Annotated in this window: 98 protein-coding genes and 2 pseudogenes (2 of these 100 cut by a window edge); 58 read left to right on the forward strand and 42 right to left on the reverse strand. The window is 67.9% G+C overall.

Going from position 1 to position 113,820, the window contains the following annotated elements; genetic code table 11:
- The 16 genes from mnmG to PKO50_RS31055 form a co-directional block, all read left to right on the forward strand.
- Positions 1-712 carry the end of a tRNA uridine-5-carboxymethylaminomethyl(34) synthesis enzyme MnmG gene (gene mnmG / locus PKO50_RS30980; RefSeq protein ID WP_275628153.1) on the forward strand. It extends 1,181 nt beyond the left edge of the window, so only the last 712 of its 1,893 coding nucleotides appear in the window; the start codon falls outside the window, past its left edge; the stop codon is at positions 710-712.
- Complete coding sequence (gene rsmG, locus PKO50_RS30985) at positions 712-1,386, forward strand: 16S rRNA (guanine(527)-N(7))-methyltransferase RsmG (protein ID WP_275628154.1); 675 nt, start codon at positions 712-714, stop codon at positions 1,384-1,386. The genes mnmG and rsmG overlap by 1 nt, the downstream gene beginning before the upstream one ends.
- A complete protein-coding gene (locus PKO50_RS30990; RefSeq protein WP_109935333.1) occupies positions 1,379-2,167 on the forward strand; it encodes a ParA family protein in 789 nt (262 codons plus the stop codon). The genes rsmG and PKO50_RS30990 overlap by 8 nt, the downstream gene beginning before the upstream one ends.
- A gap of 17 nt (positions 2,168-2,184) precedes the next feature.
- Positions 2,185-3,057, forward strand: coding sequence for a ParB/RepB/Spo0J family partition protein (locus PKO50_RS30995; protein WP_109935332.1), 873 nt, complete (start codon positions 2,185-2,187; stop codon positions 3,055-3,057).
- Positions 3,058-3,206: 149 nt separating this feature from the next.
- Positions 3,207-3,614, forward strand: coding sequence for a F0F1 ATP synthase subunit I (locus PKO50_RS31000; RefSeq protein ID WP_109935331.1), 408 nt, complete (start codon positions 3,207-3,209; stop codon positions 3,612-3,614).
- A 16-nt stretch (positions 3,615-3,630) separates the two neighbouring features.
- The gene (gene atpB / locus PKO50_RS31005; RefSeq protein ID WP_109935330.1) at positions 3,631-4,500 is read left to right on the forward strand and encodes a F0F1 ATP synthase subunit A; all 870 of its coding nucleotides are present in this window, start codon (positions 3,631-3,633) and stop codon (positions 4,498-4,500) included.
- 108 nt (positions 4,501-4,608) lie between these two features.
- Positions 4,609-4,866, forward strand: coding sequence for a F0F1 ATP synthase subunit C (atpE, locus tag PKO50_RS31010; protein ID WP_043256731.1), 258 nt, complete (start codon positions 4,609-4,611; stop codon positions 4,864-4,866).
- Positions 4,867-4,918: 52 nt separating this feature from the next.
- Positions 4,919-5,389 (forward strand): F0F1 ATP synthase subunit B, encoded by a 471-nt coding sequence (locus PKO50_RS31015; protein ID WP_109935329.1) that lies wholly within the window; start codon positions 4,919-4,921, stop codon positions 5,387-5,389.
- 11 nt (positions 5,390-5,400) lie between these two features.
- A complete protein-coding gene (locus PKO50_RS31020) occupies positions 5,401-5,937 on the forward strand; it encodes a F0F1 ATP synthase subunit delta (protein ID WP_109935328.1) in 537 nt (178 codons plus the stop codon).
- 18 nt (positions 5,938-5,955) lie between these two features.
- Positions 5,956-7,500 (forward strand): F0F1 ATP synthase subunit alpha, encoded by a 1,545-nt coding sequence (atpA, locus tag PKO50_RS31025; RefSeq protein WP_109935327.1) that lies wholly within the window; start codon positions 5,956-5,958, stop codon positions 7,498-7,500.
- Between the two features lie 52 nt (positions 7,501-7,552).
- A complete protein-coding gene (gene atpG / locus PKO50_RS31030; RefSeq protein WP_109935326.1) occupies positions 7,553-8,413 on the forward strand; it encodes a F0F1 ATP synthase subunit gamma in 861 nt (286 codons plus the stop codon).
- A 30-nt stretch (positions 8,414-8,443) separates the two neighbouring features.
- Positions 8,444-9,820, forward strand: a complete 1,377-nt coding sequence (gene atpD, locus PKO50_RS31035) for a F0F1 ATP synthase subunit beta (protein WP_109935325.1) — start codon at positions 8,444-8,446, stop codon at positions 9,818-9,820.
- 40 nt (positions 9,821-9,860) lie between these two features.
- On the forward strand, positions 9,861-10,286 hold the full coding sequence (locus PKO50_RS31040; RefSeq protein WP_089392554.1) for a F0F1 ATP synthase subunit epsilon: 426 nt from the start codon (positions 9,861-9,863) through the stop codon (positions 10,284-10,286).
- A gap of 137 nt (positions 10,287-10,423) precedes the next feature.
- On the forward strand, positions 10,424-11,791 hold the full coding sequence (glmU, locus tag PKO50_RS31045) for a bifunctional UDP-N-acetylglucosamine diphosphorylase/glucosamine-1-phosphate N-acetyltransferase GlmU (RefSeq protein ID WP_275628155.1): 1,368 nt from the start codon (positions 10,424-10,426) through the stop codon (positions 11,789-11,791).
- 149 nt (positions 11,792-11,940) lie between these two features.
- Positions 11,941-12,534 (forward strand): MarC family protein, encoded by a 594-nt coding sequence (locus tag PKO50_RS31050; RefSeq protein WP_275630554.1) that lies wholly within the window; start codon positions 11,941-11,943, stop codon positions 12,532-12,534.
- A 13-nt stretch (positions 12,535-12,547) separates the two neighbouring features.
- Positions 12,548-13,363, forward strand: coding sequence for an N-acetylmuramoyl-L-alanine amidase (locus PKO50_RS31055; RefSeq protein ID WP_275628156.1), 816 nt, complete (start codon positions 12,548-12,550; stop codon positions 13,361-13,363).
- Here PKO50_RS31055 and PKO50_RS31060 read toward each other — a convergent pair.
- On the reverse strand, positions 13,342-15,099 hold the full coding sequence (locus tag PKO50_RS31060; protein WP_275630555.1) for an ATP-binding protein: 1,758 nt from the start codon (positions 15,097-15,099) through the stop codon (positions 13,342-13,344). The two genes, PKO50_RS31055 and PKO50_RS31060, sit on opposite strands and share 22 nt — an antisense overlap.
- A gap of 26 nt (positions 15,100-15,125) precedes the next feature.
- The gene (algB, locus tag PKO50_RS31065) at positions 15,126-16,472 is read right to left on the reverse strand and encodes a sigma-54-dependent response regulator transcription factor AlgB (protein WP_109935322.1); all 1,347 of its coding nucleotides are present in this window, start codon (positions 16,470-16,472) and stop codon (positions 15,126-15,128) included.
- Between the two features lie 349 nt (positions 16,473-16,821).
- Here algB and PKO50_RS31070 point away from each other — a divergent pair, with 349 nt between their 5' ends.
- The 7 genes from PKO50_RS31070 to PKO50_RS31100 all read left to right on the forward strand — a co-directional run bounded on the left by PKO50_RS31070 (position 16,822) and on the right by PKO50_RS31100 (position 23,894).
- Positions 16,822-17,070: a hypothetical protein gene (locus PKO50_RS31070; RefSeq protein ID WP_089392548.1), complete on the forward strand. Its 249-nt coding sequence runs from the start codon at positions 16,822-16,824 to the stop codon at positions 17,068-17,070.
- Between the two features lie 40 nt (positions 17,071-17,110).
- Positions 17,111-17,272: a DUF1328 domain-containing protein gene (locus tag PKO50_RS31075; RefSeq protein ID WP_009614390.1), complete on the forward strand. Its 162-nt coding sequence runs from the start codon at positions 17,111-17,113 to the stop codon at positions 17,270-17,272.
- Positions 17,273-18,091: 819 nt separating this feature from the next.
- Complete coding sequence (gltP, locus tag PKO50_RS31080) at positions 18,092-19,426, forward strand: glutamate/aspartate:proton symporter GltP (protein WP_275628157.1); 1,335 nt, start codon at positions 18,092-18,094, stop codon at positions 19,424-19,426.
- Positions 19,427-19,614: 188 nt separating this feature from the next.
- Positions 19,615-20,844 carry a spore maturation protein gene (locus PKO50_RS31085; protein ID WP_109932460.1) on the forward strand — a complete coding sequence of 410 codons (1,230 nt, stop codon included), beginning with the start codon at positions 19,615-19,617 and terminating at the stop codon, positions 20,842-20,844.
- 188 nt (positions 20,845-21,032) lie between these two features.
- On the forward strand, positions 21,033-21,704 hold the full coding sequence (locus tag PKO50_RS31090) for a serine protease (protein ID WP_109932458.1): 672 nt from the start codon (positions 21,033-21,035) through the stop codon (positions 21,702-21,704).
- A gap of 222 nt (positions 21,705-21,926) precedes the next feature.
- Positions 21,927-23,219, forward strand: coding sequence for an MFS transporter (locus tag PKO50_RS31095; protein WP_275628158.1), 1,293 nt, complete (start codon positions 21,927-21,929; stop codon positions 23,217-23,219).
- 123 nt (positions 23,220-23,342) lie between these two features.
- Positions 23,343-23,894 (forward strand): GNAT family N-acetyltransferase, encoded by a 552-nt coding sequence (locus tag PKO50_RS31100; protein ID WP_109932454.1) that lies wholly within the window; start codon positions 23,343-23,345, stop codon positions 23,892-23,894.
- 3 nt (positions 23,895-23,897) lie between these two features.
- Here PKO50_RS31100 and PKO50_RS31105 read toward each other — a convergent pair whose 3' ends face one another.
- Positions 23,898-25,280 carry a pitrilysin family protein gene (locus PKO50_RS31105; protein WP_275628159.1) on the reverse strand — a complete coding sequence of 461 codons (1,383 nt, stop codon included), beginning with the start codon at positions 25,278-25,280 and terminating at the stop codon, positions 23,898-23,900.
- A 188-nt stretch (positions 25,281-25,468) separates the two neighbouring features.
- On the opposite strand from PKO50_RS31105, the gene PKO50_RS31110 reads away from it, so the two are divergent.
- Positions 25,469-26,428 (forward strand): NAD-dependent epimerase/dehydratase family protein, encoded by a 960-nt coding sequence (locus tag PKO50_RS31110; RefSeq protein ID WP_275628160.1) that lies wholly within the window; start codon positions 25,469-25,471, stop codon positions 26,426-26,428.
- 336 nt (positions 26,429-26,764) lie between these two features.
- On the opposite strand, the gene PKO50_RS31115 is transcribed toward PKO50_RS31110, so the two are convergent.
- From PKO50_RS31115 to PKO50_RS31130, 4 genes are all read right to left on the reverse strand, one after another.
- The gene (locus PKO50_RS31115; protein WP_275628161.1) at positions 26,765-28,327 is read right to left on the reverse strand and encodes a PAS domain-containing methyl-accepting chemotaxis protein; all 1,563 of its coding nucleotides are present in this window, start codon (positions 28,325-28,327) and stop codon (positions 26,765-26,767) included.
- A complete protein-coding gene (locus PKO50_RS31120; RefSeq protein WP_275628162.1) occupies positions 28,324-30,504 on the reverse strand; it encodes an EAL domain-containing protein in 2,181 nt (726 codons plus the stop codon). Before PKO50_RS31120 ends, PKO50_RS31115 begins: the two co-directional genes overlap by 4 nt.
- Before the next feature lie 156 nt (positions 30,505-30,660).
- Positions 30,661-30,984 carry a hypothetical protein gene (locus tag PKO50_RS31125; protein WP_089392538.1) on the reverse strand — a complete coding sequence of 108 codons (324 nt, stop codon included), beginning with the start codon at positions 30,982-30,984 and terminating at the stop codon, positions 30,661-30,663.
- 95 nt (positions 30,985-31,079) lie between these two features.
- Positions 31,080-32,795, reverse strand: a complete 1,716-nt coding sequence (locus tag PKO50_RS31130; RefSeq protein ID WP_109934093.1) for a Na/Pi cotransporter family protein — start codon at positions 32,793-32,795, stop codon at positions 31,080-31,082.
- 351 nt (positions 32,796-33,146) lie between these two features.
- Between PKO50_RS31130 and PKO50_RS31135 the strand changes: the two genes are divergently transcribed.
- Positions 33,147-33,638, forward strand: a complete 492-nt coding sequence (locus PKO50_RS31135) for an LEA type 2 family protein (RefSeq protein ID WP_109934094.1) — start codon at positions 33,147-33,149, stop codon at positions 33,636-33,638.
- A 4-nt stretch (positions 33,639-33,642) separates the two neighbouring features.
- Here the strand turns inward: PKO50_RS31135 and PKO50_RS31140 are convergent, their stop codons facing one another.
- The 3 genes from PKO50_RS31140 to PKO50_RS31150 form a co-directional block, all read right to left on the reverse strand.
- Entirely contained in the window at positions 33,643-34,245 is a 603-nt protein-coding gene (locus PKO50_RS31140; RefSeq protein WP_275628163.1) for a hypothetical protein, read from the reverse strand.
- 73 nt (positions 34,246-34,318) lie between these two features.
- Entirely contained in the window at positions 34,319-35,086 is a 768-nt protein-coding gene (locus tag PKO50_RS31145) for a TerC family protein (RefSeq protein WP_109934095.1), read from the reverse strand.
- An 8-nt stretch (positions 35,087-35,094) separates the two neighbouring features.
- Positions 35,095-36,408, reverse strand: a complete 1,314-nt coding sequence (locus PKO50_RS31150; RefSeq protein WP_275628164.1) for a CitMHS family transporter — start codon at positions 36,406-36,408, stop codon at positions 35,095-35,097.
- Between the two features lie 446 nt (positions 36,409-36,854).
- Between PKO50_RS31150 and PKO50_RS31155 the strand changes: the two genes are divergently transcribed.
- Positions 36,855-37,523, forward strand: coding sequence for a TetR/AcrR family transcriptional regulator (locus tag PKO50_RS31155; RefSeq protein ID WP_109937184.1), 669 nt, complete (start codon positions 36,855-36,857; stop codon positions 37,521-37,523).
- Positions 37,520-38,110 carry a YigZ family protein gene (locus PKO50_RS31160; protein WP_275628165.1) on the forward strand — a complete coding sequence of 197 codons (591 nt, stop codon included), beginning with the start codon at positions 37,520-37,522 and terminating at the stop codon, positions 38,108-38,110. The genes PKO50_RS31155 and PKO50_RS31160 overlap by 4 nt, the downstream gene beginning before the upstream one ends.
- Positions 38,111-39,176: 1,066 nt before the next feature.
- Here PKO50_RS31160 and PKO50_RS31165 read toward each other — a convergent pair.
- From PKO50_RS31165 to xdhA, 4 genes are all read right to left on the reverse strand, one after another.
- Positions 39,177-41,105: a methyl-accepting chemotaxis protein gene (locus PKO50_RS31165; RefSeq protein WP_275628166.1), complete on the reverse strand. Its 1,929-nt coding sequence runs from the start codon at positions 41,103-41,105 to the stop codon at positions 39,177-39,179.
- A 237-nt stretch (positions 41,106-41,342) separates the two neighbouring features.
- Entirely contained in the window at positions 41,343-42,164 is an 822-nt protein-coding gene (xdhC, locus tag PKO50_RS31170; RefSeq protein ID WP_275628167.1) for a xanthine dehydrogenase accessory protein XdhC, read from the reverse strand.
- A 10-nt stretch (positions 42,165-42,174) separates the two neighbouring features.
- Entirely contained in the window at positions 42,175-44,763 is a 2,589-nt protein-coding gene (gene xdhB, locus PKO50_RS31175; protein ID WP_275628168.1) for a xanthine dehydrogenase molybdopterin binding subunit, read from the reverse strand.
- Complete coding sequence (gene xdhA / locus PKO50_RS31180) at positions 44,756-46,180, reverse strand: xanthine dehydrogenase small subunit (protein WP_275628169.1); 1,425 nt, start codon at positions 46,178-46,180, stop codon at positions 44,756-44,758. The genes xdhB and xdhA overlap by 8 nt, the downstream gene beginning before the upstream one ends.
- 434 nt (positions 46,181-46,614) lie before the next feature.
- Here xdhA and ahpC point away from each other — a divergent pair, with 434 nt between their 5' ends.
- Entirely contained in the window at positions 46,615-47,178 is a 564-nt protein-coding gene (gene ahpC / locus PKO50_RS31185) for an alkyl hydroperoxide reductase subunit C (RefSeq protein ID WP_037016170.1), read from the forward strand.
- A 135-nt stretch (positions 47,179-47,313) separates the two neighbouring features.
- The gene (gene ahpF / locus PKO50_RS31190) at positions 47,314-48,879 is read left to right on the forward strand and encodes an alkyl hydroperoxide reductase subunit F (RefSeq protein ID WP_109935175.1); all 1,566 of its coding nucleotides are present in this window, start codon (positions 47,314-47,316) and stop codon (positions 48,877-48,879) included.
- Between the two features lie 357 nt (positions 48,880-49,236).
- Here the strand turns inward: ahpF and cls are convergent, their stop codons facing one another.
- The 12 genes from cls to PKO50_RS31250 form a co-directional block, all read right to left on the reverse strand.
- Positions 49,237-50,661, reverse strand: coding sequence for a cardiolipin synthase (gene cls, locus PKO50_RS31195; RefSeq protein WP_275628170.1), 1,425 nt, complete (start codon positions 50,659-50,661; stop codon positions 49,237-49,239).
- 40 nt (positions 50,662-50,701) lie between these two features.
- On the reverse strand, positions 50,702-52,099 hold the full coding sequence (locus PKO50_RS31200) for an amidase (RefSeq protein WP_275628171.1): 1,398 nt from the start codon (positions 52,097-52,099) through the stop codon (positions 50,702-50,704).
- 410 nt (positions 52,100-52,509) lie between these two features.
- Entirely contained in the window at positions 52,510-52,758 is a 249-nt protein-coding gene (locus PKO50_RS31205) for a hypothetical protein (RefSeq protein ID WP_009614343.1), read from the reverse strand.
- Positions 52,759-52,893: 135 nt separating this feature from the next.
- Positions 52,894-53,721 carry an iron uptake system protein EfeO gene (efeO, locus tag PKO50_RS31210; RefSeq protein ID WP_275628172.1) on the reverse strand — a complete coding sequence of 276 codons (828 nt, stop codon included), beginning with the start codon at positions 53,719-53,721 and terminating at the stop codon, positions 52,894-52,896.
- 29 nt (positions 53,722-53,750) lie between these two features.
- Positions 53,751-55,028 carry an iron uptake transporter deferrochelatase/peroxidase subunit gene (efeB, locus tag PKO50_RS31215; protein ID WP_109935179.1) on the reverse strand — a complete coding sequence of 426 codons (1,278 nt, stop codon included), beginning with the start codon at positions 55,026-55,028 and terminating at the stop codon, positions 53,751-53,753.
- Positions 55,029-55,044: 16 nt separating this feature from the next.
- Positions 55,045-56,232, reverse strand: coding sequence for an iron uptake system protein EfeO (gene efeO / locus PKO50_RS31220; protein ID WP_275628173.1), 1,188 nt, complete (start codon positions 56,230-56,232; stop codon positions 55,045-55,047).
- Positions 56,229-57,059: an iron uptake transporter permease EfeU gene (efeU, locus tag PKO50_RS31225; RefSeq protein ID WP_109935181.1), complete on the reverse strand. Its 831-nt coding sequence runs from the start codon at positions 57,057-57,059 to the stop codon at positions 56,229-56,231. Before efeU ends, efeO (PKO50_RS31220) begins: the two co-directional genes overlap by 4 nt.
- A 620-nt stretch (positions 57,060-57,679) precedes the next feature.
- A complete protein-coding gene (locus PKO50_RS31230; RefSeq protein WP_275628174.1) occupies positions 57,680-58,609 on the reverse strand; it encodes an alpha/beta hydrolase in 930 nt (309 codons plus the stop codon).
- A 2-nt stretch (positions 58,610-58,611) separates the two neighbouring features.
- Positions 58,612-59,082 carry a thioesterase family protein gene (locus PKO50_RS31235; RefSeq protein WP_109933909.1) on the reverse strand — a complete coding sequence of 157 codons (471 nt, stop codon included), beginning with the start codon at positions 59,080-59,082 and terminating at the stop codon, positions 58,612-58,614.
- 82 nt (positions 59,083-59,164) lie between these two features.
- A complete protein-coding gene (locus PKO50_RS31240) occupies positions 59,165-60,130 on the reverse strand; it encodes an L-carnitine dehydrogenase (RefSeq protein ID WP_109933910.1) in 966 nt (321 codons plus the stop codon).
- 221 nt (positions 60,131-60,351) lie between these two features.
- Positions 60,352-61,236 carry a 3-keto-5-aminohexanoate cleavage protein gene (locus tag PKO50_RS31245; RefSeq protein ID WP_109933911.1) on the reverse strand — a complete coding sequence of 295 codons (885 nt, stop codon included), beginning with the start codon at positions 61,234-61,236 and terminating at the stop codon, positions 60,352-60,354.
- A gap of 75 nt (positions 61,237-61,311) precedes the next feature.
- Positions 61,312-62,250, reverse strand: coding sequence for a choline ABC transporter substrate-binding protein (locus tag PKO50_RS31250; protein ID WP_275628175.1), 939 nt, complete (start codon positions 62,248-62,250; stop codon positions 61,312-61,314).
- Between the two features lie 209 nt (positions 62,251-62,459).
- Between PKO50_RS31250 and PKO50_RS31255 the strand changes: the two genes are divergently transcribed.
- The 3 genes from PKO50_RS31255 to PKO50_RS31265 all read left to right on the forward strand — a co-directional run bounded on the left by PKO50_RS31255 (position 62,460) and on the right by PKO50_RS31265 (position 65,475).
- Entirely contained in the window at positions 62,460-63,449 is a 990-nt protein-coding gene (locus PKO50_RS31255) for a GlxA family transcriptional regulator (protein WP_275628176.1), read from the forward strand.
- Positions 63,450-63,656: 207 nt separating this feature from the next.
- A protein-coding gene (locus PKO50_RS31260) for an IS3 family transposase (RefSeq protein ID WP_275627392.1) occupies positions 63,657-64,831 on the forward strand; the annotation gives its coding sequence in 2 pieces (ribosomal slippage) (positions 63,657-63,921 and positions 63,921-64,831; 1,176 coding nt in all).
- A gap of 173 nt (positions 64,832-65,004) precedes the next feature.
- Complete coding sequence (locus PKO50_RS31265) at positions 65,005-65,475, forward strand: nuclear transport factor 2 family protein (RefSeq protein WP_089392521.1); 471 nt, start codon at positions 65,005-65,007, stop codon at positions 65,473-65,475.
- A 44-nt stretch (positions 65,476-65,519) separates the two neighbouring features.
- On the opposite strand, the gene PKO50_RS31270 is transcribed toward PKO50_RS31265, so the two are convergent.
- From PKO50_RS31270 to PKO50_RS31280, 3 genes are all read right to left on the reverse strand, one after another.
- A complete protein-coding gene (locus tag PKO50_RS31270) occupies positions 65,520-66,353 on the reverse strand; it encodes an ABC transporter ATP-binding protein (protein ID WP_109933708.1) in 834 nt (277 codons plus the stop codon).
- A complete protein-coding gene (locus PKO50_RS31275; protein WP_089392519.1) occupies positions 66,341-67,147 on the reverse strand; it encodes an ABC transporter permease in 807 nt (268 codons plus the stop codon). Before PKO50_RS31275 ends, PKO50_RS31270 begins: the two co-directional genes overlap by 13 nt.
- An 89-nt stretch (positions 67,148-67,236) precedes the next feature.
- Positions 67,237-68,220, reverse strand: a complete 984-nt coding sequence (locus PKO50_RS31280) for an ABC transporter substrate-binding protein (protein ID WP_275628177.1) — start codon at positions 68,218-68,220, stop codon at positions 67,237-67,239.
- Between the two features lie 511 nt (positions 68,221-68,731).
- Here PKO50_RS31280 and PKO50_RS31285 point away from each other — a divergent pair.
- From PKO50_RS31285 to PKO50_RS31295, 3 genes are all read left to right on the forward strand, one after another.
- Positions 68,732-69,436, forward strand: a complete 705-nt coding sequence (locus PKO50_RS31285) for a sulfotransferase family 2 domain-containing protein (protein WP_109933710.1) — start codon at positions 68,732-68,734, stop codon at positions 69,434-69,436.
- Complete coding sequence (gene cysC, locus PKO50_RS31290; protein WP_275628178.1) at positions 69,429-70,040, forward strand: adenylyl-sulfate kinase; 612 nt, start codon at positions 69,429-69,431, stop codon at positions 70,038-70,040. Before PKO50_RS31285 ends, cysC begins: the two co-directional genes overlap by 8 nt.
- A 91-nt stretch (positions 70,041-70,131) precedes the next feature.
- Positions 70,132-71,073, forward strand: coding sequence for an AEC family transporter (locus PKO50_RS31295; RefSeq protein ID WP_275628179.1), 942 nt, complete (start codon positions 70,132-70,134; stop codon positions 71,071-71,073).
- 26 nt (positions 71,074-71,099) lie between these two features.
- Here the strand turns inward: PKO50_RS31295 and PKO50_RS31300 are convergent, their stop codons facing one another.
- The 3 genes and pseudogenes from PKO50_RS31300 to PKO50_RS31310 form a co-directional block, all read right to left on the reverse strand.
- Complete coding sequence (locus PKO50_RS31300; RefSeq protein WP_275628180.1) at positions 71,100-71,423, reverse strand: hypothetical protein; 324 nt, start codon at positions 71,421-71,423, stop codon at positions 71,100-71,102.
- Positions 71,424-71,604: 181 nt separating this feature from the next.
- A complete protein-coding gene (locus PKO50_RS31305) occupies positions 71,605-72,441 on the reverse strand; it encodes an outer membrane protein OmpK (protein WP_043270226.1) in 837 nt (278 codons plus the stop codon).
- Positions 72,442-72,899: 458 nt separating this feature from the next.
- Positions 72,900-74,515: pseudogene (locus PKO50_RS31310) on the reverse strand (gamma-glutamyltransferase family protein).
- A 76-nt stretch (positions 74,516-74,591) separates the two neighbouring features.
- On the opposite strand from PKO50_RS31310, the gene PKO50_RS31315 reads away from it, so the two are divergent.
- The 4 genes from PKO50_RS31315 (at position 74,592) to PKO50_RS31330 (ending at position 79,597) form a co-directional block, all read left to right on the forward strand.
- Positions 74,592-75,389, forward strand: a complete 798-nt coding sequence (locus PKO50_RS31315; protein ID WP_109934716.1) for a helix-turn-helix transcriptional regulator — start codon at positions 74,592-74,594, stop codon at positions 75,387-75,389.
- Between the two features lie 571 nt (positions 75,390-75,960).
- A complete protein-coding gene (locus PKO50_RS31320; protein WP_275628181.1) occupies positions 75,961-77,268 on the forward strand; it encodes an MFS transporter in 1,308 nt (435 codons plus the stop codon).
- A gap of 138 nt (positions 77,269-77,406) precedes the next feature.
- The gene (locus PKO50_RS31325) at positions 77,407-78,090 is read left to right on the forward strand and encodes an SDR family oxidoreductase (protein WP_275628182.1); all 684 of its coding nucleotides are present in this window, start codon (positions 77,407-77,409) and stop codon (positions 78,088-78,090) included.
- Between the two features lie 154 nt (positions 78,091-78,244).
- On the forward strand, positions 78,245-79,597 hold the full coding sequence (locus tag PKO50_RS31330; protein WP_275628183.1) for an 8-oxoguanine deaminase: 1,353 nt from the start codon (positions 78,245-78,247) through the stop codon (positions 79,595-79,597).
- Positions 79,598-79,868: 271 nt separating this feature from the next.
- Here PKO50_RS31330 and argE read toward each other — a convergent pair whose 3' ends face one another.
- From argE to PKO50_RS31355, 5 genes are all read right to left on the reverse strand, one after another.
- Positions 79,869-81,020: an acetylornithine deacetylase gene (gene argE, locus PKO50_RS31335; RefSeq protein ID WP_275628184.1), complete on the reverse strand. Its 1,152-nt coding sequence runs from the start codon at positions 81,018-81,020 to the stop codon at positions 79,869-79,871.
- A 33-nt stretch (positions 81,021-81,053) separates the two neighbouring features.
- A complete protein-coding gene (locus PKO50_RS31340) occupies positions 81,054-81,728 on the reverse strand; it encodes a DUF1028 domain-containing protein (protein WP_109937188.1) in 675 nt (224 codons plus the stop codon).
- A 10-nt stretch (positions 81,729-81,738) separates the two neighbouring features.
- Entirely contained in the window at positions 81,739-82,161 is a 423-nt protein-coding gene (locus PKO50_RS31345) for a RidA family protein (RefSeq protein WP_089392506.1), read from the reverse strand.
- Positions 82,162-82,164: 3 nt separating this feature from the next.
- Complete coding sequence (locus PKO50_RS31350) at positions 82,165-83,514, reverse strand: NAD(P)/FAD-dependent oxidoreductase (protein ID WP_275628185.1); 1,350 nt, start codon at positions 83,512-83,514, stop codon at positions 82,165-82,167.
- Between the two features lie 491 nt (positions 83,515-84,005).
- A complete protein-coding gene (locus PKO50_RS31355) occupies positions 84,006-84,926 on the reverse strand; it encodes a LysR family transcriptional regulator (RefSeq protein ID WP_089392504.1) in 921 nt (306 codons plus the stop codon).
- 137 nt (positions 84,927-85,063) lie between these two features.
- Between PKO50_RS31355 and PKO50_RS31360 the strand changes: the two genes are divergently transcribed.
- From PKO50_RS31360 to PKO50_RS31380, 5 genes are all read left to right on the forward strand, one after another.
- Positions 85,064-86,410 (forward strand): aspartate aminotransferase family protein, encoded by a 1,347-nt coding sequence (locus tag PKO50_RS31360; protein WP_275628186.1) that lies wholly within the window; start codon positions 85,064-85,066, stop codon positions 86,408-86,410.
- Complete coding sequence (locus PKO50_RS31365) at positions 86,411-86,704, forward strand: cupin domain-containing protein (RefSeq protein ID WP_009614286.1); 294 nt, start codon at positions 86,411-86,413, stop codon at positions 86,702-86,704.
- A 177-nt stretch (positions 86,705-86,881) separates the two neighbouring features.
- Positions 86,882-88,378 (forward strand): CoA-acylating methylmalonate-semialdehyde dehydrogenase, encoded by a 1,497-nt coding sequence (locus PKO50_RS31370; protein WP_275628187.1) that lies wholly within the window; start codon positions 86,882-86,884, stop codon positions 88,376-88,378.
- Between the two features lie 302 nt (positions 88,379-88,680).
- On the forward strand, positions 88,681-88,968 hold the full coding sequence (locus PKO50_RS31375) for a helix-turn-helix domain-containing protein (RefSeq protein ID WP_109934363.1): 288 nt from the start codon (positions 88,681-88,683) through the stop codon (positions 88,966-88,968).
- A complete protein-coding gene (locus PKO50_RS31380; protein WP_275628188.1) occupies positions 88,968-90,272 on the forward strand; it encodes a HipA domain-containing protein in 1,305 nt (434 codons plus the stop codon). Before PKO50_RS31375 ends, PKO50_RS31380 begins: the two co-directional genes overlap by 1 nt.
- 51 nt (positions 90,273-90,323) lie before the next feature.
- Here the strand turns inward: PKO50_RS31380 and PKO50_RS31385 are convergent, their stop codons facing one another.
- The 4 genes from PKO50_RS31385 to gbcB all read right to left on the reverse strand — a co-directional run bounded on the left by PKO50_RS31385 (position 90,324) and on the right by gbcB (position 94,250).
- Positions 90,324-90,644: a DUF2845 domain-containing protein gene (locus PKO50_RS31385; RefSeq protein WP_275628189.1), complete on the reverse strand. Its 321-nt coding sequence runs from the start codon at positions 90,642-90,644 to the stop codon at positions 90,324-90,326.
- A gap of 64 nt (positions 90,645-90,708) precedes the next feature.
- Positions 90,709-91,488, reverse strand: a complete 780-nt coding sequence (locus PKO50_RS31390; RefSeq protein WP_275628190.1) for an NYN domain-containing protein — start codon at positions 91,486-91,488, stop codon at positions 90,709-90,711.
- 60 nt (positions 91,489-91,548) lie between these two features.
- Positions 91,549-92,835: an FAD-binding oxidoreductase gene (locus tag PKO50_RS31395; protein WP_275628191.1), complete on the reverse strand. Its 1,287-nt coding sequence runs from the start codon at positions 92,833-92,835 to the stop codon at positions 91,549-91,551.
- A 311-nt stretch (positions 92,836-93,146) separates the two neighbouring features.
- Positions 93,147-94,250, reverse strand: coding sequence for a glycine-betaine demethylase subunit GbcB (gbcB, locus tag PKO50_RS31400; protein WP_275628192.1), 1,104 nt, complete (start codon positions 94,248-94,250; stop codon positions 93,147-93,149).
- 448 nt (positions 94,251-94,698) lie between these two features.
- On the opposite strand from gbcB, the gene gbcA reads away from it, so the two are divergent.
- The 10 genes and pseudogenes from gbcA (at position 94,699) to PKO50_RS31450 (ending at position 107,160) form a co-directional block, all read left to right on the forward strand.
- A complete protein-coding gene (gene gbcA, locus PKO50_RS31405) occupies positions 94,699-95,988 on the forward strand; it encodes a glycine-betaine demethylase subunit GbcA (protein ID WP_109934357.1) in 1,290 nt (429 codons plus the stop codon).
- 683 nt (positions 95,989-96,671) lie between these two features.
- Entirely contained in the window at positions 96,672-97,649 is a 978-nt protein-coding gene (locus PKO50_RS31410; protein ID WP_109934356.1) for a dipeptidase, read from the forward strand.
- A gap of 130 nt (positions 97,650-97,779) precedes the next feature.
- Positions 97,780-98,310, forward strand: coding sequence for a DUF5943 domain-containing protein (locus tag PKO50_RS31415; RefSeq protein WP_043256596.1), 531 nt, complete (start codon positions 97,780-97,782; stop codon positions 98,308-98,310).
- A gap of 49 nt (positions 98,311-98,359) precedes the next feature.
- Positions 98,360-100,420, forward strand: a complete 2,061-nt coding sequence (gene dgcA / locus PKO50_RS31420) for a dimethylglycine demethylation protein DgcA (protein ID WP_109934355.1) — start codon at positions 98,360-98,362, stop codon at positions 100,418-100,420.
- A 111-nt stretch (positions 100,421-100,531) separates the two neighbouring features.
- Positions 100,532-102,493: a dimethylglycine demethylation protein DgcB gene (dgcB, locus tag PKO50_RS31425; RefSeq protein ID WP_275628193.1), complete on the forward strand. Its 1,962-nt coding sequence runs from the start codon at positions 100,532-100,534 to the stop codon at positions 102,491-102,493.
- Positions 102,494-102,800: 307 nt separating this feature from the next.
- On the forward strand, positions 102,801-104,033 hold the full coding sequence (locus tag PKO50_RS31430; RefSeq protein WP_275628194.1) for an electron transfer flavoprotein subunit alpha/FixB family protein: 1,233 nt from the start codon (positions 102,801-102,803) through the stop codon (positions 104,031-104,033).
- A gap of 78 nt (positions 104,034-104,111) precedes the next feature.
- Entirely contained in the window at positions 104,112-104,885 is a 774-nt protein-coding gene (locus PKO50_RS31435) for an electron transfer flavoprotein subunit beta (RefSeq protein WP_275628195.1), read from the forward strand.
- A gap of 211 nt (positions 104,886-105,096) precedes the next feature.
- Positions 105,097-105,327, forward strand: coding sequence for a hypothetical protein (locus PKO50_RS31440; protein WP_009614252.1), 231 nt, complete (start codon positions 105,097-105,099; stop codon positions 105,325-105,327).
- The gene (gene zapA / locus PKO50_RS31445) at positions 105,324-105,626 is read left to right on the forward strand and encodes a cell division protein ZapA (RefSeq protein ID WP_109934350.1); all 303 of its coding nucleotides are present in this window, start codon (positions 105,324-105,326) and stop codon (positions 105,624-105,626) included. Before PKO50_RS31440 ends, zapA begins: the two co-directional genes overlap by 4 nt.
- Positions 105,627-105,958: 332 nt before the next feature.
- Positions 105,959-107,160: pseudogene (locus tag PKO50_RS31450) on the forward strand (ISL3 family transposase).
- A gap of 209 nt (positions 107,161-107,369) precedes the next feature.
- Here the strand turns inward: PKO50_RS31450 and PKO50_RS31455 are convergent.
- Positions 107,370-108,794 (reverse strand): aspartate ammonia-lyase, encoded by a 1,425-nt coding sequence (locus PKO50_RS31455; protein WP_109934349.1) that lies wholly within the window; start codon positions 108,792-108,794, stop codon positions 107,370-107,372.
- A 222-nt stretch (positions 108,795-109,016) separates the two neighbouring features.
- Here PKO50_RS31455 and PKO50_RS31460 point away from each other — a divergent pair, with 222 nt between their 5' ends.
- The 4 genes from PKO50_RS31460 to PKO50_RS31475 all read left to right on the forward strand — a co-directional run.
- On the forward strand, positions 109,017-109,931 hold the full coding sequence (locus PKO50_RS31460; RefSeq protein WP_064584908.1) for a LysR substrate-binding domain-containing protein: 915 nt from the start codon (positions 109,017-109,019) through the stop codon (positions 109,929-109,931).
- 115 nt (positions 109,932-110,046) lie between these two features.
- Positions 110,047-110,640, forward strand: a complete 594-nt coding sequence (locus tag PKO50_RS31465; RefSeq protein WP_109934348.1) for an RNA polymerase sigma factor — start codon at positions 110,047-110,049, stop codon at positions 110,638-110,640.
- Complete coding sequence (locus PKO50_RS31470; protein WP_275628196.1) at positions 110,630-111,625, forward strand: FecR family protein; 996 nt, start codon at positions 110,630-110,632, stop codon at positions 111,623-111,625. Before PKO50_RS31465 ends, PKO50_RS31470 begins: the two co-directional genes overlap by 11 nt.
- Positions 111,626-111,737: 112 nt before the next feature.
- On the forward strand, positions 111,738-113,820 hold the 5' portion of the coding sequence (locus PKO50_RS31475; RefSeq protein ID WP_275628197.1) for a TonB-dependent receptor. Its footprint extends 335 nt past the window's final position; the window shows 2,083 of its 2,418 coding nt (coding positions 1-2,083); it begins with the start codon at positions 111,738-111,740; its stop codon lies off the right edge, out of view.

Consider the following 113,820-nt stretch of genomic DNA (forward strand, 5'->3'; position numbering starts at 1 on the left):
CGCCCAGGGCCGCGAGGCCTGGTGCCCGCGCCGCGACGAGGCGTACATCGGCGTGCTGGTCGACGACCTGATCACCCTGGGTACCCAGGAGCCCTACCGCATGTTCACCTCGCGCGCCGAGTACCGGCTGATCCTGCGCGAGGACAACGCCGACCTGCGCCTGACCGAGAAGGGCCGCGAGCTGGGCCTGGTGGACGACCGCCGCTGGGCGGCCTTCGAGGCCAAGCGCGAAGGCATCGAGCGTGAAGAGCAGCGCCTGAAGAGCACCTGGGTGCGGCCGAACACCCCGCAGGGCGACGCCATCGCCGAGCGCTTCGGCACCCCGCTGGCCCACGAGTACAACCTGCTCAACCTGCTGGCCCGCCCGGAAATCGACTACGCCAGCCTGGCCGAGGTGACCGGCGCCGGCGCCGAGGACGCGCAGGTCGCCGAGCAGGTGGAGATCCGCACCAAGTACGCCGGCTACATCGACCGCCAGCAGGAAGAGATCGCCCGCCTGCGCGCCAGCGAGGACACCTGCCTGCCTGTGGATATCGACTACACGAGCATTTCCGGGCTCTCCAAGGAGATCCAGAACAAGCTCGGCCAGGCTCGCCCGGAGACCCTCGGCCAGGCCGGCCGCATCCCCGGCGTCACCCCCGCGGCCATCTCGCTGCTGCTGATCCACCTGAAGAAACGCGCCACCGGCCGCCAACTGGAGCAGAGCGCCTGATGTCCCAGGTCACCCAAGCCCACGCCGACGAGCTCGTGCGTGGCGCCGCGGCGCTCGGCGTCGAACTCGACGAAGCCGGCCGCCAGGGCCTGCTCGCCTACCTCGCCCTGCTGGCGAAGTGGAACAAGGCGTACAACCTCACCGCGGTGCGCGACGTCGACGAGATGGTCTCGCGCCACCTGCTCGACAGCCTGAGCGTCGTCCCGCACTTCCTCGCCGCCGGCGGCGAGCGCTGGCTGGACGTCGGCAGCGGCGGCGGCATGCCCGGCATCCCGCTGGCCATCCTGTTCCCAAACAAGCGCCTGACGCTGCTCGACAGCAACGGCAAGAAGACCCGCTTCCTCACCCAGGTGAAGCTGGAGCTGAAACTGCAAAACCTGGAAGTTATCCACAGCCGGGTCGAGGCCTACCAGCCGGACCGGGCATTCAACGGCATCGTCTCCCGGGCCTTCAGCAGCCTGGAAGACTTCTGCAACTGGACCCGCCACCTCGGCGACGGCGAGACCCGCTGGCTGGCGATGAAAGGTTTGCACCCGGAGCAGGAGCTGACGGCACTCCCGGAAGATTTCCGGGTCGAAGCCGAGCACGCCCTCAGCGTGCCGGGTTGCCAAGGCCAGCGGCATCTGCTGATACTGCGCCGGAGCATGACGGGGACGGGGGAAAACCATGGCTAAGGTATTCGCGATCGCCAACCAGAAGGGCGGTGTCGGCAAGACCACCACCTGTATCAACCTCGCCGCCTCGCTGGTCGCCACCAAGCGCCGCGTGCTGCTGATCGACCTCGATCCACAAGGCAACGCCACCACCGGCAGCGGTGTGGATAAGTTGTCCCTGGAATATTCCATCTACGACGTGCTCACCGGCGAGGCCGACCTGGCCCAGGCCATGCAGTTCTCCGAGCACGGCGGCTACCAGATCCTCCCGGCCAACCGCGACCTCACCGCCGCGGAAGTGGTGCTGCTGGAGATGGACATGAAGGAGCACCGCCTGCGCCAGGCCCTGGCCCCGGTGCGCGAGAACTACGACTACATCCTCATCGACTGCCCGCCGTCGCTGTCGATGCTCACGGTCAACGCCCTTTCCGCCGCCGACGGGGTGATCATCCCCATGCAGTGCGAGTACTACGCCCTGGAAGGCCTGACCGACCTGATGAACAGCATCCAGCGCATCGCCGAGCGTCTGAATCCGACGCTGAGCATCGAAGGCCTGCTGCGGACCATGTACGATCCGCGCATCAGCCTGACCAACGACGTCAGCGCGCAGCTGCAGGAACACTTCGGCGACAAGCTCTACACCACCGTGATCCCGCGCAACGTGCGACTGGCCGAGGCACCCAGCTTCGGCATGCCGGCGCTGGTCTACGACAAGCAATCGCGCGGGGCCATGGCCTACCTGGCGCTGGCCGGCGAACTCGCGCGCCGACAGCGCGCCGCCCGCAAAGCCGCCACCGCATGACGAACTAAGGAACCCGCATGGCCGTTAAGAAACGAGGTCTCGGACGCGGGCTGGACGCCCTGCTCAGTGGCTCCAGCGCCGCCACCCTGCAGGAAGAGGCCGTCCAGGCGGACAGCAAGGAACTGCAGCACCTGCCGCTGGACCTGATCCAGCGCGGCAAGTACCAGCCGCGCCGCGACATGGACCCCCAGGCTCTGGAAGAGCTGGCGCTGTCCATCAAGGCCCAGGGGGTGATGCAGCCCATCGTGGTGCGCCCCCTCGACAAGGGCCGCTACGAGATCATCGCCGGCGAGCGCCGCTGGCGCGCCAGCCAGCAGGCCGGCCTGGACACCATCCCGGCGCTGGTGCGCGAGGTACCGGACGAAGCCGCCATCGCCATGGCGCTGATCGAGAACATCCAGCGCGAGGACCTCAACCCCCTCGAGGAAGCCGTCGCGCTGCAACGCCTGCAGCAGGAGTTCCAGTTGACCCAGCAGCAGGTCGCCGACGCCGTCGGCAAGTCCCGCGTCAGCGTGGCCAACCTGCTGCGCCTGATCGCCCTGCCCGAGGAGATCAAGACGCTGCTCTCCCACGGCGACCTGGAGATGGGCCATGCCCGCGCACTGCTCGGCTTGCCCGAGGCGCGGCAGGTGGAAGGTGCGCGACATGTTGTCGCACGCGGCCTCACCGTGCGCCAGACCGAGGCACTGGTACGCCACTGGCTCAACGCCCCCAGCGAACCTGCCAAGGTGGTCAAGTCCGACCCCGACATCAGCCGCCTGGAACAGCGCCTGGCCGAGCGCCTGGGCGCTCCGGTGCAGATTCGCCATGGCCAGAAGGGCAAGGGGCAACTGGTGATCCGCTACAACTCGCTGGACGAGTTGCAAGGGGTTCTCGCCCACATTCGCTAAGACCATCGTCTGTGTAGCGATAGTCGGAAATCACTACCCGGCTGTTGAATGGGTATGCCCGGCCCCCTATACTCTGCGCGCAATTTTGTCGGCACAAAGTATGCCAAGTTGTTGATTTGCGAAGCCGACGCCAGAGGACTTTGAGACAGATGGAACCCCGCAAGCCGAACCGCCTGCCCTTCCATCGCCAACCGGCTTTACGCCTGTTGCTCGTCCAACTGGCCGTGGTGCTTCTGGGGGCTGGCGTCCTGTTTTTCACCCGGGGCGTGGTGGCCGGCTATTCTGGTCTGCTCGGCGGGCTGATCGCCTGGCTGCCGAACGTTTATTTCGCATACAAGGCGTTCCGCTACAGCGGGGCGCGCTCGGCTCAGATGATCGTCCGCTCCTTCTATGCGGGCGAGGCCGGGAAGCTGATTTTGACGGCAGTGCTCTTCGCATTGGCGTTCGCAGGCGTGAAGCCGCTGGAGCCCCTGGCTCTGTTCGGCCTCTACCTGTTGACCTTGATGGTCAGCTGGTGCGCACCCCTGCTGATGGGACACACATTTACAAGACCTTAGAGCGATTGAGGCAAACATGGCAGCAGAAAGCGCTTCGGGTTACATCCAGCACCACTTGCAGAACCTGACCTTCGGTCGTCTGCCGGAAGGTGGCTGGGGGTTCGCCCACACAGCCGAACAAGCCAAGGAAATGGGCTTCTGGGCATTCCACGTCGACACCCTGGGCTGGTCGGTATTCCTCGGCCTGGTGTTCATCCTGATCTTCCGCATGGCGGCCAAGAAGGCCACCAGCGGCATCCCGGGTGGCCTGCAGAACTTCGTCGAAGTGATGGTGGAGTTCGTCGACGGCAGCGTGAAGGACACCTTCCACGGGCGTAACCCGCTGATCGCGCCGCTGGCGCTGACGGTGTTCGTCTGGATCTTCCTGATGAACCTGATCGACCTGGTGCCGGTGGACTTCCTGCCGCTGGCCGCCGCGAAGATCACCGGCAACGAGCACCTGTTCTTCCGCGCCGTGGCCACCACCGACCCGAACGCCACCTTCGGCATGTCGATCGCGGTGTTCGCCCTGATCATCTTCTACAGCATCAAGGTCAAGGGCATCGGCGGCTTCCTCGGCGAGCTGACCCTGCACCCGTTCCACAGCAGCAACATCGTGGTGCAGATCATCCTGATCCCGGTGAACTTCCTGCTGGAGTTCGTCACCCTGATCGCCAAGCCGGTTTCCCTGGCCCTGCGTCTGTTCGGCAACATGTACGCCGGCGAGCTGATCTTCATCCTCATCGCCGTCATGTTCGGCTCCGGCATCCTCTGGCTGGGCGGCATGGGCGTGGTGCTGAACTGGGCGTGGGCGGTGTTCCACATCCTGATCATCACCCTGCAGGCCTTCATCTTCATGATGCTGACCATCGTCTACCTGTCGATGGCCCACGAAGACAGCCACTGATCCAAAGATTCTGACCGTCCCCCGCCACGTGGCGGGGGCGGAAAGGAAGTTTCACCACCTTAACTTGCTTCAAAACTTAACCAACACGACAGAAAGTCGGGAGGAAAAATGGAAACTGTAGTTGGACTCACTGCTATCGCCGTTGCTCTGCTGATCGGTCTTGGTGCCCTGGGTACCGCAATCGGTTTCGGCCTGCTGGGCGGTAAATTCCTGGAAGGCGCTGCCCGCCAGCCGGAAATGGTTCCGATGCTGCAGGTGAAAATGTTCATCGTCGCCGGTCTGCTCGACGCCGTGACCATGATCGGTGTTGGTATCGCACTGTTCTTCACCTTCGCTAACCCGTTCATTGCTCAGGTAGCCCACTAATTTCCGGCTTTCCGGAAATCCGTGACTGACAACGAACGAGCGAGGTGTTGGCGTGAACATTAATGCAACTCTGATCGGCCAGGCCATTGCGTTCGCCATCTTCGTCATCTTCTGCATGAAGTTCGTGTGGCCGCCGGTCATCGCGGCTCTGCACGAGCGTCAGAAGAAGATCGCCGACGGCCTGGACGCAGCCAACCGTGCGGCTCGTGACCTGGAACTGGCCCACGAGAAAGCGGGCCAGCAACTGCGCGAGGCCAAGGCTCAGGCGGCCGAAATCATCGAGCAGGCGAAGAAAAGCGCCAATCAGATCGTTGATGAAGCCCGTGACCAGGCCCGTGCCGAAGGCGATCGCATGATCGCCCAGGCCAAGGCTCAAATCGAACAGGAACTGAACAGCGTCAAGGACGCCTTGCGTGCCCAAGTGGGTGCCCTGGCCGTGTCCGGCGCCGAGAAGATCCTGGGTGCTTCGATCGATGCCAACGCGCAAAAGCAGCTGGTTGATCAACTGGCCGCCGAGATCTAAGCGAGGGCGATATGGCAGAACTGACCACGTTGGCTCGTCCTTACGCGAAGGCGGCTTTCGAGTACGCCCAGGCTCATCAGCAATTGGCCGATTGGTCCGCTGCTCTGGGTGTGCTGGCTGCAGTGTCGCTGGACGACACCGTGCGCCAGCTGCTCAAAGAGCCTCAGCTGACCGCAGCGGCGAAAGCTGAAGCCCTGATCGACGTTTGTGGCGACAAGCTCAATGCTCCGGCCCAGAACTTCGTCCGGACTGTGGCTGAAAACAAGCGGCTCGACCTGCTGCCGACCATCGCTGAGATGTACGAGCAGCTGAAGGCCGAGCAGGAAAAGCTGGTCGAGGTCGAAGTCGTGAGCGCCTTCGCCCTGGACCAACAACAGCAGGACAAACTCGCCAAGGCTCTCAGCGCCCGGCTCAGTCGCGAAGTGCGACTCCATGCGTCGGAAGACGCGAGCCTGATCGGCGGCGTGGTGATCCGCGCCGGTGACTTGGTAATCGATGGCTCGGTGCGCGGCAAGATCGCGAAACTGGCTGAAGCGTTGAAATCTTGAGTTTGAAGGGGCAGCGGCATGCAGCAACTCAATCCTTCCGAAATTAGTGAAATCATCAAGGGGCGCATCGAGAAACTCGATGTAGCCTCGCAAGCGCGCAACGAAGGCACCATCGTTTCTGTTTCCGATGGCATCGTGCGCATCTTCGGTCTGGCCGACGTCATGTACGGCGAGATGATCGAATTCCCGGGCGGCGTCTACGGTATGGCGCTGAACCTGGAGCAAGACTCCGTCGGCGCCGTGGTACTGGGTGAATACCAGGACCTCAAAGAAGGCATGAATGCCAAGTGCACCGGCCGCATCCTGGAAGTTCCGGTTGGTCCGGAACTGCTGGGCCGCGTGGTCGACGCCCTGGGCAACCCGATCGACGGCAAAGGCCCGATCGATGCCAAGCTGACCGACGCCGTCGAGAAAGTGGCACCGGGCGTGATCTGGCGTAAGTCGGTAGACCAGCCGGTACAGAGCGGCTACAAGTCGGTCGATGCCATGATCCCGGTAGGCCGTGGCCAGCGCGAGCTGATCATCGGCGACCGTCAGATCGGCAAGACCGCCCTGGCCGTCGACGCCATCATCAACCAGAAGGACAGCGGCATCCGCTGCGTCTACGTAGCCATCGGTCAGAAGCAATCGACCATCGCCAACGTCGTACGCAAGCTGGAAGAGAACGGTGCCCTGGCCAACACCATCGTGGTCGTTGCCAGCGCCTCCGAATCCGCTGCCCTGCAGTACCTGGCGCCGTACTCCGGCTGCACCATGGGCGAATACTTCCGCGACCGCGGTGAAGACGCCCTGATCGTGTACGACGACCTGTCCAAGCAGGCCGTTGCCTACCGCCAGATCTCCCTGCTGCTGCGCCGTCCGCCGGGCCGTGAAGCCTACCCGGGCGACGTGTTCTATCTCCACAGCCGCCTGCTGGAGCGCGCTTCCCGCGTTTCCGAGGAATACGTCGAGAAGTTCACCAATGGCGCCGTGACTGGCAAGACCGGTTCCCTGACCGCCCTGCCGATCATCGAAACCCAGGCTGGTGACGTTTCCGCGTTCGTTCCGACCAACGTGATCTCCATCACCGACGGTCAGATCTTCCTGGAAACCTCGATGTTCAACTCGGGTATCCGTCCGGCCGTCAACGCCGGTATCTCGGTATCCCGTGTGGGCGGCGCGGCCCAGACCAAGATCATCAAGAAGCTCTCCGGCGGCATCCGTACCGCACTGGCGCAGTACCGCGAACTCGCGGCCTTCGCCCAGTTCGCTTCCGACCTGGACGACGCCACCCGCAAGCAGCTCGAGCATGGTCAGCGCGTTACCGAGCTGATGAAGCAGAAGCAGTACGCGCCGATGTCCATCGCCGAGATGTCGCTGTCCCTGTACGCCGCCGAGCGTGGCTTCCTGCAGGACGTCGAGATCGCCAAAGTGGGCGCCTTCGAACAGGCGTTGATCGCTTACTTCCAGCGTGAGCACGCCGCTCTGCTGGCGAAGATCAACGAGAAGGGTGACTTCAACGACGAAATCGACGCGGGCATCAAGGCCGGTATCGAGAAGTTCAAGGCCACCCAAACCTGGTAAGCCGCAGCGGGGGCCGGTAACGGCCCCCGCCTGCTAACCCGATAGGTGTGAAATGGCAGGCGCAAAAGAGATTCGCAGCAAGATTGCGAGCATCAAAAGCACGCAGAAAATCACCAATGCCATGGAAAAGGTGGCGGTGAGCAAGATGCGCAAGGCACAAATGCGCATGGCGGCCGGCCGTCCCTACGCGGAGCGCATTCGCCAGGTGATCGGCCATCTGGCCAACGCCAACCCGGAGTACCGTCACCCGTTCATGATCGAGCGCCCCGTCAAGCGCGTCGGTTACATCGTGGTGAGCTCCGATCGCGGCCTGGCCGGCGGCCTGAACATCAACCTGTTCAAGGCGCTCGTCAAGGACATGTCCGTCCAGCGTGAAGTTGGTGCGGAGATCGACCTGTGCGTGATCGGTGCCAAGGGCGCATCCTTCTTCAAGAGCTATGGCGGCAACGTGGTCGCTGCCATCAGCCACCTGGGCGAAGAGCCGTCGATCAACGATCTGATCGGCAGCGTCAAGGTCATGCTGGATGCCTACCTGGACGGGCGTATCGATCGCCTGTACGTGGTTTCCAACAAGTTCGTCAACACCATGACCCAGAAGCCGACCGTGGAACAGATGGTTCCGCTGGTGGCCGAGGACAACGAAGCCCTGAAACACCATTGGGACTACCTCTACGAGCCCGACGCCAAGGCCCTGCTCGACGGCCTGCTGGTGCGCTACGTGGAATCCCAGGTGTACCAGGCGGTGGTTGAGAACAACGCCTGTGAGCAGGCGGCCCGGATGATTGCAATGAAGAACGCTACCGACAACGCCGGTGACCTGATCAGCGAACTGCAGCTGGTCTACAACAAGGCGCGTCAGGCGGCGATCACCCAGGAAATCTCGGAAATCGTCGGCGGCGCTGCCGCGGTGTAAGAACAGGTTCAAAATTCAGAGGAACCAGACATGAGTAGCGGACGTATCGTTCAAATCATCGGCGCCGTGATCGACGTGGAATTCCCGCGCGATGCCGTGCCGAGCATCTACGAGGCCCTGAAGGTTCAGGGCGTCGAAACCACCCTGGAAGTCCAGCAGCAGCTGGGCGACGGCGTGGTCCGTTCCATTGCGATGGGTTCCACCGAAGGCCTCAAGCGTGGCCTGAACGTGGAAAGCACCGGCGCAGCCATCTCCGTCCCGGTCGGCAAGGCCACCCTGGGCCGCATCATGGACGTCCTGGGCAACCCGATCGACGAAGCCGGCCCCATCGGCGAGGAAGAGCGCTGGGGTATCCACCGCGAGGCTCCCTCCTACGCTGACCAGGCTGGCGGCAACGAGCTGCTGGAAACCGGCATCAAGGTGATCGACCTGGTCTGCCCGTTCGCCAAGGGCGGCAAGGTAGGCCTGTTCGGTGGCGCCGGCGTCGGCAAGACCGTGAACATGATGGAGCTGATCCGCAACATCGCCATCGAGCACAGCGGTTACTCCGTGTTCGCCGGTGTGGGCGAGCGTACCCGTGAGGGCAACGACTTCTACCACGAGATGAAGGACTCCAACGTTCTCGACAAGGTAGCCCTGGTCTACGGCCAGATGAACGAGCCGCCGGGCAACCGTCTGCGCGTGGCGCTGACCGGCCTGACCATGGCCGAGAAGTTCCGTGACGAAGGCCGTGACGTACTGCTGTTCATCGACAACATCTACCGTTACACCCTCGCCGGTACCGAAGTATCCGCACTGCTGGGCCGTATGCCGTCCGCAGTGGGTTACCAGCCGACCCTGGCCGAAGAGATGGGCGTGCTGCAAGAGCGCATCACCTCCACCAAGCAAGGCTCGATCACCTCGATCCAGGCCGTCTACGTTCCCGCGGACGACCTGACCGACCCGAGCCCGGCGACTACCTTCGCCCACCTCGACGCCACCGTGGTACTGTCCCGTGACATCGCCTCGCTGGGTATCTACCCGGCCGTGGACCCGCTGGACTCCACCTCCCGTCAGCTGGACCCGCTGGTCATCGGCCAGGATCACTACGACACCGCTCGTGGCGTGCAGTACATCCTGCAGCGCTACAAGGAGCTGAAGGACATCATCGCGATCCTCGGCATGGACGAACTGTCCGAGTCCGACAAGCTGCTGGTGGCCCGTGCTCGTAAGATCCAGCGCTTCCTGTCCCAGCCGTTCTTCGTGGCGGAAGTCTTCACCGGTTCCCCGGGCAAGTACGTCTCCCTGAAGGACACCATCGCTGGCTTCAAAGGCATCCTCAACGGCGACTACGACCACCTGCCGGAGCAGGCGTTCTACATGGTCGGCGGCATCGAAGAAGCCATCGAGAAAGCGAAGAAGCTGTAATCCGTGCGCCCGGCAACGGGCGCTTACGTGAGGCAAGGGTATGGCTATTACTGTCCACTGCGACATCGTCAGCGCCGAAGCGGAGATCTTCTCCGGTCTGGTCGAGCTGGTCGTCGCGCACGGCTCCCTCGGCGATCTGGGTATCGCCCCGGGCCATGCGCCGCTGATCACCGAGCTCAAGCCGGGTCCGATCCGCGTGGTCAAGCAGGGTGGCGAGCAGGAGGTGTACTACATCTCCGGCGGCTTCCTCGAAGTACAGCCGAACATGGTGAAGGTCCTGGCCGACACCGTGATCCGTGCGGGCGACCTCGACGAAGCGGCCGCTCAGACCGCGCTGAAGGAAGCTGAGAAGGCTCTGCACGCCAAAGGTGCCGAGTTCGACTACAGCTCCGCTGCAGCCCGCCTGGCCGAAGCCGCAGCGCAACTGCGCACGGTCCAGCAGGTTCGCAAGAAGTTCGGCGGCTGAGCCGGCTCGCAACGGCCGCGGCCCTCGGGATCGGCGACGAATCCGGGGCCGAGGCTTTAGCGACCTAGGGGAAAAGGGTAGCCTTGGCTACCCTTTTTCTTTTTCTACATCCAGCGTTACCAGGACGGTCCAACTTCATGTCCCTCGAAATCGTCATCCTCGCCGCCGGCCAGGGCACGCGCATGCGTTCGGCCCTGCCGAAAGTCCTCCATCCGGTCGCCGGCAAACCCATGCTGGCCCACGTGATCGATACCGCGCGGGGCCTGTCGCCCAAGCGTATCCATGTGGTGATCGGCCATGGCGCCGAACGGGTGCGCGAACGCCTGCAGGCCGATGACCTGAATTTCGTGGTCCAGGAACAACAGCTGGGCACCGGCCACGCCGTGGCCCAGGCCGCGCCCTACCTGAGCGCCGATCGTGTGCTGATCCTCTACGGCGACGTGCCGCTGATCGAGCTGCCGACCCTCGAGCGCCTGCTGCAGCAGGTCAGCGCCGAGCAGTTGGCGCTGCTCACCGTGGAGCTGAACGACCCCACCGGCTACGGCCGGATCATCCGCGGCCAGGACGGTGAGGTGAAGGCCATCGTCGAGCAGAAGGACGCAAGCCTCGAGCAGCGTGCCATCCGCGAGGGCAACACCGGCATCCTCTGCGTGCCGCGCCAGCGCCTGGAGGGCTGGCTGGGCCGGCTGTCCAACGCCAACGCCCAGGGCGAGTACTACCTCACCGACGTCATCGCCATGGCGGTGGCCGACGGCCTGCGCGTGGCCACCGCGCAACCCCAGGCAGCCATGGAAGTGCAGGGCGCCAACGACCGCCTGCAGCTGGCCGAGCTGGAGCGCTACTACCAGCTGCGCATCGCCCGCCGCCTGATGGCCCTGGGCGTGACCCTGCTGGACCCGGCGCGCTTCGACGTGCGCGGCGAGGTCAACGTTGGCCGCGACGTGCTCATCGACGTCAACGTGGTGCTGGAAGGCCGCGTGGACATCGAGGACGACGTGCAGATCGGCCCGAACTGCACCATCCGCAACAGCGTCCTGCGCCGTGGCGCCATCATCAAGGCCAACAGCCACCTGGAAGGCGCCGACGTCGGCCCCGGCAGCGACGTCGGCCCGTTCGCCCGCCTGCGCCCCGGCAGCGTGCTGGAAAGCCAGGTGCATGTGGGTAACTTCGTCGAGCTGAAGAACGCCCACCTGCACGAAGGCGTGAAGGTCGGCCACCTGACCTACCTGGGCGACAGCGAGGTCGGTGCGCGCACCAACATCGGCGCTGGCACCATCACCTGCAACTACGACGGCGCCAACAAATGGCGCACGGTGATCGGCGAAGACGTCTTCATCGGCTCCAACAACTCCCTGGTGGCGCCTGTGGATATCGGCGCCGGCGCCACGACCGGCGCGGGTTCCACCATCACCGCCGAGGTCCCGGCGCAGACCCTCGCGGTCGGCCGCGCCAAGCAACGGGTGATCGAGGGCTGGAAGCGCCCGGAGAAGATCAAGAAGTCCTGACGGCCTGTGGATAAGACTTCGTCCACAGCGAACGGGCGCCTGCCGTGAAGTTATGCACAGGCGCCCGCGGCCGCAGCGTCCCCGGCTGAACGATCCACAGGGACGGCTTTTCACCCGGCGCCCAGGCGCCGGTTCCTGCCCCTGGAGTTATCCACATGCTCGGCGTCGCCATCCTGATCTTCCTGATCACCGACCCCTTCGGCAACATCGCGGTGTTCCTCGCCGCCCTCAAGTCGGTACCGGCCGAACGCCGGCTCAAGGTGGCGCTGCGCGAGCTGCTGTTCGCCCTCGGCCTGCTGCTGCTGTTCCTCACCCTGGGCGAGCACATCCTCACCGGCCTGGGGCTGTCGAAGGAAGCCACTGGCATCGCCGGCGGCATCATCCTCTTCGTGGTCGCCATGCGCCTGATCTTCCCCACGCCCCAGGGCGTGCTCGGCGACATGCCCGACAGCGAGCCGCTGCTGGTGCCCCTGGCCACCCCGGCGGTGGCGGGCCCCTCGGCGCTGGCCATGCTGATCACCCTGCGCACCACCTACACTGGTCCGCTATGGGAGCTGTACCTGGCGGTGATCCTGGCCTGGGCCGCGACCGCGCTGATCCTGCTGCAGGCCTCGTTCCTGCAGCGCTTCCTCGGCCCGCGCGGGCTCACCGCCGTGGAGCGCCTGGCCGGCATGCTGCTGATCATGCTCAGCGTCAACATGCTGCTGCAGAACATGCGCAGCGTGCTGCACATCGTCGGATGACCGTGGAGCCACCATGCGCCACCTGTGCCTGATGTTCACCGCCTTGCTGCTGGCCGCCTGCGCTGGCCGGGGCGGCCTGGAGATAGATCGCGAGCATCCCTCGCGCAACCAGGACAGCCGTGTCCAGTACATCATCATCCACTACACCTCGGCGGACCTGCCGCGCTCGCTGCAGCTGCTGACCCGCGGCGAGGTCAGCGCCCACTACCTGATCGGCGCCGACCCGCCGACCATCTACCAACTGGTGGACGAGAACCGCCGCGCCTGGCACGCCGGGCAGAGCGAGTGGCAGGGCCGCACCTGGCTGAACTCCACCTCGATCGGCATCGAGCTGGTCAACCCCGGCTACGTCGACGGCCCCGACGGCCGCACCTGGGTACCTTATCCACAGGGGCAGATAGACGCGCTCATCCTGCTGCTGAAAGACATCGTCAAGCGCCAGGGCATCACTGCCGAGCACATCCTCGGGCACAGTGACATCGCCCCCCAGCGCAAGGTCGACCCGGGCCCGGCCTTCCCCTGGAAGCGCCTGGCCGACGCCGGCCTGATCCCCTGGCCGCAGCCGGGCGACCTGGCGCGCCGCCTGGCCGAGCTGAACGGCCAACTGCCGGCGCCCGGCTGGTTCCAGCAGCAACTGGCGCGGCATGGCTACGCGGTGCCGCTCGACGGCCAGCTGGACGAGGCGACGCGCAACGTCATCGCCGCCTTCCAGATGCGCTACCGGCCGGCGCGCTTCGACGGCGAGCCGGACCTGGAGACCGCCGCGCTGCTGCTGGCGGTGCCCACCTCCATGGCCGCGCCGGCCGCTCAGACCGGCAGCAGCATGTAGATGCGCGTGCCCTGGCCGGGCTGCGAGCGCACGCCGATGCGCCCGCCGTGCAGCTGCACGATCTCCTTGCACAGGGCCAGGCCGAGGCCGGCGCCGCCGGCGCGCCGGCCGACCTGCACGAAGGGCTCGAAGATGCGCGCCTGCTGGCTGTAGGCGATGCCCTCGCCGGAGTCCTCCACCGCCAGCATCACCCGTTGGCCCTGGCGCTGGGCGAGCAACTGCACGCTGCCGCCCCGCGGGGTATGGCGTAGGGCGTTGCCGATCAGGTTGTCCAGTGCCCGCTCCAGGCGCAGCTGGTCGACATCCAGCACCGGCAGCTGGTCCTCCATCACTATCCCCAGGCCGATGTCATGGGCCTGGGCGCGGGCGAGAAAGCGCTGGCGCGCCTGCTCCAGCAACTCGCCGACCGAGCAGGGGCGGCGATCGAGTTTCTGCTGGCCGTCCTGGTAGCGGGAGAAGTTCAGCAGGTCTTCGATCAGCCGCACCAGGCGCTGCATTTCCTCGTCGACGGTATCGGCCAGCTCGCGCTCGCGGCTGCCCTCGGGCAGCGCCAGGCGTTCGCGCAGCAGGGCGAAGGCCATGTGCAGGCCGGTGACCGGGGTGCGCAGCTCGTGGGAAGCGCGCAGGACGAATTCGCTGCGTACCCGCTCGAAGGCGCGCAGCTCGGTGACGTCGCGCAGCACCAGCACCGCGCCCATGTTGCGCCCGTCGTCGTGGGTGACCGGGGCCAGGGTCCAGGCCAGCAGGCGGTTCTCGCCGCCGATCTCGACCTGCAGGTCCTGGGGCGTATCGCCCATCGACTCGCCCTGCAGCACCAGGCCGGCGGCCTGCAGCAGCTCCTGGTTGTCGATCAGTTCGCCGAGCAGTTGGCCATGGGGGTCGCTCTGGGAGAACAGCTGGCGGCTGGCCACCGGGTTGGCGTGCTCGATGCGGCTGCGCCGGTCGAGGATCACCAGGCCGTCGTCGATGCTGTCGAGCACCGCCTGCAGGCGCTTCTGCCCGGCCAGTACCGCCTCGATGTTGGTCGCCTTGTACTCGGCCAGGGCCTGGGCCATGAGGCCGAAACGCCGGCTCAGCGAGGCCATCTCGGCCTCCCGCGAGACCGGCAGGCTGACCTCGAAGTCACCCTTGCCGATGTGGTCGGCAGCCTGCGCCAGGGCCTCGATGGGGGCGCCGAAACGGCGGGCGATGCCGTGGGCGGTGACGAAGCCGATGACCAGGATGGCCACCCCCACCAGCCCCAGCAGGCTGGCGATCAGCCAGGCGTGCAGGCGCGAGCTGCGCTCCGCGTCGCTGATGGTCTGGATGGCATGGCTGTGCAGCGCCAGCAGGTACTGGTGCAGGGCGGTGAAGGAGCGGCTGAAGTCGCTTTCCACCACCAGGCTCCAGCGGCTGCTGCCGGAGGAGCTGACCTGGCCCTGGAACTCCTGGTTGGCCTGGTCGATGCGCTCGTAGAGGGTGCGTTCGACGTCGTTGGCAGCCCTCGCCCGGCCTTCGGCGAGGTAGTGGTCGAACTGCCCGCGCAGCACCACCAGGCGCTGCGCATCGGGGCTGTCGCTGAGCAACTGGGCCAGTTGGTCGTCCAGGGACTGGCGCAACTGCTGGCTGCTGGCGATGGTGGCGAAGTTGTGCGAGATCAGCCGCTCCTGCTCGCGGCCCATCAGCATCACGCTGAACACCCCCAGCAGCAAGCCGATCAGGGCCAGGGTGATCAGCGCGGACATGCTCAGGAACATCCGCGAACGCAGCGTCAGCGCGCGTTTCACAGGTTGTACTGCTTGCGCTTGCGGTACAGGGTGGAGGCGTCGATGCCGAGGATCTTCGCCGCCTGGTCGAGGGTCGGGGCGCTGGCCATCACCGAAGCGATGTGGGCCTTCTCCAGCGCCTCCAGGCTCAGCGCCTCGCCGACCCGCGGCACGGCGGCGCCGGCCTGCTCGCCGAGCCCCAGGTGTCCGGGCTCCACCAGTTCCTGGTTGCAGATGATGCTGGCCCGCTCGATCACGTTGCGCAGCTCGCGCACGTTGCCCGGCCAGGGGTACTGCCGCAGCAGCTCGGCCGAGGCCGGGCTGAAGCCACGGGCCGGGCGCCCGTAGTCCTTGACGAAGCGGGCGAGGAAGCGCTCGGCCAGGTCCTGGATGTCCTCGGCGCGTTCGCGCAGTGGCGGCAGGTTGAGGACGATGACGTTGAGGCGGTAGAGCAGGTCCTCGCGGAACGCCCCCTGGGCCACCATGCCGGCCAGGTCGCGGTTGGTGGCGGCGAGGATGCGCACGTCGGCGCGGCGCGTCACCGGGTCGCCGACGCGCTCGTATTCCTTGTCCTGGATGAAGCGCAGCAGCTTGGCCTGCAAGGGCAGGGGGAAGTCGCCGATCTCGTCGAGGAACAGGGTACCGCCGTCGGCCTGGCTGATCCGCCCCTGGGTGCTCTCGCTGGCGCCGGTGAAGGCCCCGCGGTTGTGGCCGAACAGCTCGCTTTCCATCAGCTCGGCGTTGAGCGACGGGCAGTTGATGGTCACGCAGGATTTCTTCGCGCGCTTGCTCCAGCCGTGGATGGCGCGCGCCAGCTCGCCCTTGCCGGAGCCGGATTCGCCGAGGATGAGGATGTTGGCGTCGGTGGCGGCCACCTGGCGCGCGGTCTCCAGCACCGCGGTCATCGCCGGGCTGTGGGATTCCAGTTGCTCGGCCTGGCTGGCCTGGGCGCCTTCGAGGGCTTCCAGGCGCGCGGTGAGCTGGCGCACCTCCAATTGCTTGGCCGCGGCCAGGCGCAATTGCTCGGGGCTGCAGGGCTTGACCAGGTAGTCGGCGGCGCCGGCTTGCATGGCGTCCACCGCGGTGTCCACGGCGGAATGCGCGGTGACTATCACCACCCGCATCCAGGGCGCCTGCAGGCGCATCTGGGCGAGCAGGTCGAGGCCGTTGTCCTCGCCCAGGCGCAGGTCGAGGAAGCACAGGTCGAAGACCTGGCGTTGCAGCAGGGCTTCGGCCTGGGCGGCGCTGGCCGCGGTGGCCACGCTGTAGCCCTGGTCCTCCAGGCAATAGCGGAAGGTGCGCAGGATGGCGGGTTCGTCGTCGACCAGCAGTATTCGGCCAAGCGTCTCCGGAGTGGGGTCCATTCGGGATGCCTCGTAGTGGGAAATACCTTTCGCGTATGCGTCTTTTAGTCCAGGAAATTTCTTGCAAGTTGCAATGAAAATTAGACGCCTCTCTCAAGAATGTCGGACCTGAGCGAAGGAAAGCGGGTGGGAGGGGCGGCGAACTGCCGTTTTCCGTGCAAAACGCATGGCCGGAACGGGCCCGTCGTGCAGGATGCGCGCTGCCCGTTGCCATTCGTTTTCTACAACTATCTGTTTTTCAAGGAATTACCTCCGACCCTCGACCTGGCACGGGGCATGCGAGACATCCGGCGGGAGGCCCGGTGCACCCGCACCGGCCGATCACCAGTCCTTCGGGAGGAGCACGACGATGAACGCTGATGGAGCCAAGGGGGATTCGCTGGGACGGCTGCTGTTGCTGGCCGTCGCCGTGGTCGTACTGCTGGACCGTTGGTATCCGGTCGCTCCGCAGCCTTCCGCCGTGCCGGTGCAGGAACCTGTGTCCAGCGCTTTCCTCAGACAGCCGTCCAGGCTGCAGGACGAACGAATGGCCATCACGGAAGAGGCCGCCAGCGCCACGCTGGTCCGCCAGACCTCGCGTGCGAGCTGGGTGTTCTGAGGCGCCAGCACCGCCTTTCGCCATAAAGAGGAGACATTCCATGCTGAGCTGGGCTCTGACTTTCCTGATCATCGCCATCATCGCCGGGGTCCTCGGCTTCGGTGGCATCGCCGGCGCCGCGACCAGTATCGCCAAGATTCTCTTCGTGCTGTTCCTGGTGCTCTTCGTCATATCCTTCTTCGTCGGGCGGCGCCGTGGCTGACAAGGCCGATCCGAACGGGTACTGAAATCCGCGCCGGCAATGGCGCATGACCAGGGGGCCGGGATGCTGGGGGAGTGGTGAGCCCGCAGCGACCCAGGGGTACAGGGAGTGCCTCCGATGCGGGCCGGGTCGGGTGTGAGGCTGTGAGGGGGAGCTTCGGTGGCTTCTGTGGAGCTTGTGGAAGTTATGGAGCTTGAAGAGCCCCTCTCCCCAGCCCTCGGCTGCGCGCCCCGCCCTGAAGGGAGAGGGGGCTTGTCCGTGCCGAGAAAAGGCCTGGCTTCAGCCGGCAATTTCGGTGCTGGCCGGCTGACTCAGGAATACCCACGCGCGCCGAACGGTCCCCTCTCCCTTCAGGGAGAGGGTTAGGGAGAGGGCGCTCTCAAGGCCCCCTCCACCTCCAACTTCCCTGATATCAATCAACCCCGACCCACCCCCCTGGCCCTCTAAAATATCCCCGCCGCGCCTGGTCACCCGGACGACCATCCATCGCGAACTACAGGCCTCCGCGCCTGCGTCACGGCAGCGCACCCGCGGCAGGGAAAGCGAATGCCTCCCCGGGCCTCGCTTTCCACCCAAAGGGTTCGAAAAAAGCGGCCATCACGGCTTTCAGCCTCTATCCCATGCAAAAAAGCAATGGCCCAGAGGCCTGGAACACCCGTTCCATTTGCCTTTTGCCATGCCGATTGCGCATGGGGTAGCCGTTTCCGGCATTAGACGCGAAGGAGGGGCGTGGGAATCATGCGCCCTTTTTTCGCCCTCCCCGGCCAACCCGGCGGTGGGCGGACCCCGACTTCCACAAGAACCAAGGGTGAACACACTATGGGCAAAGCCAAGCTCAGCCTCGCCTGGCAGATCGTCATCGGTCTGGTACTGGGCATCGCCATGGGTACCGTGCTGAACCACTTCAGCGCGGAGAAGGCCTGGTGGATCAGCAACATCCTGCAGCCGGCGGGCGACATCTTCATCCGCCTGATCAAGATGATCGTGGTACCGATCGTCATCTCCTCGCTGATCGTCGGCATCGCCGGCATGGGCGATGCCAAGAAGCTCGGGCGCATCGGCCTGAAGACCATCGTCTACTTCGAGATCATCACCACGGTGGCCATCGTCGTCGGCCTGGTGCTGGCCAACCTGTTCCAGCCCGGCGCCGGCATCGACATGAGCACCCTGGGCACGGTGGACATCTCCAGGTACGCGCAGACCGCCAAGGAAGTGGAACACCACCACGCGTTCATCGAGACCATCCTCAACCTGATCCCGTCGAACATCTTCGCCGCCATGGCGCGCGGCGAGATGCTGCCGATCATCTTCTTCTCGGTGATGTTCGGCCTGGGCCTGTCCTCGCTGCCGGCGCCGACCCGCGAGCCGCTGGTGAAGATGTTCCAGGGCGTGGCCGAGGCCATGTTCCGCGTCACCCACATGATCATGCTCTACGCCCCGGTCGGCGTGTTCGCGCTGATCGCCGTGACCGTGGCCAGCTTCGGCTTCGCCTCGCTGCTGCCGCTGGCCAAGCTGGTGCTGCTGGTGTACTTCGCCATCGCCTTCTTCGCCTTCATGGTGCTGGGCCTGGTGGCGCGGCTGTTCGGCTTCTCGATCATCAAGCTGATGCGCATCTTCAAGGACGAGCTGGTGCTGGCCTATTCCACCGCCAGCTCCGAGACCGTGCTGCCGCGCATCATCGAGAAGATGGAAGCCTACGGCGCGCCCAAGGCGGTGAGCAGCTTCGTGGTGCCCACCGGCTACTCCTTCAACCTCGACGGCTCGACCCTCTACCAGAGCATCGCGGCGATCTTCATCGCCCAGCTCTACGGCATCGACCTGTCCATCGGCCAGCAACTGATGCTGGTGCTGACGCTGATGGTCACCTCCAAGGGCATCGCCGGCGTGCCGGGCGTGTCCTTCGTGGTCCTGCTGGCCACCCTGGGCAGCGTCGGCATCCCCCTGGAAGGCCTGGCCTTCATCGCCGGCGTCGACCGCATCATGGACATGGCGCGCACCGCGCTGAACGTCATCGGCAACGCCCTGGCGGTGCTGGTGATCTCCAGGTGGGAAGGCATCTACGACGGCAAGCAGGGCGCGCTCTACTGGCAGGCGGTGGAACAGGGCCGCGGCGAGGAGCTGCTGAGCGACGCCCGGCAGAGCACTGCGCACTAACTCTGCGCCGCCCCTGTAGGAGCGAGCTTGCTCGCGAACGGCTCCGCGGCGGGGCGGGTTCGCGAGCAAGCTCGCTCCTACGAAAAGCCGTACCAGCAAGGCCCCGGCAATGTCCGGGGCCTTGGCGTTTCTGGCCCCGGCGCGCCCGCGCCGCTATCATCGCGGCCAACGTCCTTGGGGGGATACTCATGCTCAACGGCCTCTGGCTCGGCTTTTTCCTGGTCGCGGCGGTCACCGCGCTGTCGCGCTGGCTGCTCGGCGGCGATGCCGGGGTGTTCGCCGCCATGGTCGAGAGCCTGTTCGCCATGGCCAAGCTGTCGGTGGAGGTCATGGTCCTGCTGTTCGGCACCCTGACGCTCTGGCTGGGCTTCCTGCGCATCGCCGAGAAGGCCGGCCTGGTGGAGCGCCTGGCGTGGCTGCTGGGGCCGCTGTTCCGCCGGCTGATGCCCGAGGTGCCGGCCGGCCACCCGGCGATAGGCCTGATCACCCTGAACTTCGCCGCCAACGGCCTGGGCCTGGACAACGCCGCCACCCCCATCGGCCTCAAGGCGATGAAGGCGCTGCAGGAACTCAACCCCAGCAGCACCACGGCGAGCAACGCGCAGATCCTCTTCCTGGTGCTCAACGCCTCCTCGCTGACGCTGCTGCCGGTGACCATCTTCATGTACCGCGCGCAGCAGGGCGCGGCCGACCCCACCCTGGTGTTCCTGCCGATCCTCCTGGCCACCAGCGCCTCGACCCTGGTCGGCCTGCTCTCGGTGGCGCTGGTGCAGCGCCTGCGCCTGTGGGACCCGGTGGTGCTCGCCTACCTGGTCCCCGGCGCGCTCGGCCTGGGTGCCTTCATGGCGCTGCTCGCCGGGCTTTCCGCCACCGCGCTGGCGCAGCTCTCCTCGCTATTGGGCAACCTCACGCTGTTCGGCCTGATCGTGCTGTTCCTGGTGCTCGGCTGGCTGAAGAAGGTGCCGGTCTACGAAACCTTCGTCGAAGGCGCCAAGGAAGGCTTCGACGTGGCGAAGAACCTGCTGCCCTACCTGGTGGCGATGCTTTGCGCCGTTGGCGTGCTGCGGGCCTCCGGAGCCCTGGAACTGGTGCTGGACGGCATCCGCTGGACGGTGCTGCAGCTGGGCTGGGACACCCGTTTCGTCGACGCCCTGCCCACCGCGCTGGTCAAGCCGTTCTCCGGCAGCGCGGCACGCGCCATGCTGCTGGAGACCATGCAGAGCCAGGGTGTGGACAGCTTCGCCGCGCGTCTGGCGGCCACCGTGCAGGGCAGCACCGAGACCACCTTCTACGTGCTGGCGGTGTACTTCGGCTCGGTGGGTATCCAGCGCGCCCGCCACGCCGTGGGCTGCGCCCTGCTGGCGGACCTGGCCGGGGTGCTGGCGTCGATCGGGGTGTGCTACTGGTTCTTCGGCTGAGCGGCCGCGCAATTAATAAAACCGGAAAATATTTGAATACCCTTATTCTTCTGAAAGTTCTTTCAGAAACAATTGGGTAATTGAATTTTTAATTGGGCTGTTTCGCGAATCAATACGGTTAATTTTCCATAAGAAATTTCCATTGATCGAATTTAGATTTTCCTCAAACAAAATTAAGGAAAATCGCAATGAGAGGGAAAGTTAGCTGTATTGCGCTATGCGCCCTGCTGGCCGGCTGCAATGGCTGGGTGAAGCCGGAGGCCGATGGCCAGCTCAATTCGAACTATTTCACGGTGCTGTCCGGCCTGCCGGCGCCGGGCCTGATGGTGGCTTCGGCGGTGCAGTGGAATGCCGACTACGCGGTGACCGCGGCCCACGTGCCCTACCTGTCGGGCCTGGCCTATTCCTGCAGCACCCGCTGCGACCTGGTGTTCATCCGCCGCAAGGCGTCCGGGCCGCTGCCCCACTGGCGCGCGCCGCGCAACGGCGAGGCGGTGACGGCGCTGGGCAGCAGCAGCCTGCTGGTGCCGGTGAGCTCCCGCGGGCGGGTGTGGCCGGTGCCCTACCGCAACCTCAGGGAGCCCAACCAGGAGCTGTACGGCATCCATGACGCGGCACTGGCCCAGGGCATGTCCGGCGGGCCGCTGGTGGGGGCCGACGGCAGCGTACTGGGCATGAACATCGGCTACCAGGCCACCGGCTGGGGTGGCGTGCAGCACCCGGGGCTCAAGGGCGCAAAGCGCGTCAGCGTGTTCGTGCCCTACGCGGTGATCGAGCGCGAATGGCAGCTGTTCCAGGCCAGGCTAGCGCGGGAACGGGAGGCGGCGGCGGGGCGTCGGTTGCAGGCGAGCAATCCCTAGCCGGGGGTGATGCCCGCCATGCCTGTCTATTTTTTGGGATTTTTCCGACGAGCTGTCGCGAAGCTTTCACTAGCCTTTCAAACCCTTGAAATTCGGGCCTTCCAGCCATTTTTCATTTGATCTCGGGCAAGTTTTACACATAGGGTTACAAATATCTTCCCGGCCGCTGCCTGCCTCCTCGCGCCCCGGGAAGGCCCCGTGATCGTTTGAAATGGTGTTCCCATGGCTTCCAAGAATTCCAAGGCCAAGGCCGTGTTCCGCGTGGTCAGCGGCAACTTCCTAGAGATGTACGACTTCATGGTGTATGGCTTCTACGCCACCGCCATCGCCAAGACCTTCTTCCCCGGCGACGACCCCTTCGCCTCGCTGATGCTGTCGCTGGCCACCTTCGGCGCCGGCTTCCTGATGCGCCCGCTGGGGGCGATCTTCCTCGGCGCCTACATCGACCGCCATGGCCGCCGCCAGGGCCTGATCATCACCCTGGCGCTGATGGCCATGGGCACCCTGCTGATCGCCTTCGTCCCCGGCTACTCCACCCTCGGTGCGCTGGCGCCGGCGCTGGTGCTGGTCGGCCGCCTGCTGCAGGGCTTCTCCGCCGGGGTCGAGCTGGGCGGCGTGTCGGTGTACCTGGCGGAGATCGCCACGCCCGGCAAGCGCGGCTTCTTCGTCAGCTGGCAGTCGGCCAGCCAGCAGGTGGCGGTGGTCTTCGCCGGGCTGCTGGGGGTGATCCTAAACCACTGGCTGAGCCCCGAGCAGATGGGCGAATGGGGCTGGCGCGTGCCCTTCTTCGTCGGCTGCATGATAGTCCCGGCGCTGTTCGTCATCCGCCGCTCCCTGGAGGAGACCGAAGCCTTCCAGCAGCGCAAGCACCGCCCGCGCCTGGGCGAGGTGCTGCGCTCCATAGGGCAGAACTTCGGCCTGGTGCTGGCCGGCACCGCCATGGTGGTGATGACCACCGTGTCCTTCTACCTGATCACCGCCTACACCCCGACCTTCGGCAGGAACGAGCTGCACCTGTCGGACTTCGACGCCTTGCTGGTGACCATGTGCATCGGCCTGTCGAACTTCTTCTGGCTGCCGGTGATGGGCGCGCTGTCCGACCGCGTCGGCCGCCGCCCGCTGCTCATCGCTGCCACCGTGCTGGCGCTGCTGACCGCCTACCCGACGCTGTCCTGGCTGGTGGCCGAGCCCAGCTTCGCCCGCCTGCTGACGGTGGAGCTGTGGCTGTCGTTCATCTACGGCAGCTACAACGGCGCCATGGTGGTGGCGCTGACCGAGGTGATGCCGGCGGACGTGCGCACCACCGGCTTCTCCCTGGCCTACAGCCTGGCCACCGCCACCTTCGGCGGCTTCACCCCGGCGGCCTGCACCTGGCTCATCCACGCCCTGGACAACAAGGCCGCCCCCGGCCTGTGGCTGAGCGGCGCGGCGCTGCTGGGCCTGGTCGCCACCCTGGTGCTGTTCCGCCGCCGCGGCCGCGCGGCCTCCTCGGGCGGTGCGCTGGCCGGCGCCTGAAGGCCTGCGGCGGTTTGCCACTGGCCAACCCCGGCCGGCCTTGACCTCGATCAAGGGTGGCCGGGGGCGGGCGGAGAAGGATAGGTCAATGACATTTCCTTCTTCTCCCCTGGAGACAACGCCATGCCCACCCCCCTGCACCAGCAAGCCGCGGCGCTCGCCGCCGGCGGCCATGATCACTGGATCGAGACCCTCGACGACGGCAGCCACGTGCTGATCCGCCCGCTGCGCGCCGAAGACCGCGAGCTGGAGCGGACCTTCCTCGAACGCCTGTCGCCGATGACCCGCAAGCTGCGTTTCCACGGCGAAGTGAAGATCAGCGACGCCCTGCTCGACAGCCTGATGGACGTGGACTACCAGGACAACATGGCTTTCGTCGCCCTGGTGCATGACGACGGCGAACTGCGCGAAGTCGGCATCAGCCGCTATGCCAAGGTGGACGACAACCAGTGCGAATGCGCCCTGACCACCGCCGACGACTGGAAGCGCCGGGGCCTGGGCAAGGCGCTGATGCGCCACCTGATCGACGTGGCGCGGCGCAATGGCTTCGCCCAGATGTACAGCATCGACCAGGCCATCGACCGTGACATGCGCGACCTCGCCGTCGAACTGGGCTTCCGCGCCCTGCGCGACCCGGACGACGCCACCCGGGTGATCCGCCGCCTGGCGCTGTAAGGCTCAGCCGTTGCGTCGGCGGCGCCAGAGCAACAGCGCCGCCGGCGGCAGCAGCACCAGCAGCACCGCGCCGCCGCCCAGCGGGTAGGCCATGTCGTCGTCGAGCAGCGGTTTCTCGATGCGCAGGTAGCCGTCGTCCTTGAACAGCTGGCGCGCCGTGTCGCTGGCCAGCTTCAGGCTGACCTTGGCCAGGCGCCGGTCCTCGTTGGGGAACTGGCTGCCGTCGTAGTCGCCCAGCGCGCCCCAGTAGTAGTCGGCGAGGCTGGCGTTGCTCGGCGTGCTCCAGGCCAGCTGCGCCCGCTGCACGCGCTGGATGCGGGCGAAGCGCTGGGCGTCCAGGCCGTGCTGGCGGATGTTTTCCACCACCTCGCCCAGGGCCTTCAGGGTGGCCTCCTGGTCCTCCCGGGCGATGTCCGCGTTGAGGCTGAGGAAGCCCTGGTTGGCGTAGGACGTGCGCTCGCTCCAGGGCCCGTAGGACAGCTCGCGGTGTACCCGCAAGTCGGCATAGAGGGCGTCGCTCAGGTAGGCCTGCAACAGGTCGAGGGCGGCGCCGTCGGCTTCGGCCGGCTCGGGGAAGATCCAGTGCACCACCGCGCCCTCGCCGAACAACCCGCTGTTCAGCGTTCGTTGGCGTGCCGCCGGGCCCTGCATTTCCGGCAGTTCGCGGCGTTCCGGCGTGGCCCGGTCGGGCAGGCTGCCGAAGGTGCGGCTGAGGTAGGCGGGCAGGCGCGGGTCGAGGTCGCCGACCACGATCAGCGTCATGTTGGCCGGCACGTACCAGTCGCTGCGCAGCTTCTCCAGCTGGGCCTGGGTCAGGTGCGCCACCTGCGGGCGCTCGGCGCAGGCCAGGCCGAGCTCCACGGCGAGCTGCTCCTGGCCCGGGCGGCTGATGTTCTGGTGGTCGAGGAAGCGCTGCAGGTGCGAGTAGTGGCCGCCATCCTCGCGGATCAGCACCTGCTTGGTGGCTTCCACCCGGGCCTTGTCCAACTGCGTGCGGGTGAGCACTTCCAGCAGCAGGTCGAGCACCTGGCGCTGGGTGGCCGCCGGCGCCTCGATGACGAAGGTGGTGTCGCCCTCGCTGGTGTAGGCGTTCCACTGGCCGCCCAGGGCCTGCATGCGCGCCTCCAGGTCGGCCTCGTCGCCGCCGTCCAGGCCGCTGAAGAACAGGTGCTCCAGCAGGTGCGGCAACTGCCGGTCATGGCAGCTGAAATCGGAAAAGCCGACGCCCACCACCAGGCGGATGGACACCGAGCCGCGCTGGCTGGTCGGCTTGAACAGCACGCCCATGCCGTTCTGCAGCTGGTAGCCCTCCACCGTCGAACGCGAATCGGCGAACGACCAGCCGCCGCCGAGCAGGAAGAGGAGGGGGAGGAACAACCAACGCATGGGCCAGGCCTGGAAAAGCAAAGCCAGGAGAATAGCGGATTGCCGCCGATCCACCTACCCATGGGCGGCACCCGTGGCGACGGGCTGCGACCTGCGCAGGCCCGGTCTATCATCAGGCGTGGCACCCGGGGCCACTACTGGCCTTTCGCTGGCATGCCCCCTCATCGCCCATTGCGGAGGCCGTACGCATGCGCGTCCTGATCACCGGCGCGGCCGGCCACATCGGCCAGAACCTGCTCAACGAACTGGCGATCCAGCACCGCGACTGGACGCTGGTGGCCGCCGACGTGCGCAGCCTGCCGGCGCAGCACCTGCGGCCGAACGTCGAGCCGGTGCAACTGGACATTGGCCACCCCCGGCAGGTGCGCGACTGCGTGCGGCAGTGGCGCCCGCAGGCCATCGTGCACCTGGCCTCGGTGGTCAACCCGCCGCCGCAGATGTCCGCCACCCGCCTGCACACCATCGAGGTCGGCGGCAGCCGCGCGCTGTTCGAGGCGGCGGTGGAGCACGACGTGCGCCAGCTGGTGGTGGCCAGTTCCGCCGCGGCCTACGGCTTCCACCCGGACAACGCCGAGCTGATCGACGAGAACCACCCCCTGCGCGGCCAGTCGCAGTTCCCCTACGCCCGCCACAAGCACGAGATCGAGCAACTGCTGGCCGGCCTGCGGCAGAGTTGTCCACAGCTGCGCCAGCTGGTCCTGCGCCCCGGCACCATCCTTGGCCGGGGTGTGCACAACCCGGTCACCGACCTGTTCATGGGGCGCTCGGTGCTGGGGATAAGTGGGCGCTGCAGCCGCTTCGTGTTCATCTGGGACCAGGACGTGGTGAACATCATCCGCCAGGGCCTGGAGCGCGGCAGCGAGGGCATCTACAACCTGGCCGGCGACGGCGCGCTGAGCCTGCGCGAGATCGCCGGACTGCTGCGCAAGCCCTACCGCGCCCTGCCGGCGCCGCTGCTGCGCAGTGCGCTGGCGCTGCTGCGGCCGGTGGGGCTGGCGCCCTTCGGCCCGGAACAGGTGGACTTCATGCGCTACCGGCCGGTGCTGGACAACGCCCGGCTGAAGCGGGAGTTCGGCTACCAGCCGCGGTATTCCAGCCGCGAGGCGTTCCTGGCCTTCGTCGCGGCGCGGGGGTTGGGGGCGGGGTAGGGGGCGCAAGCTCGCGCCGGACTGGCTTTTCGTAGGAGCGAGCTTGCTCGCGAACAGTGCTCAGTTGTGACTTCGGTGGGTTGGCTTGGCTCCGTTCCCTCTCCCCAGCCCTCTCCCTGAAGGGAGAGGGGGCTTGTCCGTGCCGAGAAGGGATTTGGTGTCAGCCGGATACTCGGTACAAGCCGGCTAACGCCGAAATATCAGCGCACTCCGAACGGTCCCCTCTCCCTTCAGGGAGAGGGTTAGGGAGAGGGCGCTCTTTGGACCGCTGCCAATTCCTTCCGGCAGAACACCCTTCGCGAGCAAGCTCGCTCCTACGAAGAGCAGCGCCCTCATTCAAGCGTTGCGCCGCCCTTCCCAGAAATGCCCCGCCATCATCCTCAACCCCGCCGCCAACTCCGCCACCCGCGCCGCACTGGCCTGGCTATGGCTCGCACTGGCGGCATTGCCGTCGGCCGACTCACGGATGGCCAGCAGGCTGCGTTCGATCTCCTCGCTGGCGCAGCCCTGTTCCTCGATGGCCCCGGCGATCTCCAGGCTCATGCGCTGGATCGCCGAGACCTGCCCGGCGATTTCCTCCAGCGCGCCGGCGGCGCGGCCGGCCTGGTCGAGGCTGGTGTGGGCCTGTTCGCAGCTGTGGCGCAGGGCCTGCACCGAGGCGCCGGCGCCGCGTTGCAGGTCGCCCACCAGCCTGTGGATATCCAGCGCCGAGTCGGCGGTGCGCGAGGCCAGCGCGCGGACTTCGTCGGCGACCACCGCGAAGCCGCGCCCGGCCTCGCCGGCGCGGGCCGCTTCGATGGCGGCGTTGAGCGCCAGCAGGTTGGTCTGCCCGGCGACTTCCTGGATCACCTGCAGCATCCGCGAGATGCCCTCGCTGTGCCCGTGCAGCTGCTCCACCGCCTCGCTGGCCCGGCGTACCGCGTCTTCCAGGGCGGCGAGCTGGCCGCGGGTGGCCTGCACCTCGCCCTGGCCGGCCTGGGTCACCCGTTCGCTGCACTGCGCCGCCACCGCGCTGTGCTGGGCGTGGCGCGCCACTTCCTGGACGCTTTGCGCCAGTTGCTGCATGGCGCTGGCCACCTGGTCGGTCTCCTGCTGCTGGCGGCGCGTGCCGGCGCTGCTGTCGGCCACGGTGCCGGCCAGTTGCCCGGCGTGTTCGGCGAGCTGGCGCGAGGCTTCGGCCATGCGCCCGACCACCGCGCCGGTCTCGGCTTCCAGCATGCGCAGGGCGAAGTCCAGCTCGCCGAATTCATCGACGCGGCCGCTGTACAGGCGCTGGCTCAGCGGGTTGTCGGCGACCTGTCGAGCGCGCGCCAGCAGGGGCCGCAGCGGTTGCAGCTGGTGTGCCAGCCAGGCACCGGAAAGCAGCAGGGCGAGGCCGAAGGCCAAGGGCACGGGCAGCAGATATGCCAGCAGCGCGCCCGCGGCCTGCGCCAGGCCCAGGCCGGCGAGCAGCCGCGGCAACAGGCCCAGGCGTGGCCGGCGCGGCAGCCAGCCACCGCGCATGCGGGCGTACAGGCGCTCGGCGGCGTCGGTCTCGGCGGCACTGGCGCGGGTGCGCACCGACTGGTACTCCACCACCTTGCCGTCATGGCGGATTGGCGTGACGAAGGCGCTCACCCAGTAGTGGTCGCCGTTCTTGCAGCGGTTCTTCACCAGGCCCATCCAGCTGCGCCCGGCCTGCAGCGTCCGCCACAGGTGGGCGAAGGCGGCCGGCGGCATGTCCGGGTGGCGCACGCGGTTGTGGTTGTGCCCCAGCAGTTCCTCGGCGGTGAAGCCGCTGATGGCCAGGAAGTCCGGGTTGACATGGCTGACCGCGCCCTTGAGGTCGGTGGTGGAGAGGATGTTGGCGCTGGCCGGTACCTCGACCTGGCGCCCGCTGACCGGCAGGTTGAGCTTCATCGGTGGGTCTCCATGGGCCCCGGGTACAGGGCGTGGGGTGGCAGCGGCGGGCTGAACAGGAAGCCCTGGGCGAAGCGGCAGCCCTCCTTGCGCAGGAATTCCAGGTGCTCGGGGTGCTCGACGCCCTCGGCCACCACTTCCAGGCCGAGGCTGCGGCCCAGGCCGACGATGGCGCGGCAGATGGCGCTCAGCTCGGGGTCGCCGGGGACCTTGCCGATGAAGCTGCGGTCGACCTTCAGCATGTCCAGCGGGAAGCGCTTGAGGTAGCCCAGGGACGAGTAGCCGGTGCCGAAGTCGTCCAGCGCCAGGCGCACGCCGTGGGCGGCCAGCTCGCGCAGGCAGGCGAGGGTCTCGGCGCCGTCCTGCATCATCAGGCTCTCGGTGATCTCCAGCAGCAGGCTCTGCGGCGCCAGGCCGGTCTCGGCGAGGATCTGCCGCACCCGCTCGGCGAAGCCCGGCTGCTGCAGCTGGCGGATGGACAGGTTCACCGAGCAGTACAGCCAGCTCTGGCCTTCGCGCTGCCAGGCGAGTGTCTGGCGGCAGGCCTCGCGCAGCACCCAGTCGCCGACGCGGACGATCTCGCCGGACTCCTCCAGTGCCGGGATGAACTGCAGCGGCGAGACCGGCTGGCCGTCGCACTGCCAGCGCAGCAGCACTTCCACCGCGACGCGCCGCGGCGGGTCGACGTCGATGCGCAGGATCGGCTGGTAATGCAGGCTGAATTCGCCGCGCTCCAGTGCCTGGCCCAGCGCGCTCTCCAGTTCCAGGCGGCGCTGCGCGGCGGCCTGCAGCTCGCTGGAGAAGCGCGCGTACTGCGCCTTGCCGGCCTCCTTGGCGCGGTACAGGGCGAGGTCGGCGGCCTGCAGGGTGTCGATCGCCTGGCCCTCGGCGATCAGCCCGGTGATGCCGATGCTGGCGCTGACCACCAGGGTGCGGCCGTCCAGGTGCAGCGGCTGGTGCAGGCAGTCGAGCATGCGCTGGGCGACCTGCTCGGCGTCGGCCAGGCTGGCCATGTCGTCCAGCAGCACCACGAACTCGTCGCCGCCGAAGCGCGCCAGGTGGTCGCCGGGGCGCAGGCAGCGCAGCAGGCGCTGGGCCACTTCCACCAGCACGCGGTCGCCGACGCCGTGGCCGAGGCTGTCGTTGATCAGCTTGAAGCGGTCCAGGTCGATGAACAGCAGCCCGGCCTCGCGCGCGCCGGGGCGGCCCTGGCGCTGCAGGGCCTGCTGCAGCAGTTCGTCCAGGCGCAGGCGGTTGGCCAGGCCGGTCAGCGGGTCGTGGCGGGCGGCATGGCTGAGCTGGTGCTCGCTGGCCTTGCGCTGGCTGATGTCGGTCTGCGAGCCGGCCATGCGCCCGTCGGTGATCACCCCGCGGGCCAGCACCCAGAGGTAGCCGCCGTCGCGCTGGCGGATGCGGTACTCATGGTTGAGCAGGGCGGCGCTGCCGCGCAGGTGGGCGTCGATGGCCTGGCGCAGGCCGGGCAGGTCGTCGGGGTGGACGCGGGCGAACCAACTGGCGCTGCCCTCGCCGAGGCTGTCGCGGTTCAGGCCCAGCATGCGCGTCCAGCGCTCGGAGACGTACAGCCGGTCGTTGGCCAGGTCCCAGTCCCAGATGCCGTCGTTGGCTCCGCGCAGGGCCCGGGCGAAGCGCGCCTCGCTTTCCTCCAGGGCCTGGCGCTGGGCGGCGCCGTAGGTGTCGATGGCCAGCGACATGTCGAAGAACACCCGCTTGAGCAGGCTGGAGAAGACCTGCACGCCCTCTGTCGCGCCGAGCAACTCGTCGAGCATGTGCTGCAGGTACAGGCGGTAGGCGCCCAGGTACCACTTCAGCTCCACCCCCACCTGCTGGTGGACCAGGCCGATGCGCAGACGGTCGCGCACGTAGCCGGCGTCCTGCGGGGCTTCCCAGAGCTGCTCGTAATACTGCGCCTGGCTGCGCTTCAGGCGTTGCAGGGTGGCCGGCTCGGCGAGGATGGCCGCCAGCGGCGGGAACTGGCCGAGGTGCTCGTAGAGCTGTTCGATGAAGCGCAGGTGGCTGTCGCCGCGGTCGTCGGCGGCCTGCTGCAGGCACCGCTCGTCGGTCGCCTGCCAGTGCAGGTAGCGCAGGCGCTGGTCGATCTCCGCCGGCGACAGGCCGATGCGGTCGAGCATGTGGTCGAGCTTCGGTCCCAGGCCCATGCTTGCCTCCTTGTTTTTCTGCGGGCATGAAAAAAGCGCCGTGCCCGTCGCACGATGGATTCGGCGACAGGCACGGCGCTTTGTCTTGCAGGCCCTTGGCGTCCTGCCCGGCAAAGCCGGTTTCCGCCTGCTTGGCGGAACACTGGTCGGCAGTTTTTACACCATCGGCGGGGAGCCGGACAACTCCCGCAGCGCGGCCTCCAGGCGCCGGCGCAGTTGCCCCAGCTCGCGCGAGCGGAAGGCGTGGCGGCTGCGCTCGAGCACGCCGACGGCGTCGGCCAGCAGGGCGTGCAGGCGCGCGGTGTCGCTCAGCGCGGCGTCCTTGAACCAACGACACAGCGGGGCCTGCTCGCAATCGCCGGGGCCGGCGAGCACCGCGCAGGGTACCTGGTAGACGGCGAGCAGGGCGCGCACCTGGCGCGCCACGTCCTCGTCCTGGGAAGTCACCAATAACTGGGCCGGCAGCCGGCTAAGGGTCATGGCGTCATGCTCGTGGGTGGCAAAGGGCCACCACCCTAGCCGAACGCCATGCCCGGGCATTGACGCGGATCAGTCCCGCGGCGACCTGCCGCGCCTCAGCTGGCCGCGCTGGAGCCCGGCGGCACGTCGTGGCTGGGCGGCTGGGCGGCGGCTTCCAGGGCCTCCTCGACGTAGTCGTCCTCGTGCTCCTCGCCGGCACCGGCCTCGGGGTTGTCCAGCACGGCGTAGGCGATGGCGCAGAACAGCGAGTTCAGGCGCTTCATGTCGGCGATCAGGTCCAGGTGCAGCGAGCTGGTCTCGATGCTCTGCACCACCTGCTGGCGCAGGCGGTCGACGTGGGCGTGGGCGTAGCGGCGTTCCTGCAGGCGGAAGCGCTGCTTGGCCCGGCGCAGGCGCCGCGCGCCTTCCTGGTCGCCGTTGAGGAACACCGACAGGCTCAGGCGCAGGTTGACCAGCAGCTGGCTGTGCAGCGCGGTGATCTCGGCCAGGCCGTTGTCCGAAAAGGAGCGGCTGCGCGAGGTCTTCTTGTCCTGCACGGCGCTGAGCATGTGCTCGATGATGTCGCCGGCCTGCTCCAGGTTGATGGCCAGCTCGATGACCTCGGCCCAGCGCCGGCTGTCGCGCTCGCTCAGGTCCTCGCGGGGCATGCGCGCCAGGTACAGCTTGATCGCCGTGTAGAGCGCGTCGACATCGTCGTCGAGCTTGCGGATCTCCTTGCCCAGCAAGGGGTCGCCGGCGCGGGTCACCTGCAGCAGGTTGGTCAGCATCTGCTCGACGATGTCGCCCATGCGCAGCGTCTCGCGCACCGCGTTGACCAGCGCCAGGCTCGGCGTGTCCAGCGCCGCCGGGTCGAGGTGGCGCGGGCGCACGCGGTCCTCGGGGGTGGCGCGGTCGGGCATGATGCGCGTGCAGAAGGCGGCCATCTGGGTGGTCAGCGGCAGGCAGGCGAGGCAGCGCACCGAGTTGTAGAGCACGTGGAAGGCGATCACCAGCTCCTGGGTACGGAACGGCCAGCCGTCCACCCACTGCGCCAGCGGGCCGATCAGCGGCAGCACCAGCACGCAGCCGGCGACCTTGAACAGCAGGCTGCCCAGGGCCACGCGGCGGCCGGCGGCGTTCTGCGAGCTGGAGCCGATCAGGGCGAGGATGCCGGTGCCCAGGTTGGCGCCCACCACCAGGCACAGCGCGACCTTCAGCGAGATCACCTTGGAGGTGGCGAGGGTCGCGGTGAGCAGCACGGCGGCCAGGCTGGAGTAGGAGATCATGGCGAACAGCGCGCCGGTCAGGGCGTCGAGCATGACGTCGCCGGTAAGGCTGGAGAACAGCACCTTCACGCCCTTGGCCTGGGTCATGGGCCCGGCGGCCTCGACGATCAGCTGCAGCGCCAGGATGATCAGGCCCAGGCCGATGAACACCCGGCCCAGCTGGCCCAGGCGCGTCTGCTTGCGGGTGAGGAAGAAGATCACCCCGAAGAAGATCAGCAGCGGCGACAGCCACGACAGGTCGAGGGTCAGCACCCGCGCCATCAGCGCCGTCCCGACGTCGGCGCCGAGCATGATCGCCAGCGCCGGGGCCAGCGCCATCAGCCCGCTGGCGACGAAGGAGGTGGCCAGCAACGCGGTGGCGTTGCTGCTCTGCACCAGGGCGGTGACGCCGATGCCGGCGGCGAAGGCCAGCGGGCGTTTCTGTACGCTGCGGCTGAGGATGCGCCGCAGGTCGCTGCCGTACACCCGGAGGATGCCGGTGCGCACGATGTGCGTGCCCCACACCAGCAAGGCGACGGCGGAAAGCAGGTTGAGCAATGTCAGCATGGCGGCCCCCTCGTTACTGCATGGCCGCCCTGGCGTGACTGCACGGTGGGACGACTCTGGCCGATTTTTCTGTCATCTAAATGTCATAGTAGACCCACGCAGTCCCGCGAGGGTTCGACAAGATGCTGATTCGCCGGGGTGTTTACCTTCAGTAAAGCCCCTGCGGCGGGGTTTTGCAGGGATGCCCGGAAAATCACGATCGTAGGAGCGGACCTTGTCCGCGATAGCCGGAAATATCGGCGCGATTCGCGGATGAGATCCGCTCCTACAAGGGGTATCCGAACCGCGGTTCCTCCCGGCCATCCCCGCGGGCTAGACTGCCCCGGACACCACCGCCAGCGGAAACCCCCGATGCCCAAGCGCCTTCTCGCCACCCTGCGCCTGTTCCTCGCCCTCGGCCTGACCCTGGGCCTGGGCGCCTGCGCCAGCCTGTTCGGCAACGACCCGCTGAAGATCGACCTGGTGGGCCTGGAGCCCCTGGCCGGGCAGGGCATGGAGGCGCGTTTCGCGGTCAAGCTGCGGGTGCAGAACCCCAACGACCGGGACATCGACTACGACGGCGTGGCCCTGGACCTGAGCGTCAACGGCCGCCCGCTGGCCAGCGGGGTGAGCGACCAGCGCGGGCAGGTGCCGCGCTTCGGCGAGGCGGTGCTCAGCGTGCCGGTGAGCATCTCCGCCTTCCGCCTGGTGCGCCAGGCCTGGGGCCTGGGCAACGCGCCGCCGCGCCAGGGCATGCCCTACGAAATCAGCGGCAAGCTCGGCGGCGGCCTGTTCGGCACCGTGCGCTTCAGCGACAAGGGCACCCTGGAGTGGCCGGCCGGGGCGCCCTTGCCGACGCTCTAGGGTTTTACCAACTCTGGTTGAAGTGGATGCCGCGATCGATGGACAGGGTCGGCGCCATCAGCTTGTAGCCTTCCTCGCCGCGCAGCTTGAGCAGCTTCACCCGTTCGACCTGGGGCTGGGTGAGGTCTTCCAGCTTCGCCAGGCTGGCCTTGCCCAGCAGCTCCGGGTCCTTGACCCAGTCCTGGACGTTGCGCGGGGTGATTTCGAAGGTGACCAGCCAGCCCTTTTCCACCGCCGGGCCGAAGTCGTCCTTGCCCAGCTCGGAGACGTCCTTGATCTCGTTGCTGAACCCATCGCTGTAGCAGAAGCCCTTACGTTCGGGTTGGTAGGTGGCCTTGCCGGTATCGGTGAGGCTGTAGGTCAGGCCATCCTTGTGCAGCAGGCCGACCTTGACGAAGGCGTCGAAGACGTCGGCGTTGCTGCTGTCGGGGGTGCCGGGCGTGCCGAGGGTCAGCGGGAACTTGTCGAACATGCCGGTGGCGCAGTGCGGCTGGTCGAGTTTCAGCGTCGCCAGCTTCTTCTCGATCTCGTCGTGGGAGGGAGTGCCGCCGGAGCAGCCGGCGAGCAGGGCCAGCAGGACGCCGGCCGCGGGGAGTTTGCGGAGCATGGCTTTTCCTCTTCCATGGATAGCGAAACGGCCCCATTCAGGGGCCGTGCGGATCATACCAGGGTCCTGGCCGTCACTGACCGGGGATGTCGCGGCGCAGCTGCACCGGCTCGACCGGCTTGCGCCCGCGCGCCGTGCGCATGCGGATGTTCAGCGCTTCCACCGCCAGCGAGAAGGCCATGGCGAAGTAGACGTAGCCCTTGGGCACGTGGACCTCGAAGGCTTCGGCGATGAGCACGGTGCCGACCACGATGAGGAACGACAGCGCCAGCATCTTCAGCGACGGGTGCTGGTCGATGAAGGCGCTGATGGCGCCGGAGGCCAGCATCATCACCAGCACCGCGACGACGATGGCGGCGACCATCACCGGCACGTTGGAGACCATGCCCACGGCGGTGATCACCGAGTCGAGGGAGAACACGATGTCGATGATGGCGATCTGCACGATGGTGCCGAGGAAGCCGCCGAGCAGGCTCTTCGGGTCCGGTTGCTGATCGGTTTCGTCCTCGCCTTCCAGGCCGTGGTAGATCTCGCTGCTGCTCTTCCACAGCAGGAACAGGCCGCCGCAGAACAGGATCAGGTCACGCCCGGAAATGCCCTGGCCGAGCACGCTGAACAGGTCGGCGGTCAGGCGCATCACCCAGGTGATCGACAGCAGCAGGAGGATGCGTGTGACCATCGCCAGGGCCAGGCCGAACAGCCGCGTGCGCGCCTGCATGGCCTTGGGCATGCGCCCCACCAGGATGGAGATCATGATGATGTTGTCGATGCCCAGGACGATCTCCAGGGCGGTCAGGGTGAGGAGCGCGACCCAGATTTCCGGGTTGGTCAGCCATTCCATTTACGGGTCTACCAGTCTTCAGTCGTTGAACAGGGGAACAGCCCCAGCAGCAGGGCGGCGGCGAGGATAGCGAGACACACCAGCGCTGCCCAGCGCAGGGTGAAGCGCTGGTGGTCGCCGAAGTCCACCTTGGCCAGGCCCACCAGCAGGTAGGTGGAGGGCACCAGCGGGCTGAGCAGGTGCACCGGCTGGCCGACGATGGAGGCGCGGGCCATTTCCACCGGGCTGATGCCGTACTGCGCGGCGGCCTGGGTGAGCACCGGCAGCACGCCGTAGTAGAAGGCATCGTTGGACATGAAGAAGGTGAACGGCAGGCTGACCAGCGCGGTGATGGTCGCCAGGTACGGCCCCAGCGCCGGCGGGATCACCGCCAGCAGGCTCTTCGACATGGCCTCGACCATGCCGGTTCCGGAGAGGATGCCGGTGAACACACCGGCGGCGAAGATCAGCGAGACCACCGCCAGCACGTTCTCGGCATGGGCGCCGATGCGCTTCTTCTGCTCGAGGATGCACGGGTAGTTGACGATCATGGCGATGCCGAAGGCGATCATGAACAGCACCGGCATCGGCAGCAGCCCGGCGATCAGCGTGGCCATCAGTACCAGCGTCAGCGCGCCGTTGAACCACAGCAGCTTCGGCCGCCGCGCGTCGGGGTACTGCGAGACGCTGACCTCGGCCGCGTCCAGGTGCTCGCCGGGCAGGTGCAGCTGGCCCAGGCGCGCGCGCTCGCGTTTGCCGTATACCCAGGCGATGGCGAAGATGGTGGCGAGGCCCGCGACCATCGCCGGGATCATCGGCACGAAGATGTCCGCCGGGTCCACGTGCAGGGCGCTGGCGGCGCGGGCGGTGGGGCCGCCCCAGGGGGTCATGTTGAGCACGCCGCTGGAGAGCATGATCAGGCAGGCCATCAGCAGCGGGCTCATGCCCAGGCGCTGGTACAGCGGCAGCACCGCGGCCACGCAGATCATGTAGGTGGTGGAACCGTCGCCGTCGAGGGAGACGATCATCGCCAGGGCCGCGGTGCCCAGCGAGACCTTCAGCGGGTCGCCCTTGACCAGCCGCAGGATCTTGCGCACCGCCGGGTCGAACAGCCCCGAGTCGATCATGATGGCGAAGTAGAGGATGGCGAACATCAGCATCACCCCGGTCGGCGCCAGGGTGCGGATGCCGTCGAGCATCATCGGCCCCAGGCCCGCGGCGAAACCGCCGAGCAGGGCGAAGGCGATGGGCACCAGGATCAGCGCGATGAGCGCCGAGAGGCGCCGCGTCATGATCAGGAACATGAAGGTCGCCACCATGGCGAAGGCGAGGAAGGTCAGCATCGGAGGCCTCCGTCGGGTCAGCGCGGCGGGTGGCCGGGCAGGGACGGGGCGGAGCGGCGGTTCAAGCGTGTCATGGCATCACCCGTGTTGTTCTTGTGCGGATAACCCGCCGCCGGGCAGCGGAGGGGAGGGCGGATGCTAGGGGCTCAAGCTTTCAGCAGGCTTTCGCGGGAAAAGGCGGCGATCGTCGGTGAAGAGGTGATGTTTCCGGATGTTTCCGGACCGGCTCTTCGTAGGAGCGAGCTTGCTCGCGAACCGCATGGCATCACAGCCGCCGGGAAATCCCCGTTCGCGAGCAAGCTCGCTCCTACAGGAAAGGGCCCCCGCGGGGGATTTTCCCGCCCCGTTGCGGTGCACCCCGGGAAAAACGCCGGATTCGCTTGAATCCCCCGCCCCGCCTGGGTTATCCATGCTTCGCCCTTTCGCTGAAGCCATGGATACGCCGTATGACTTTCCCAGTGCCAGCCCACCTCGCCGAAGGCTCCGAGAAGCCCGCCGGCCGCATTCGCCAGAAGAACGAGGAAGTCATCCTCGCCGCCGCCGAAGAAGAGTTCGCCCGCCACGGCTTCAAGGGCACCAGCATGAACGCCATCGCCCTGCGCGCCGACCTGCCCAAGGCCAACCTGCACTACTACTTCAGCAACAAGCTGGGGCTCTACACCGCGGTGCTGGGCAACATCCTCGACCTCTGGGACAGTACCTTCAACCACCTGTCCGCCGAGGACGACCCGGCCACCGCCCTGGCCGGCTACATCCGCGCCAAGATGGAGTTCTCCCGCCGCCACCCGCTGGCCTCGCGGATCTTCGCCATGGAGATCATCAGCGGCGGGCAGTGCCTGAGCAGCCACTTCAACCAGGACTACCGCGCCTGGTTCCGCGGCCGCGCGGCGGTGTTCGAGGCCTGGATCGCCGCCGGCAAGATGGACCCGGTGGACCCGGTCAACCTGATCTTCCTGCTCTGGGGCAGCACCCAGCACTACGCCGACTTCGCCACCCAGATCGCCTTCGTCACCGGGCGCAAGCGCATGTCCCGGCAGGACTTCAGCGAGGCCGCCGACAACCTCATCCGCATCATCCTCAAGGGCTGCGGGCTGACGCCGCCGGCCACGGCATGAGCTTCACCCTCGCCGGCCCGGCCAGCTACGCCGAGGACATCCGCAAGAGCCGCTTCACCTGCCTGGCCGCGCCCATCGCCAGCGAGGTCGAGGCCCAGGCCTTCCTCGCCGCCCACCGCGACGCCAGCGCCGGGCACAACTGCTGGGCCTGGAAGCTCGGCGCGCAATACCGCTTCAGCGACGACGGCGAACCCGGCGGCACCGCCGGGCGGCCGATACTCGCGGCCATCGAGGGCCAGGCCATGGACCGCGTGGTGGTGCTGGTCAGCCGCTGGTTCGGCGGCATCAAGCTCGGCACCGGCGGCCTGGCCCGCGCCTACGGCGGCTGCGCGGCCAAGTGCCTGCAGGACGCCCCGCGCATCGAGCTGGTGCCCAGCACGCGCCTGGCCTTCGCCTGCGGCTTCGCCGAGCACGCGCTGCTCAAGGCGCGCATCCTCGCCCTGGGCGCGAGCATCGAGGACGAGGCCTACGGCGCCGAGGGTGTGGATATCCGCCTGAGCCTGCCCGATACCCAGGTCGAAGCGCTGCAACGGCTGCTCGGCGACCTCAGCCGTGGCCGCATCCGCGCCACCCGCCTCGACGACTGAAGCAATTATCCCCAGGGCTTTTCCACCGGCGGTGGGTTTTTGTCCCCGGTTCCTGTGCGGCATCCTGTGGACAAACTGTGCCCCCTCCGCTCCAGGCCTCGTCAGCCCTGGCCTGCAAGGCTTTGCGCAGAATTTGTCCAAACCCCGCAAAAGGCCGTTTCCGGCTATCCCCGGATAGCGTGGGCAAGGCTGTGGAAAAACTGTCGATGAAGGCCCCGGAAGCAGGTATTCCGGGGGCTGCGCGAGGCTGTACGTTTTTTGCTCTGCAATGGCCTGAAAGCCACGTAATTCAAGGGCTTAGGCCGGGCTTGGCAGCACCGGAAAAGGACCCTGGACAAACCCGGTATAAGCCCTTGGCAAGCTGTGAATATCCTGGTGGAAAACCACGCTGGAGGCAGCACTTGTGCAGGGCAGGGGAAAGGCTGCGGAGAGGCCGGCGGAACTGGGGTTTTCCACGGCCAGGCGAATGGATTGCTCACAGAGGCCGTGGACAGCGTTGTGGATATCCTCTGGGGAAAACTTCCGATGCCAGAACCGCCGCCGGCTGGCGAAAACTGTACGTTTTTCGAGCAGAAAGCCCCGAAATTGCTGGGCTGCAGAAGGGTATCCACAAATCGAAGAGGCAAAAAAGCGCCTATGGAGCCTCCCTGTGGAAGCCTGCCGCCTGTGGACAGCGAAAACCCCTTTTCAACAGTGGATAACAGGAGCGTAGGGCGTATAACCGTTCGCGGTTATACGCCGTTACACCGCCCTCATGCCCGGCCTCTGGCCCGAACCCGAAGCGCCCCGGACAGGCGCTCCGGGGCCAGCTCCGAGGCGCGCCTGGCGCCAAGGTCAAACGGCGTATAACGCGGAGCGTTATACGCCCTACATCAGGCCCAACCACAGCGTAGGGCGTATAACCGTTCGCGGTTATACGCCGTTACACCACCCTCATGCCTGGCCTCTGGTCCGAACCCGGAGCGCCCCGGACAGGCGCTTCGGGGCCAGCTCCGAGGCGCGCCTGGCGCCAAGGTCAAACGGCGTATAACGCGGAGCGTTATACGCCCTACGTCCAGCCGCGGCGTTACAAGCGGAACTGCCCCATCTGCCGCTGCAGGTCGTCGGCCAGGCCGCGCAGGGCGTGGCATTGCTCGCGGCCCTGGTGCACCTCGCCGGCGGTGGCGCGGGCCAGGTCGGCGATGCCCTGGACGTTGCGGTTGATTTCCTCGGTGACCGCGCTCTGTTCCTCGGTGGCGGCGGCGACCTGGTGGTTGATGTCGCTGATGCGCTCCACCTGGTCGGCGATGGCGCCCAGCGAGGCGCCGGCGCGCTGGTTGGCGGCCAGGCCCTCGCCGGTGGCCGCCTGGCCCGAGTGCATGGAGCTGACCGCCTGCTCGGCGCCCTGCTTGAGGCGCTGGATCATCGCCTGGATCTCGTCGGTGGAGCCCTGGGTGCGCCCGGCCAGGGTGCGCACCTCGTCGGCCACCACGGCGAAGCCGCGGCCCAGTTCGCCGGCGCGCGCGGCCTCGATGGCGGCGTTGAGCGCCAGCAGGTTGGTCTGCTCGGAAATGCCGCGGATCACCGCCAGTACCTGGTCGATGGTCGCGACCTGGGCCGCGAGGTCGCTCACCGCCTCGGCGGCCTGGCCGATCTCGGCGGACATGCGCTCGCCATGCTGCAGCGAGCCGCCCACCACCTGGCGCGCCTGGCCGGCTTCGCCACGGGCCTGCTGCGAGGCGCTGGCGGCCTGCTCGGCGTTGCGCGCGATTTCCTGCACGGTGCTGCCCATCTCGTTCACCGCCGTGGCCACCATGTCGGTCATCTCCTGCTGGCGGCTGGCGTGCTCCGCGGTGTTATCCACAACCCGCGCCACCTCGGCCACGCTGCGCTGCAACTGCTGGCTGGTGGCGAGCACGGCGCCGATCAGCTGGCGCTGGCCTTCGAGGAAGCGGTTGAAGCCGCGGGCCAGGTCGCCCAGCTCGTCGGCGCGGGAGTCGTCCAGGCGGCGTGTCAGGTCGCCGCCGCCGGCGCCTATGTCCAGCAGCGCCGTGGTCACCTGGCGGATCGGCCGCACCAGGCCGCGGGCCAGCAGCACCACCAGGCCCAGGCAGAGCAGCGCCACCGCCGCGCCGGCCAGGCCGGACAGGCGCAGGGCCTGGCGCGCGTCGGCGTAGACCTCGGCCTCCGGCACCTCGCTGACCAGCGTCCAGCCGAGGTCGCGCAGCGGCAGGCTGGCGGCCAGGTAGGCCTCGCCATCGCGTTCGAAGCGGCTACTGTGGAAGCCCGGCTGGCCGAGCAGCGCCCGGGCCGCGTCGCCGCCCACCAGGTCGGCCAGGGCCTTGCCGAGGGCCCGGGCTGGGTCCGGGTGGATCTGCACCTGGCCGTCGTTCTTCACCAGGTACACGTGGCCGGACTGGCCGAAGCGGAAGTCGCGGATCAGCTTCGACAGCTCGTCCATGCGCAGGCCCAGGCCGGCGATGCCCAGCAGCTTGCCGTCGCGTTCGACGCGGCGGTCGATGAACAGCGTGAGTTCGCCGCTGCCGACGTCGGTGTCGATGTTCAGCACCTGCGGCCGGCCGCTGCCGATGAAGTTGAAGCACCAGGCGTCCTGGGGCTCGCTGCGGGACAGGGTGCGTTCCTTGCCCTTGTCGCTGTAGTAGGCGTCGCTGGCCCGGCTGACGATGAGCGCGGCGAAGGCCTGCTGCGAGGTACGGATGCCGCCCAGGTAGCGGACGAAGTCGGCCTGCCGCGCCGGGTCCTCGCCGGCGGCCAGCCAGTCCTGCACCAGGCTGTTGTCGGCGATGCCGGCGGCGGCGGTGAGCGGGCCGGTGAGCCGGCGCTCGAAGTCGTTGGCGATGGCCTGGATGCTCGCCGGCAGCGCCTGTTCGAGCAGGTAGCGCTCGCTCAGGCGGTTGACCAGCACGGCGTAGAGGCCGAGCACGATGAGCAGGCTGAGCAGCAGGGCGGCGCCCATGCTGAGGATGAGTTGGGTCTGGATGCTGCGAAGGCGCATTTGTTGTTGTCCTCGTGTCGCGCGGCGAATCCTTTCGCGGGTGGGATGCGGGGCGTGTGGACGGGGCCGGAAGGGTTATCGGCCAGGAGGCGGGAAACTGTTGTCCCGTTGGTCAGGTTTTTCGGCGTGGGCTGGGCGGATAAGGGTTGATCCCGGTATCGGATGCGCTCCGGCCTTGGCCGAGGCGCTTGGCATGAGGGCGGTGTAGCGGCGGATAACCGCGAACGGTTATTCGCCCTACGTGCGGTTTGCCTCGGTGCACAGGGCTTTCCATTCGACGCCGCTGCGGGTGGTGCGTGGCGGGGCGTCCTGGTGATAGCGGGCGATGACCTGGGCGGCCACGGCGATGGCCACCTCCAGCGGGCGCTTGCCGGGTACCTCGGGCAGGCCGATGGGGCAGTGCAGGGTTTCGATGGCGGCTGTGGAAAAGCCGCGCTGTTCCAGGCGCATGCGGCAGCGCTGGGCCTTGGTCTGCGAGCCGATCATGCCGAGGAAGCCGGCGTCGCCGCGCTTGAGCACCGCTTCGGCCAGCGCATAGTCCAGCGGGTGGTTGTGGGTCATGATCAGGTAGTAGCTGCCCGGCGGCGCCTTATCCACAGCCTCCGGCGGATCGTCCAGCAGGCTGCAGCGCACCCCTGTGGGTAACTCGGCGGGGAATTCCGCGGCGCGGCTGTCCACCCATTCCAGGCGCAGCGGCAGGCCCGCCAGCAGCGGCGCCAGGGCGCGGCCGACGTGGCCGGCGCCGAACAGCAGCACCTGCGGCCCGCGCACCGCGAAGCATTCGAACAGCAGGCTGGCGCGGCCGCCGCAGCACTGGCCCAGGCGCGCGCCCAGGGGGAAGTGCTCCAGGCTCTGGGCATCCTTGCCGGCCAGCAGCAGTTGGCGCGCGTGCTCGGTGGCGGCCAGTTCCAGGTGGCCGCCGCCGATGGTGTCGTAGCAGGCGTCGGCCGTGACCAGCATCTTGCAGCCGGCCTCGCGCGGGGTGGAGCCCTGGACGCCGATGACGGTGACCAGTACGTAGGGCTCGGCGCCGTCGCGCAGGCGGGCGATGGCGTCCATCCAGGTGGGGTCATGGGGTGGGGTCCTGGGGTGGGTTGCTGGTGTTGGTTGGGTGTTTCGGCGTTGTGGGTGAGGTGGGTTCCCTCTCCCCAGCCCCCTCCCTGAAGGGAGAGGGGGCTAGTTCGGTGTGTGCAGGAAGATTGGGAGTTTTCCTGTTATCCACAGTGTCCGGCTGACTCCGTTGTTTCGCTTTACGCGAAACGGTCCCCTCTCCCTCCGGGAGAGGGCTAGGGTGAGGGTATGACGCGTCCTCCAGCGAACTATCCACAGCCCGCCCCTTCAACGCTTCGCAGGCCCACAGCACCCGCTCCGGCGTCGCCGGGGTGTCCAGCGCCGGGCTCACCCGGTAGTCCGCCAGGCTGGCGATGGCGTCGCGCAGGGCCGACCACACCGAGATGGCCAGCATGAACGGCGGCTCGCCCACCGCCTTGGACAGGTACACGCTGTCCTCCTCGTTGGGCCGGTCGAACAGGGCCACGCGGAAGTCCTCGGGCACGTCGCTCGCCGCCGGGATCTTGTAGGTCGCCGGCCCCGTGGTGAGCAGCCGGCCCTTGGCGTCCCACTTCAGTTCCTCGCAGGTCAGCCAGCCCATGCCCTGGACGAAGCCGCCCTCGATCTGGCCGATGTCGATGGCCGGGTTGAGGCTGCGGCCGACGTCGTGGAGGATGTCCACCCGCAGCAGGCGGTATTCGCCGGTCAGGGTGTCCACTTCCACCTCGGACACCGCCGCGCCGTAGGCGAAGTAGAAGAACGGGTGGCCCTGGCCGGTGGCGCGGTCGTAGTGGATCTTCGGCGTGCGGTAGAAGCCGGTGGCGGACAACTGCACCCGTGCGAAGTAGGCGGCCTGCACCACCTCGGCGAAGTCCAGCGCCTTGTCGCGGACCTGCACCTGGCCGTGGGCGAAGCGCACTTCCTGCAGCGCCACGCCCTCGCGCGCGGCGAGGAATTCCGCCAGCCGCGCCTTGAGGGTGCGGGCCGCGTCGCGGGCGGCCATGCCGTTCAGGTCGGTGCCGCTGGAGGCCGCGGTGGGCGAGGTGTTGGGCACCTTGTCGGTGCGCGTGGCGGTGATGGTCACGCGCTCAAGGGGCACCTGGAATTCCTCGGCGACTATCTGCGCCACCTTGACGTTCAGGCCCTGGCCCATCTCGGTGCCGCCGTGGTTCAGCTGGATGCTGCCGTCGGTGTACAGGTGGATGAGCGCGCCGGCCTGGTTCAGGTGCTGGGCGGTGAAGCTGATGCCGAACTTCACCGGAGTCAGCGCCAGGCCGCGCTTGAGCACCGGGCTGGCGGCGTTGGCGGCGGTGATGGTGGCCCGGCGGGCGCGGTAGTCGCTGCTGGCTTCCAGGCGCTCGATCAGCTCGCCCAGCAGGTTGTGCTCCACGCGCTGGTGGTAGGGCGTGAGGTCGCGGCCGCTGCCGCCGTAGAGGTTAAGCTTGCGCACGTCCAGCGGGTCCTGGCCGACGGCGCGGGCGATGTCGTCCATGGCGCGTTCGATCAGCATCATCCCCTGGGGCCCGCCGAAGCCGCGGAAGGCCGTGTGCGAGACGACGTTGGTGAAGCTGCGGTAGCCGGCGATGGCCACGTCGGGGATGAAGTAGGCGTTGTCGGCGTGGAACATGGCGCGGTCGACGATGGCGTCGGAGAGGTCCGGCGAGTGGCCGCAGTCGCCCACCACTTCCAGTTGCGCGGCGAGCAGCCGGCCCTCGGCGTCGAAGCCGACCTGGTAGCGGTTGTGGAAGGGGTGGCGCTTGCCGGTGGCGCGCATGTCCTCGGCGCGCGGCAGGCGCAGCTTAACCGCGCGTCCGGTGCGCGCCGCCAGCAGCGCGGCCAGGCAGGCCCAGGGTGCGGCCTGGGTTTCCTTGCCGCCGAAGCCGCCGCCCATGCGCCGCACTTCCACGGTGACCCTGGCCAGGGGCATGGCCAGCACCTCGGCCACCAGCTTCTGCACCTCGCTGGGGTGCTGGCTGGAGGTGAACACGAACATGCTGCCATCGTCGGTGGGCACGGCCATGGACACCTGGCCTTCGAGGTAGAAATGCTCCTGGCCGCCGACGAACTGGCTGGCCTGCAGTACGTAGGGCGCGGCGGCCAGGCCGTGCCCGGCGTCGCCGCGGCGCATGAAGTGCGGCGGGCGTACGAAGCGTTCCTCGGCCTTGGCCCGCAGCGGGTCGAGCAGCGGCGTTTCCTCGGCGTATTCGACCTTCGCCAGGCGCACGGCGCGGCGGGCCTGCAGCTGGGTTTCCGCCGCCACGGCGAACAGTGCCTGGCCGTGGTACTTCACCCGCTCGCCGGCCAGCAGCGGGTCGCCGGGGAAGACCGGACCGATGTCGGTGTGGCCGGGCACCTCGTCCAGGGTCAGCACGGCGACCACGCCGGGGGCGTTGCGCACAGCCTCCAGGTCCAGCTTGTGGATAACCCCGCAGGTGATGTCCGTGAGGCCGACGGCGGCGTGCAGCAGGTCGCGGGGTTCCTTGATGTCGTCGACGTAGCGCGCCGCGCCGCTGACGTGCAGCTCGGCGCTGTCGTGGGGCCGGGCCTGGCCGGCGCTGCGGGTTTCGCTGGCGCCGCCGTTGGCGGCCAGGGGAGGCAGGCTACGCATGGCGCACCTCCGCGGGGGTTGCTGTGTATTCCACTAATGCGCGCTGCAGCAGGTTCTGCGCCACCTTCAGGCGATAGGCGGCGCTGGCGCGCAGGTCGTCGATGGGCTGGAAGTCCTCGGCCAGGGCGGCCTGGGCCGCGGCCACGGCGGCGGCGTCGAACGGCCGGCCGGCCAGCGCGGCTTCCGTGCGCCGGCCACGCAGCGGGGTGGCGGCCATGCCGCCGCAGGCCAGGCGCGCCTCGTGCACCCGGCCCTGCTCGTCGAAGTCCAGGCGCAGGGCCAGGCACAGGGCGGAGATGTCGTCGTCACGGCGCTTGGATATCTTGTCCACACGCAATGACTGGCCCTCGCCCAGCCTGGGGATAACTACCGCCTCGATGTATTCGCCCGGCTGCAGGATGCTCTGCCGGTAGCCGGTGAAGAAGCCGTCGATGGGCACTTCGCGCATCTGCCCGGCGCGCCGCAGGCGCAGGCGGGCGTCCAGGGCCAGCAGCACCGGCGGCATGTCGCCGATGGGCGAGGCGTTGGCGATGTTGCCGCCCAGGGTGCCGCGCTGGCGGATCTGCAGCGAGCCCAGGCGCTCCAGCAGCGCGGGCACGCCGGGGAAGGCGCGCAGCACGTCCTGGCAGTCGGCGTAGGGCCGCGCGGCGCCGATCAGCAGGTACCCGGGGTGTTCCTCCAGGCGCCGTAGCTCGGCCACGCGCTCCAGGTGGATCAGCTGCGGGAAGCCCTTCAGCGCCTGGGTCGCTTCCAGGGCCAGGTCGGTGGCGCCGGCCACCAGCCGTGCCTGTGGATGATCCATCAACAGGCGGTCCAGTTCTTCCAGCGAGGTGGGCAGCCAGGCGTGCTGTTCGCCGTTGTCGAGGCTGGCGCCGGCGAGCAGGGCGCGCAGGCGCCCGGCGGTAGCGCGTTCGGCGGCGGCGAAGCGATCGCCCCGGGCTTCGCCAGCGATGCGCCGGGCGGCTTCGAGGATCGGCCGGTAGCCGGTGCAGCGGCACAGGTTGCCGGACAGGGCCGTCAGCGCGCTCTCGCGGTCATGGGCGCAGGCCGCATGGCGCCAGGCGAACAGCGACATGACGATGCCCGGCGTGCAGAAGCCGCATTGCGCGCCGTGGCAGTCCACCATGGCCTGTTGCACCGGGTGCAGGCGGTCGCCATCGGCGAGGTTCTCCACCGTCAGCAACTGGCGGCCGTGCAGCGAGCCCAGCGGGGTGATGCAGGCGTTCACCGCGCGGTAGCGCAGGCCGTCGCCCTCGGGTTCGGCCAGCACCAGGGTGCAGGCGCCGCAGTCGCCGGAGGCGCAGCCTTCCTTGGTGCCGGTGCGCCCCAGCCGGGTGCGCAGGTACTCGAGCAAGCTCGTTTCCGGTGCCAGGCCGTCCACCTGGCGCAGTTCGTCGTCGAGCAGGAACTGGATCATGCGAAACCTCGCTGGCGCGCGCCGGACCGGCTGCCGGGAGGCGGGCCCGACGCGGCGCTGAAGCTGTCCATGTGGTCAGCTGGTGCACGAACTCTGCCAGCCGAAAGGGCTGCTCCCTAAGCAAAGCATAGCTCGCGGCGCCTGTTGACCAGCCGGCCAGGAAAGCGCCCCGGCTCCACTTCCGCCGGCCGCTGCGGGCACGTCCGGCACGGGCATTGAACGGTGGTGTCACGCGCTGGTCTTGAGCAGGGTGCAGGATGGAGGAGGGCCCGCTCATCGATAGCGAAGCTCTTCCTTTTATAGTTCCGCTGATAGATAAAGCCAATTTGTTTGATGGCCTAAATCAATGGGCCAAGCGGGCTAATAGCGGATAATCTTGCCCACGTCGAATTTCATAACCAATTCGATCAACCCATCTCTACGAGGAATGCCGAATGAACCTGATCAACACCCAAGTCCAACCGTTCAAGGTCAACGCCTTCCACAACGGCAAGTTCATCGAAGTCACCGAGCAGTCCCTGAAGGGCAAGTGGTCGGTCCTGATCTTCATGCCGGCAGCCTTCACCTTCAACTGCCCGACCGAGATCGAAGACGCCGCCAACAACTACGCTGCCTTCCGTGACGCTGGTACCGAAGTCTACATCGTGACCACCGACACCCACTTCTCCCACAAGGTCTGGCACGAAACCTCCCCGGCCGTGGGCAAGGCCCAGTTCCCGCTGATCGGCGACCCGACCCACCAGCTGACCAACGCCTTCGGCGTGCACATCCCGGAAGAAGGCCTGGCCCTGCGCGGCACCTTCGTGATCAACCCGGAAGGCGTGATCAAGACCGTCGAAATCCACTCCAACGAGATCGCTCGTGACGTCGGCGAGACCCTGCGCAAGCTGAAAGCCGCCCAGTACACCGCTGCCCACCCGGGCGAAGTCTGCCCGGCCAAGTGGAAGGAAGGCGAGAAGACCCTGGCCCCGTCCCTGGACCTGGTCGGCAAGATCTAAGCAACACCCCTCCCCGGCGGACGGCCCCCACAAGGGCCGCCCGCCCTGCCCAAAGCCTACCCGCAAGCGTGCAGGGCGGACGCACAGCGTCCGCCGCGGGAACCCTTTTGCCCGAATTTCGCAGGAGCTGAACTCATGTTGGACGCCAATCTTAAAAACCAGTTGAAGGCCTACCTGGAAAAGGTCACCCAGCCGTTCGAGATCGTCGCGTCCCTCGATGACAGCGACAAATCCCGCGAGCTGAGCGAACTGCTGCACGACATCGTCGGCCTGACCGACAAGATCACCCTGCGCGAAGATGGCAGCGACGAGCGCGTGCCGTCCTTCTCGCTGAACCGCCCGGGTGCGGACATCGGCCTGCGTTTCGCCGGTATCCCCATGGGCCACGAATTCACCTCGCTGATCCTGGCGCTGCTGCAGGTCGGCGGCCACCCGTCCAAGCTCGAGCCCGAGGTCATCGAGCAGGTCAAGGGCATCCAGGGCCGGTTCGAGTTCGAAACCTACTTCTCGCTGTCCTGCCAGAACTGCCCGGACGTGGTCCAGGCGCTGAACCTGATGGCCGTGCTCAACCCGAACATCCGCCACGTCGCCATCGACGGCGCGCTGTTCCAGGACGAGGTCGAGCGCCGCCAGATCATGTCGGTGCCGAGCATCTACCTCAACGGCGAAGTCTTCGGCGCGGGCCGCATGGGCGTGGAAGAAATCCTCGCCAAGATCGACACCGGCGCCGCCGCTCGCGAAGCCGAGAAGCTGGCCGCCAAGCAAGCCTTCGACGTGCTGGTGGTGGGCGGTGGCCCGGCCGGCGCCGCGGCGGCCATCTACGCCGCCCGCAAGGGCATCCGCACCGGCGTCGCCGCCGAGCGCTTCGGTGGCCAGGTGCTGGACACCATGGCCATCGAGAACTTCATCTCGGTGAAGGAGACCGAAGGCCCGAAACTGGCCCGCGCGCTGGAAGAGCACGTGAAGCAGTACGAGGTCGACATCATGAACCTGCAGCGCGCCAGCGCGCTGGTCCCGGCGAAGAATGCCGGCGAGCTGCACGAAGTGAAGTTCGAGGGCGGTGGCAGCCTCAAGGCCAAGACCGTGATCCTCGCCACCGGCGCCCGCTGGCGCGAGATGGGCGTGCCCGGCGAGCAGGAATACAAGGCCAAGGGCGTGTGCTTCTGCCCGCACTGCGACGGCCCGCTGTTCAAGGGCAAGCGCGTGGCGGTGATCGGCGGCGGCAACTCCGGCGTCGAGGCGGCCATCGACCTGGCCGGCATCGTCGCCCACGTGACCCTGCTGGAGTTCGACAGCAAGCTGCGCGCAGACGCCGTGCTGCAACGCAAGCTGTACAGCCTGCCGAACGTGGACGTGATCACCAGCGCGCTGACCAGCGAAGTGAAGGGCGACGGCCAGAAGGTCACCGGCCTGGTCTACAAGGACCGCAACTCGGAAGAGTTCAAGTCGGTGGAGCTGGAAGGCATCTTCGTGCAGATCGGCCTGCTGCCCAACAGCGAATGGCTCAAGGGCAGCATCGAGCTGACCCCGCGCGGCGAGATCATCGTCGACGCGCGCGGCGAGACCTCGCTGCCGGGCATCTTCGCTGCTGGCGACGTGACTACGGTGCCGTACAAGCAGATCGTGATCGCGGTTGGGGAGGGGGCGAAGGCGTCGCTGTCGGCCTTTGATCACCTGATCCGTAGTTCTGCGCCGGCTTGATGACCTTGCGATAGTAGAAGCGCCCGGCTCACTTGAGTGAGTCGGGCGTTTTTCTTTTTGGGTGTTTTGCTTGGGGTTGTGGTGTTCGGGGTTGAGTTGGGCTCCCTCTCCCCAGCCCTCTCCCTGAAGGGAGAGGGGGCTAGTCCGTGCCGAGATGAGTCATGGTTTCAGCTGGAAACCCTCGGTGTTGCCGGCTGACTCCAGAGCCCCCGTTTCTGCCCAACGGTCCCCTCTCCCTTCAGGGAGAGGGTTAGGGAGAGGGTGCGGAGGTCAGCCCGATCGACGGCGTAAACGGGGAATGCCATTCGCGAGCAAGCTCGCTCCTACGAAAAGCCTCCAGCCCCCAGCCCGCGGCATTCAAAGAATCGGCGACACCAACCGCGCCACCCGCATCCCCAGCTGCTGCAGCTGCCCGCTGCGCTCGGTGTCCATCTCCACCGCCTGCTCGAAGTCCGCCAGCAGCATGCTCTCCACGTCGCGGGCGAAGGCCTCGTCCACCGTCACCAGCATGATCTCGAAGTTCAGCCGGAACGAGCGGTTGTCCAGGTTGGCGCTGCCCACCGCGGCGCAGTCGTGGTCCACCAGCACCACCTTCTGGTGCAGGAAGCCCGGCTGGTAGCGGTACACCTTCACCCCGGCGCGCACCGCGTCCTGGGCGTAGAGGCTGGAGGCGGCATAGACGGTGCGGTGGTCCGGGCGCGAGGGCAGCAGGATGCGCACGTCCACGCCGCGCAGGGCGGCCAGGCGCAGGGCGGCGCCGACCGCCTCGTCGGGGATGAAGTAGGGGGTGGTTATCCACACCCGTTCGCTGGCCGCGTTGATCATCTCGACGAAGAACAGCGAGCAGGTCTCCTGCTTGTCCGCCGGGCCGCTGGCCAGCACCTGGCAGATCACCCCTTCCTCGTCGTAGCGGTCCGGCAGCAGCAGGGTGGGCAGGGCATGGGTGGCCCAGAACCAGTCCTCGGCGAAGCACTCCTGCAGGCAGGCCACGGCCGGGCCGCGCAGTTCCACGTGGGTGTCGCGCCAGGGCGAGAGCGGCGGCTTCTCGCCCAGGTACTCGACGCCGACGTTGTGCCCGCCGACGTAGCCGCACAGGCCGTCCACCACCACCACCTTGCGGTGGTTGCGGAAGTTCAGCTGGAAGCGGTTGATGGCGCCGTGCCCGGTGCTGAAGGCCTGCACCTGCACGCCGCCGGCGCGCAGGCGCTCGACGTAGCGCCCGGGCAGGCCGTGGCTGCCGATGGCGTCGTAGAGCAGGAAGACCTCCACGCCGTTGGCCGCGCGTTCCAGCAGCAGCTGCGCCAGGCGCTGGCCGAGGGCGTCGTCGCGGATGATGAAGAACTGCACCAGCACCACCTGCCGGGCCTGGGCGATGGCCTCGAAGATGGCATCGAAGGTGGCCTTGCCGTTCACCAGCAGGCGCACGTGGTTGTTCGCCAGGGTCGGCATGCGCGCCAGCGCGGAGAGGGCCTTGAGCGCCTTGTAGTTCTCCGACTGGCGCGCCGTCAGGGCTTCTTCCACCCAGGGCCGCCAGTCCAGCTCGGCGGCGGCCAGGTGCATCTCCTCGTTGGCCTGGCGCCGCGCACCGATGTAGGCGTCGAAGCGGCTGCGGCCGAACACCAGGTAGGGCAGCAGGGTGAGCAGCGGCATGAACACCAGGGAGATGGCCCAGGCGATGGCGCCCTGCGCGGTGCGCACGGTGAGCACGGCGTGGAGGGCGGCGACCACGCCGAGGACCTGGATGACCACCAGGAAATGGGCGATGTAGGGGGAATACTGCATGCGCGCGAACGAGTCCTTCTGCCGTGCGTGTTCCCGCAGCTTAGCCCCGCTCGGGGGGCCGCGGCCATCCCGGCAGTTCGCCACGCCAGGTTTCGAAGGCCTTGCCCAGGCGCAGCACGGCCACGTCGGCGAAGCGCGGGCCGACGATCTGCAGGCCGATGGGCATGCCGGCGGCGGTGAAGCCGCAGTTGATCGACAGCGCCGGCTGCTCGGTCATGTTCCACGGCACGGTGAAGCCGATGTGCTCGAAGGGCCGCGCCGGGTCGTTGGTGGGCGAGGCCCACTCGGCGGGGAAGGCGGCCACCTGGTTGGTCGGGCTGAGCAGGCAGTCGATGCCGTGGAACTGCGCGGCGGCGCGCTTGCGCATCTCGAAGGTCTGGTTGAAGCCGCGCACCGCCTCGACGCCGGAAACCCGCGCGCCGCCTTCGGCCCACTGGAAGATGTACGGCAGCACCCGCGCCTGGCGTTCCGCCGGCAGCGCCTCCAGCTCGGCCCACAGGCGCGCGCGCCAGAAGCGGTCGAGGCCGTCGAGCAGCCCGTGGTCGAGGATCGGCGGCACCTCGACTATCTCCGCGCCGGCCTCGGCGAAGCGCCGCGCGGCGTCTTCCACGGCCCGGCGCACTTCCGGCTCGGGCTGCAGGCCGCAGCCGGGGTCCAGCTGCAGGCCGATGCGCAGGCCGAGCACCTCGGCCGGGCGGATGGCCCAGTCCAGCTCGGCCGGCGGCAGGCTGGTGGCGTCGCGCCAGTCGGCGCGCGACAGGTGCTTCATCAGCAGCGCGGTGTCGTCCAGGGTGCGCGTCATGGGCCCGGCGCAGCGCCCGGTGTAGTAGGGGTCGATGGGAATCCGCCCGAGGCTCGGCTTGAAGCCCACCAGGCCGCACCAGCCGGCCGGCAGGCGCACCGAGCCGCCGATGTCGGTGCCCACGTGCAGCGGGCCGTAGCCGGCGGCAGCGGCCGCCGCGGCGCCGGCGCTGGAGCCGCCGGGGTTCATCGCCAGGTTCCAGGGGTTGCGCGCCAGCTTGTGGAAGCTGGACAGGCCCGAGGAGAGCATGCCGAAGTCCGGCACCGTGGTCTTGGCCAGCAGGATGGCCCCGGCCTCGCGCAGCCGCGCGGTGGGCGGCGCGTCCTGGGCGGCGGGCACCAGGGGCACGGCGGCGCTGCCTTGGGGGATGGGCTCGCCGACGCTCGCTATCAGCTCCTTGATGGTGACAGGTACGCCATCCAGCTCGCCGCGCGGCTCACCCTTCGCCCAGCGCGCCTCGGCCTCCCGCGCCTCGCCCAGGGCGCGTTCCGGGGCATAGGCGTAGAGCGCGCAGAGGTGCGGCTCCCAGCGTTCGATGTGGGCGATCAGGTGCTGCAGGTATTCCACGGGGGACAGCTGGCGCGAACGGTAAAGGGCCAGCAGCTGGACGGCGGTGAGATCGTGCAGCGCGGTCATGGGGGACTCCGGCGGGGGCCATGGCACAACCCTAGCCTATGGCGGTGTAGGGCGGATAACGCTCCGCGTTATCCGCCGTTTGGCCTTGGTCGACGAACGGGGGTGGTTCAACCGGGCGGCGGGCTAGGTGATTTGGGAGAAGCCGGTGGTTTGGGGTGTTCTGGCCCACCCGTTGCCCTCTCCCCAGCCCTCTCCCTGAAGGGAGAGGGGCTAGTTCGTGCCGAGAGGAGGAAGGGTTTCAGCCGGTAATCTCTGTGCTAGCCGGCTAACGCCGAAACATCAGCGCACTCCGAACGGTCCCCTCTCCCTTCAGGGAGAGGGTTAGGGAGAGGGCGTTCTTCAGGTCAAGCGCCGAGATTGCCAGCGAAGCCCCGTTCGCGAGCAAGCTCGCTCCTACGAAGAGCCGGATGTCAGGGCCGCGGCACCAACGCCGGCAGCAACTGCCGCGAAATCGCCTCGCGCACCGCCGGTAGCAGGGTCGCGTTGCCGCCGAGCATCTCTTCCACCAGCCGGCGCAGGGCCATGGAGCGTTCCGGGGTGAGGGCGCGCACCGCGTATTCGCAGGCCTGTTCCGCGGTGACGTCCGGTGGAACGGCGAAGCCCAGGGCCTGCAGGCGTTCGCGGAAATCGTCCTGGTCGATCAGGTCGGCGTGCATCATCGCGGAGTCCTCCGTGAGGTTGGGCTTCCCCGGATTCTCGGAACAGCGCCGGCCGGGCGCAAGCACCCGGCCGGCGGAGTGTCCTTCACAGGCAAGAGCAGGTCGTTTTCCGACCGGGACGGTCCGCGACCGGCTTTAGTTCAAGCCCAGCTTGCCGCGCATGGTCGAAAGATCCTCGGCCAGGGTGTTCACCGGCCCGGCCAGGGCCTTGCGGTCCTTGGCGCTGAGCTTGTCGTAGGTCTGGTAGCCGCCGTCCCTGGTCTTGTACTTGGCGAGGATGCCGTCGACCGTGGCGAAGTTCTTCTCCACCTTGGTGACGAAGGCCGGGTCCTGCTTGGCCAGTTGCGGGCGGAACAGCTCGACGATCTTCTTGGCGCCGTCGACGTTGCCCTGGAAGTCGTACAGGTCGGTGTGGCTGTAGCGGTCTTCCTCGCCGCTGACCTTGGTCGCGGCCACTTCCTCCATCAGCGCGGCGGCGCCGCCGACCACCTTCTCCGGCGGGAAGGGCAGGCCCTCCACGCGCTTGCGCAGCTCGTGCACGTCGGCCATCAGCTTGTCCGCCAGCGGGCCCAGGCCTTCGGTGCTGTTCTTGCTGAACAGGCCGTACTCGATGCGGTGGAAGCCGGTGAAGTCCGGGGCGTCGACCTTCTTCTCGTGGTCGTCCTCGCGGGAGTCGATGGCGCTGTCCAGGTCGCTGAACAGCTCGGCCACCGGCTCGATGGACTCGTAGTAGACGCGGGTCGGCGCGTACAGCTTCTTCGCCGTGGCCAGGTCGCCCTGCTTCACCGCGTCGGTGAACTGCTGGGTGCGCTTGACCAGCTCGTCGAGGTTGTCGGTGACGTAGAGCTTGTAGTCGGCGATGGGGCCGACCAGGTCCAGCGGCGAGGCGGGGGCGGCGAAGCTGGCCAGCGGCGTGGCGAGCAGGCCGAGGCTGAACAGCAGGGCGAGGGAGGTGCGTTTCATGTCCGATGGCTCCAGTGCATTGTTGTCGTTCAGGCCAGCAGGCTGCGGCCGAGGAAGTCGTCCGCCCCGGTCACCCCGGGCAGGACGAAGAAGTAGCCGCCGCCTTGCGGCTTCAGGTATTCCTCCAGCGGCTCGCCGTTCAGGCGCGTCTGCACGGCGATGAAGCCGCGCGCGAGGTCCGCCTGGTAGCAGATGAACAGCAGCCCCATGTCCAGCTGGCCGTTGCTGGCTGCGCCGTTGGAGTAGTTGAACGGCCGGCGCAGGATGAGGTTGGCCTGGCTCTGCGCGGTGCGCGGGTTGGCCAGGCGGATATGGGCATCCAGGGGCGTGTGCTTGCCCTCGGCGTCGCGGGCGTAGTCCGGCACGTCGGTTTCCACGCGGCCGTCATGGGGGGCGCCGCTGGCCTTGACGCGGCCGATGATGCTTTCCTGCTCCTGCAGCGGGGTGCGGTCCCAGCGCTCGACGAAGTTGCGGATGATGCGCACCGCCTGGTAGCTGCCGCCCGCCGCCCAGGCCGGTTCGCCGGCGTCGGGCTGCACCCAGACGATGCGGCGCATGGCCGCTTCGTCGCGGGAGTCGGGGTTGGCCGAGCCGTCGCGGAAGCCCAGGAAGTTGCGCGCGCTCTCGGTGGGCTGGCCGGGGCGGCTGGGCTGCACCGGCACGCTGCCTTCCTGCTTCCAGCGCACCAGCAGCAGGTCCGGGGTGTTCTTCACGATATCGCGCAGGGCGTGGATGTTGGTGTCCGGGGTGTTGGCGCAGAACTGCAGGCACAGGTCGCCGTGGCAGCGCGCCGGGTCCAGGGCGTCGTTGGGGAAGCCGGCCATGGGTTGCAGGTGGCGTGGCTTGCGCGCGGCCAGGCCGAAGCGCTCGTCGAACAGCGAGTCGCCCACCGAGACGGTGACGGTCAGGTTGTCCGGGATCACCACCGGGCCGAGGATGCCCGAGTCCAGCGGCGGCAGCCTGGCGTCCACCTGCTGCACCGCTCCGCCGGCCATGAGGAAGCGGATGCGCTCGTCGAGCACCCGGAACAGCCGTTCCAGGCCCGCGCGGTCGCTGGCCAGCACGTCGAAGGCGACGATCATGCCCGCCGCCGGGCGCGGGGTGACGATGCCCGGCTGGTGGTGGCCGAACCAGGCGTTGCGCTCCTGGGTGCGCTCGCTGGCCGGTGCGTGGGTGACCTCGGCGGTGCCGGCGGCCCGCGCCGGGCCCGCCAGGCTGGCGCCGGCCAGGGCCACGCCGGCGGCGCCCAGGCCGAGCAGCACGCGGCGGCGTTGGGCGTTGGCGGGGCTGTCGTCGTTGCTGTGCATGGGGTACTTCCTCGGATCAGGGGTGGGCCAGGCCCAGGGCCGGCGCCACGGCGTCCAGCGCGTCGGCCAGGCTGGCGGCCTCGGCGGCCAGCTGCTGGCGCCGGGCGGCCGTGACCTGGTCGTAGGGCTTGCCGGCCAGTTGCGTGAGGCTGGCATCGAGCGCCGCGGCGGCGGCGTCCAGGCGCGCGGGCAGTTCGGGGGCCTTGCGTTGCAGCAGCGGGCGCAACAGGTCGATGACCTTGCGCGCGCCTTCCAGGTTGGCGGCGAAGCCGGCCAGGTCACTGTGGCTGTAGCGTTCCTCGTCGCCGTCCATGCGCTGCTGCGCCAGGCTGCGCATCAGCCGCGCGGCGTTGCCGCCGAGTTGCTCGGGCGGCAGCGACTGGGCAATGAGGGCGTCCTTCAGGGCGGCGACGTCGGCCTGCAGCTGCGTGGCGACCGGCGCCAGGCCGAGGGTGCCGTTGCGCGCGAACAGGCCGTATTCGATGCGGTGGAAGCCGCCGAAGGCCGGGTCCTGCTCGCGCAGCTCGAAGGCCTCCGCGCGCGGGGCGATGCGGTTGTCCAGCTCGGCCAGGCGCTGCGCGCTGGCGGCGATGCGCTGGTAGGCGGCGCGGCCTTCCAGGTAGTGGCTGCGCGCGGCGGCGAGGTCGTTGGCCTGCAGGGCCTGGTTCAGGGCGCCCAGGGCGCGTTGCAGCTGGCGCAGCTGGCCGGCCAGGTAGACGCGGTATTCCGACAGCGGGGCGACGAAGTCCAGCAGCGGCGAGCGGGCCTGCTGGGCGGCGCTGGCGGCCGCGCTGGGGGTGGCGCGCAGGCTGCCGTGGGGGTTGCTGAGCAGGCCGCAGGTGACCTGGTAGTCGCCGGGGGCGAGGTAGGCCGAGAGCGTCTGGCTCATGCCCGGGGCGATGTTCTCGCGTTCCTCCACCACCATCACGCCGTCGAGGATTTCCCACTCCACGGCGCGATCGGAGCGGTTGAGGATGCGGAAGCGCGCCTGCCCGGCCGGCACGCTCAGGGTGTTGGGCTCGCAGCCGTGGGGCAGCACCGTCACCAGCACCTCGTCGTTGCCCGCCCTGGCCTGGTGGGCGTGGCGCGCGGCGTAGTAGAAGGCCGCCGCGCCGAGCACGGCCAGGGCCGCCGAGGCCGCCACCGCGGCGTTGAGCAGCAGGCGGCGGGCGCCGACCGGCGGCTGGGGTTCCGGCAGGCTCATTCGGCGGTGCTCCGGGCAGGGGCCGCGGGGCGCGGCGGCAGGAAGAACAGCGTCAGGCTCAGCGCCAGGTAGGCCAGCCAGGCGCCGAGGGTGCTCAGGGTGGGGCTCTGCTGGTAGCCGAACAGCCCGGCCAGCAGCGAGCCCAGGGCGCCGTCCTCGGGCAGGCTGGCGCCGCTGTTCCACAAGGGCGCCTGCAGCAGGTTCCAGACCCCGGCCTCGTGCAGCGAGCGCACCGCGTTGGCGAGGATGCCGGCGGCCACCACCAGGATGAACAGCCCGGTCCAGCGGAAGAAGCGCGCCAGGTTCAGGCGCACGCCGCCGCTGTAGATGCCGTAGCCCAGGGCCACCGCCAGCGCCAGGCCGAGCAGCGCCCCCAGCGGCGCGCCGGGGCCTTCGCTCTGCTGGAACACGGCGAGCAGGAAGAACACCGTCTCCAGGCCCTCGCGGGCCACGGCGAGGAACACCATGGCGATCAGCGCATAGCCCTGGTGCCGCGAGTGGAAGGCCTGGTCCAGCGCGGCCTGCAGCTCGCCCTTGATGGAGCGCGCCATCTTGCGCATCCAGAACACCATGGAGGTGAGGATGGCCACCGCGGCCAGGCCCACCAGGGCTTCGAACAGCTCCTGCTGCTTCTGCGGGAATTCGGCGCTGGCCAGCTCCAGGCCGGCGCCGACGAACAGCGCCAGGGCGGCGGCGAGGAACACCCCGATCCACACCGCCGGCATCCAGTGGGCGCGCCCGGTACGGCGCAGGTAGCTGGCGATGATGCCGACGATGAGCGCGGCCTCCATGCCCTCGCGGAGCATGATCAGGAAGGGGACCAGCATGGTTTCACCTGGGACAGGGCCGCGCGGCGGCTGAGAATGCAAACGCGAAGGATTCTCGATGTCGTCGCCTTAAGGATTGCTTAAGGGGCCGTGCCTAACGTCGCCCCCTGTCCGCGGCGGATACGCGCACGTCGTTTTCGGCAAACCCGAAGTTGGCGAAGCAGCCACACTGGAGCCATACCGCTGCGGTCGATACCGAAGTAGGTGCTTGTCACACTGGGAGCCTTGACGGCTCGCTTTCGTCCCCTGTCGTGCGTCGGGCGCGGCGGGGGATTTTTTTGTTCGTCCTGGTTGGTTTTTCGTAGGGGCGAGGGGGACGCCCAGTTCTTGCTCGCGAACGGCGTTCTGTCGGCCAGGTTCGGTGCATATCCTGAAGAACGCCCTCTCCCTAACCCTCTCCCTGAAGGGAGAGGGGACCGTTCGGAGTGTTTGGGCATTCCTGAGTCAGCCGGCAACACCGAAGGTTTCCGGCTGAAACCATCACTTCTCTCGGCACGGACAAGCCCCCTCTCCCTTCAGGGAGAGGGCTGGGGAGAGGGAGCGGAGTCAAACCGAGGCACCCAGGCCACCTGGAAACTCTGTTCGCGAGCAAGCTCGCTCCTACGAAAAGCCCCTCGCGCTCAATCCAGACGACGGGCCAGCGACTCGAACAGCGCCTCGTACAGCCTGTCCACTTCCGCCAGCTCCCGCGCCCGCAGGCAGCCGTGGACCAGCCCCGGGCCGGGGAAGCAGTCCACCTCCACCCCATCCCGGCGCAGTCGTTCCGCGTAGCGCAGCCCGTCGTCACGCAGCGGATCGAACTCGGCGACGCCGATGAAGGCCGGCGCCAGTCCGGCGAAGTCATGGGCGCGCAGGGGCAGGGCGAGGGGGCGGTGGCGTTGCAGGGGCTCGGGCAGGTAGGCATCGATGCACACCCGCATATCGGCAGCAGACAACAACGGCGCATCCGCACACTCGACTCGCGAATCCGTCGCCTCGTCACCCAAGGCCGGATAGACCAGCGCCTGGGCCCGTGGCTGCGGCTCGCCGGCATCGCGCAGGGCCAGGCACAGGGCGGCGGCCAGGTTGCCGCCGGCGCTGTCGCCGGCCACCGCCAGGCGGGTGCGGTCGATGGGTTCGCCCAGCGCGCCGTCGCGCAGGGCGCGCCAGGCCGCCAGGCTGTCCTGCAGGGCGGCGGGGAAGGGGTGTTCCGGGGCCAGCCGGTAGTCCGCCGCCGCCACCAGCAGGCCCAGGCGGGCGGCCAGCTCGGCGCAGAAGAAGGCGTGGGAGTCGAGGTCGCCGAGCATCCAGCCGCCGCCGTGGAGGAACAGCAGTGCCGCCCAGCCGCTGGCGGGCGCTGTGCCCGCCGGGCGGAACAGGCGCAGCGGCGGCAGGCCGGCCAGGGCCAGGTCGCTCACCCGCAGGCCCGTTGGGCGCGGCGGGGTGAAGGCGGCGGCCATGCGCGAATAGGCCGCGCGTTGCGCGGCCAGGGAGGGTTCGGCAGTGGCGAAGGCGCGGGTGCGCGCGACGAACGCCGCCATGCCGGGGGACAGCGGGTACTCGCGCGCCACGCTCAACCCGGCAGGCCGATCACGCGGCCGACGTGCTCCGGCCGCGGCAGGGCGCGGTGCGCTTCGGCCAGGGCCAGCACGCGCTCCAGCACCACGCCCTCGAAGGGCGCCGAGCGGGGGCCGTCCAGGCTCACGTGCAGCAGCATCTGTTCACTGGCCGCCAGCGGCGCGGCTTCGCCGGGGCGGTGCAGGGTGTGGTGCACGTGCAGGCGCTTGCGGTCGTGGGCCAGCAGCTGGGTGCGCACTTCCACCGCCTCGCCCTGCTTCACCTCGTGCAGGTAGTTCAGGTGCACCTCCAGGGTGAACAGCGAGTGGCCGCTGGCCTCGCGGCCGGCGCTGTCCAGGCCCAGGTGGTCCATCAGGGCGTCGGTGGCGTAGCTGAAGATCAGCAGGTAGTAGGCGTCGCGCAGGTGGCCGTTGTAGTCGGTCCACTCGGCGAGCACCGGGGTTTCGTAGGTTTTCAGGGTGGGCATGGGTGCGCTTCCGAAGAGCCCCTCTCCCCAGCCCTCTCCCTGAAGGGAGAGGGGGCCGTCCGGAGGGGCGGATGGATCGAGGTTAGTCGACGAAGGCGAAGCCGTGGCGGGCCTTGGTGTCCTTGATGGCGCCTAGCACCGCCAGCAGGCAGTCGTCGCGGTAGCGCTCCAGCTCCGCGATGCTGCGGTTGCCCTGCTGTTCGGCGGTGCCTTCGACCACCTTGTCGATCAGCGATTCGGTCAGCTCCGGCGCCGGCAGGTAGGTCCAGGGCAGTTGCAGGGCCGGGCCGAACTGGGCCATGAAGTGGCGCATGCCGGCGTTGCCGCCGGCCAGGGTGTAGGTCAGGAAGGTGCCCATGAAAGACCAGCGCAGGCCGGCGCCGAAACGGATGGCGTCGTCGATCTCGCCGGTGCTGGCGACGCCGTCGTTGACCAGGTGCAGGGCCTCGCGCCAGAGCGCTTCGAGCAGGCGATCGGCGATGAAGCCGGGGACTTCCTTGCGCACGTGCAGCGGGCGCATGCCCAGGCTGCGGTACACCGCGATGGCCGCCTGGATGGCCGCCGGGTCGGTCTTCTCGCCGCCCACCACTTCCACCAGCGGCAGCAGGTACACCGGGTTGAACGGGTGGCCGACCACGCAGCGTTCGGGGTGCGTGGCGTCGGCATAGAACTCGCTGGGCAGCAGGCCCGAGGTGCTGGAGCCGATCAGCGCGTTGGGCTTGGCCGCGGCGCTGATCTTCGCGTGCAGCTCGCATTTCAGGTCCAGGCGCTCGGGGGCGCTTTCCTGGATGAAGTCGGCGTCGCGCACGCATTCCTCGATGGTGTCGACGAACTTCAGGCGCTCCTGGGAGGCGCCGGGCACCAGGCCGGCCTTCTGCAGCGCCGGCCAGGCGTTGGCCACGCGCTGGCGCAGGGCGGCCTCGGCGCCGGGGGCCGGGTCCCAGGCGACGACGTCCAGGCCATGGGCCAGGGCGCGGGCGATCCAGCCGCTGCCGATGACGCCGCTGCCGAGGGCGGCGAAGGTCTTGATTTCGGTGATGTAGGACATGAAGGGCTCCAGCGGGAAAGGGGGGCGGGCTTTTCGTAGGGCGAATAACCGTTCGCGGTTGTCCGCCGTTTGGCCTTGGCTCCAGGCGCGCCTCGGACCTGGCCACGGAGCGCCTGTCCAGGGGGCTCCGGGTTCGAACCAGAGGCCGGGCATGGGGTCGGTGCATCGGCGGATAACCCGTTCCGGGTCATTCGCCCTACGTCGACGTATGCAGCTCCGGATCAGCGGGGCTTGAGGTTCATCTTCCTGCGCCCCTCGGCCGGGGTGAGGGCGCGGCCGCCGAGGCGTTCGATGATTTCCACCGCGCGCTCCACCAGGCTGCCGTTGCTGGCGTGCACGCCGCGGTCCAGCCAGATGTTGTCCTCCAGGCCCACCCGCACGTTGCCGCCCAGCAGCATGGCCTGGGCGACCATGGGCATCTGCGAGCGGCCGATGCCGAAGCCGGCCCAGGTGATGCCTTCGGGGATGTTGTCGGCCATGGCCTTCATGGTGGTGGTGTCGGCCGGCGCGCCCCAGGGGATGCCCAGGCAGATCTGGATCAGCGGGTCTTCCAGCAGGCCTTCCTTGAGCATCTGTTTGGCGAACCACAGGTGCCCGGTGTCGAAGATTTCCAGCTCGGCCTTCACCCCCAGCTCGGTGATGCGCCTGGCGCCGGCGCGCAGCTGCGCCGGGGTGGAAACGTAGATGAAGTCGCCGTCGCCGAAGTTCAGGGTGCCGCAGTCCAGGGTGCAGATTTCCGGCAGCAGCGCCTCGACGTGGGCCAGGCGTTCCAGCGGGCCGACCAGGTCGGTGCCGGCGCCGAACTCCAGGGGCTGCTCGCCCTTGCCGATCTCCAGGTCGCCGCCCATGCCGGCGGTGAGGTTGATGATGACGTCGGTGTCGCTCTCGCGGATGCGTTCCACCACCTCGCGGTACAGGTTCACGTCGCGGCTGGGCTTGCCGGTCTGCGGGTCGCGCACGTGGCAGTGGGCCACGGTGGCGCCGGCCTTGGCCGCCTCGATGGCGGCGGCGGCGATTTCCCTGGGGGTGACGGGGATGGCCGGGTGCTTGCCGACGGTGTCGCCGGCGCCGGTCACCGCGCAGGTGACTATGACTTCGTAGTTCACGGTGGCTTTCCTTTCTTCAGGCGTACGGGGGCCCTGCGCGGCCGGGGCGCCGCGCAAGGGTGGGGCGTGGTTGGCTTACTTGAGGCTGGCGACGAAGGCGGGCTCGGCCGGCTTGCCGTCGAAGGTGGTCACGCCGTCGAGCCAGGCCTTGAGCTGGTCGGGGTGGGCCTTGAGCCAGGTGCGGGCGGCGTCCAGCGGCTGGCTGCGGTCGAGGATGGGTTCCATCACCTGGCTGACTTCCTGGCTGCTGAAGCGCAGGTTGTGCAGCAGCCTGGCGACGTTGCCGCACTGCTGCTGGTAGCCGGCGGCGGTCATGATGGAGACGGTGGCGGCGCCTTCGTTGGGGCCGAACACGTCGTCGCTGCCGGTGAGGTACTTCATGTCGATCTGCAGGTTCATCGGGTGCGGCTTCCAGCCGAAGAACACCACCCACTGCTGGCGCTTGATGGCGCGCTTGACCGCGGTGAGCATGCCGGCCTCGCTGGACTCGACGACCTGGAAGCCCTTCAGGCCGAACTTGTCCTTGGCGATCATGTCCGCGGTGATGCGGTTGGAGCCGCTGCCGGGCTCGATCAGGTAGATCTTGTTGTCCAGCTTGTCGCGGAACTTGGCGATGTCGGCGAAGGTCTTCAGGCCGCCGTCGTAGACGTAGGTGGGCACCGCGTAGGTGGATTGCGCGTCGCCCAGGGTGGCCGGGGTGATGACTTCGATCTGCTGCTTGTCCAGGTAGGGCTTGGCCACCGGCTGCATGGTCGGCTGCCAGTAGCCGAGGAAGACGTCGAGCTGCTTGTCGGCCATGCCGGCGAGGATGATCTGCTGCGAGGCGCTGGTCTGCTTGACCTTGTAGCCCAGGCCGTCGAGCAGGGCCTCGGCCACGGCGCTGCTGGCCACCACGTCGGTCCAGTTCACCGAGCCCATGCGCACGTTCTGGCACGAGGCCGGCTCGGCGGCCCAGGCGCCGGTGGCGAGGGTGAACAGCGCGGCGCAGGCGCCCGCTTTGATCGATAGCTTCATGACTTCTCCTCAAGGCCTTTGCGGCAATGGTTATCGTTGTTGTGTCATGGCCCCGCGTGGCGGTGGCTGGTGTTCAAGTTACGCACGGGCTGCGACGAAAAATCGCACTCCGGCGACCTGCTCTTGCACGGTAGCGACCTCTTCCATTGCCAGCTTCGCGCAAATGTTCTAAGCCAGTGGATCGCTGCCCGAATCGCCTGGATGACGCCATGTCGAACGACTTCTGGTTCCTCCTGTTGCCCGGTTTTTCCGTGATGGGCTTCATTTCCGCCGTGGAGCCGCTGCGCGTCGCCAACCGCTTCCGCGGCGGGCTGTACCGCTGGCATCTGCTGAGCGTCGACGGCGGCCCGGTGCTGGGCAGCAACGGCATGTCGATGAACGCCGATGGCGCCCTGGAGGCCCTGGGCCGCGGCGACACCCTGTTCGTGGTGGCCGGCTTCGACCCGCTGCAGGCCTGCACCCCGGCGCTGCTGCACTGGCTGCGCCGCCTCGACCGCGAGGGCGTGACCCTCGGCGGCATCGACACCGGCAGCTTCGTCCTCGCCGAGGCCGGGCTGCTCGAACGCCACCGCTGTACGGTGCACTGGGAGGCGCTGGACGCCTTCCGCGAGACTTATCCACAGCTGCAGGCGACCCAGGAGCTGTTCGAGATCGACGGCGCGCGCATCACCTCCGCCGGCGGCACGGCGTCCATCGACCTGATGCTCGACCTGATCGCCCGTGCCCAGGGCCCGGAGCTGGCGGTGCAGGTTTCCGAGCAGTTCGTGGTCGGGCGCATCCGCACCCGCCAGGACCACCAGCGCCTGCAGCTGGCGGCGCGCTACGGGGTGAGCAACAAGAAGCTGATCCAGGTGCTGGGCGAGATGGAAAGGCACACCGAGCCGCCGCTCTCCACCCTGGACCTGGCCGAGCGCATCCAGGTCACCCGCCGCCAGCTGGAGCGCCTGTTCCGCCTGCACCTGCACGACACGCCCTCGAACTTCTACCTCGGCCTGCGCCTGGACAAGGCCCGCCAGCTGCTGCGGCAGACGGAGATGAGCGTGCTGGAGGTGGGGCTGGCGTGCGGGTTCGAGTCGCCTTCGTATCTGTCGCGCAGCTATCGGGTGCGGTTCGGGGTGTGTCCTCGGGAGGATCGGGGGGTGTTTGCCGGGCAGGCTTCGGCGGGGGTGAAGAGCCCCTCTCCCCAGCCCTCTCCCTGAAGGGAGAGGGGGCTTGTCCGTGCCGAGAGGAGTGATGGTTTCAGCCGGAAACCAAGGGTGTTGCCGGCTGACTCCAGAGCATCCAGTTCTGCCCAACGGTCCCCTCTCCCTTCAGGGAGAGGGTTAGGGAGAGGGAACGGAGTGTGGTGGTTCAATTTCCTCGGACACCTCGATAGGTGGAAAATCCACTGAATAGAGGAGTCATTCATGAGCCGTAAACGCAGAACATTCGATGCCAGTTTCAAGCTGCAAGTCGTCCAGATGATCAAGGACCAGGGCCTGAGCATTACGCAGGTCTGCCGAGATATGGACCTGGGAGAGACGGCAGTTCGCCGCTGGATTCAGCAATACGAAGCCGAACTGTCGGGACAGGCGGGAGTGGGTAAGCCGCTGACACCCGAGCAGCAGCGGATTCGTCAGTTGGAGGCCGAGAATCGCCAATTGAAGCAGGACAACGACCTGCTAAAAAAGGCTTCGGCCTTCTTTGCCCGCGAACTGAAGTGATTTACCGATTAATCGCTCAGCAGCAGAAGAAGGTCGGGATTACGCGGCTGTGCCGGCTGCTGGGTGTCAGTCGGTCAGGCTACTACACCGCGCAGCGCCGCCCCTTGCGCCCATCCCTGCACTGCCCGGTAGCCGCCTCCCTGAAAGCCCTGTTCATGAGCTGCGGGCGTACCTATGGGAGTCGTCGCCTCCACGCCGCCCTCAACTCCGAAGGCGTGCGCGTAGGACGCTACCGAGTCCGCCGGCTGATGCGCGAGCACCGGCTTCGGCCTGTCTGGAAGCGCAAGTTCGTGCACACGACCAACAGCAAGCATGACCTGCCGATAGCCTCCAATCTGCTGGCCCGCCAGTTCGATCCTCCGGCCGTAAACCAGGCCTGGGTGGCGGATATCACCTACATCCGTACCCGTCGAGGTTGGCTGTACCTGGCCGCGGTGATGGACCTGTATTCGCGCAAGATCGTCGGCTGGGCGATGGCACCGAACATGCCGGCGGAACTGGTCTGTTCGGCGCTACAGATGGCGATTGCTCAGCGGCAGCCAGCACCAGGCCTGGTCGTGCACTCGGATCGTGGTAGCCAGTACGCCAGCGAGGTTTATCGTGCGCTGCTCAGGCGGCATGGCCTAGTTTTGAGCATGAGCCGCAAGGGGAACTGCTGGGACAACGCCGTCATGGAACGTTTCTTCCTGAACCTGAAAATGGAGCGGGTCTGGCAACGTGACTACGCCAATCATGCCGAGGCTATGACCGACATCGCCGACTACATCGTCGGCTTCTACAACAACGTACGTCTGCACTCCAGCTTGGGCTATCTGCCACCCACCAGCTACGAGCGCAGGCCACCCAGACAACCTATCGAAGTGTCCGAAATTATTTGACCACCACAGAGTCGAACCCAAACACCGAAGCCCCAGGTGAACACCGTTCGCGAGCAAGCTCGCTCCTACGAAGAGCCGTTCGGCACCTTGGCAACATCCGTGGGACCAGTGTCATTCCTCCAAACCCACCCCAGGCGCACCATGACCAGAACCCCCACTCCAGGAGCCCCATCATGAGCGAAGCCCGCCCACCCCTGCCGCCCTTCACCCGCGAAACCGCCATCCAGAAGGTGCGCGCCGCCGAGGATGGCTGGAACAGCCGCGACCCCGCGCGGGTGTCCCTGGCCTACAGCGCGGACAGCACCTGGCGCAACCGCTCCACCTTCATCCGCGGCCGCCTGCAGATCGTCGAGTTCCTCACCGGCAAGTGGCGCCGCGAGCTGGACTACCGGTTGATCAAGGAACTCTGGGCTTTCACCGGCAACCGTATCGCCGTGCGCTTCGCCTACGAGTGGCACGACGACTCGGGCAACTGGTTCCGCTCCTACGGCAACGAGAACTGGGCCTTCGACGAGCAGGGCCTGATGGTCGAGCGCCACGCCAGCATCAACGACCTGCCCATCGCCGAGGACGAGCGGTTGTTCCGCTGGCCGCTGGGCCGGCGCCCGGACGACCACCCGTCGCTGAGCGACCTCGGGCTCTGAGCCGGCCGCGGGCGCGGGGCGCGTGCCCCGCCCCGCGGTGGGCCTCAGTGCGCTTCTTCCAGGTCGTCGTGGAGCAGGTTGAGGATCTCGCGCTTCATCTCGATGAACTGGCGGTCCATCACCATGTCCAGCGAGCGCGGGCGCTCGATGGGCACGTCGAGGATGCGCTTGATGCGCCCCGGGCGGGCGCCCATGACGTAGACGCGGTCGCCCAGCAGGATGGCCTCGTCGATGTCGTGGGTGACGAACACCACGGTCTTCTTGCTGTGGTCCCAGACGCGCAGCAGCAGCTTCTGCATCTGCATGCGCGTCTGGCTGTCGAGGGCGCCGAAGGGCTCGTCCATCAGCAGGATCTGCGGGTCGTTGGCCAGCGCGCGGGCGATGGCCACGCGCTGCATCATGCCGCCGGAGAGCTGCTTGGGGTAGTTGCCGGCGAAGTTGGCCAGGCCCACCTCGTTGAGGTAGTGGTCGACGATCTCCTTGCGCTCGGCGGCCGGCATGCCGCGGCGCTTCAGGCCGAACTCGACGTTCTCGCGCACCGTCAGCCAGGGGAACAGGGTGTAGCTCTGGAACACCATGCCGCGGTCCGCGCCGGGGCCGTCGACGCGCTGGCCGCCGACGTAGATGTCGCCCTCGGTGGGCTCGGAAAGCCCCGCGGTGAGGTACAGCAGGCTCGACTTGCCGCAGCCCGAAGGGCCGACGATGACCGCGAACTGCTGGTCCGGAACCTCGAACGACACCTTGTCCAGCGCGCTGAAGGTGCCGCCCTCGGGGGTGCGGTAGCGCAGGCTGACCTGGTCCACGCGCAGCCGCGCCGGCTGCGCCCCTTGTGCGGCCGGTGCCGCGTCGTTGCGTTGCATGGCTGCTACTGCGCCCATGAGGCCACCTTCAGTCGGAGGATGCGGAAGAGTTGGTCGGTGATCAGCCCGAGCAGGCCGATGATGGCGATGGCCAGGAAGATCACGTCCACCTGGAAGCCGCGCATGGCCTTGAGGCTGATGTAGCCCAGGCCGCTGGAGGCGGCGACCAGCTCGGCCACCACCAGGTAGGTCCAGGCCCAGCCCATGGTCACCCGCAGGGTGTCCAGCACGCCGGGCAGCGAGGCCGGGCCGAGCACGTGCAGGACCACGTCGCGGCGGTTGCAGCCCAGGGTGTAGGAGGCGTTGACCAGGTCCTTGGCGACGCCGCGGGAGACGTCGGCGATCATCACCAGCTGCTGGAAGAACACGCCGAAGATGATCACCGTGACGCGCTGCTCGATGCCGATGCCGATCCACAGGATGAACAGCGGCACGAAGGAGGTCACCGGCAGGTAGCGGATGAAGTTCACCAGCGGCTCGAGGAAGGCCTGGACGATGCGGAAGCTGCCCATCAGCAGGCCCAGGGGCACGGCCACCAGGGACGACACCAGGAAGCCGATCATCACCACCTCGACGCTGGCCAGCACGTGGGTGCCCAGGGTGCCGTCGCGGCCCAGGCGCAGCGCCGCCTCGAACACCGCGCCGGGGCTGGGCAGGAACATCGCCGGCACCACGCCGCCGTAGGAGAGCAGGGCCCACAGGCCGAACACCAGGAGCCAGCACAGGGCGCTGGCGGACCACACCAGGCGCACCGGCAGCTCGACCTTGGGGGTCAGGCAGCGGCTGAGCCAGGATTTCTTGGGACGTGACATCGCGGATTACCTCCATGCGGACGGCCGCGGGCCTTCCGCCAGGGCGGGAAACGAAGGATGGGAAGGGGCGGGCGCGCGGCCCGCCGGGTTCACTGGGCGACGAAGCGGGGGTCCACCAGGTCGTCGTAGCTGACCTGGAAGGTCTTGCCCTGCAGCTGGGTCCAGGTCTCGTTGGCCAGGCCGATGAGGTCCTTGATGTCGCCGGCCTTGTCGGGCATGCCGAGGAGCTTCTCGCTCATGGCCTGGTCGTAGAAGCGCACGCCCTTGGCCGCCTCGGCCAGGTCCTTGGGATCGGCGAGGTAGCCGCCGACGCCCTTGGCCATGATCGCGTAGGCCTCCTGCGGGTGCTCCCGGGTGTACTGCACGGCCTTGTACAGGCCCTTGACCAGGGCCTTTACGTCGTCGGGCTGCTTCTCGATGACGTCGCAGTTCAGCGCCACCACGTCGACGATCACGCCGGGGGTGCTGGTGCTGTCCACCAGCACCTTGCCCTGCTGCTTCTGGCGCACCATCGACAGGTGCGGCTCCCAGGTCACCGCGGCGGGGATGCGCCCGGCGATGAAGGCGGTGGCGGCATCGTCGGCGGTCATGTTCTGCACCTTGATGTCGCTCATGCTCATGCCGGCGTTCTTCAGCAGGTAGGACAGCCAGAACTGCGACACCGAGCCCTCGTTGACCGCCACTTCCTGGCCCTTGAGCTGGGCCAGGCTGGTGACGTCCTTGGCCACCAGCACGCCGTCGCCGCCATGGCTGTCGTCCAGCGCGGCCACGGCCTTGAAGCAGAACTGCGGGCGGTACTTGAGGATCTCGTCGATGGTCGAGGCGGAGCCGGAGAGTTTCCCGGAGGCCTGGGCGGCCATGTACATCGCCGCTTCCTCGATGGGGGTGAGCTGCAGGTCCAGGCCCTGCTCCTTGAAGTAGCCCAGGTCGCGGGCCAGGTACAGGGTGCCGTAGCCGACCCAGGTGGTATGGCCGATGGACAGGGTGCCGGCCTGGGCCGCCCCGGCGGCGGCGGCGAGCAGCCCGGCAAGGGCGAGGGGACGGGTGAAACGCGCAAGCAAGGACTTGTTCATGAAGCACTCCCACAGCCTGTTGGGCTTGTTATTGGATAACTGCGGCAGTGGCCAGGTGGCCGGAGGTACAGCGAAGCGGGACGTGCGCGGCGACGGGCTCTGCGGCCCCTGGGCCCGCCATGGCGGGCGGCACGTGACAGGGCGGATGGTGGCCGAAGCGGGAGGCTCGGAAAATTATTAAATATGTCGTTGCGACATAAGAAAAAGCTGCCTTCCGCCGGTGTGGCCCGTCCTTGCCACGCCAGGGGTGTGTCGCTGGATGCCTGGATGATACTCGGCCGTTTCCTATGCCTTGATGGGCCTCTTCCCATAGGGGCCTTCGGTCCGCGGCGCTAGACTTCCGCACCCCACCGGGCTGCCGCGTCAACCGGCCATGTATCGGAAACCTTACATTCTTGACCAAGACGGAATAATCGCCAGGCACGGGCCTGTTAAGGTTTCCTTAAGGCCGGGACCGTCCCGCTGCCCACGGAAAACCACCGGAGCGACCCTCCGGCGTTCGAGAATCCCCATGCTGCAACGCTACTTCTGGAAGCTGCTGCCCAAGCTCCAGCGCAACTTCCTGCTCAGCCGCCTGCCGGTGCAGGAACGCCAGATCGTCAACAAGGCGATGTCCGGCAACGCCCGCTTCCCCGCGTACTTCCGCGAACGCCGCTGCCTGTTCGTGCACGTGCCCAAGTGCGCCGGCAGCAGCCTCTGCGCGGCGCTGTTCGACGGCGGCCGCCCCGGCCACCTGCCGCTGTACTGGTACGAGCAGCAGTTCCCCCGCGAATACGCCGATAGCTTCAGGTTCAGCTTCGTCCGCGACCCGCTGGAGCGCGCCTACTCGGCCTACGCCTACCTGCGCGGCAACCAGCTGCCGCAGCGCGACCGGGCGGCGCACCAGCTGGTCTGCCAGTTCCGCGACTTCGACGACTTCGTCGGCCGCTGGCTGCACCCGGACAACCTCCACCGCCAGCTGCATTTCGTGCCGCAGGTGGCATTCCTCAGCGACTCCCTCGGCCACCTGGGGCTAGACTTCGTCGGCCGCCAGGAGAACCTGGAGGCGGATTTCCAGGCGCTGTGCGAGCGCCTGGGCGTCAGCGGCCAACTGCCCCACCTGAACGCCTCGCGGCAGCGCCAGGCGGGGCCGGCGCGGGAGTTCTGCAGCACTCGCACGCGGCGCCTGGTGCGCCGCGCCTATCAACGCGACTACCAGCTACTCGGCTATGAGTGATCTCAAAGTACCCCTGTTCCCCGTCACCGGCAGCGTCCGCCGCGAGGCCCGCGCCGCGCTCAAGGGCCAGCGCCCCTGCTGCATCTGGCTGACCGGCCTGTCCGGTTCGGGCAAGTCGAGCCTGGCCAACGCCCTGGAGCTGGCCCTGCACCGCGAGCGCGTGCACAGCTTCCTGCTCGATGGCGACCAGGTCCGCGGCGGCCTGTGCAGCGACCTGGACATGAGCCCCGAGGGCCGCCGCGAGAACATCCGCCGCCTGGCCGAGGCCGCGCGCCTGATGACCGAGGCCGGGCTGGTGGTGATAGTCGCGGCCATCTCGCCGTTCCGCGCCGAGCGCGACGCCGCCCGCGCGCTGTTCCCGGCCGAGGAGTTCCTGGGCGTGTACCTCAGCACGCCGCTGCAGACCTGCGCCGAACGTGACCCCAAGGGCCTGTACAAGGCCGCCAGGGAGGGCCGCCTGCGCAACTTCACCGGCATCGACAGCCTCTACGAGCCGCCGCTGGACGCCGATTTCGAGGTGGACGCCACCCACACCTCCACCGACGAGGCCTGCCGCCGCCTGCTCGGGCTGGTGCTGCAGCGCTGCCGCCCCGGCGCGGCCTGAGCGCCCGCCCAGGATCCGCCGCGGCGGCATCGCGGGTCGTGACAGGCCCTGAGCCCGGCTTGCCGTCCCCGCGCGCGGCTGGGCAAGATGGATGCCCAACCACCGCCGCGGGGTATCCGTGTCCGTTCTCTTCGAGGCCCTCTGGCCGCTCTTCGCGCTCATCGTCGGCGGCTACCTGCTGCGCCGCTGCGGCTTCCCCGGCGAGGCCTTCTGGCCGGCGGCCGAACGCCTGAACTACTTCATCCTGTTCCCCGCGCTGCTGTTCGCCAGCCTGGCCAAGGCGCCGCTGCGCGACCCCGGGCTGGGCCGCCTGGCCCTGGCGGTGGCCCTGGGCCTGGGCGGCGCCTGGCTGGCGTTGCTGGCGAGCCGGCGCCTGCGCGCCTGGAGCGCGGCGCGCTTCGGCGCCCTCGCCCAGGGCGTGCTGCGCTTCAACACCTACCTGGGCCTGGCCGCGGTGGGCAGCCTGTACGGCAAGCAGGGGCTGACCCTCGCCGCGCTGATGCTGGCGCTGATGGTGCCGACGGTGAACCTGATGTCGGTCTGGGCGCTGACCGCCGAGCGCGGCATCAGCGCCCGCGCGCTGCTGCTGCCGATCCTGAAGAACCCGCTGATCCTCGCCTGCGCCGCTGGCGCCCTGGTCAACCTGGCCGGCTTCGAACTGGGCGGCGGCAGCGCCCGGCTGTTCGACCTGCTGGCCTTGGCCAGCCTGCCGCTGGGCCTGCTGTGCGTGGGCGCCGCGCTGCAACCGCGGGAGCTGCGCGCGGAACTGCCGGCCCTGCTGGGCTGCTGCGCGGTACGCCTGCTGGCGATGCCGCTGCTGGCCTTCGGCGCCGCCCGCCTGCTCGGCCTGGCGGCGCTGGAAACCGCGGTGCTGGTGCTGTTCTTCGCCCTGCCCACGGCGCCCACGGCCTACGTGCTGACGCGCCAGCTGGGCGGCGACAGCCACCTGATGGCGGGCATCATCACCCTGCAGACGCTGCTGGCCGGTGCCAGCCTGCTGCTGGTGATGGCCCTGGTGCAGGCCCTGGGCTGACGCGCCCGATCATGGGGCGCGCCGGCTCACTGGGTGGTGCCGGTGGCGCCGCTGCTGCGCTCGCCGTCGCTACCGCCGCCACCGCCGTTGTTGGACAGGGCCACGCCAATCGCCACCGCGGCGGCGCCCAGGCCGACCACGGCGGCGCTGGAGAGGTTGCCGTGCAGCGGGGTGGACAGCGCCAGCGGCGAGTCGGCCTGCGGCAGGCTGGCCGGCAGCGCCGGGGGCGTCGGCTGGGCGGCCTGGGGCTGGATGGGTTGGGCGTCGGGGCGGTCGTCGCCCGGCTGTTCGGCGGCCACGGCCGGCAGGCAAAGGCTGGCCAGCAGGGGTAGGAGGCAGTACTTGCGCATGGTGCGGCTCCGGTGGGGGATTGGAGCGGGGCACGATGCGGCGCGCGGGTTCCTCCGCCTATTGGAGGCGGGCGCGTTGTGGGAGGGGTATTTCTTTGTGGGGCAGGGAAATTTCCGGCGCAGGTTGGCGAACTTTCCCCAGCTGCCCGGAAAGCCCCGCCGGGCGGCGGGGCAGGCCGGATCAGAAGTGGTACTTCACCAGCAGGCTGGTGGTGTTCTGGTCGGTGGTGAAGAACTGCGAGTCCTTGATGCCGTACTTGTCGGACCAGTAGTCGTATTCCACGCCCACGTACAGGTGCTTGGCCTCGTAGCCCATGGCCTTGCCCAGGTCGTACTTGATCTGCGGGTTGAAGTGCAGGTTGGCGTGGTAGTCGCTCTGGCCGCGCTCGCTGGCGCTGGCGCTCTTGTTGTTGACCACCCAGTCCATGAAGCCGTCGAAGAGGATGTCGGAGTTGCCCACCGGGATGGTGACGGCCCATGCCGGGGTGACCTGCCAGGCGCCGGAGGGCACGCGGTTGCCGTCGGGCTTGCGGTAGTAGAAGTTCAGCTGGAAGTAGTCGAAGCCGGGCAGGGCCAGGTCGAAGCCCGGGCCGATCAGGTAGGCCTCGGTGTCGCCTTCGCCGAACTCGTAGGTGGTGGCCAGCAGCACGTCCTTGATCGGGCCCAGGGACAGGTCGGCGCCGGTGATCTTGCCGAACGACAGGCGCGGGCTGAATTCGCCGTAGTAGGTGTTCTTGCCGTTCTGGCTGTCTTCCTTGCCGTTGTAGTTGATCTGGTCGACGAAGAACCAGATGTCGCCCCAGGTCCAGGCGCTCGCGCTCTCGAAGGTGAAGGTCTGCTGGATCGGCGGGTTGACCTTGAAGTTCTTGCCCCACAGGTAGGTCAGGCTCTCGTTGTGCCAGATCAGCGGGCCGTCGTTGCTGGCCGGTGCGGGGGTGAGGTCTTCGCCGCCGGCCATGGCCTGGCCGGTAGCCAGCAGCCCGCCGGCGAGCAGCAGGGATGCGAGGGTGCGAGTCATGTGGTGCTCCTAGGTTTTGAAGTGCAGCGATCTCGTTGGAATTCTGAACCTGTCCATTCGGTCAGGCCTGGCCTGCCGAGGCAAGATCGGGGCCAACGCCGGGCGTTGGCCGGGTTTTCCTTGTATGTATGGGGAAAAACCATGCTTTTTCAGGGGCCTGGCCACGCCGGGGCGAGCGCCTGGAATCGGGCAAAAACCTGACTCATGGGACAGGTAGTGCCTTCGAACAGGGCAGCGCAGGCCGTCGAAGCGCCATTTTGGCGAGCATGGAAAGGGCTTATTGAATACATGTTTTCTTTGAGTTGAATGGAATCAATTCAAAATGTGTATACAATTTTGCTGTGAAGAATCTACACAACCGCCCTTCGCGGCTCCCTTGCCGGGTAGCCGCGACTTTCCGGGCGCGGATGATGCCAGAGCCGCGCCGCACAAGCACCTCCGCCGGCCCGGCGGCGGCTTCACCAGGCGGCGATCTGCCCGTCGGTGCGCGGCTCGGTGCCGCCGCAGAGCACGCCGCTGAGCGGGTCGCGCAGGATGATCTGGCCGCGGCCGTAGCTGGTCAGGTCGTGGGCCACCTCCACGTGGTGGCCGCGGCGGGTGAGCACCGCCGCCAGGCTGCGCGGCGCGCCGTGCTCGATGCCGATGCGCTTGTCGCCCAGCCACTGCCAGCGCGGGGCGTCCAGCGCGGCCTGGGGGTTGAGGCCGAAGTCCACCAGGTTCATCACCATCTGCACGTGGCCCTGGGGCTGCATGTAGGCGCCCATCACGCCGAAGGGCCCCAGCGGCACGCCACCCTTGCTGAGGAAGCCGGGGATGATGGTGTGGAAGGTCTTCTTGCCCGGGGCCAGGGCGTTGACGTGGCTGGCGTCGAGGCTGAACTCGGCGCCGCGGTTCTGCAGCGCGATGCCGGTGCCGGGCACCACCACGCCGGAGCCGAAGCCGTGGTAGTTGCTCTGGATGAAGGACACCAGGTTGCCCTCGCCGTCGGCCGTGGCCAGGTACACGGTGCCGCCGGCGCGCGGCTTGCCCGGGTGCGGTTCCAGGGCGCGCTCGCCGATCAGCGCGCGGCGGCTGGCGGCGTAGTCGTCGCTGAGCAGGTCGGCCACGCTGAAGCGCATGGCGTCCGGCTGGCCGATGTAGGCGCGGCCGTCGGCGTAGGCCAGCTTCATGGCCTCCAGCTGGCGGTGCCAGGTGTCCGGGCTGTCGCGCTCGCCGAAGGTGAAGCCCTTGAGGATGTTCAGGGCCATCAGCGCCACCAGGCCCTGGCCGGCCGGGGGATTTCCCAGACGTCGTAGCCGCGGTAGTTCAGCGAGATGGGCTCGACCCATTGCGCGCGGTAGCCGGCCAGGTCGGCCTCGCCCAGGTAGCCGCCGCTGGCGGCGGCATGGGCGGCGATGCGTCGGGCCAGGGCGCCGCGGTAGAAGCTCTCGCACTTCGTCTCGGCCAGCTCGCGCAGGGTCCGCGCCTGGCCGGGGTGGCGGAAGATTTCCCCGGCGCGCGGGGCGCGGCCGTCGACGAGGAACTCGTCGAACCAGGCCGCCAGCTCCGGGTGCGCGTCGCGCACGCCGCGGAACTTGTCCAGGCCGCCCTGCCACAGCCCGGCGATCACCGGCGAGAGCGGGAAGCCTTCCTCGGCCAGCTCGATGGCCGGGGCCAGCAGCTCGGCGAAGGGCCGCCGGCCGAAGCGCGCCGACAGCTCGGCCCAGGCCGCCGGGCAGCCGGGCACCGTCACCGGCGTCCAGCCGTACAGCGGCATGCGCGTGTGCCCGGCGCCCTGCACGGTGGCGATATCCAGCGCCCGCGGGGCGAAGCCGGCGGCGTCCAGGCCGTGCAGCCGGTCCTTGACCCACACCAGGGCGAAGGCGTCGCCGCCGATGCCGCAGCCGGTGGGCTCCACCACCGTCAGCGCCGCCGCCGTGGCCACTGCGGCGTCCACCGCGTTGCCGCCGCGCCTGAGGATATCCAGCCCGACCTGCGCCGCCAGCGGCTGCGAGGTGGCCACCATGCCGCGCCGGGCATACACCAGGGAACGCTGCGAGGGGTAGGGGTATTCCTGGGCGGAGAAATTCAGCATGGCGGGCTCCGTTGACGGCTTGAGGCGGCAGGGTAGCCCTGCCAGACTCTGACGACTAGCGATACAAAGCCAAAGCATAGCGATGAACGGACAGCACCCCGACCTGCAACGCTCGATCCCGGCGCTCGACGACCTGCCGCGGCCGGTCTACGCGCGCGCCGAGAGCCTGCGCGCCGGTTCCTGGACCGGCCGCCACCACCACGCCTGGGTGCAACTGTCCTACGCCATCAGCGGGGTGCTCGGCGTGCACACCGCCGAGGGCAGCTTCTTCGCCCCGCCGCAGCGCGCCATCTGGATACCCGCCTACCTGGAGCACCAGGTGGTCACCTCCGGCCGCGCGGAGATGCGCAGCCTCTACCTGAGCGCCGAGGCCTGCGCCTGGGCGCCACCACGCTGCCGGGTGCTGGAGGTGACGCCGCTGGCCCGCGAGCTGGTCAAGGCCTTCTGCGAGCTACCGGTGGATTATCCACAGGGCGACAGCCCCGAGCAGCGCCTGGTGAGCGTGCTGCTGGACCAGCTGCGCACCCTGCCGGAAGTCGCCTTCTCCCTGCCCATGCCCCGGGAGCCGCGGCTGCTGCAACTGTGCCAGGCGCTGATCGACCAGCCCGGCGCCAGCCTCACCCTGGGCGACTGGGCGCAGCGCCTGGGTACCTCGGAGAAGACCCTGTCGCGCCTGTTCCAGCGCGAGACCGGCATGAGCTTCCGCCTCTGGCGCCAACGCCAGCGCCTGCTCGGTTCCCTCGGCGTGCTGGAGGAAGGCGCCAGCGTCACCGCCGCCGCGCTGGACTGTGGCTACGACTCCACCTCGGCCTACATCGCCGCCTTCAAGGGGCTGTTCGGCTTCACCCCCGGTGAGCTGTTCAAGCAACGCTGAGCCGCTGCGGTGTATCTCCCCTGTACCTGTAGGAGCGAGCTTGCTCGCGAACAGCGTTTCCAGGCGGCCCTGGTGTTGCAGTTTGACTCCGCAACCCTCTCCCCAGCCCTCTCCCTGAAGGGAGAGGGGGCTAGTCCGTGCCGAGAGGAGGAGTGGTGTCAGCCGGAAACCTTCGGAGTTGCCGGCTAACTCCTATACATCCGTATCTGCCCAACGGTCCCCTCTCCCTTCAGGGCGGGGCGCGCAGCCGAGGGTTAGGGAGAGGGCGCTCTTCAGGCCAGGCACCGAAGCCACCAGGAGACCCGGTTCGCGAGCAAGAGCCAGGCGCTCCCCTCGCTCCTACGAAAAGCCGCTCCGAATAAGCGGATTTCCGCTCATCCACCCCCGTCGATCGGCAGCCAGGCGCCTGCCCACAGCGTACGAAAACCCTGTAAGCCCTTGTGCCACGCGGCTTTGCGCCCTTGGCACGCTGCCTGCTATCGCCCTCCTCACTGCGCCGCACCTCGCGGCGCGCCGGTGCGTGGTTTCGTGGTCCACGCACCCGACGACAACAACGACAAGAGGATTACCCATGGATAGCGCAAGCGCCGTCTCCGCTTCTGCCGCGCCCCGTACGACCTCCCAGCGCATCAAGTCGATCTTCAGCGGTTCGGTGGGCAACCTGGTGGAGTGGTACGACTGGTACGTCTACGCCGCCTTCTCGCTGTACTTCGCCAAGGCCTTCTTCCCCCAGGGCGACATGACCGCCCAGCTGCTGAACACCGCCGCGATCTTCGCCGTGGGCTTCCTGATGCGCCCGATCGGCGGCTGGCTGATGGGTATCTACGCCGACCGCAAGGGCCGCAAGGCCGCGCTGCTGGCCTCGGTGCTGCTGATGTGCTTCGGCTCGCTGATCATCGCCCTGACCCCCAGCTACGAGACCATCGGCGTCGGCGCGCCCATCCTGCTGGTGCTCGCGCGCCTGCTGCAGGGCCTGTCGGTCGGCGGCGAATACGGCACCTCGGCCACCTACCTCAGCGAGATGGCCAACAAGGAACAGCGCGGCTTCTTCTCCAGCTTCCAGTACGTGACCCTGATCTCCGGCCAGCTCATCGCCCTGGCGGTGCTGATCGTGCTGCAGCAGACCCTCACCGTCGAACAGCTGGAAAGCTGGGGCTGGCGCGTGCCCTTCTTCATCGGCGCGCTGTGCGCGGTGACCGCCATGTTCCTGCGCCGCGGCATGGAAGAGACCGAGTCCTTCTCGCAGAAGAAGGAAGAGCCCAAGGAAAGCCTGATGCGCGCCCTGCTGCGCCACCCGAAGGAAGTGCTCACCGTGGTCGGCCTGACCATGGGCGGCACCCTGGCCTTCTACACCTACACCACGTACATGCAGAAGTACCTGGTGAACACCGTGGGCATGAGCAAGACCGACTCGACCATGATCTCGGCCGCCACCCTGTTCCTGTTCATGCTGCTGCAACCCATCGTCGGCGCGCTGTCGGACAAGATCGGCCGCCGCCCGATCCTGATCGCCTTCGGCGTGCTGGGCACCCTGTTCACCTACCCGATCCTCAGCACCCTGCACACCATCGACACCTGGTGGGGCGCGTTCTTCCTGATCATGGCGGCGCTGGTGATCGTCAGCGGCTACACCTCGATCAACGCCGTGGTGAAGGCCGAGCTGTTCCCCACCGAGATCCGTGCCCTGGGCGTGGGCCTGCCCTACGCGCTGACCGTGTCGATCTTCGGCGGCACCGCCGAGTACGTGGCGCTGTGGTTCAAGAGCGTCGGTCTCGAGAGCGGCTTCTACTGGTACGTCACCGGCTGCATCGCCTGCTCGCTGCTGGTCTACGTGACCATGAAGGACACCCGGACGCACTCGAAGATCACCACCGACTGATAGGGCGCGTGCCCTGGCCCCGGGCAGGTTCCGGGGCGTTTTATCCACAAGGCCCGGCAGCTGCCGGGCCTTGTCGTTTGCGGCCCGGTTGCCCGGGAGCGGTTATGCTGGTTTTTTCCAAGCGATGAGGACAAGCCCATGAGCACTGCCAATTCCGCCCTGATCATCGGCGCCTCCCGCGGCCTCGGCCTGGGCCTGGTGAACCAGCTGCTGGCGCGCGGCTGGGAGGTCACCGCCACCGTGCGCGACGCCGCCAATGCCGGCGTGCTGGACAGCCTGCCGGTGCGCGTCGAGTCCCTGGTGCTGGACGATGCGGCCTCCCAGGACCGCCTCGCCGAAGCACTCGCCGGGCAGCGCTTCGCCCTGGTGTACATCAACGCCGGCATCTACGGCCCGCCGCACCAGTCGGCGCTGGATGCCAGCCTGGTCGAGGTCGGCGAGCTGTTCATGGTCAACGCCGTGGCCCCCGTGCGCCTGGCCGAGCGCCTGCTGCCACGGCTGGATGCGCAACGCGGCGTGCTGGCCTTCATGACCTCCGAGCTGGGCAGCGTGGCCGGCAACGAATCCGGCGGCATGGCGCTGTACCGGGCGAGCAAGGCGGCGCTGAACTCGCTGACCCGCAGCTTCGTCGCCGGCCTGGGCGAAACCGGCCTGACCGTGCTCGACCTGCACCCCGGCTGGGTACGCACCGACATGGGCGGCGAGGCCGCGCCGCTGGACGTGGAAACCAGCGCCGCCGGGCTGATCGACCAGGTCGAGGCCTACGCCGGGCGCGGCGGCCAGTACTACCTGGACTACCAGGGGACGACGATCGACTGGTGACGGACGCCGGCGGCGGCGTTAACATGCACCGGCGCCTGACCTGCGGGTCAGGTGCACCTGGATCAGCAGACAGGGTGAACACTGAGCTGGCTTCCCGAACAACCGGGAGCCGGCTCGCCTCGGGCGGCGGCTCCGCAACCCGGAGGATTCACCCATGTCATCCCCCCGCCTGTGGCTGCGCAACCCCCTCGCCATCTTCACCGCCAACGGCCTCGACGCCCGTGGCGGCCTGGTCGTGCAGGACGGTCGCATCCTCGAACTGGTCGCCGCCGGCCAGCAACCCTCGCAGCCCTGCGAGCAGGTGTTCGACGCCAGCCAGCACGTGCTGCTGCCGGGCCTGATCAACACCCACCACCACTTCTACCAGACCCTCACCCGCGCCTGGGCGCCGGTGGTCAACCAGCCGCTGTTCCCCTGGCTGAAGACGCTCTACCCGGTGTGGGCGCGGCTGACCCCCGACCAACTGGCGCTGGCCACCAAGGTGGCCCTGGCCGAGCTGCTGCTGTCCGGCTGCACCACCGCCGCCGACCACCACTACCTGTTCCCCGACGGCCTGGAGCAGGCCATCGACGTGCAGGCCGGGGTGGTCGCCGAGCTGGGCATGCGCGCCATGCTCACCCGCGGTTCCATGAGCCTGGGCGAGGCCGATGGCGGTTTGCCGCCGCAGCAGACGGTGCAGCGCGCCGAAGACATCCTCGACGACAGCGAGCGGCTGATCCGCGACTACCACCAGCGTGGCGACGGCGCCCAGGTGCAGATCGCCCTGGCGCCCTGCTCGCCGTTCTCGGTGACCCCGGAAATCATGCGCGCCAGCGCCGACCTGGCCGAACGCCACGACGTGCGCTTGCACACCCACCTGGCCGAGACCCTCGACGAGGAAGACTTCTGCCTGCAGCGCTTCGGCCAGCGCACCGTGGACTACCTGGACAGCGTCGGCTGGCTCGGCCCGCGCACCTGGCTGGCCCACGGCATCCACTTCAACGACGAGGAAATCGCCCGCCTGGGCCAGGCCGGCACCGGCATCTGCCACTGCCCCAGCTCGAACATGCGCCTGGCCTCGGGCATCTGCCCCACCGTGGCCCTGGAAGCGGCCGGCGCGCCGGTGGGCATCGGCGTGGACGGCTCGGCCTCCAACGACGCCTCCAACATGATCCTCGAAGCCCGCCAGGCCCTGTACATCCAGCGCCTGCGCTACGGCGCCGAAGCCATCACCCCGGAACGCGCCCTGGGCTGGGCCACCAGGGGCTCGGCGAAACTGCTGGGCCGCAGCGACATCGGTGAGCTGGCGCCGGGCAAGCAGGCGGACCTGGCGCTGTTCAAGCTGGATGAGCTGCGGTTCTCCGGGAGCCATGATCCGTTGTCGGCTCTGCTGCTGTGTGGGGCGGACAGGGCGGACAGGGTGATGGTCGGGGGGAGTTGGCGGGTTGTGGACGGCGAGGTGGAGGGGCTGGACCTCAAGGGGCTGATCGCCGCGCATACGCAGGCGGCGCGCAAGCTGATCGGCTGACGTCGGACTGCTTTTCGTAGGAGCGAGCTTGCTCGCGAACCAAGTCTCCCGGCGGCTCTGGCGTGCTGGGTTGACTCCGCCCCTCTCCCCAGCCCTCTCCCTGAAGGGAGAGGGGGCTTGTCCGTGCCGAGAGAAGGAATGGTTTTATCCGGAAACCATCGAGGCTGCCGGCTGACTTCAGAACATCCCGTTCTGCCCAACGGTCCCCTCTCCCTTCAGGGAGAGGGAGCGGTATATCAGCCCGCGCCGAAATCGCGAGTAGGGCCGAACCTCAGACCCTCATCCACTCCACCAACCGCCCCAGCATCCCATCGCAAGCCGCCAGCTGCGCCACGCTCACGAACTCATCCGGCTTGTGCCCCTGGTCCATGCTCCCCGGCCCGCAGACCACGGTGGGAATGCCGGCCTGGTCGAACAGCCCGCCCTCGGTGCCGTAGGCGACCGTGGAGAACTCGTCGGAGCCGCTCAGCCGCGCCAGCAACTGCGCCGCCTCGCTGTGCGGGGCGGTGGCCAGCGCCGGGTAGGCCGACAGCTCGCTGAAGCGGATGTCCGCCTCCTGCTTCACCGCGCGCATCTTCGGCAGCAGCTCGGTCTCGGCGTAGTCGCGCAGTTGCTCGGCGACCTGCTGCGGGTCGTCGCTGGGCAGGGCACGCACCTCGAAGTCGAACTGGCATTCGGCCGGGACTATGTTCAGCGCGCGGCCGCCGTTGATCACGCCGGTCTGCACGGTGGAGTAGGGTGGGTCGAAGCGCGGGTCGTGGCGCTCCGGCGCCGCCAGGCGGGTGCCGATCTCGCCCAGGCGGTTGATCAGCTTCGCCGCGTATTCGATGGCGTTCACCCCCTGCGGGGCGTAGGCCGAGTGGCAGGCCGCGCCGTGCACCTGGCAGCGCATGGCCAGCTTGCCCTTGTGGCCGAGCACCGGCTTGAGCTCGGTGGGCTCGCCGATGATGCAGGCGATGGGCTTGTGCTCGCGGCGCGCAAGGTCCGCCAGCAACGAGCGCACGCCTAGGCAGCCGACCTCCTCGTCGTAGGAGAAGGCCAGGTGCAGCGGCAGGCGCAGGGGCTGGGCGAGGAAGGCCGGCACGGCGGCCAGCACGCAGGCGATGTAGCCCTTCATGTCGGCGGTGCCGCGGCCGTACAGGCGGCCGTCCTTCTCGGTCAGCTCGAAGGGCGGGACGGTCCAGGGCTGGCCGTCCACCGGCACCACGTCGGTGTGCCCGGACAGGCACACGCCGCCGCGGTCGCGTGGGCCGAGGGTGGCGTACAGGTTGGCCTTGCCGCCGGCTTCGTCGAAGAACAGCTCGCTCTCCACGCCCAGGTCGCCCAGGTAATCCTGGACGTACTTGATGAGCGCCAGGTTGGAATGGCGGCTGACGGTGTCGAAGGCGACCAGCCTGGCGAGGATGTCACGGCTGCTGGGCATGTTCTGCTCCTGCTTTTCAAATTACAGGGGATGTCACTCGTCGCCGGGCACGCCGTAGCTCGGCGCCTTGGTCGGGTCCAGCGCGCGGGTGATGTAGTCCTGCATCTGCGGCTTGTAGGCTACCCAGAGCTTCTCCAGCGCGTCGATGGGCGCCTCGTCGGCCCAGTCCACGCGCAGGTCGACCACCGGCCAGACCAGGTCGCCCACTACCTTCAGCGCCGCCGAGTGCACTGGCCCGGCTTCGCCGCCGGCGGCCATGGCCGCCTGCATCGCCGCCAGCAGGCGCTCGGCCAGGCAGCCGTCGGCCGCCTCGAAGGCCTTGGTCATGGCTTCGATCACCGCGGTGGACGACAGCAGGTTGCCCGCCGCCACGCAGTTCTCGCCGGCCACTGCGTGGTTCACGCCCAGCGCCTCGCTGCCGGTGAACAGTGCCACCTGGCCGTGCTGGTCGATGACCGTGACCTGGCGGTACTGGCCGTAGCCGTTGCTGGACAGCGCCTGGTCCAGCGCCGCGGCGGGCGCCAGGCCCGCCTCCAGGCGGTCGAGGATCTGCGGGCCGAGGGCCGGCAGGGTGACGTTCTGGGTGGCCACCGCGCCGACGCCGGCGCGTACCCAGGGGCAGCGCGCGCCGACGGCGATGCTCGAGGAGCTGATGGCGATGCCCAGCTGGCCGGTCTCGGCGCAGCGGCCGACGATGGAGAAGGTCATGGGCCGCTCCTTATTGGTTCCAGTCGTCCGGGATCACCGCGATCACGTCGATCTCCATCAGCCACTGCGGCTGGCCCAGGGCCGAGACCACCAGGCCGGTGGAGATCGGGAACACGCCCTTGAGCCACTTGCCGACCTCCTGGTAGACCGGCTCGCGGTAGCGCGGGTCGATGAGGTAGGTGGTGGTCTTGACGATGTGCGACAGGTCGCTGCCGGCTTCTTCCAGCAGCTGCTTGACGTTCTTCATCGCCTGCTCGGCCTGGGCGCGGGGGTCGCCCAGGCCCACCAGGTTGCCCTCGAAATCGGTACCGACCTGGCCGCGCACGTACACGGTGTTGCCGGCGCGCACGGCCTGGCAGAGGTCGTTGTCCAGGGACTGGTTCGGGTAGGTGTCCTTGGTGTTGAACATGCGGATGCGGGTGTGGGTAGGCATCACTTACTCCCAGGAAGCGGCTTTTTTGGCTTGCGATTCAACGGAGGCCTCGCGCTGCGAGGCGTCCTGGTATTCGACGTACTTGCGTTGCGTGGCGATGTGGCCGGCGACGTGCTTGGCGTCGTGCCACACGCCCCAGATGAACGAGGAGCCACGGCGCGACAGCCACGGCAGGCCGACGAAGTACACGCCCGGCTCGCGGGACACGCCGCGCTGGTGCTTGGGCTTGCCCTTCTCGTCGAAGGCGTCCACCTGCAGCCAGTCGAAGTTAACGGCGTAGCCGGTGGCCCAGATGATCGAGGTGATGCCGGCGGCGGCCAGGTCCAGCTCGAGGATCGGGTTGCGGACGCACTCGGCGTCCGGGAAGACCCTGCGGGCTTCCGGCTCTTCCGGCAGGTCCAGGCCATTGCGCTCGATGTAGGCGTCGGCGGCGTCCAGCAGGTCGAGGTAGTTCCGGTCGCCGGCCTCCAGGTTCTTCACCAGGTCGTCCTGGAAGCTCACCTTGCCGCCTTCGAAGGCCTTGGTCAGGCCGACCAGGGTGATGCCCTCGTTGGCCAGGCGGCGGAAGTCGATGGTCTCGCCGCCACGGGCGCCGCTCACGGCGATGGTCACGTGCTCGCGGCCCGGCTGCACTTCCTCGGCGTCCCACAGGCCGAGCACGCCCAGCCACCAGACGAAGTCGCGGTTGCGGTAGCTGCGCGGCGGACGGTCATGGGCGCCCACCGAGAGGAACACGCGCTTGCCGGCGCGGTTCAGCTCGTCGGCGATCTGCACGCCGGAGGAGCCTGCGCCCACTACCAGCACAGCGCCTTCGGGCAGCTGCTGCGGGTTGAAGTAGTGGGCCGAGTGGATCTGCTGGATGCGTTCGTCCTTCGGCGCGATGGCCGGGATCACCGGGCGCTGGAACGGGCCGGTGGCGGAGACGATGCGCAGGGCCTGGAGGGTGCCCTCGGAGGTCTCCACGGTGAAGCCGGGGCGGCCCTGGTTGCGGGTCACCTTCTTCACTTCCACGCCGGTGCGGATGGGCGCGTCGAACTGCTTGGCGTAGGCGACGAAGTAGTCCGCCACCTGCTCCTTGTGCGGGAACTCGTCCGGGCCGACCGAAAACTCCATGTTCGGGAAGCGGTCGTGCCAGGCCGGGCCGTTGGCCACCAGCGAATCCCAGCGGCCGGTGCGCCAGGCTTCGGCGATGCGGCTCTTCTCCAGCACGATGTGCGGCACGCCCTGGGCGGTCAGGTGCTCGCTCATGGCCACGCCGGCCTGGCCGGCGCCCACCACGAGGGTATCGGTTTCAATGCCATCGAGCGTCTTGCCGGCGGGCTTGCCGAAGGTGGTCTGATTCAGGTCGGCCATGGGTGATTCCTCGGACTCTGATCGTTGTTGTTCTGCGGTCACGGCTGTCCACCGCGTGTTGGCCGCATTCTGTTCAGCGCCGGGGATTAGCGAAATTATGATTTTTGTAGTCGCAGGCTAGGGAAAAACTGTGGGCCCGCAAGCCACGGGCCGCGCGGGGGTGGCGGGGAGGGGGTATAGGTTTTTGCGTGGCAGGGAAGATAAAACGGATGGGGTGTAGGGCGAATGGCCGTTCGTGGTTATGTGCCGTTGGCGGTGCCGCCGGGACGTTCGGCGCGGTCGGTGAGTCCAATCGCGGACGGAGTCCGCTCCTACGTCCGTGCTTCCCTGGAACTGTAATTGGAGCGGACTTTGTCCGCGATTCGTGCGCATTGTGGCTCAGGGAGCCTGGTGATTGCGCTTCATGCCGGACGGTCCCCTCTCCCGCTTGCGGGGGAGGGTTAGGGAGGGGGCGGAGTACAGGTTTGGCAGAGGTGTGTGGGCGAAATTTCCTACCGACTCTCCGCCACCGCCTCCAGGAACCGCTCCAGCACCAGGTTCGGCCGCCGCCCCTTGCGCGTCACCACCGTCAGCGGGATGTCGTAGTGGAAGCGTTCCGGGCGCAGCGCGCGCATGCGGCCCTGGGCCACCCAGTCGGCGGCGTAGTGGTCGGGCAGGTAGCCGATGTAGCTGCCGGTGAGGATCAGGAAGGCCATGCCCTCGCGGTCCGAGGCGTTGGCGCTGGCGGTCAGTTCCTGGTGGCGCTCCTGGGCCTCGGCGGGGATGCGGTAGCTGGGCGCCACCGCGGCGCAGGCGTGGATTTCCGCCACCGTGATGCCCGCGTCCTCGCGTTCGAACAGCGGGTGCTCGCGGCTGCAGAACAGCAGCGACCGCTCGTCGTACAGCGGCGAGTACTCCAGCCCCGACAGCGGGCTGATGAGCGGCACCACGCCGACGTGCAGGCGGCCGTCCAGCACGCCCAGCTCGATTTCGTTGGGCGTGGTCATGCCGATGTTGATGCGCACCCCCGGCCCGCTCGCCTTGAGCGCGCGCAGGGCGTGGGTGATGCGCATCTGCGGCAGGGTCACCAGGTTGTTGATGATGCCGATGTTGAGTTCGCCGCGCAGGTGCTGGTGCAGCTCGTTGACCTCGGCGCGGAAGCCCTCCAGCGCCGCCAGCAGCGACTGGGTGGCGCGGTACACCTCGCGGCCCTCGTCGGTCAGCGCGAAGCCGGCCCGGCCACGCTGGCACAGGCGCATGCCCAGGCGTTTCTCCAGGTCGCCCATGTGCAGGCTGATGGCCGAGCGGCTGATGCCCAGGGTGCTTTCCGCGGCGGAAAAGCTGCCGCACTCGACTATGGTCTTGAAGATGCGCAGCAGGCGGATTTCGAAGTCGCTGACCTGGCCCAGGGACGGGCTGCGGGATTTTGCCATTTTAGTTTTACCGAACCGAAACTGAACGTGAGAAGAATAGGCTTTAACTCACGTTTAGTCAGGCCCAATCTTGAGCCATCGCAGCAGGCGTGACGCGGCCTGCGCGCCCAACAAGACAGTCGTCGAGGACGAACTCCATGAACCAGCAAGTGAACGTAGCGCCGTCGGCCGCCGCCGACCTGAACCTGAAGGCCCACTGGATGCCCTTCAGCGCCAACCGCAACTTCCACAAGGACCCGCGCATCATCGTCGCCGCCGAAGGCAGCTACCTGGTGGACGACAAGGGCCGTCGCATCTACGACAGCCTGTCCGGCCTGTGGACCTGCGGCGCCGGTCACTCGCGCAAGGAAATCGCCGACGCGGTGGCCAGGCAGCTGACCACCCTCGACTACTCCCCGGGCTTCCAGTACGGCCACCCGCTGTCCTTCCAGCTGGCCGAGAAGATCGCCAACCTCACCCCCGGCAACCTCAACCACGTGTTCTTCACAGGCTCGGGTTCCGAGTGCGCCGACACCTCGATCAAGATGGCCCGCGCCTACTGGCGCATCAAGGGCCAGGCGCAGAAGACCAAGCTGATCGGCCGCGCCCGTGGCTACCACGGCGTGAACGTCGCCGGCACCGCCCTGGGCGGCATCGGCGGCAACCGCAAGATGTTCGGCCCGCTGATGGACGTCGACCACCTGCCGCACACCCTGCAGCCGGGCATGGCCTTCACCAGGGGCGCGGCCGAGACCGGCGGCGTCGAGCTGGCCAACGAGTTGCTGAAGCTGATCGAACTGCACGACGCCTCCAACATCGCCGCCGTGATCGTCGAGCCGATGTCCGGTTCCGCCGGCGTGATCGTGCCGCCGAAGGGTTACCTGCAGCGCCTGCGCGAAATCTGCGACGCCAACAACATCCTGCTGATCTTCGACGAAGTCATCACCGCCTTCGGCCGCATGGGCAAGGCCACCGGCGCCGAATACTTCGGCGTGACCCCGGACATCATGAACGTCGCCAAGCAGGTCACCAACGGCGCCGTGCCCATGGGCGCGGTCATCGCCAGCAGCGAGATCTACGACACCTTCATGGGCCAGAACCTGCCGGAATACGCGGTGGAATTCGGCCACGGCTACACCTACTCCGCCCACCCGGTCGCCTGCGCCGCCGGCATCGCCGCGCTGGACCTGCTGCAGAAGGAAAACCTGATCCAGCAGTCCGCCGAGCTGGCGCCGCACTTCGAGAAGGCCCTGCACGGCATCAAGGGCGCGAAGAACGTCATCGACATCCGCAACTGCGGCCTGGCTGGCGCCATCCAGATCGCCGCCCGCGACGGCGACGCCATCGTGCGCCCGTTCGAAGCCAGCATGAAGCTGTGGAAGGAAGGCTTCTACGTGCGCTTCGGCGGCGACACCCTGCAGTTCGGGCCGACCTTCAACGCCAAGCCCGAAGACCTCGACCGCCTGTTCGATGCGGTCGGCGAAGCCCTGAACGGGGTGGCGTAAGTGAGCGAGCGTCCCAAGGCCGTCCCGACGGTGCAGATCGACAACGACAAGGTCCTGGTCACCGAGTGGCGCTTCGCCCCCGGCGCCGAGACCGGCTGGCACCGCCACGGCATGGAGTACGTGGTGGTCCCGGTGACCGGCGGCGAGCTGCTGCTGGAAACCCCCGAGGGCGAGCGGCGCGCGCCGCTGGTCCTGGGCCAGAGCTACACCCGCCAGATCGGCACCGAGCACAACGTGATCAACCCCTGCGACCACGAAGTGGCCTTCATCGAGATCGAGCTCAAGCAACACTGAGCACGCGGGCCCGCGCGTAGGCGCCGCTGGGAGACTCGCCTTAGAGTGCAGTCCCCGGCGGACTCCGCGGCCCACCCAACACGCCGAACAAACCTCCCTCTCCCTTCAGGGAGAGGGCTGGGGAGAGGGGCGCTTCAAGCGCCTGCCCCCACCTACTTAGCGAGAAGAGACAAGACGATGACCACCATCAAGCACCTGATCGGCGGCGAGCTGATCGCCGACACCGGCCGCACCGCCGACGTCTACAACCCGTCCACCGGTGAAGCCGTGCGCAAGGTCCCGCTGGCCGACCGCGAAACCATGCAGCAGGCCATCGACGCCGCCAAGGCCGCCTTCCCGGCCTGGCGCAACACCCCGCCGGCCAAGCGCGCCCAGGTGCTGTTCCGCTTCAAGCAACTGCTCGAAGCCAACGAAGAGCGCATCGTCAAACTGATCAGCGAAGAACACGGCAAGACCCTCGAGGACGCCGCCGGTGAGCTGAAGCGCGGCATCGAGAACGTCGAATACGCCACCGCCGCCCCGGAAATCCTCAAGGGCGAGTACAGCCGCAACGTCGGCCCGAACATCGACGCCTGGAGCGACTTCCAGCCCATCGGCGTGGTCGCCGGCATCACCCCGTTCAACTTCCCGGCCATGGTGCCGCTGTGGATGTACCCGCTGGCCATCGCCTGCGGCAACACCTTCATCCTCAAGCCGTCCGAGCGCGACCCCAGCTCCACCCTGCTGATCGCCGAACTGTTCCAGGAAGCCGGCCTGCCGAAAGGCGTGCTGAACGTGGTGCACGGCGACAAGGGCGCGGTGGACGCGCTGATCGAGGCCCCGGAAGTCAAGGCCCTGAGCTTCGTCGGCTCGACCCCGATCGCCGAGTACATCTATTCCGAAGGCACCAAGCGCGGCAAGCGCGTGCAGGCCCTGGGCGGCGCCAAGAACCACGCCGTGCTGATGCCCGACGCCGACCTGGACAACGCCGTCAGCGCGCTGATGGGCGCCGCCTACGGCTCCTGCGGCGAGCGCTGCATGGCCATCTCCGTGGCCGTGTGCGTGGGCGACCAGATCGCCGACGCCCTGGTGCAGAAGATCGTCCCGCAGGTCAAGGGCCTGAAGATCGGCGCCGGCACTTCCTGCGGCCTGGACATGGGCCCGCTGGTCACCGGCGCGGCGCGCGACAAGGTCACCGGCTACATCGACAGCGGCGTAGAGCAGGGCGCCGAACTGGTGGTGGACGGCCGCGGCTACAAGGTCGCCGGCCATGAGAACGGCTTCTTCCTCGGCGGCACCCTGTTCGACCGCGTGACCCCGGAAATGACCATCTACAAGGAAGAAATCTTCGGCCCGGTCCTGTGCATCGTCCGCGTGAACAGCCTGGAAGAAGCCATGCAGCTGATCAACGACCACGAATACGGCAACGGCACCTGCATCTTCACCCGCGACGGCGAAGCCGCCCGCCTGTTCTGCGACGAGATCGAAGTGGGCATGGTCGGCGTCAACGTCCCGCTGCCGGTCCCGGTGGCCTACCACAGCTTCGGCGGCTGGAAACGCTCGCTGTTCGGCGACCTCCACGCCTACGGCCCGGACGGCGTGCGCTTCTACACCAAGCGCAAGGCCATCACCCAGCGCTGGCCGCAGCGCAAGAGCCACGAGGCGGCGCAGTTCGCTTTCCCCAGCAATAGCTGAGGTGGTGTGAAGTAAGGGAAAGGCCGGTCATTTGACCGGCCTTTTTCGTTTTGCCAGGCATGAAGCGATACCCATCAATCGGTGAATAGCCACGCCCTTGGGCTGGAATACGGCGATATTTCCGATGTACGTGTAGGAGCGAGCTTGCTCGCGAACAGCTCTGAGCCAGTGCACACAATCCTCACGCTCATGCGGATTTAATTGAACATCCGTCGTTAGGGTCTAGAATCCTCGCAATCGTGAGGATTTAATTGTTTTTTGTGCTGGTCGGCACGAAATCCTCACTGTCATGAGGATTATTCATGAAAGTCGATATCGACTCACCTGCCACCCTCGGCCTGCTGGTACGCGCCAGCCGCAAGGCCATGAACCTGCGCCAGGACGATGCCGCCGGCAGCATCGGTGTGAGCGAGAACTTCCTTGGCAAGGTCGAGCGCGGTGCCGAACGCGTGCAGTGGGGCAAGCTGTTCCAGGTCCTGCAGGAGTTGGGTCTGCAAGTCTCCATCGAGGTGCCGGAGGAGTACGCGGAGCCGACCCGGCAACAGCTGCAACGGCTTGTCTACAAGGCTGAAGGCGGCAAGGAGGACTGATGGTTCGGCAACTGGATGCCTGGATCAACCAGACCCGCGTCGGCAGCCTTGAGGAGAACAACGGCGCCTGGGCGTTCGCCTATTCCCGCGAGTGGCTGGATGCGCCCGAGGCCTATCCGTTGTGTCCGGGGCTGCCGCTTCGCAGCGAGCCCCATGTGGATGGCGCAAGCCAGCGTCCGGTGCAGTGGTACTTCGACAATCTGCTGCCGGAGGAGGGGCAGCGACGCCTGTTGGCGGGAGCGGCGCGCTTGGCGGAGGCGGATGCTTTCGGCTTGCTGGAGCACTTCGGCGCCGAGTCGGCAGGTTCGCTCACCTTGCTGCCACCGGAGCAACTGCCGGCGCCCGGCGAACTACGCGCATTGCCCGATACGGAGCTATCCCGGCGCATCGAGCAGATGCCCCAGGTGCCGCTGGCCGAACGCGCGGCCAAGCGCATGTCGCTGGCGGGAGCACAGCACAAGGTGGCCGTCGTATTCGATGGCAGCGACTTGTTCGAACCCATCGGCAGCACCCCTTCGACGCATATCCTCAAGCCCGACCACCCGGACCCGGCATGGGCTCATTCGGTGATCAACGAGTGGTTCGTGATGACCTTGGCCGCGCGTGTCGGGCTGGAGGTACCCGCTGTGCATCGGCGCTATGTGCCGCAGCCGGTGTACCTGGTGCAGCGTTTCGACCGCTGCCAGGTCGGGGGCGACTGGGAGCGCCTGCATTGCATCGATGCCTGCCAGTTGCTCGGCCTGGACCGTGCCTTCAAGTACAACCAGGGCAGCATCGAGCGCCTGCGCGAGATCGCCAGCGATAGCCGGCCTTCGGTGAGGGCGCGCCTGAGCCTGTTCCGCTGGCTGGTGTTCAATGTGCTGGTGGGCAACGAGGATGCGCACCTGAAGAACCTGAGCCTGCTGGTCACGCGCCGGGGTTTCAACCTTGCACCGTTCTACGATCTGCTCTGCACGGCCGTATACGGGACTCGGGCATTCGGGCAGGAGCGTTGGCCGCAGCAGGCTGCTATGGCCTGGCCGATTCTGGGTACCGAGCGTCTACAGGAGATCGATGGGGCGCTGCTGGTGGCAGCCGGCGAGGCCATGGGCATCAAGCCGGCTACGGCGCGTGAGCATGTGGCTAGGCTCACCAGGGCGGTACGGGAGCAGGCGCAGGCGCTGCTTGCGGAGGTCGAGCAGGAGAATCTGGCGTTATCGGCCGTTCGGCCGGAATTGCGTGCCACGCTGGCTGGCGAGGTTCGACTGCTGCGGGCGTTGGTGGCCATCGTTATTGGTGAGATGGCTACGCGGCTGGGTGGTTGAAGGCGGTTCGCGAGCAAGCTCGCTCCTACGAAGAGCGAACAGCGGCGGGGATCAGCGGAACTCGGTATCGATCTGCGTCAGGATGCCTTCGCGGAAGCGCAGTACCCGCGTGGCGCCGTTCTGTGGAGGGTAGGTCCAGACTTCGAAGGTTGGGCCGCCGGGGATGAACTTGCCGTCCGGGCCACGCCGGGGTGGGAGTGGGCCTATCACCTCGCGTTTCGTCGGCGCGCCGCATTTCTCCAGCACCGCGTCCATCTTGTCGCCTTCGTTGATCAGCTGGGTGCCGCAGCGCAGCGTCGAGGCCTGGGCGCTAGCGCACAGGGCCAGGCCTAGCAGCAGGGCGGCGAAGAGGCTGCGGGATAGGGCGGTCATGGCTTTCCTCCTGGATGACCGCCCCAGCATACCGGCTCGCTCTATCCCGTGCCTTTGACGCGGCTCACTTGCGCACGTTGCGCGCGTACAGGTCCTTGCCGCCGCTGTTGCTGCCGCCGCGGGCCTGCAGTTCGAAGCGCTTGGGGTGGCCCTTGATCAGGTCGCTGAGTTTCTTGAAGCCGTACAGCCGCGGGTCGAAGGCCGGGCGCAGCTTGCTGATGTTCTGGCCGAGGGCACCCAGCTGCACCCAGTCTTCCTCGTCGGCGATGTCGTCGAGCACCTTGGCGATGAAGTCCAGCGGCACCCGCTGGGGCTTGGGCTTGGCGACTGGCGCCTTGGGTTCCTGGGGCTGGCCGGTTTCCGCCGGTTCCGCCGGGGTCACCGGGTCGGCGCGGAGGATTTCGGTGTAGATGAATTTGTCGCAGGCGCGCACGAAGGGGTCCGGCGTCTTGCTTTCGCCGAAGCCGTAGACCATCAGGCCTTCCTCGCGCAGGCGGGCGGCCAGGCGGGTGAAGTCGCTGTCGCTGGAGACCAGGCAGAAGCCGTCGAAGCGGCGGGTGTAGAGCAGGTCCATGGCGTCGATGATCAGCGCACTGTCGGTGGCGTTCTTGCCCTTGGTGTAGGCGAACTGCTGGATCGGCTGGATGGAGTGGTCGAGCAGCACCTGCTTCCACTTGCCCAGCTGCGGCTGGGTCCAGTCGCCGTAGATGCGCTTGACGCTGGCCACGCCGTACTTGGCGATCTCCTCGAACAGGCCCTCGACGATGGCGGCGGGGGCGTTGTCGGCGTCGATCAGTACGGCCAGGTGCGTCTGCTGGCGGTTGGGGGTGGTCTTGGTCGCCATGGGTACTCCGGTCTGAAGGCTTGCAACGACCTTAGACCGGTAGCGCGCCGGGCACCAGCGCTAGCCGTTGAGACGGCGGCTGTCGAGAGCGTCGCGGGCCTCGTAGGCGGTGTAGGTGGCCTGGGCGGCGAGCAGGCCGGCCAGGCCGAAGGCGCGCGTCAGGCCGAAGCGGGCGAAGCCGGCCGGCACCGCCCTGGCGCCGCTGATGGCGTCGGCTAGCACTTCGCCGGCCACGGTGGTCGGCGCCATGCCGTGGCCGCCGAAGCCGATGGCGTGCCAGATGCCGGCCGGGTCCTGGCCGATCTGCGCCATCTGGTGGCGGCCGTAGCTCATCAGGCCGCCCCAGGAGTACTCGACCTTCACGTCTTCCAGCTGTGGATAAACCAGCGTCAGGTCGCGCCTGAGCAGGGCGGCGATGGCAGCCGGGCCGCGGTCGAGAATGGAGATGCGCCCGCCCCAGAGGATGCGGGTGTCGGCCAGCGGGCGGTAGTAGTCGAAGGCGAAGCGGGTGTCGTAGACCGCGGCCTGGCTGGCGATGGCGTCCTTCAGGCGCTCGCCCAGGGGCTCGGTGGCGATGACGTAGGTGGCGATGGGCAGCACCGCGCGCTCGATGGGGCGGTACACGCCGCGGGCGTAGCCGCCACCGCAGAACACCACCTGTTCGGCGTGCACTTCGCCGCCGGCGGTGCGCACCACGAAGCGCCCGTCGCGTTTTTCGATGCCCAGGGCCGGCGAGTCTTCGTGGATGCGCACGCCCATTCCCGCAGCGGTGCGGGCCACGCCGCGCACGTATTTCAACGGGTGGAAGTGGAAGGCGTTGCGTTCCAGCAGGCCGCCGAAGTAGCGCTCGGTCTTGAGCTGTTCCCTGAGCGCACTGGCGGAGATCGGCTCCCAGTCCACGCCGTAGGCTTCCTTCATCAGGCGCCGCGGGGTTTCCAGGCGGGCCGGGTCGTTGAACCAGTTGGCCAGGATCACGCCTTCGTCCAGCAGGTCGCAGTCGATGTCGTAGCGGCGCGCGCGCTGGCGGATCAGGTCCACCGCTTCGAGGGTCAGGTGGTAGAGCCGGCGGGCTTCCTCGGCGCCGAGGGTGGCGAGCAGGTCGGCGTTGCCCAGGCTGTAGCCGCCGAAGACGAAGCCGCCGTTGCGTCCCGAGGCGCCGTGGCCGACGTAGTGCGATTCCAGCAGCGCCACGTCGGTGATGCCGCGTTCGGCCAGGCCCAGGGCGGTGTTGAGCCCGGCCAGGCCGCCGCCGAGGATGCACACGCGGGTGTCTAGGCGGCCCGTTTGCGCGGGGAAGGCCGGTTTCTCGGAGGTGGCTTCGTAGTAGGTCTGGGTGAAGCTGGGCATGGCGGACTCGTCCCTTGAGTTGTTGAACGAGTGTTTAGCCGTTGGGGCGGGGAGGGCAATTGAAAAATCTTCGGGTTGGGATTCCTTGGGGGACTGGAGCTTGGGGGAGAGCGCCCTCTCCCCAACCCTCTCCCTGAAGGGAGAGGGGGCTTGTTCGTGCCGAGATGAGCATAGCTTTAGCCGGAAACTACAGAGCTGCCGGCTGACTCTGAAATATCCAAGCGCTCCGAACGGTCCCCTCTCCCTTCAGGGAGAGGGCTAGGGAGAGGGAGCGGGGTCGAACCATCGCTCCGTGGCCTACCCGAGCGCACTCAATACTCAATCACCACATCCCCCTTCGGCACGCTGCAGCACGACAGGATGTAGCCCTCGGCCACGTCCTCGTCGGTGATGCCGCCGTTGTGTTCCATGTCCACCTCGCCGGAGCGCTTCATCACCTTGCAGGTGCCGCAGATGCCCATGCCGCAGGCCTTGGGGATGTGCAGGCCGAGCTTGGCGGCGGCGGCGTGGACGGTTTCGCCGGGGGCCACGCGGATGCTCTTGCCGGTTTCGCAGAACTCCACGTTGTGCAGGTCGGCGGCGGGGATTTCCGGGGCCTCGGCGGCTTCGGCGGCCAGTTCCTTCACTTCCTCGCGGACTTCCGGCGGGGTCGGGCCGAAGGCTTCCTCGTGGTAGCGCGACATGTCGTAGCCTTCGGCTTCGAGCAGGCGCTTGATCGCGTGCATGTAGGGCGTGGGGCCGCAGCAGAACACCTCGCGTTCGAGGAAATCCGGCGCTATCAGCTGCAGCATGGCCTTGTTCAGGAAACCGCGGTAACCGGCCCAGGCCTCGCCCATCTCGTACTTCTCGCAGATCAGGTGGACCTTGAAGTTGGCGATGCGCGAGGCCATGTGGTCCAGCTCGCGGTGGTAGATGATGTCCTTGGGCGTGCGCGCGCTGTGCACGAAGACCATGTCCACCGCGCCGTTGGTGTCGAAGAACCAGCGCGCCATGGACATCACCGGGGTGATGCCGACGCCGCCGGAGAGGAACAGCGCCTTGTCGGTGGGGAAGTCGATGGCGTTGAAGTTGCCCACCGGGCCGTGCACCGGGACCTGGTCGCCTTCCTTGAGGTTGTCGTGCAGCCAGTTGGAGACCTTGCCGCCGGGCACCCGCTTGATGGTGATGGAGAAGCTGTAGGGCACCGAGGGCGAGCTGGAGATGGTGTAGGAACGCATGATCGGCTGGCCGTCGATCTCCAGCTCCAGGGTGACGAACTGCCCGGGCTTGAAGAAGAACATGATCGGCTGGTCGGCCATGAAGCAGAAGGTGCGTACGTCCCAGGTCTCCTGGATGGCCTTGACACAGCGCACCAGGTGGCGGCCGTTGGTCCAGGTCTGGGTGTTCACCGGATTGAGGAAGTTGCTGGTCGACATGATGTCTCTCCGCGCACGCAGGCCGTTTCCCGGCCGAATGGGGCAGCGCCGGGCGGGGACGCTCGCCCCGGCCTTTTCGGCATGCCTGATGGGGCCGATTGTGCGCACGCGCCGTGCCCCCATTTACCTGCCAGCGACATTTGCATGCTTATCGCGACCTGCCGCCTGGGGCGCGGGCTACCGCGTCGGAAACGGATGCGGTCGTGTCGCCCATGGATAAGGCACCCGCAAGGCCCGGACGCACACTGCCTTCCAGCCGAGACGAAGGTAATCCAGTAGAGCGTCTGACCTTCATGCCCGCCGCCGCGGGCCCCGTCCATCGGCAGGGCGGGATTGCGGAGCCACCGCAGTGCCGAAGGCCGTGAAAGCCACCTTGCGTAGCGTAGAACCGTTATCAGCCACCCAATTTCGCCACCGCCGCCTCCCGGCGGGGCATGAGGACCAACCGATGGACGTCACCACCACCCTGAGTCTGGGCGATCCGCTGGAACAGGCCCGCAAGGCCACCGCCGAAATGCTGCGTACCCGTGACCATTCCTTCTCCCTGCCGCAGCCGTTCTACAACGACGAGCGCCTGTTCAAGCTCGACATGCAGGAGATCTTCCAGAAGGAATGGCTGATCGCCGGCATGACCTGCGAGATCCCCGCCAAGGGCAACTTCCTCACCGTGCAGATTGGCGACAACCCGGTCATCGTGCTGCGCGGCGCCGAAGGCAAGATCCACGCCTTCCACAACGTCTGCCGCCACCGCGGCTCGCGACTGTGCGTGAGCGACAAGGGCAAGGTGGCCAAGCTGGTCTGCCCCTACCACCAGTGGACCTACGAGCTGGACGGCCGCCTGCTGTTCGCCGGCACCGAGATGGGCGCCGACTTCGACATGAAGGACTACAGCCTCAAGCCCGTGAACGTGAAGACCGCCGGCGGCTACATCTTCATCTCCCTGGCCGAGAACCCGCCGGCCATCGACGACTTCCTGCGTACGCTCGAGCACTACATGGAGCCGTACGACATGGAGAACACCAAGGTCGCCGTGCAGACCACCATCAGGGAAGCGGCCAACTGGAAGCTGGTGATCGAGAACAACCGCGAGTGCTACCACTGCAACGGCTCGCACCCGGAGCTGCTGAAGACCCTGCTGGAGTGGGATGACGTCACCGACCCGCGTGCCAGCCAGGCGTTCAAGGACCAGGTGGCGGCCTGTACCAAGGCCTGGGACGAGGAGAAGATCCCCTATGCCCACGCCAGCTTCGGCCTGCGCAACCGCATCGTGCGCATGCCGCTGCTCGACGGCACCGTGTCCATGACCATGGACGGCAAGCCGGGCAGCAAGAAGCTGATGGGCCGCATCAAGAACCCCGACCTGGGCTCGATGCGCATCCTCCACCTGCCGCACTCCTGGAACCACTGCATGGGCGACCACCTGATCGTCTTCACCGTGTGGCCGATCAGCGCGCAGGAAACCGTCGTCACCACCAAGTGGCTGGTGCACAAGGATGCGGTGGAAGGCGTGGACTACGACGTGCAGCGCCTGCGCGAGGTGTGGGACGCCACCAACGACCAGGACCGCCGCCTGGCCGAGGAGAACCAGCGCGGGATCAACTCCACCGCCTACCAGCCGGGCCCGTATTCCAAGACCTACGAGTTCGGCGTGATCAACTTCCTCGACTGGTACAGCGAGCGCATGCTCAACAACCTCGGCGAAGAGTCCGCCCACGCGCGGCTGGTCGCCCACGAGTAAGCCGTTCGTCCACCTGGCGCCCCCTTCCCGGGGGCGCCTGCATTTCGGAGGGGATAGCGTGGATAGCCTGCTGTTCTATGGCAGCTCGGTGGTCGTCGGCTTGCTGATGGTGTGGAACCTGGTGGCTTGTTGGCGGAATCGTTGAGGGTTCGGCTGCTTTTCGTAGGAGCGAGCTTGCTCGCGAACAGAGTTTCCAGGCGGCTCTGGTGTGTTGGGTTGACTCCGCTCCCTCTCCCCAGCCCTCTCCCTGAAGGGAGAGGGGGCTTGTCCGTGCCGAGATGAGCATGGCTTTAGCCGGAAACTGCAGAGCTGCCGGCTGACTCTGAAATATCCGAGCACTCCGAACGGTCCCCTCTCCCTTCAGGGAGAGGGTTAGGGAGAGGGTGCTCTTTCATCCTGCGCCAATTCCTTCCGGCAACCCCCATTCGCGAGCAAGCTCGCTCCCACGAAAAGCCATCCCCGCTCATTCCCCCAGGCTCTCTAAACCGCTGCCCTCATACCCATATGCCCGTCCGCGACGCCTTCGGTGTCGCGCATGTCGCCGCCTTGACGCTTTCGGTACGACCCTGGTCGTTTTCGAATCGGGCCGCCCCGTCACCCGGGGATATGCTGCCCCCAAAGCGCCGGCACAAGTCCCGGCGCGCCAAGCCTGACAAGCCTTGCCTGATATAGAGAGACGCCAGATGAGCCCAGCCGAACTTCACGCCGACAGCATCGTCATCGATGGCCTGATCATCGCCAAGTGGAACCGCGAACTCTTCGAGGACATGCGCAAGGGCGGGCTGACCGCCGCCAACTGCACCGTGTCCGTGTGGGAAGGCTTCCAGGCCACGGTGAACAACATAGTCGCCAGCAACAAGCTGATCCGCGACAACAGCGACCTGGTCATCCCGGTCCGCAGCACCGCCGACATCCGCCGCGCCAAGGAGCTGGGCAAGACCGGCATCCTCTACGGCTTCCAGAACGCCCACGCGTTCGAGGACCAGATCGGCTACGTCGAGGTGTTCAAGCAGCTGGGCGTGGGCATCGTGCAGATGTGCTACAACACCCAGAACCTGGTCGGCACCGGCTGCTACGAGCGTGACGGCGGGCTCTCCGGCTTCGGCCGCGAGATCGTCGCGGAGATGAACCGCGTCGGCGTCATGTGCGACCTGTCCCACGTCGGCAGCAAGACTTCCGAGGAAGTCATCCTCGAATCCAAAAAGCCGGTCTGCTACTCCCACTGCCTGCCTTCCGGGCTGAAAGAGCACCCGCGCAACAAGTCCGACGAGGAACTGAAGTTCATCGCCGACCACGGCGGCTTCGTCGGCGTGACCATGTTCACGCCGTTCCTGGCCAAGGGCGTGGACGCGACCATCGACGACTACGCCGAGGCCATCGAGTACGTGATGAACATCGTCGGCGAGGACGCCATCGGCATCGGCACCGACTTCACCCAGGGCCATGGCCAGGACTTCTTCGAGTATCTCACCCACGACAAGGGCTATGCCCGTCGCCTGACGCGCTTCGGCACCATCATCAACCCGCTGGGCATCCGCACCGTGGGCGAGTTCCCCAACCTCACCGAGACCCTCCTCAAGCGCGGCATGCCCGAGCGCGTGGTGCGCAAGGTCATGGGCGAGAACTGGGTGCGCGTCCTGGCGGACGTCTGGGGCGAGTAAGCCCTGGCGGAGTGCCCGCGCACCCGGTGCCGGGCCTCCAGACCTCTTCGTAGGATGGGTGGAGCGCAGCGATACCCATCATGCCGGCCACGCCGGCCACGTTAATCAACCGCATTCCGAGAACCGAGCCATGGCCAAACACGCCCCCGAACTGCCCATCGAAGTCGACAGCGAAACCGGTGTCTGGACCACCGACGCCCTGCCGATGCTCTACGTGCCGCGGCACTTCTTCGTCAACAACCACATGGGCATCGAGGAGGAGCTGGGCGCCGAGCGCTATGCCGAAATCCTCTACAAGGCCGGCTACAAGTCCGCCTGGCACTGGTGCGAGAAGGAAGCCGAATGCCATGGCATCGAAGGCGTGGCGGTGTTCGAGCACTACATGAAGCGCCTGTCCCAGCGTGGCTGGGGCCTGTTCCAGATCGAGCAGATCGACCTCGACAAGGGCACCGCCCAGGTGCGCCTGAAGCACTCCGCCTTCGTATACGTGTACGGCAAGGTCAACCGCAAGGTCGACTACATGTTCACCGGCTGGTTCGCCGGCGCCATGGACCAGATTCTCCAGGCCCGCGGCAGCAGCATCCGCACCGTGGCCGAGCAGGTCTACAGCGGCTCGGAAGAAGGCCACGACGACGGCCTGTTCATCGTCAAGCCGCTCTGACCCGGCTCGCACCCACAACAAGAACCTCTGATTCCGTGAGGATGCCGCAATGGCTTTCGAGGCAATGTTCCAGCCGATCCAGATCGGCAAGCTGACCATCCGCAACCGCGTGCTCTCCACCGCCCACGCCGAGGTCTACGCCACCGACGGCGGCATGACCACCGAGCGCTACGTGAAGTACTACGAGGAGAAGGCCAAGGGCGGCATCGGCCTGGCCATCTGCGGCGGTTCCTCGGTGGTGGCCATCGACAGCCCGCAGGAATGGTGGAGCTCGGTGAACCTGTCCACCGACCGCATCATCCCGCACTTCCAGAACCTGGCCGACGCCATGCACAAGCATGGGGCCAAGATCATGATCCAGATTACCCACATGGGCCGCCGCTCGCGCTGGGACGGCTTCAACTGGCCGACCCTGATGTCGCCCTCGGGCATCCGCGAACCGGTGCACCGCGCCACCTGCAAGACCATCGAGCCGGAAGAGATCTGGCGGGTGATCGGCAACTACGCGCAGGCTGCCCGTCGCGCCAAGGAAGGTGGCCTGGACGGCGTCGAGCTGTCCGCCGTGCACCAGCACATGATCGACCAGTTCTGGAGCCCGCGGGTCAACAAGCGTACCGACGAATGGGGCGGCACCTTCGAGGGCCGCATGAAGTTCGGCCTGGAAGTGCTCAAGGCGGTGCGCAAGGAAGTCGGCGACGACTTCTGCGTGGGCATGCGCATCTGCGGCGACGAGTTCCACCCCGACGGCCTGTCCCACGAGGACATGAAGCAGATCGCCAAGTACTACAGCGACACCGGCATGCTCGACTTCATCGGCGTGGTCGGCTCCGGCTGCGACACCCACAACACCCTGGCCAACGTCATCCCCAACATGACCTACCCGCCGGAGCCCTTCCTGCACCTGGCGGCGGGCATCAAGGAAGTGGTCAACGTGCCGGTGCTGCACGCACAGAACATCAAGGACCCGAACCAGGCCACGCGCATCCTCGAGGGCGGCTACGTGGACATGGTCGGCATGACCCGCGCGCACATCGCCGACCCGCACCTGATCGCCAAGATCAAGATGGGCCAGGTGGACCAGATCAAGCAGTGCGTCGGCGCCAACTACTGCATCGACCGCCAGTACCAGGGCCTGGACGTACTGTGTATCCAGAACGCCGCCACCAGCCGTGAATACATGGGCGTACCGCACATCATCGAGAAGACCACCGGCGTGAAGCGCAAGGTGGTGGTGGTCGGCGGCGGCCCGGCCGGCATGGAGGCCGCGCGGGTGGCGGCCGAGCGCGGCCACGACGTGACCCTGTTCGAGAAGAAGGACCAGCTCGGCGGGCAGATCACCACCGCCTCCAAGGCGCCGCAGCGCGACCAGATCGCCGGCATCACCCGCTGGTACCAGCTGGAGCTGGCGCGCCTGGGCATCGACCTGCGTCTGGGCACCGGCGCCGATGCCGACACCATCATGGACCTGCGCCCGGACATCGTGGTGCTGGCCAACGGCGGCCACCCGTTCCTCGAACAGAACGAGCACTGGGGCGCCGCCGAGGGCCTGGTGGTGAGCAGCTGGGACATCCTCGATGGCAAGGTCGCCCCCGGCAAGAACGTGCTGGTCTACGACACCATCTGCGAGTTCAGCGGCATGTCGGTGGCCGACTTCCTCGCCGACAAGGGCGCGCTGGTGGAGATCGTCACCGACGACATCAAGCCCGGCGTGGCCATCGGTGGCACCACCTTCCCCACCTACTACCGCAGCATGTACCCCAAGGAAGTGATCATGACCGGCGACCTGATGCTGGAGAAGGTCTACCGCGAGGGCGACAAGCTGGTGGCCGTGCTGGAGAACGAATACACCGGCGCGAAAGAGGAGCGGGTGGTCGACCAGGTGGTGGTGGAGAACGGCGTGCGGCCGGACGAGAGCCTGTACTACGCGCTCAAGCAGGGCTCGCGCAACAAGGGCCAGATCGACGTCGAGGCGCTGTTCGCGATCAAGCCGCAACCGTGCCTTTCCGAGCCCGGCGACGGCTACCTGCTATTCCGCATCGGCGACTGCGTGGCCCAGCGCAACACCCACGCGGCGATCTACGACGCGCTGCGGCTGTGCAAGGACTTCTAAGAGCAGCGCCAAGCTGCAAGCTGTAGGCCGCAAGCAAGAGCCGGAGCGGGATCTGGCTCTTGCTTGCAGCTTGAGGCTTGTCGCTTGCAGCTGCGGCCAAGGTGGTTATCCATGTTGAGCACACTGCTTCCCATCCTACTTTTCTCCGCTCTGGCACTGGCCGCATTCGGCGCCGTGAAGCGCTTCGCCATGTGGCGCCGCGGGCGGCCGTCGAAGGTCGACTGGCTCGGCGGCCTGCTGGCCGTGCCGCGCCGCTACCTGGTGGATTTGCACCATGTGGTCGAGCGCGACAAGTACATGTCCAAGACCCACGTGGCCACCGCCGGCGGCTTCGTCCTGGCGGCGCTGTTGGCGATCGTCGTGCATGGCTTTGGTTTGCACAGCCGCATCCTCGGCTTCGCCCTGCTGGCGGCCACGGCGTTGATGTTCGGCGGCGCGCTGTTCGTCGCCAAGCGCCGTCTCGACCCGCCTTCGCGGCTGTCGAAGGGCCCGTGGATGCGCCTGCCGAAGAGCCTGCTGATGTTCTCCGCAAGCTTCTTCATCGCCACGTTGCCGGTGGCCGGCATTCTTCCGGAAGGTTTCGGCGGCTGGTTCCTGGCGGCCATCCTCGCCATCGGCGTGGCCTGGGGCGTATCCGAGCTGTTCTTCGGCATGACCTGGGGCGGGCCGATGAAGCACGCCTTCGCCGGCGCCCTGCACCTGGCCTGGCACCGTCGCGCCGAACGCTTCGGCGGCGGCCGCTCCACCGGCCTCAAGGCCCTGGACCTGAGCGACCCCATGGCCCCGCTGGGCGTGGAAAAGCCCACCGACTTCACCTGGAACCAGCTGCTGGGCTTCGACGCCTGCGTGCAGTGCGGCAAGTGCGAGGCCATGTGCCCGGCCTTCGCCGCCGGCCAGCCGCTGAACCCGAAGAAGCTGATCCAGGACATGGTCATCGGCCTGGCCGGCGGCAACGACGCCAAGTTCGCCGGCTCGCCTTATCCCGGCAAGCCCCTGGGTGAGCACAGCGGCGGCCCGCACCTGCCCATCGTCTCGCTGGAAGGCAAGGCCCTGGTCGACGCCGAGACGCTGTGGTCCTGCACCACCTGCCGCGCCTGCGTCGAGGAATGCCCGATGATGATCGAGCACGTCGACGCCATCGTCGACATGCGCCGCCACCTCACCCTGGAGAAGGGCGCCACCCCGAACAAGGGCGCCGAGGTGCTGGAGAACCTGATCGCCACCGACAACCCCGGCGGCTTCGCCCCCGGCGGCCGGCTGAACTGGGCGGCCGACCTGAACCTGCCGCTGATGAGCGAGCAGAAGCAGGCCGAGGTGCTGTTCTGGGTCGGCGACGGCGCCTTCGACATGCGCAACCAGCGCACCCTGCGGGCCTTCGTGAAGATTCTGAAGGCAGCCAGGGTGGACTTCGCCGTGCTCGGCCTGGAAGAACGCGACAGCGGCGACGTGGCCCGCCGCCTGGGCGACGAGGCGACCTTCCAGAGCCTGGCCAGGCGCAACATCGCCACCCTGGCGCAGTACCGTTTCAAGCGCATCGTCAGCTGCGACCCGCACAGCTTCCACGTGCTGAAGAACGAATACGGCGCCCTGGGCGGCAGCTACGAAGTGCTGCACCACACCACCTTCATCGACGAACTGGTGAAGGCCGGCGCGCTGCAACTGGGCCAGAGCAAGGCCGACAGCGTCACCTACCACGACCCCTGCTACCTGGGCCGCTACAACGGCGAGTACGAAGCACCACGCAATGTGCTCAAGGCCATCGGCATCGAGGTGAAGGAGATGCAACGCTCCGGCTTCCGCTCGCGTTGCTGCGGCGGCGGCGGCGGCGCGCCCATCACCGACATCCCCGGCAAGCAGCGGATCCCGGACATGCGCATGGTCGACATCAAGGAGACCGGCGCCGAGCTGGTGGCCGTGGGCTGCCCGCAGTGCACCGCGATGCTCGAAGGCGTGGTCGCCCCGCGCCCGGAGATCAAGGACATCGCCGAGCTGGTGGCGGAGGTGCTGGTCGAGAGCGCGGAGGCGCCGGCAAAAAAGCCGGCGCGGCGTGAAGAAGTGGCGGGGGTGCATTGATGAGAACGGTGTTCCTCACTTTGGGTCCTGTGCTGACTGTGAGTCCGCAGGCCCTCTCCCTAACCCTGGCTGCGCGCCCCGCTCCGAAGGGAGAGGGGACCGTCTCTGCCACGGCGGACGTCGGCTTTAGCTGGTTTGCCCGCTGCACTGGACTGACCACATGCACCGTTTCTTACAGGGCAGCACGAATAGCTCCCTCTCCCTTCAGGGAGAGGGCGGGGGGAGAGGGTAGCCCGAGCGTCAATGCCAACCCGTTCGCGAGCAAGCTCGCTCCTACGAAGAGCATATTCGCCCTGGAGGCCCAAGCATGAGCGACATCATCCGCCGCGACCCGCGCGCCGAGTGGATCGCCCGCAACCGCCTGCACCCGCTGCACCAGGCCATGCAGGCCGCCCAGGGCGGCGAGGTGCGCTGGATGGGCCCCAATGGCCTGGTCCGCAAGAACCCCCATGCCGTCGGCTTCATCGGCCCCAGCGGCATCAGGCGCATCGACCGCTCCGGCGGCCAGCAGGGCACCGTCGGCAAGCGCTCCAGCGCGCCGGAAGTGGTGCAGCTGCCGCTGCAGGTCATCGAGCAGCCGGCCTTCTACATCGCCGTGGTGCCGGACATGGTCGGCGGCCGCCTGAGCAGCCACGACCGCGACCTGCTGGGCCTGGCCCGCAAGCTCGCCGGCGACGCCGGCGCGGTACTGGCCATCGTCTTCGGCGAGCACAAGGAAAGCGCCTTCGACACCGCCGGCGTCGACCGCCTGTTGCAGGTCGAAGGCGACGAATACGAAGGCTACGCCCCGGAACAGCGGGTGCTGGCGCTGCGCGCCGTGGACGGCCAGTTCGTCCCGCGCCACTGGCTGCTGCCCGACAGCCGCAGCGGTGGCGGCGAGCTGGGCCGGCGCCTGGCCGCCAGCCTCGGCGAGCGCCCGGCCACCCGCGTCTGGCAGGCCGAGGGCGAGCACTGCATTGGCCGCGCCGGCGCCGGCCAGCAGGACCTGCAGCGGCCGCTGGCGCGGCTGATCCTGGCCGCCGCCGAGTGCGCCGAGCCGGTCAGCGAGACGCGCCACGAGGCCCGCCCGGTCGGCCTGGACGGCGGCGTGGCGCGTAACCTGCCGCGCATCGAGGACCTCGGCCCGGTGGCCGTGGACCCGGCGCAGATTCCCATGGCCGAGGCCGAGTTCATCCTTTCCGGCGGCAACGGCGTGCAGGACTGGGACCTGTTCCACCGTGCCGCCGCTGCCCTGGGCGCCACCGAGGGCGCCTCGCGGGTGGCGGTGGACGACGGCCACATGCCGCGCAACCGCCAGGTCGGCGCCACCGGCACCTGGGTCACCGCGCGGGTCTACCTGGCGGTGGGCATCTCCGGCGCCATCCAGCACCTGCAGGGCATCGGCGCCTGCGACAAGGTGGTGGCGGTGAACATGGACGCCGGCTGCGACATGATCAAGCGCGCCGACCTCTCGGTGATTGGCGATTCCACGGCGATCCTCCAGGCGCTGATCCGCCTGGTCGAGGAGTATCGGCAGGGAGGGGCGCGGGATGCGGCTTGAAAGCAGCGGCAAGCTTCAAGCTGCAAGCTTCAAGCAAGAGCGCAGCACGGTGCTAGTCCTTATCCATAGGTACGAACGATGACCGATCTGAACGTAGTCGCCCTGGTCTCCATCGGTGCCCATCCGGCCTCCGGCCGTGCCCGGCGTGCCGAGCAGGATGCCCGTGCCGTCGAACTGGGCCTGCGCCTGGCCGGCAAGCGCCTGCAGGTGCTGCACGCCGGCAACCCGCAGGAAGAGGCGCTGCGCAGTTACCTGGGCATGGGCCTGGACGAACTCGCCGTGCTGGAACAACCGGCCGGCGCCGATGCGTTGCCGGCGCTGGTCGACTACCTCGGTGGCGCCGGCGCGCAACTGGTGCTCACCGGCAGCCAGGCCGAGACCGGCGAGGGCTCCGGCATGCTGCCGTTCCTCCTCGCCGAGCGCCTGGGCTGGCCGCTGGTGGTGGGCCTGGCCGAGGTGGAAAGGGTCGAGGGTGGCAGCGCCCAGGTGCTGCAGGCCCTGCCGCGCGGCCAGCGGCGCCGGCTGAAGGTGCGCCTGCCCTTCGTCGCCAGCGTCGACAACGCCGCCCCGGTGGCGCGCCAGAGCGCCTTCGGCCCGGCGCGGCGCGGCTTCGTCGAGGCCCACGAGGTGGAAGTGCTGGCCGACGACCTGCTCGCCGCCAGCAGCCTGCAACCGGCACGCCCGCGGCCCAAGCGGCTCAAGGTGATCAAGGCCAAGACCGGCGCCGAACGCATGAAGGCCGCCACCGCCAAGGCCTCCGGCGGCACCGGCCAGGTGCTCAAGGACCTGGCCCCTGAGGCGGGCGCCGAAGCCATCTTCAAGCTGCTGCGCGAGGAAGGCGTGATTCGCTGAAGTGACTGTAGGAGCGCGCCCTGCGCGCGAATCGCGGGCAGGGCCCGCTCCTACAGTGGTGCGATGCCAAGTCGCTGAAAGCTCACGAAATTCAGCGTCTAAGCTATTGAATTGACAGCATACTTTCCGTCAGGAAAGCGCGTATTTCCCTGGCCGCACAGGCGACTTTTCTTTATCCTCCGCGACCTTTACCACGGCCTCGGAGACTCCCATGCTCGACAGCACTATCGAACAGCTCGAACAACTAGTGGCTGAGCTGCTGCAGCAGAACAAGCAACTGGCCGACGACAACGCCCAGCTGCGCGACAGCCTCGGCAAGGCCAGCGAAGACAACGACGCCCTGCAACTGCAGCTGATGGAGCAGGAAGAGAAGCACAACGCCACCGCCGTGCGCCTGCAGGCCCTGGTCCGCCGCGTCAGCGACAGCCGCGCCAGCGCATGAGCAACGACGGCGTGCGCGTCCTGCGCATCCTCGGCCGCGACTACAGCGTCAAGGCGCCGGCCGGCGAGGAGCGCGCCCTGCAGGAGGCCGCCGCCCTGTTGCAGGCGGAGCTCGCCGCCGCCAAGCAGAAATTCCCCTACGTCACCAGCAACGAACTGTTGCTGCTCAGCGCCCTGAACCTCTGCGCCCGCCAGCTGGCGCCACGCGCTGAAGACAACGACGAAGAAGACAGCCGCACGGTGGAGCGCCTGGCCGCGCTCAACCGGCGCATCCGCGCGCACCTGCAGGCGCAGGACTGATCCCCGCCCTCTGCTCCGTCACCCCAACGTAGGGCGCATAACGCCCCAGGCGTTATCCGCCGTTTGACCTCGGCCCCATGCCACTCGCCGCCGAGCACGGAGCAGCCCTCAAAGCCACACCAAGCTCAACCACGAAGTTGCCGACAAGAAAGGTGTAGCGGCGGATAACCGCGAACGGTTATTCGCCCTACGCTCGGCGACATCCCGCAGGGCGGATATGCACGCATAAAAAAAGGTTCTTCGCGGAGTCTGGGGAAAGAGCGGATTGACAGTCAGGGAAGCGGGTAGATTGGCAGTCGCCAAACGAACCAACCCCACCCCCTGCTGTCGCCGTGCATCCTATTGATCTTGCTGCTTTCTGGCCAGGCTACGAAGTCATCGCCTGCCACCCATCTGCCGACAGCACCCTGCTGATCGAGCTCAAGCCTCACGCCAGCGCTGTCCCCAAATGCGGGCGCTGCGGTCAGGCCAGTCCATTAATCCACGAACGGCGGATTCGCCGGGTGCGTGATCGCGATCTGTTCGACCAGCGCGTCCTGCTCCAACTGCCGGTGCGCCGCGTCGACTGCCTGCGCTGTGGTCGGGTGACCGAGCGGATCGACTGGCTGGAGCCAGCGTCGCGCTTGACCCAGCGCTTGCGCATCTGGCTCGAGGCTTTGCTGCAATTACTGCCCATCAGTCACGTCAGTCGCCTCGTCGGTCTGCATTGGCACACGCTCAAGCAGCTCGACAAACGTCGTCTAGAGGCCGCAGTCGGTGCTTTCGAGCCGGGTGATGTTCGCCGCCTGGTGATGGACGAGTTCGCTCTTCACAAAGGACATCGTTACGCCACCGTGATCATGGATGCGCAGCGGACACGCGTGCTGTGGGTCGGGCATGGCAACAGCCGCGAGGCGATTCAGCCGTTCTTCGAACTGCTCGGTGAGCGCTGCCAGCAAATCGAGGCCGTGGCGATGGACATGAACACCGCCTTCGATCTGGAAGTAAAACAGCATTGCCCCCGTGCCGAAGTGGTCTACGACCTATTCCACGTGGTGGCTCGCTATGGCCGGGAGGTGATCGACCGCATCCGTGTCGATCAGGCCAACGCGCTACGCCAGGACAAAGCGGCACGCAAGGTAATCAAGCAGAGTCGTTGGTTGCTGCTGCGCAATCGCGAAAACCTCAAGGATCAGCAAGCCGTGCAGTTGCAGGAAATCCTCGAGGCCAACCAGCCACTGGCCACGGTCTACGTGCTCAAGGATGCGCTCAAGGAAATCTGGTACGCCCCAGCGTGCGGGAGGGTTGGCGCCGCTGGCGGGACTGGTTGCGCCACGCCAGGGACAGTGGCCTGGCCCCGCTGCAACGCTTCGCTCGCAATCTGCGCAAATACGCCCGAGGCATCCTGGCCAGCGCTCGCTTCCCCATGCACACCAGCCTGCTGGAAGGGGTAAACAATCGCATCAAGGTGATCAAGCGCATGGCCTATGGCTTCAGGGACTCCGCCTACTTCTTCCTGAAAATCAAGGCCGCCTTCCCCGGGAAAGCGCGATGAACCTAAAAAAAGGGACACCACAGTCCGTGGCGTCCCTATGAATGGAGAGAGGGCTGAATATCCTCTCGACCGGTGAGACGTGGCGCTGCGGGAAGTCCCGTCGCGCCGGGCATAAAAGAAGGGATGGGGGATAACCCATCCCTGAAGGGTGAGAGGCGGGTACTGCCCCTCGACCGGTGAGTCGTGCCCGGCTCGCGCCGGGCGGTGCATCAGGCGCGCAGCGGGATCAGGCGCGGGGCGATCATGTTCTCCGGGCGCAGGATGTCGGCCAGGGTGGCCTCGTCCAGCAGCTTCTCCTCGCGCACCAGCTCCAGGACGCCGCGGCCGGTTTCCAGCGCGACCTTGGCGATGCGGGTGGCGTTCTCGTAGCCGATGTACGGGTTCAGCGCGGTCACCAGGCCGATGCTGTGCTCCACCAGCTGGTGGCAGCGCTCGACGTTGGCGGTGATGCCGGTGATGCAGTGCTCGCGCAGCATGTCCATGGCGCGTTGCAGCAGGCGGATCGAGTCGAAGATCTTGTAGGCGATCAGCGGCTCCATCACGTTCAGCTGCAGCTGGCCGCCTTCGGCGGCGATGGTCAGCGCCAGGTCGTTGCCCATGATCTCGAAGGCGCACATGTTCACCGCCTCCGGGATCACCGGGTTGACCTTGCCCGGCATGATCGAGCTGCCCGGCTGGCGCGGCGGCAGGTTGATCTCGTTGATGCCGGTGCGTGGGCCGCTGGAGAGCAGGCGCAGGTCGTTGCAGATCTTCGACAGCTTGACCGCGGTGCGCTTGAGCATGCCGGAGAACAGCACGAAGGCGCCCATGTCCGAGGTGGCCTCGATCAGGTCGGCGGCCGGGACCACCGGCTGGCCGCTGATGGCCGCCAGGCGCTGCACGGCCAGGTGCTGGTAGCCGGGGTCGGCGTTGATGCCGGTGCCGATGGCGGTGCCGCCGAGGTTCACTTCGGTCAGCAGTTCCGGGGCCAGGCGGCGCAGGCGGTCGAGGTCTTCGCCCAGGGTGGTGGCGAAGGCATGGAATTCCTGGCCGAGGGTCATGGGCACCGCGTCCTGCAGCTGGGTGCGGCCCATCTTCAGTACGTTGGCGAACTCCTCGCCCTTGGCGGCGAAGGCCTGGATCAGGCTGTCGAGGCTGGCCAGCAGGGTGTCGTGGCCGAGCAGCAGGCCCAGACGGATGGCGGTCGGGTAGGCGTCGTTGGTCGACTGCGCCATGTTCACGTCGTTGTTCGGGTGCAGGTACTTGTACTCGCCCTTGGCGTGGCCCATCGCTTCGAGGGCGATGTTGGCGATCACCTCGTTGGCGTTCATGTTGGTGGAAGTACCGGCGCCACCCTGGATCATGTCGACCACGAACTGCTCGTGGAAGTCACCGCGGATCAGCCGAGCGCAGGCTTCGCTGATGGCGGCGTGCTTGTCGGCGGGCAGGTGGCCCAGCTTGTGGTTCGCATCGGCCGCGGCCTGCTTGACCATCGCCAGGGCGACGACCAGCTTCGGGTAGTGCGACAGCGGCACACCGGAGAGGCGGAAGTTGTTCACAGCGCGCAGGGTCTGGATGCCGTAGTAGGCGTCAGAAGGTACTTCGAGGGTGCCGAGGAGGTCTTTCTCGATGCGGAACGATGCAACAGGGGACATGATGAGATTTTTCTCAGGAGGACACGGCCAGCGCCGCGATGCCCAGTAGACTAGGGATTTCGCCGATCGTCGGCCAATGCTGTTGGAAGCTGTCTCATGCACAAACGGCATAATGTATTCTGTGACGACCTGATGACGGCGAGCGTATGGCCATGCTATGCGCGCCCGTTCATCCACTGACCTATCGATCAGGACCATCCCGCCGCGCCGGGAGGAGACGACGTGAACCTGGAAACCAAATGGCTGGAGGACTTCAGCACCCTGGCCACCACCCGCAGCTTCTCCCAGGCCGCGGAGAAGCGCTTCGTCACCCAGCCGGCCTTCAGCCGGCGCATCCGCAGCCTGGAGGACGCCCTCGGGCTGACCCTGGTGAACCGCCAGCGCACGCCCATCGAACTGACCGAGGCCGGCCAGCTGTTCCTGGTCACCGCGCGGGCGGTGGTCGAGCAGCTCGGCCAGGTGGTGCGCCACCTGCACCACCTGGAGGGCGGGCAGGGCGAAGTGCTGCAGTTCGCCGCCGCCCACTCCCTGGCCCTGGGCTTCTTCCCGGCGTGGATCGCCCGGCTGCGCGCCGAGGGCCTGAACATCGCCAGCCGCCTGGTGGCGACCAACGTCGGCGAGGCCGTGCACCTGCTGCGCGAGGGCGGCTGCGACCTGATGCTGGCCTTCTACGACCCGGACGCGGCGCTGCAGATGGACCCGGAAGTGTTCCCCTCGCTGCACCTGGGGCGCACCGAGATGCTCCCGGTGTGCGCGGTGAACTCCGCCGGCCTGCCGCTGTATGACCTCGACAGCGGCCAGAGCGTGCCGCTGCTGGCCTACAGCGCCGGCGCATTCCTCGGCCGCGGCGTCAACCTGCTGCTGCGCCAGCGCAACCTGCGCTACACCACGGTCTACGAGACGGCCATGGCCGACAGCCTGAAGAGCATGGCGCTGCAGGGCATGGGCGTGGCCTGGGTGCCGCGCCTGAGCATGGAGGCGGAGCTGGCCCGCGGCGAGCTGGCGGTGTGCGGCGGGCCGCACTGGGTGGTGCCGCAGGAAATCCGCCTGTACCGCTGCGCCCTGGTGCGCAAGGCGCAGATCCGCCTGCTCTGGCGCAAGCTGGAAGGCGGCCTGGGGCTGGGCGAGAGCGCCTGAGGCGGGGACGGCCGGGGCTATGATGCTTATTTGATAAGCATTATCATTTGCGCCTTTGCCAGGGGTTTCCCCCTCGCGCCGGCCCGGCGCGGACCGCTGGCGAGCCCGCCACCCCATGTCCGACCACGAGTCCCCCGTCCGGCCGCCCGCGGCCGAACCGACGGCGCCCGGCGAAAGCGCAGGGCGCGAGGACTTCCTGCGCGTGTTCCTCAGCCAGCGTCCGCGCATGGAGGCCCTGGTACGCCGCCGCGTGGGCTGCCGGGCCACCGCCGCGGACCTGGTCCAGGAACTCTTCCTGCGCTTCTGGAAGCGCCCGCAGGAACCGGTGGAGGAGATGGGCACCTACCTGCTGCGCAGCGCGCGCAACCTGGCCATCGACCACCTGCGCGGCGAGGACTCGCGCGGCCGCACCCTCAGCGTGCTGCTGCCCGACGAGGACGCCGCGCAACCGTCGCCGGAACAGGCGGTGCAGGCCGGCGCCGAGCTGGAGCGCGTCGAACGAGCCCTGCGCGCGTTGCCCGAACGCACCCGCCACGTGTTCCTGCTCAGCCGCGTGCACGGCCGCACCTACGGCGAAATAGCCGAGGCCATGGGCGTTACCCGCAGCGCCGTGGAAAAACATATGATGCGCGCCCTCGATGCCTGCAAGGCGAGCCTGGAGCCCGCCGCACCGGCCGCCCGCAGCGGAGCTCCACGCCATGACGCCTGACACCCCGACCCTCCCGGCCGACGCCCGGCGCCAGGCGCGCCAGTGGCTGGTGCGCGTGCACGGCGGCGAGGCGGATGCCGGGGCGCTGCAACGCTGGCTGGACGAAGCCCCGGCGCACGCCGAGGCCTACGCCGAAGCCGAGGCGCTCTGGTGCCTCAGCGAAGGCCCGGCGCGGCGCCTGGCGGCGGAGGAGGGCGCTGCCCTGCAGGGCTACCTGGCCGCCATGCAGCACCCGCCGCGAAGCCGCAGGCGCGGCAACCCGCGGCGCTGGCTGTACCCGCTGGCCAGCGCCGCCTGCCTGCTGCTGATGCTCTGGGCCGGCGGCTGGTGGCAGCCGGGGCACTGGTACGCCGACCTGGCCGCCGACTACGTCAGCGCCCCGGGCGAAGTGCGCGAGGTGACGCTGGTCGACGGTTCCACCCTGACGCTGGACGCCGACAGCGCTGTGGCCGTGTCCCTGGACGGCGAGCAGCGCCGCGTCGAGCTGCTGCGCGGCGCCGCCTCCTTCGCCGTGCGGCACCTGCCCAGGCCTTTTGTGGTGCGGGTGGGCGAGGGCGAGGCACGGGTGCTGGGCACCGAATTCGAAGTCCGCCGGCTGGGCGACCAGGCCCGCGTCACCGTGGCCGAGGGCCGCGTGGCGGTGCGCGCCAGCCGGGCCGTGGGCGCGCCGGAGGTGGTGCTGGGCGCCGGCGAGCGGGTGAGCTTCGGCGCCACCCTGGGCGCCCCCGAGAGCGCCGACGGCCGCGCCGCGCTGGCCTGGCGCCAGGGCTGGCTGACCTTCTACCGCGCCTCGCTGGGCGAGGTGCTGGAGCGCCTGGCGCCCTGGTACCCGGGGCGCATCCTGCTGCTGGACGACGAGCTGGCGCAGCGCCGCGTCAGCGGCAGCTTCCCCAGCCACGACCCGCAGGCGGCGCTGGATTCGCTGCAGGCCGTGGTGGGCTTCCGCCAGCAGCATCTGCTGGGGCGTTTCGTGCTGATCCGCTGACGCGAAAAAAATTTCCGCCGGGCACTGAGGTACCCATAGGGCTGCTCCGTGTAGTGGGCATGAATGCGATTTATTCGCAGTTGAAATCCGCCCTTCGAGTCCCGAGAACCCCATGAAAGCGCAGCGTCCCCGTACCACCCTCAAGCCCCTGACCCTCGCCCTGCTCGGCGCCCTGGCCGGTGCCGCGAACCTGCCGGCGCTGGCTGCCGAACCGGCTGCCGCCAGCCTGGAGTCGCGCTACGCCTTCGCCCTGGCGGCGCAGCCGCTGCCCCAGGCGCTGAGCGAATTCAGCCGCGTCACCGGCCTCAGCGTGGTCTACACCGAGGAGGCGCCCTACGCCCTGCAGGCGCCGTCGCTGCGTGGCCAATACAGCGCCGCCGAGGCCCTGGAGCGCCTGCTGGCCGGCTCCGGCCTGCGCTTCCGCCCGCTGGACGGGCGCAGCGTCACCCTCGAACGCATTCCCGCCGACGCCCTGAGCCTGGACGCCACCACCGTCTCGGCGATGGCCAGCGCCGAACAGAGCTACCAGCCGGCACCGCTCAGCTCGATCAACCGCGCCGGCACGCCGGTCATGGAAACCCCGCAGAGCATCGTCACGGTGCCGGCCCGGGCGATCCGCGACCAGCAGCCGCGCAACCTCGACGACGCGCTGAACAACATCAGCGGCGTGACCCAGGCCAACACCCTCGGCGGCACCCAGGACGCGGTGATGAAGCGCGGCTTCGGCGACAACCGCGACGGCTCCATCATGCGCGACGGCCTGCCTTCGGTGCTGGGCCGCAACCTCACCGCCACCGCCGACCACGTGGAAGTGCTCAAGGGCCCGGCCTCGCTGCTCTACGGCATCCAGGACCCGGGCGGGGTGGTCAACGTGGTGAGCAAGAAGCCGCAGTTGGCGCGGTACAACGCGGTGACCCTGCGCGGTTCGACCTACGCCCACGGCAAGCAGGGCAGCGGCGCGCAGATCGACAGCACCGGCAGTATCGGCGACTCGCCGCTGGCTTACCGGCTGATCGTCGACCACCAGGACGAGAACTACTGGCGCGACTTCGGCCAGCAGCGCGAAACCCTGGTGGCGCCCTCGCTGGCGTACTTCGGCGAGGCCACCACCGTCACCCTCGGCTACGAGCACCGCGAGTTCAAGACACCCTTCGACCGCGGCACCGCCATCGACCCGCGCACCAACAAGCCCCTGGACCTGCCGCGCACCCGGCGCCTGGACGAGCCCTTCAACATCACCGAAGGCCGCTCCGACCTGACCCGCCTGGACATCGAGCACCAGCTCGACGAGCAGTGGAAGGCGCACCTGGCCTACGGCTGGACCCGCGAGACCTACGACGACAACCAGGCGCGGGTGACCGCGGTGAACAGCGCCAGGGGCACCGTCACCCGCCGCGTCGACGGCACCCACGGCGCGGTGAGCAGCGACAGCTTCGCCACCGCCTCGCTGCTGGGCGACGTGCAGCTGGGCGGCCTGCGCCACGAACTGGTGCTGGGCATGGACAGCGAGAAGCGCAAGATCTACCGCGCCGACCTGATCCGCAGCACCGCCAGCAACACCCTGGACTACAACGACCCGGTCTACGGCCAGGTGTCACCGGCCACCCAGGTCAGCCCCGGCGACAGCGACCAGACCGACAAGCTGCGCAGCGACTCGCTGTTCCTGCAGGACTCCTGGCACCTGGACGAGCACTGGATCCTGGTCGCCGGCGGGCGCTACCAGATGTTCGACCAGTACGCCGGGCGCGGCCGGCCGTTCCAGGCGAACACCGACCTGAACGGGCAGAAGTGGGTGCCGCGCGCCGGCGTGGTCTACCGCTTCGATGACCAGTTCTCGCTGTACGGCAGCTACACCCGTTCGTTCAAGCCCAACTCGACCATTGCGCCGCTTTCCACCGGCCAGGTGATCGACTCGGCGATCCAGCCGGAGGAAGCCAGTTCCTGGGAGATCGGCGCAAAGATGGATATTCCCGGGCGCATCAGCGGCAACCTGGCGTTCTTCGACATCCGCAAGCGCAACGTCATGGTCAACCAGCTCGACGCCAACGGCGACACCGTGGTGCGCACCGCCGGCAAGGTGCGCAGCTATGGCGCCGAACTGGACCTGGCCGGCCAGCTGAGCGAACGCTGGAGCCTGCTCGGCAGCTACGCCTGGCTCGACGCGGAAGTGACCGAGGACCCGGAACTGGAAGGCA

The organism is Pseudomonas sp. 273, assembly GCF_029201425.1.
Lineage (GTDB): Bacteria > Pseudomonadota > Gammaproteobacteria > Pseudomonadales > Pseudomonadaceae > Pseudomonas > Pseudomonas delhiensis.

Coding starts and splice junctions, on each gene's coding strand:
- PKO50_RS31250 (WP_275628175.1), bottom strand. CDS start 62,250: ATGAAGCTATCGATCAAAGCGGGCGCCTGCGCCGCGCTGTTCACCCTC.
- PKO50_RS31385 (WP_275628189.1), bottom strand. CDS start 90,644: ATGACCGCCCTATCCCGCAGCCTCTTCGCCGCCCTGCTGCTAGGCCTG.
- PKO50_RS31355 (WP_089392504.1), bottom strand. CDS start 84,926: ATGGCAAAATCCCGCAGCCCGTCCCTGGGCCAGGTCAGCGACTTCGAA.
- PKO50_RS31325 (WP_275628182.1), top strand. CDS start 77,407: ATGAGCACTGCCAATTCCGCCCTGATCATCGGCGCCTCCCGCGGCCTC.
- PKO50_RS31360 (WP_275628186.1), top strand. CDS start 85,064: ATGAACCAGCAAGTGAACGTAGCGCCGTCGGCCGCCGCCGACCTGAAC.
- glmU (WP_275628155.1), top strand. CDS start 10,424: ATGTCCCTCGAAATCGTCATCCTCGCCGCCGGCCAGGGCACGCGCATG.
- PKO50_RS31455 (WP_109934349.1), bottom strand. CDS start 108,794: ATGTCCCCTGTTGCATCGTTCCGCATCGAGAAAGACCTCCTCGGCACC.
- PKO50_RS31235 (WP_109933909.1), bottom strand. CDS start 59,082: ATGCCCACCCTGAAAACCTACGAAACCCCGGTGCTCGCCGAGTGGACC.
- PKO50_RS31115 (WP_275628161.1), bottom strand. CDS start 28,327: ATGAAGCTCAACCTGCCGGTCAGCGGGCGCCAGGTCGAGGTACCGGCC.
- cysC (WP_275628178.1), top strand. CDS start 69,429: ATGAGTGATCTCAAAGTACCCCTGTTCCCCGTCACCGGCAGCGTCCGC.
- PKO50_RS31345 (WP_089392506.1), bottom strand. CDS start 82,161: ATGCCTACCCACACCCGCATCCGCATGTTCAACACCAAGGACACCTAC.
- PKO50_RS31155 (WP_109937184.1), top strand. CDS start 36,855: ATGACTTTCCCAGTGCCAGCCCACCTCGCCGAAGGCTCCGAGAAGCCC.
- efeO (WP_275628173.1), bottom strand. CDS start 56,232: ATGAGCCTGCCGGAACCCCAGCCGCCGGTCGGCGCCCGCCGCCTGCTG.
- PKO50_RS31075 (WP_009614390.1), top strand. CDS start 17,111: ATGCTGAGCTGGGCTCTGACTTTCCTGATCATCGCCATCATCGCCGGG.
- PKO50_RS31440 (WP_009614252.1), top strand. CDS start 105,097: ATGCTCGACAGCACTATCGAACAGCTCGAACAACTAGTGGCTGAGCTG.
- PKO50_RS31465 (WP_109934348.1), top strand. CDS start 110,047: ATGTCCGACCACGAGTCCCCCGTCCGGCCGCCCGCGGCCGAACCGACG.
- PKO50_RS31205 (WP_009614343.1), bottom strand. CDS start 52,758: ATGATGCACGCCGACCTGATCGACCAGGACGATTTCCGCGAACGCCTG.
- PKO50_RS31350 (WP_275628185.1), bottom strand. CDS start 83,514: ATGGCCGACCTGAATCAGACCACCTTCGGCAAGCCCGCCGGCAAGACG.
- PKO50_RS31435 (WP_275628195.1), top strand. CDS start 104,112: ATGACCGATCTGAACGTAGTCGCCCTGGTCTCCATCGGTGCCCATCCG.
- efeO (WP_275628172.1), bottom strand. CDS start 53,721: ATGAAACGCACCTCCCTCGCCCTGCTGTTCAGCCTCGGCCTGCTCGCC.
- xdhB (WP_275628168.1), bottom strand. CDS start 44,763: ATGCGTAGCCTGCCTCCCCTGGCCGCCAACGGCGGCGCCAGCGAAACC.
- PKO50_RS31330 (WP_275628183.1), top strand. CDS start 78,245: ATGTCATCCCCCCGCCTGTGGCTGCGCAACCCCCTCGCCATCTTCACC.
- PKO50_RS31255 (WP_275628176.1), top strand. CDS start 62,460: ATGTCGAACGACTTCTGGTTCCTCCTGTTGCCCGGTTTTTCCGTGATG.
- PKO50_RS31280 (WP_275628177.1), bottom strand. CDS start 68,220: ATGAACAAGTCCTTGCTTGCGCGTTTCACCCGTCCCCTCGCCCTTGCC.
- PKO50_RS31120 (WP_275628162.1), bottom strand. CDS start 30,504: ATGGGCCTGGGACCGAAGCTCGACCACATGCTCGACCGCATCGGCCTG.
- PKO50_RS31295 (WP_275628179.1), top strand. CDS start 70,132: ATGCCCAACCACCGCCGCGGGGTATCCGTGTCCGTTCTCTTCGAGGCC.
- atpE (WP_043256731.1), top strand. CDS start 4,609: ATGGAAACTGTAGTTGGACTCACTGCTATCGCCGTTGCTCTGCTGATC.
- PKO50_RS31160 (WP_275628165.1), top strand. CDS start 37,520: ATGAGCTTCACCCTCGCCGGCCCGGCCAGCTACGCCGAGGACATCCGC.
- ahpC (WP_037016170.1), top strand. CDS start 46,615: ATGAACCTGATCAACACCCAAGTCCAACCGTTCAAGGTCAACGCCTTC.
- gbcA (WP_109934357.1), top strand. CDS start 94,699: ATGGACGTCACCACCACCCTGAGTCTGGGCGATCCGCTGGAACAGGCC.
- xdhA (WP_275628169.1), bottom strand. CDS start 46,180: ATGATCCAGTTCCTGCTCGACGACGAACTGCGCCAGGTGGACGGCCTG.
- PKO50_RS31095 (WP_275628158.1), top strand. CDS start 21,927: ATGGCTTCCAAGAATTCCAAGGCCAAGGCCGTGTTCCGCGTGGTCAGC.
- PKO50_RS31055 (WP_275628156.1), top strand. CDS start 12,548: ATGCGCCACCTGTGCCTGATGTTCACCGCCTTGCTGCTGGCCGCCTGC.
- gbcB (WP_275628192.1), bottom strand. CDS start 94,250: ATGTCGACCAGCAACTTCCTCAATCCGGTGAACACCCAGACCTGGACC.
- PKO50_RS30990 (WP_109935333.1), top strand. CDS start 1,379: ATGGCTAAGGTATTCGCGATCGCCAACCAGAAGGGCGGTGTCGGCAAG.
- PKO50_RS31070 (WP_089392548.1), top strand. CDS start 16,822: ATGAACGCTGATGGAGCCAAGGGGGATTCGCTGGGACGGCTGCTGTTG.
- PKO50_RS31380 (WP_275628188.1), top strand. CDS start 88,968: ATGGTTCGGCAACTGGATGCCTGGATCAACCAGACCCGCGTCGGCAGC.
- atpD (WP_109935325.1), top strand. CDS start 8,444: ATGAGTAGCGGACGTATCGTTCAAATCATCGGCGCCGTGATCGACGTG.
- PKO50_RS31390 (WP_275628190.1), bottom strand. CDS start 91,488: ATGGCGACCAAGACCACCCCCAACCGCCAGCAGACGCACCTGGCCGTA.
- gltP (WP_275628157.1), top strand. CDS start 18,092: ATGGGCAAAGCCAAGCTCAGCCTCGCCTGGCAGATCGTCATCGGTCTG.
- PKO50_RS31165 (WP_275628166.1), bottom strand. CDS start 41,105: ATGCGCCTTCGCAGCATCCAGACCCAACTCATCCTCAGCATGGGCGCC.
- efeU (WP_109935181.1), bottom strand. CDS start 57,059: ATGCTGGTCCCCTTCCTGATCATGCTCCGCGAGGGCATGGAGGCCGCG.
- argE (WP_275628184.1), bottom strand. CDS start 81,020: ATGCCCAGCAGCCGTGACATCCTCGCCAGGCTGGTCGCCTTCGACACC.
- efeB (WP_109935179.1), bottom strand. CDS start 55,028: ATGCACAGCAACGACGACAGCCCCGCCAACGCCCAACGCCGCCGCGTG.
- PKO50_RS31110 (WP_275628160.1), top strand. CDS start 25,469: ATGCGCGTCCTGATCACCGGCGCGGCCGGCCACATCGGCCAGAACCTG.
- PKO50_RS31090 (WP_109932458.1), top strand. CDS start 21,033: ATGAGAGGGAAAGTTAGCTGTATTGCGCTATGCGCCCTGCTGGCCGGC.
- PKO50_RS31410 (WP_109934356.1), top strand. CDS start 96,672: ATGAGCCCAGCCGAACTTCACGCCGACAGCATCGTCATCGATGGCCTG.
- PKO50_RS31320 (WP_275628181.1), top strand. CDS start 75,961: ATGGATAGCGCAAGCGCCGTCTCCGCTTCTGCCGCGCCCCGTACGACC.
- xdhC (WP_275628167.1), bottom strand. CDS start 42,164: ATGGACGCCATCGCCCGCCTGCGCGACGGCGCCGAGCCCTACGTACTG.
- PKO50_RS31270 (WP_109933708.1), bottom strand. CDS start 66,353: ATGGGCGCAGTAGCAGCCATGCAACGCAACGACGCGGCACCGGCCGCA.
- PKO50_RS31125 (WP_089392538.1), bottom strand. CDS start 30,984: ATGACCCTTAGCCGGCTGCCGGCCCAGTTATTGGTGACTTCCCAGGAC.
- PKO50_RS31040 (WP_089392554.1), top strand. CDS start 9,861: ATGGCTATTACTGTCCACTGCGACATCGTCAGCGCCGAAGCGGAGATC.
- PKO50_RS31020 (WP_109935328.1), top strand. CDS start 5,401: ATGGCAGAACTGACCACGTTGGCTCGTCCTTACGCGAAGGCGGCTTTC.
- PKO50_RS31370 (WP_275628187.1), top strand. CDS start 86,882: ATGACCACCATCAAGCACCTGATCGGCGGCGAGCTGATCGCCGACACC.
- rsmG (WP_275628154.1), top strand. CDS start 712: ATGTCCCAGGTCACCCAAGCCCACGCCGACGAGCTCGTGCGTGGCGCC.
- PKO50_RS31140 (WP_275628163.1), bottom strand. CDS start 34,245: ATGCTCCGCAAACTCCCCGCGGCCGGCGTCCTGCTGGCCCTGCTCGCC.
- cls (WP_275628170.1), bottom strand. CDS start 50,661: ATGCAGTATTCCCCCTACATCGCCCATTTCCTGGTGGTCATCCAGGTC.
- PKO50_RS31415 (WP_043256596.1), top strand. CDS start 97,780: ATGGCCAAACACGCCCCCGAACTGCCCATCGAAGTCGACAGCGAAACC.
- PKO50_RS31085 (WP_109932460.1), top strand. CDS start 19,615: ATGCTCAACGGCCTCTGGCTCGGCTTTTTCCTGGTCGCGGCGGTCACC.
- PKO50_RS31130 (WP_109934093.1), bottom strand. CDS start 32,795: ATGCTGACATTGCTCAACCTGCTTTCCGCCGTCGCCTTGCTGGTGTGG.
- PKO50_RS31240 (WP_109933910.1), bottom strand. CDS start 60,130: ATGTCCTACATCACCGAAATCAAGACCTTCGCCGCCCTCGGCAGCGGC.
- PKO50_RS31340 (WP_109937188.1), bottom strand. CDS start 81,728: ATGACCTTCTCCATCGTCGGCCGCTGCGCCGAGACCGGCCAGCTGGGC.
- PKO50_RS31105 (WP_275628159.1), bottom strand. CDS start 25,280: ATGCGTTGGTTGTTCCTCCCCCTCCTCTTCCTGCTCGGCGGCGGCTGG.
- PKO50_RS31265 (WP_089392521.1), top strand. CDS start 65,005: ATGAGCGAAGCCCGCCCACCCCTGCCGCCCTTCACCCGCGAAACCGCC.
- dgcB (WP_275628193.1), top strand. CDS start 100,532: ATGTTGAGCACACTGCTTCCCATCCTACTTTTCTCCGCTCTGGCACTG.
- PKO50_RS31200 (WP_275628171.1), bottom strand. CDS start 52,099: ATGACCGCGCTGCACGATCTCACCGCCGTCCAGCTGCTGGCCCTTTAC.
- ahpF (WP_109935175.1), top strand. CDS start 47,314: ATGTTGGACGCCAATCTTAAAAACCAGTTGAAGGCCTACCTGGAAAAG.
- PKO50_RS31470 (WP_275628196.1), top strand. CDS start 110,630: ATGACGCCTGACACCCCGACCCTCCCGGCCGACGCCCGGCGCCAGGCG.
- dgcA (WP_109934355.1), top strand. CDS start 98,360: ATGGCTTTCGAGGCAATGTTCCAGCCGATCCAGATCGGCAAGCTGACC.
- PKO50_RS31000 (WP_109935331.1), top strand. CDS start 3,207: ATGGAACCCCGCAAGCCGAACCGCCTGCCCTTCCATCGCCAACCGGCT.
- PKO50_RS31395 (WP_275628191.1), bottom strand. CDS start 92,835: ATGCCCAGCTTCACCCAGACCTACTACGAAGCCACCTCCGAGAAACCG.
- PKO50_RS31375 (WP_109934363.1), top strand. CDS start 88,681: ATGAAAGTCGATATCGACTCACCTGCCACCCTCGGCCTGCTGGTACGC.
- PKO50_RS31145 (WP_109934095.1), bottom strand. CDS start 35,086: ATGGAATGGCTGACCAACCCGGAAATCTGGGTCGCGCTCCTCACCCTG.
- PKO50_RS31430 (WP_275628194.1), top strand. CDS start 102,801: ATGAGCGACATCATCCGCCGCGACCCGCGCGCCGAGTGGATCGCCCGC.
- PKO50_RS31100 (WP_109932454.1), top strand. CDS start 23,343: ATGCCCACCCCCCTGCACCAGCAAGCCGCGGCGCTCGCCGCCGGCGGC.
- zapA (WP_109934350.1), top strand. CDS start 105,324: ATGAGCAACGACGGCGTGCGCGTCCTGCGCATCCTCGGCCGCGACTAC.
- atpG (WP_109935326.1), top strand. CDS start 7,553: ATGGCAGGCGCAAAAGAGATTCGCAGCAAGATTGCGAGCATCAAAAGC.
- PKO50_RS31275 (WP_089392519.1), bottom strand. CDS start 67,147: ATGTCACGTCCCAAGAAATCCTGGCTCAGCCGCTGCCTGACCCCCAAG.
- PKO50_RS31135 (WP_109934094.1), top strand. CDS start 33,147: ATGCCCAAGCGCCTTCTCGCCACCCTGCGCCTGTTCCTCGCCCTCGGC.
- atpB (WP_109935330.1), top strand. CDS start 3,631: ATGGCAGCAGAAAGCGCTTCGGGTTACATCCAGCACCACTTGCAGAAC.
- PKO50_RS31060 (WP_275630555.1), bottom strand. CDS start 15,099: ATGTTCCTGAGCATGTCCGCGCTGATCACCCTGGCCCTGATCGGCTTG.
- PKO50_RS30995 (WP_109935332.1), top strand. CDS start 2,185: ATGGCCGTTAAGAAACGAGGTCTCGGACGCGGGCTGGACGCCCTGCTC.
- atpA (WP_109935327.1), top strand. CDS start 5,956: ATGCAGCAACTCAATCCTTCCGAAATTAGTGAAATCATCAAGGGGCGC.
- algB (WP_109935322.1), bottom strand. CDS start 16,472: ATGGACCCCACTCCGGAGACGCTTGGCCGAATACTGCTGGTCGACGAC.
- PKO50_RS31150 (WP_275628164.1), bottom strand. CDS start 36,408: ATGCTGACCTTCCTCGCCTTCGCCATGGTGGCGACCTTCATGTTCCTG.
- PKO50_RS31285 (WP_109933710.1), top strand. CDS start 68,732: ATGCTGCAACGCTACTTCTGGAAGCTGCTGCCCAAGCTCCAGCGCAAC.
- PKO50_RS31300 (WP_275628180.1), bottom strand. CDS start 71,423: ATGCGCAAGTACTGCCTCCTACCCCTGCTGGCCAGCCTTTGCCTGCCG.
- PKO50_RS31305 (WP_043270226.1), bottom strand. CDS start 72,441: ATGACTCGCACCCTCGCATCCCTGCTGCTCGCCGGCGGGCTGCTGGCT.